At 72.2% G+C, this 113,890-nt stretch carries 102 protein-coding genes, 1 tRNA gene and 1 riboswitch (1 of these 104 only partly in view); of the genes, 47 read left to right on the top strand and 56 right to left on the bottom strand.

What is annotated here, in order from left to right:
* Positions 1-964, top strand: the 3' portion of a protein-coding gene (locus ABZ945_RS14030) for an LCP family protein (RefSeq protein ID WP_361268071.1). Its footprint begins 545 nt before the window's first position; 964 of the gene's 1,509 nt are visible here — the last part of the coding sequence; the start codon falls outside the window, past its left edge; the stop codon is at positions 962-964.
* A 96-nt stretch (positions 965-1,060) separates the two neighbouring features.
* Here the strand turns inward: ABZ945_RS14030 and ABZ945_RS14025 are convergent, their stop codons facing one another.
* Entirely contained in the window at positions 1,061-2,074 is a 1,014-nt protein-coding gene (locus tag ABZ945_RS14025) for a glycosyltransferase family 2 protein (protein ID WP_361268158.1), read from the bottom strand.
* 662 nt (positions 2,075-2,736) lie between these two features.
* On the opposite strand from ABZ945_RS14025, the gene ABZ945_RS14020 reads away from it, so the two are divergent.
* The gene (locus tag ABZ945_RS14020) at positions 2,737-4,047 is read left to right on the top strand and encodes an LCP family protein (RefSeq protein WP_361268068.1); all 1,311 of its coding nucleotides are present in this window, start codon (positions 2,737-2,739) and stop codon (positions 4,045-4,047) included.
* A gap of 187 nt (positions 4,048-4,234) precedes the next feature.
* On the opposite strand, the gene ABZ945_RS14015 is transcribed toward ABZ945_RS14020, so the two are convergent.
* Positions 4,235-4,801, bottom strand: coding sequence for an acyl-CoA thioesterase (locus ABZ945_RS14015; RefSeq protein WP_361268065.1), 567 nt, complete (start codon positions 4,799-4,801; stop codon positions 4,235-4,237).
* 205 nt (positions 4,802-5,006) lie between these two features.
* Between ABZ945_RS14015 and ABZ945_RS14010 the strand changes: the two genes are divergently transcribed.
* The 5 genes from ABZ945_RS14010 to ABZ945_RS13990 all read left to right on the top strand — a co-directional run bounded on the left by ABZ945_RS14010 (position 5,007) and on the right by ABZ945_RS13990 (position 9,107).
* The gene (locus ABZ945_RS14010) at positions 5,007-6,293 is read left to right on the top strand and encodes an LCP family protein (RefSeq protein ID WP_361268062.1); all 1,287 of its coding nucleotides are present in this window, start codon (positions 5,007-5,009) and stop codon (positions 6,291-6,293) included.
* Positions 6,294-6,398: 105 nt separating this feature from the next.
* Positions 6,399-7,436, top strand: a complete 1,038-nt coding sequence (locus tag ABZ945_RS14005; protein WP_361268059.1) for a saccharopine dehydrogenase — start codon at positions 6,399-6,401, stop codon at positions 7,434-7,436.
* Positions 7,437-7,573: 137 nt separating this feature from the next.
* Entirely contained in the window at positions 7,574-7,786 is a 213-nt protein-coding gene (locus ABZ945_RS14000; protein ID WP_361268056.1) for a hypothetical protein, read from the top strand.
* A 555-nt stretch (positions 7,787-8,341) separates the two neighbouring features.
* Entirely contained in the window at positions 8,342-8,701 is a 360-nt protein-coding gene (locus ABZ945_RS13995; protein WP_361268053.1) for a hypothetical protein, read from the top strand.
* Entirely contained in the window at positions 8,676-9,107 is a 432-nt protein-coding gene (locus ABZ945_RS13990; protein WP_361268050.1) for a hypothetical protein, read from the top strand. The genes ABZ945_RS13995 and ABZ945_RS13990 overlap by 26 nt, the downstream gene beginning before the upstream one ends.
* Positions 9,108-9,200: 93 nt before the next feature.
* On the opposite strand, the gene ABZ945_RS13985 is transcribed toward ABZ945_RS13990, so the two are convergent.
* The gene (locus ABZ945_RS13985) at positions 9,201-10,358 is read right to left on the bottom strand and encodes an acyl-CoA dehydrogenase (RefSeq protein WP_361268047.1); all 1,158 of its coding nucleotides are present in this window, start codon (positions 10,356-10,358) and stop codon (positions 9,201-9,203) included.
* A gap of 255 nt (positions 10,359-10,613) precedes the next feature.
* Between ABZ945_RS13985 and ABZ945_RS13980 the strand changes: the two genes are divergently transcribed.
* The 4 genes from ABZ945_RS13980 to ABZ945_RS13965 all read left to right on the top strand — a co-directional run bounded on the left by ABZ945_RS13980 (position 10,614) and on the right by ABZ945_RS13965 (position 13,668).
* Positions 10,614-11,957, top strand: a complete 1,344-nt coding sequence (locus ABZ945_RS13980; protein ID WP_361268044.1) for a UDP-glucose/GDP-mannose dehydrogenase family protein — start codon at positions 10,614-10,616, stop codon at positions 11,955-11,957.
* 146 nt (positions 11,958-12,103) lie between these two features.
* Positions 12,104-12,469, top strand: coding sequence for a VOC family protein (locus tag ABZ945_RS13975; RefSeq protein ID WP_248636576.1), 366 nt, complete (start codon positions 12,104-12,106; stop codon positions 12,467-12,469).
* A gap of 58 nt (positions 12,470-12,527) precedes the next feature.
* Positions 12,528-13,301 (top strand): IclR family transcriptional regulator, encoded by a 774-nt coding sequence (locus tag ABZ945_RS13970; protein WP_361268040.1) that lies wholly within the window; start codon positions 12,528-12,530, stop codon positions 13,299-13,301.
* Positions 13,302-13,338: 37 nt separating this feature from the next.
* Positions 13,339-13,668, top strand: a complete 330-nt coding sequence (locus ABZ945_RS13965) for a putative quinol monooxygenase (protein ID WP_361268037.1) — start codon at positions 13,339-13,341, stop codon at positions 13,666-13,668.
* A gap of 78 nt (positions 13,669-13,746) precedes the next feature.
* On the opposite strand, the gene ABZ945_RS13960 is transcribed toward ABZ945_RS13965, so the two are convergent.
* A complete protein-coding gene (locus ABZ945_RS13960; RefSeq protein WP_361268034.1) occupies positions 13,747-14,025 on the bottom strand; it encodes a hypothetical protein in 279 nt (92 codons plus the stop codon).
* A complete protein-coding gene (locus ABZ945_RS13955; protein ID WP_361268031.1) occupies positions 14,022-14,210 on the bottom strand; it encodes a hypothetical protein in 189 nt (62 codons plus the stop codon). The genes ABZ945_RS13960 and ABZ945_RS13955 overlap by 4 nt, the downstream gene beginning before the upstream one ends.
* A gap of 176 nt (positions 14,211-14,386) precedes the next feature.
* Here ABZ945_RS13955 and ABZ945_RS13950 point away from each other — a divergent pair, with 176 nt between their 5' ends.
* Positions 14,387-15,214 (top strand): helix-turn-helix transcriptional regulator, encoded by an 828-nt coding sequence (locus ABZ945_RS13950; protein WP_361268155.1) that lies wholly within the window; start codon positions 14,387-14,389, stop codon positions 15,212-15,214.
* Complete coding sequence (locus ABZ945_RS13945) at positions 15,211-15,414, top strand: DUF397 domain-containing protein (protein ID WP_361268028.1); 204 nt, start codon at positions 15,211-15,213, stop codon at positions 15,412-15,414. Before ABZ945_RS13950 ends, ABZ945_RS13945 begins: the two co-directional genes overlap by 4 nt.
* Before the next feature lie 68 nt (positions 15,415-15,482).
* Here ABZ945_RS13945 and ABZ945_RS13940 read toward each other — a convergent pair whose 3' ends face one another.
* Together ABZ945_RS13940 and ABZ945_RS13935 are read right to left on the bottom strand one after the other, a co-directional pair.
* On the bottom strand, positions 15,483-16,412 hold the full coding sequence (locus ABZ945_RS13940; protein WP_361268025.1) for an RNA polymerase sigma-70 factor: 930 nt from the start codon (positions 16,410-16,412) through the stop codon (positions 15,483-15,485).
* A gap of 30 nt (positions 16,413-16,442) precedes the next feature.
* Positions 16,443-16,919 carry a carboxymuconolactone decarboxylase family protein gene (locus ABZ945_RS13935; RefSeq protein WP_361268022.1) on the bottom strand — a complete coding sequence of 159 codons (477 nt, stop codon included), beginning with the start codon at positions 16,917-16,919 and terminating at the stop codon, positions 16,443-16,445.
* Between the two features lie 134 nt (positions 16,920-17,053).
* Here ABZ945_RS13935 and ABZ945_RS13930 point away from each other — a divergent pair, with 134 nt between their 5' ends.
* On the top strand, positions 17,054-17,686 hold the full coding sequence (locus ABZ945_RS13930; protein ID WP_361268019.1) for a class I SAM-dependent methyltransferase: 633 nt from the start codon (positions 17,054-17,056) through the stop codon (positions 17,684-17,686).
* 89 nt (positions 17,687-17,775) lie between these two features.
* Here ABZ945_RS13930 and ABZ945_RS13925 read toward each other — a convergent pair whose 3' ends face one another.
* On the bottom strand, positions 17,776-17,961 hold the full coding sequence (locus ABZ945_RS13925) for a hypothetical protein (RefSeq protein WP_361268016.1): 186 nt from the start codon (positions 17,959-17,961) through the stop codon (positions 17,776-17,778).
* A gap of 306 nt (positions 17,962-18,267) precedes the next feature.
* Here ABZ945_RS13925 and ABZ945_RS13920 point away from each other — a divergent pair, with 306 nt between their 5' ends.
* Together ABZ945_RS13920 and ABZ945_RS13915 are read left to right on the top strand one after the other, a co-directional pair.
* Complete coding sequence (locus tag ABZ945_RS13920) at positions 18,268-19,020, top strand: helix-turn-helix transcriptional regulator (RefSeq protein WP_361268013.1); 753 nt, start codon at positions 18,268-18,270, stop codon at positions 19,018-19,020.
* Positions 19,017-19,487, top strand: coding sequence for an NUDIX domain-containing protein (locus tag ABZ945_RS13915; RefSeq protein WP_361268010.1), 471 nt, complete (start codon positions 19,017-19,019; stop codon positions 19,485-19,487). The genes ABZ945_RS13920 and ABZ945_RS13915 overlap by 4 nt, the downstream gene beginning before the upstream one ends.
* A gap of 10 nt (positions 19,488-19,497) precedes the next feature.
* Here the strand turns inward: ABZ945_RS13915 and ABZ945_RS13910 are convergent, their stop codons facing one another.
* The gene (locus tag ABZ945_RS13910; RefSeq protein WP_361268007.1) at positions 19,498-20,454 is read right to left on the bottom strand and encodes a helix-turn-helix domain-containing protein; all 957 of its coding nucleotides are present in this window, start codon (positions 20,452-20,454) and stop codon (positions 19,498-19,500) included.
* Positions 20,455-20,536: 82 nt separating this feature from the next.
* On the opposite strand from ABZ945_RS13910, the gene ABZ945_RS13905 reads away from it, so the two are divergent.
* Complete coding sequence (locus ABZ945_RS13905; RefSeq protein ID WP_361268004.1) at positions 20,537-21,130, top strand: MBL fold metallo-hydrolase; 594 nt, start codon at positions 20,537-20,539, stop codon at positions 21,128-21,130.
* Positions 21,131-21,206: 76 nt separating this feature from the next.
* Here the strand turns inward: ABZ945_RS13905 and ABZ945_RS13900 are convergent, their stop codons facing one another.
* Together ABZ945_RS13900 and ABZ945_RS13895 are read right to left on the bottom strand one after the other, a co-directional pair.
* Positions 21,207-21,950, bottom strand: a complete 744-nt coding sequence (locus tag ABZ945_RS13900) for an alpha/beta hydrolase (RefSeq protein ID WP_361268002.1) — start codon at positions 21,948-21,950, stop codon at positions 21,207-21,209.
* Between the two features lie 143 nt (positions 21,951-22,093).
* On the bottom strand, positions 22,094-25,006 hold the full coding sequence (locus tag ABZ945_RS13895) for a helix-turn-helix domain-containing protein (RefSeq protein WP_361267999.1): 2,913 nt from the start codon (positions 25,004-25,006) through the stop codon (positions 22,094-22,096).
* 99 nt (positions 25,007-25,105) lie between these two features.
* Between ABZ945_RS13895 and ABZ945_RS13890 the strand changes: the two genes are divergently transcribed.
* From ABZ945_RS13890 to ABZ945_RS13870, 5 genes are all read left to right on the top strand, one after another.
* Positions 25,106-26,287 carry a helix-turn-helix domain-containing protein gene (locus tag ABZ945_RS13890; RefSeq protein WP_361267996.1) on the top strand — a complete coding sequence of 394 codons (1,182 nt, stop codon included), beginning with the start codon at positions 25,106-25,108 and terminating at the stop codon, positions 26,285-26,287.
* A gap of 643 nt (positions 26,288-26,930) precedes the next feature.
* Positions 26,931-28,556, top strand: a complete 1,626-nt coding sequence (locus ABZ945_RS13885) for an AbfB domain-containing protein (protein ID WP_361267994.1) — start codon at positions 26,931-26,933, stop codon at positions 28,554-28,556.
* Complete coding sequence (locus ABZ945_RS13880) at positions 28,553-29,665, top strand: hypothetical protein (protein WP_361267991.1); 1,113 nt, start codon at positions 28,553-28,555, stop codon at positions 29,663-29,665. Before ABZ945_RS13885 ends, ABZ945_RS13880 begins: the two co-directional genes overlap by 4 nt.
* Positions 29,666-29,796: 131 nt before the next feature.
* Entirely contained in the window at positions 29,797-33,882 is a 4,086-nt protein-coding gene (locus tag ABZ945_RS13875; protein ID WP_361267988.1) for a hypothetical protein, read from the top strand.
* Between the two features lie 14 nt (positions 33,883-33,896).
* The gene (locus ABZ945_RS13870) at positions 33,897-34,160 is read left to right on the top strand and encodes a hypothetical protein (RefSeq protein ID WP_361267986.1); all 264 of its coding nucleotides are present in this window, start codon (positions 33,897-33,899) and stop codon (positions 34,158-34,160) included.
* Between the two features lie 75 nt (positions 34,161-34,235).
* Here ABZ945_RS13870 and ABZ945_RS13865 read toward each other — a convergent pair whose 3' ends face one another.
* The 4 genes from ABZ945_RS13865 to ABZ945_RS13850 all read right to left on the bottom strand — a co-directional run bounded on the left by ABZ945_RS13865 (position 34,236) and on the right by ABZ945_RS13850 (position 38,420).
* Positions 34,236-35,291: a dipeptidase gene (locus ABZ945_RS13865; protein WP_361267984.1), complete on the bottom strand. Its 1,056-nt coding sequence runs from the start codon at positions 35,289-35,291 to the stop codon at positions 34,236-34,238.
* Between the two features lie 180 nt (positions 35,292-35,471).
* Positions 35,472-36,695 (bottom strand): dipeptidase, encoded by a 1,224-nt coding sequence (locus tag ABZ945_RS13860; protein WP_361268152.1) that lies wholly within the window; start codon positions 36,693-36,695, stop codon positions 35,472-35,474.
* Positions 36,696-36,700: 5 nt separating this feature from the next.
* A complete protein-coding gene (gene purE / locus ABZ945_RS13855; RefSeq protein ID WP_361268149.1) occupies positions 36,701-37,198 on the bottom strand; it encodes a 5-(carboxyamino)imidazole ribonucleotide mutase in 498 nt (165 codons plus the stop codon).
* A 19-nt stretch (positions 37,199-37,217) separates the two neighbouring features.
* Positions 37,218-38,420 carry a 5-(carboxyamino)imidazole ribonucleotide synthase gene (locus tag ABZ945_RS13850; RefSeq protein ID WP_361267981.1) on the bottom strand — a complete coding sequence of 401 codons (1,203 nt, stop codon included), beginning with the start codon at positions 38,418-38,420 and terminating at the stop codon, positions 37,218-37,220.
* Positions 38,421-38,609: 189 nt separating this feature from the next.
* On the opposite strand from ABZ945_RS13850, the gene ABZ945_RS13845 reads away from it, so the two are divergent.
* Entirely contained in the window at positions 38,610-39,185 is a 576-nt protein-coding gene (locus tag ABZ945_RS13845; protein WP_361267978.1) for a GtrA family protein, read from the top strand.
* 25 nt (positions 39,186-39,210) lie between these two features.
* Here the strand turns inward: ABZ945_RS13845 and ABZ945_RS13840 are convergent, their stop codons facing one another.
* The gene (locus ABZ945_RS13840; protein WP_361267975.1) at positions 39,211-40,509 is read right to left on the bottom strand and encodes an ATP-binding protein; all 1,299 of its coding nucleotides are present in this window, start codon (positions 40,507-40,509) and stop codon (positions 39,211-39,213) included.
* 42 nt (positions 40,510-40,551) lie between these two features.
* Entirely contained in the window at positions 40,552-41,229 is a 678-nt protein-coding gene (locus ABZ945_RS13835) for a response regulator transcription factor (RefSeq protein WP_361267972.1), read from the bottom strand.
* A 529-nt stretch (positions 41,230-41,758) separates the two neighbouring features.
* Here ABZ945_RS13835 and ABZ945_RS13830 point away from each other — a divergent pair.
* Positions 41,759-43,261, top strand: coding sequence for a peptide MFS transporter (locus tag ABZ945_RS13830; RefSeq protein WP_361267970.1), 1,503 nt, complete (start codon positions 41,759-41,761; stop codon positions 43,259-43,261).
* Between the two features lie 98 nt (positions 43,262-43,359).
* Here ABZ945_RS13830 and ABZ945_RS13825 read toward each other — a convergent pair whose 3' ends face one another.
* The 3 genes from ABZ945_RS13825 to ABZ945_RS13815 all read right to left on the bottom strand — a co-directional run bounded on the left by ABZ945_RS13825 (position 43,360) and on the right by ABZ945_RS13815 (position 45,413).
* Complete coding sequence (locus ABZ945_RS13825; protein ID WP_361267968.1) at positions 43,360-43,758, bottom strand: hypothetical protein; 399 nt, start codon at positions 43,756-43,758, stop codon at positions 43,360-43,362.
* A 559-nt stretch (positions 43,759-44,317) separates the two neighbouring features.
* Positions 44,318-44,872, bottom strand: a complete 555-nt coding sequence (locus ABZ945_RS13820) for an ATP-binding protein (RefSeq protein ID WP_361267966.1) — start codon at positions 44,870-44,872, stop codon at positions 44,318-44,320.
* Positions 44,873-45,044: 172 nt separating this feature from the next.
* A complete protein-coding gene (locus ABZ945_RS13815; RefSeq protein ID WP_248636555.1) occupies positions 45,045-45,413 on the bottom strand; it encodes an STAS domain-containing protein in 369 nt (122 codons plus the stop codon).
* A 229-nt stretch (positions 45,414-45,642) separates the two neighbouring features.
* Between ABZ945_RS13815 and ABZ945_RS13810 the strand changes: the two genes are divergently transcribed.
* Positions 45,643-46,584, top strand: coding sequence for an RNA polymerase sigma factor SigF (locus tag ABZ945_RS13810; protein ID WP_361267964.1), 942 nt, complete (start codon positions 45,643-45,645; stop codon positions 46,582-46,584).
* 100 nt (positions 46,585-46,684) lie between these two features.
* Here the strand turns inward: ABZ945_RS13810 and hutI are convergent, their stop codons facing one another.
* Genes hutI through hutU form a run of 4 tightly spaced genes read right to left on the bottom strand, consistent with a single transcriptional unit; the run spans position 46,685 to position 52,237 of the window.
* Positions 46,685-47,935: an imidazolonepropionase gene (gene hutI, locus ABZ945_RS13805; RefSeq protein WP_361267962.1), complete on the bottom strand. Its 1,251-nt coding sequence runs from the start codon at positions 47,933-47,935 to the stop codon at positions 46,685-46,687.
* 38 nt (positions 47,936-47,973) lie between these two features.
* A complete protein-coding gene (locus ABZ945_RS13800) occupies positions 47,974-49,311 on the bottom strand; it encodes a formimidoylglutamate deiminase (protein ID WP_361268148.1) in 1,338 nt (445 codons plus the stop codon).
* The gene (locus tag ABZ945_RS13795) at positions 49,302-50,552 is read right to left on the bottom strand and encodes an allantoate amidohydrolase (protein ID WP_361267960.1); all 1,251 of its coding nucleotides are present in this window, start codon (positions 50,550-50,552) and stop codon (positions 49,302-49,304) included. The genes ABZ945_RS13800 and ABZ945_RS13795 overlap by 10 nt, the downstream gene beginning before the upstream one ends.
* Positions 50,549-52,237: a urocanate hydratase gene (gene hutU / locus ABZ945_RS13790; protein ID WP_361267958.1), complete on the bottom strand. Its 1,689-nt coding sequence runs from the start codon at positions 52,235-52,237 to the stop codon at positions 50,549-50,551. The genes ABZ945_RS13795 and hutU overlap by 4 nt, the downstream gene beginning before the upstream one ends.
* Before the next feature lie 158 nt (positions 52,238-52,395).
* Here hutU and ABZ945_RS13785 point away from each other — a divergent pair, with 158 nt between their 5' ends.
* A complete protein-coding gene (locus ABZ945_RS13785) occupies positions 52,396-53,727 on the top strand; it encodes a diaminopimelate decarboxylase (RefSeq protein WP_361267956.1) in 1,332 nt (443 codons plus the stop codon).
* 108 nt (positions 53,728-53,835) lie between these two features.
* Here ABZ945_RS13785 and ABZ945_RS13780 read toward each other — a convergent pair whose 3' ends face one another.
* A complete protein-coding gene (locus tag ABZ945_RS13780; protein WP_361267954.1) occupies positions 53,836-54,003 on the bottom strand; it encodes a hypothetical protein in 168 nt (55 codons plus the stop codon).
* A 498-nt stretch (positions 54,004-54,501) separates the two neighbouring features.
* Between ABZ945_RS13780 and ABZ945_RS13775 the strand changes: the two genes are divergently transcribed.
* The 5 genes from ABZ945_RS13775 (at position 54,502) to ABZ945_RS13755 (ending at position 58,321) form a co-directional block, all read left to right on the top strand.
* Complete coding sequence (locus tag ABZ945_RS13775) at positions 54,502-55,878, top strand: APC family permease (RefSeq protein ID WP_361267952.1); 1,377 nt, start codon at positions 54,502-54,504, stop codon at positions 55,876-55,878.
* Between the two features lie 187 nt (positions 55,879-56,065).
* The gene (locus ABZ945_RS13770; protein ID WP_361267950.1) at positions 56,066-56,563 is read left to right on the top strand and encodes a hypothetical protein; all 498 of its coding nucleotides are present in this window, start codon (positions 56,066-56,068) and stop codon (positions 56,561-56,563) included.
* Positions 56,560-57,348, top strand: coding sequence for a transcriptional regulator (locus ABZ945_RS13765; protein WP_361267948.1), 789 nt, complete (start codon positions 56,560-56,562; stop codon positions 57,346-57,348). The genes ABZ945_RS13770 and ABZ945_RS13765 overlap by 4 nt, the downstream gene beginning before the upstream one ends.
* 67 nt (positions 57,349-57,415) lie before the next feature.
* Positions 57,416-57,940 (top strand): roadblock/LC7 domain-containing protein, encoded by a 525-nt coding sequence (locus tag ABZ945_RS13760; protein ID WP_361267946.1) that lies wholly within the window; start codon positions 57,416-57,418, stop codon positions 57,938-57,940.
* Between the two features lie 6 nt (positions 57,941-57,946).
* Positions 57,947-58,321, top strand: a complete 375-nt coding sequence (locus ABZ945_RS13755; protein WP_361267944.1) for a hypothetical protein — start codon at positions 57,947-57,949, stop codon at positions 58,319-58,321.
* 142 nt (positions 58,322-58,463) lie between these two features.
* Here the strand turns inward: ABZ945_RS13755 and ABZ945_RS13750 are convergent, their stop codons facing one another.
* Complete coding sequence (locus tag ABZ945_RS13750; RefSeq protein ID WP_361267942.1) at positions 58,464-59,039, bottom strand: hypothetical protein; 576 nt, start codon at positions 59,037-59,039, stop codon at positions 58,464-58,466.
* A gap of 103 nt (positions 59,040-59,142) precedes the next feature.
* Complete coding sequence (locus tag ABZ945_RS13745; protein ID WP_361267940.1) at positions 59,143-59,988, bottom strand: MurR/RpiR family transcriptional regulator; 846 nt, start codon at positions 59,986-59,988, stop codon at positions 59,143-59,145.
* A gap of 179 nt (positions 59,989-60,167) precedes the next feature.
* On the opposite strand from ABZ945_RS13745, the gene ABZ945_RS13740 reads away from it, so the two are divergent.
* Positions 60,168-60,596 (top strand): hypothetical protein, encoded by a 429-nt coding sequence (locus ABZ945_RS13740; RefSeq protein WP_361267938.1) that lies wholly within the window; start codon positions 60,168-60,170, stop codon positions 60,594-60,596.
* 387 nt (positions 60,597-60,983) lie between these two features.
* Here ABZ945_RS13740 and ABZ945_RS13735 read toward each other — a convergent pair whose 3' ends face one another.
* Positions 60,984-62,369 (bottom strand): cystathionine beta-synthase, encoded by a 1,386-nt coding sequence (locus ABZ945_RS13735; protein WP_361267936.1) that lies wholly within the window; start codon positions 62,367-62,369, stop codon positions 60,984-60,986.
* 105 nt (positions 62,370-62,474) lie between these two features.
* On the opposite strand from ABZ945_RS13735, the gene ABZ945_RS13730 reads away from it, so the two are divergent.
* From ABZ945_RS13730 to ABZ945_RS13720, 3 genes are all read left to right on the top strand, one after another.
* Entirely contained in the window at positions 62,475-63,521 is a 1,047-nt protein-coding gene (locus ABZ945_RS13730) for an SGNH/GDSL hydrolase family protein (RefSeq protein ID WP_361267934.1), read from the top strand.
* A 299-nt stretch (positions 63,522-63,820) separates the two neighbouring features.
* On the top strand, positions 63,821-65,041 hold the full coding sequence (locus ABZ945_RS13725) for an acetyl-CoA C-acetyltransferase (protein WP_361267932.1): 1,221 nt from the start codon (positions 63,821-63,823) through the stop codon (positions 65,039-65,041).
* Between the two features lie 366 nt (positions 65,042-65,407).
* Positions 65,408-66,307 carry a hypothetical protein gene (locus ABZ945_RS13720; RefSeq protein ID WP_361268146.1) on the top strand — a complete coding sequence of 300 codons (900 nt, stop codon included), beginning with the start codon at positions 65,408-65,410 and terminating at the stop codon, positions 66,305-66,307.
* 22 nt (positions 66,308-66,329) lie between these two features.
* Here the strand turns inward: ABZ945_RS13720 and ABZ945_RS13715 are convergent, their stop codons facing one another.
* The gene (locus ABZ945_RS13715; protein ID WP_361267930.1) at positions 66,330-66,662 is read right to left on the bottom strand and encodes a hypothetical protein; all 333 of its coding nucleotides are present in this window, start codon (positions 66,660-66,662) and stop codon (positions 66,330-66,332) included.
* Positions 66,663-66,761: 99 nt separating this feature from the next.
* Between ABZ945_RS13715 and ABZ945_RS13710 the strand changes: the two genes are divergently transcribed.
* Positions 66,762-66,992, top strand: coding sequence for a DUF4287 domain-containing protein (locus ABZ945_RS13710; RefSeq protein ID WP_361267928.1), 231 nt, complete (start codon positions 66,762-66,764; stop codon positions 66,990-66,992).
* 85 nt (positions 66,993-67,077) lie between these two features.
* Here the strand turns inward: ABZ945_RS13710 and ABZ945_RS13705 are convergent, their stop codons facing one another.
* Both ABZ945_RS13705 and ABZ945_RS13700 read right to left on the bottom strand, forming a co-directional pair.
* Positions 67,078-67,956 (bottom strand): Bax inhibitor-1/YccA family protein, encoded by an 879-nt coding sequence (locus ABZ945_RS13705; RefSeq protein ID WP_361267926.1) that lies wholly within the window; start codon positions 67,954-67,956, stop codon positions 67,078-67,080.
* A gap of 187 nt (positions 67,957-68,143) precedes the next feature.
* Positions 68,144-68,228: transfer RNA gene (locus ABZ945_RS13700), tRNA-Leu, on the bottom strand.
* Between the two features lie 537 nt (positions 68,229-68,765).
* Between ABZ945_RS13700 and ABZ945_RS13695 the strand changes: the two genes are divergently transcribed.
* Both ABZ945_RS13695 and ABZ945_RS13690 read left to right on the top strand, forming a co-directional pair.
* Entirely contained in the window at positions 68,766-69,536 is a 771-nt protein-coding gene (locus ABZ945_RS13695) for an ABC transporter ATP-binding protein (protein WP_361267924.1), read from the top strand.
* 97 nt (positions 69,537-69,633) lie between these two features.
* A complete protein-coding gene (locus ABZ945_RS13690) occupies positions 69,634-72,165 on the top strand; it encodes an FtsX-like permease family protein (RefSeq protein ID WP_361267922.1) in 2,532 nt (843 codons plus the stop codon).
* A gap of 71 nt (positions 72,166-72,236) precedes the next feature.
* On the opposite strand, the gene ABZ945_RS13685 is transcribed toward ABZ945_RS13690, so the two are convergent.
* The 14 genes from ABZ945_RS13685 to ABZ945_RS13620 form a co-directional block, all read right to left on the bottom strand.
* Positions 72,237-73,544 carry a cyclopropane-fatty-acyl-phospholipid synthase family protein gene (locus ABZ945_RS13685; RefSeq protein WP_361268143.1) on the bottom strand — a complete coding sequence of 436 codons (1,308 nt, stop codon included), beginning with the start codon at positions 73,542-73,544 and terminating at the stop codon, positions 72,237-72,239.
* Positions 73,545-73,808: 264 nt separating this feature from the next.
* Positions 73,809-75,194, bottom strand: a complete 1,386-nt coding sequence (locus tag ABZ945_RS13680) for an NAD(P)/FAD-dependent oxidoreductase (RefSeq protein WP_361267920.1) — start codon at positions 75,192-75,194, stop codon at positions 73,809-73,811.
* Between the two features lie 319 nt (positions 75,195-75,513).
* Positions 75,514-76,446, bottom strand: a complete 933-nt coding sequence (locus tag ABZ945_RS13675; RefSeq protein ID WP_361267918.1) for a Ppx/GppA phosphatase family protein — start codon at positions 76,444-76,446, stop codon at positions 75,514-75,516.
* Positions 76,443-76,982, bottom strand: a complete 540-nt coding sequence (locus ABZ945_RS13670) for a DUF501 domain-containing protein (RefSeq protein ID WP_361267916.1) — start codon at positions 76,980-76,982, stop codon at positions 76,443-76,445. Before ABZ945_RS13670 ends, ABZ945_RS13675 begins: the two co-directional genes overlap by 4 nt.
* 74 nt (positions 76,983-77,056) lie before the next feature.
* The gene (locus tag ABZ945_RS13665) at positions 77,057-77,539 is read right to left on the bottom strand and encodes a septum formation initiator family protein (protein ID WP_361267914.1); all 483 of its coding nucleotides are present in this window, start codon (positions 77,537-77,539) and stop codon (positions 77,057-77,059) included.
* A 163-nt stretch (positions 77,540-77,702) separates the two neighbouring features.
* On the bottom strand, positions 77,703-78,989 hold the full coding sequence (gene eno / locus ABZ945_RS13660) for a phosphopyruvate hydratase (protein WP_361267912.1): 1,287 nt from the start codon (positions 78,987-78,989) through the stop codon (positions 77,703-77,705).
* A 317-nt stretch (positions 78,990-79,306) separates the two neighbouring features.
* Complete coding sequence (locus ABZ945_RS13655; RefSeq protein ID WP_361267910.1) at positions 79,307-80,053, bottom strand: transglycosylase family protein; 747 nt, start codon at positions 80,051-80,053, stop codon at positions 79,307-79,309.
* A 3-nt stretch (positions 80,054-80,056) separates the two neighbouring features.
* Positions 80,057-80,246: riboswitch (cyclic di-AMP (ydaO/yuaA leader) on the bottom strand.
* Between the two features lie 319 nt (positions 80,247-80,565).
* Complete coding sequence (locus ABZ945_RS13650; protein WP_361267908.1) at positions 80,566-81,531, bottom strand: transglycosylase family protein; 966 nt, start codon at positions 81,529-81,531, stop codon at positions 80,566-80,568.
* A gap of 220 nt (positions 81,532-81,751) precedes the next feature.
* Positions 81,752-83,068: a cytochrome P450 gene (locus ABZ945_RS13645; protein WP_361267907.1), complete on the bottom strand. Its 1,317-nt coding sequence runs from the start codon at positions 83,066-83,068 to the stop codon at positions 81,752-81,754.
* A complete protein-coding gene (locus ABZ945_RS13640; RefSeq protein WP_361267906.1) occupies positions 83,065-84,144 on the bottom strand; it encodes a nucleoside triphosphate pyrophosphohydrolase in 1,080 nt (359 codons plus the stop codon). Before ABZ945_RS13640 ends, ABZ945_RS13645 begins: the two co-directional genes overlap by 4 nt.
* Positions 84,145-84,182: 38 nt before the next feature.
* Complete coding sequence (locus ABZ945_RS13635) at positions 84,183-84,833, bottom strand: SurA N-terminal domain-containing protein (protein WP_361267904.1); 651 nt, start codon at positions 84,831-84,833, stop codon at positions 84,183-84,185.
* Positions 84,834-85,146: 313 nt separating this feature from the next.
* Positions 85,147-86,694, bottom strand: coding sequence for a serine/threonine-protein kinase (locus ABZ945_RS13630; protein ID WP_361267902.1), 1,548 nt, complete (start codon positions 86,692-86,694; stop codon positions 85,147-85,149).
* Positions 86,691-87,374 (bottom strand): hypothetical protein, encoded by a 684-nt coding sequence (locus ABZ945_RS13625; RefSeq protein ID WP_361267900.1) that lies wholly within the window; start codon positions 87,372-87,374, stop codon positions 86,691-86,693. The genes ABZ945_RS13630 and ABZ945_RS13625 overlap by 4 nt, the downstream gene beginning before the upstream one ends.
* 161 nt (positions 87,375-87,535) lie before the next feature.
* Positions 87,536-89,596 (bottom strand): N-6 DNA methylase, encoded by a 2,061-nt coding sequence (locus tag ABZ945_RS13620; protein ID WP_361267898.1) that lies wholly within the window; start codon positions 89,594-89,596, stop codon positions 87,536-87,538.
* 266 nt (positions 89,597-89,862) lie between these two features.
* Between ABZ945_RS13620 and ABZ945_RS13615 the strand changes: the two genes are divergently transcribed.
* The gene (locus ABZ945_RS13615) at positions 89,863-90,744 is read left to right on the top strand and encodes a DUF4352 domain-containing protein (protein WP_361267896.1); all 882 of its coding nucleotides are present in this window, start codon (positions 89,863-89,865) and stop codon (positions 90,742-90,744) included.
* A 218-nt stretch (positions 90,745-90,962) separates the two neighbouring features.
* Entirely contained in the window at positions 90,963-91,865 is a 903-nt protein-coding gene (locus ABZ945_RS13610; protein WP_361267894.1) for a class I SAM-dependent methyltransferase, read from the top strand.
* Between the two features lie 83 nt (positions 91,866-91,948).
* Here ABZ945_RS13610 and ABZ945_RS13605 read toward each other — a convergent pair whose 3' ends face one another.
* A complete protein-coding gene (locus tag ABZ945_RS13605; RefSeq protein ID WP_361267892.1) occupies positions 91,949-92,155 on the bottom strand; it encodes a DUF397 domain-containing protein in 207 nt (68 codons plus the stop codon).
* Positions 92,152-93,015, bottom strand: a complete 864-nt coding sequence (locus ABZ945_RS13600) for a helix-turn-helix transcriptional regulator (protein ID WP_361267890.1) — start codon at positions 93,013-93,015, stop codon at positions 92,152-92,154. Before ABZ945_RS13600 ends, ABZ945_RS13605 begins: the two co-directional genes overlap by 4 nt.
* A gap of 147 nt (positions 93,016-93,162) precedes the next feature.
* On the opposite strand from ABZ945_RS13600, the gene ABZ945_RS13595 reads away from it, so the two are divergent.
* The 6 genes from ABZ945_RS13595 (at position 93,163) to ABZ945_RS13570 (ending at position 97,686) form a co-directional block, all read left to right on the top strand.
* Positions 93,163-93,603 carry an ATP-binding protein gene (locus ABZ945_RS13595; protein ID WP_361267888.1) on the top strand — a complete coding sequence of 147 codons (441 nt, stop codon included), beginning with the start codon at positions 93,163-93,165 and terminating at the stop codon, positions 93,601-93,603.
* A 306-nt stretch (positions 93,604-93,909) separates the two neighbouring features.
* Entirely contained in the window at positions 93,910-94,812 is a 903-nt protein-coding gene (locus ABZ945_RS13590; RefSeq protein ID WP_361267886.1) for a helix-turn-helix domain-containing protein, read from the top strand.
* Positions 94,813-94,861: 49 nt separating this feature from the next.
* Positions 94,862-95,785: a hypothetical protein gene (locus ABZ945_RS13585; RefSeq protein ID WP_361267885.1), complete on the top strand. Its 924-nt coding sequence runs from the start codon at positions 94,862-94,864 to the stop codon at positions 95,783-95,785.
* Positions 95,786-95,871: 86 nt separating this feature from the next.
* Entirely contained in the window at positions 95,872-96,138 is a 267-nt protein-coding gene (locus tag ABZ945_RS13580) for a hypothetical protein (RefSeq protein ID WP_361267883.1), read from the top strand.
* Entirely contained in the window at positions 96,135-97,061 is a 927-nt protein-coding gene (locus tag ABZ945_RS13575; protein WP_361267881.1) for an aminoglycoside phosphotransferase family protein, read from the top strand. The genes ABZ945_RS13580 and ABZ945_RS13575 overlap by 4 nt, the downstream gene beginning before the upstream one ends.
* 127 nt (positions 97,062-97,188) lie before the next feature.
* Positions 97,189-97,686 (top strand): cupin domain-containing protein, encoded by a 498-nt coding sequence (locus ABZ945_RS13570; protein ID WP_361267879.1) that lies wholly within the window; start codon positions 97,189-97,191, stop codon positions 97,684-97,686.
* Here the strand turns inward: ABZ945_RS13570 and ABZ945_RS13565 are convergent.
* Positions 97,676-98,434 carry a class I SAM-dependent methyltransferase gene (locus ABZ945_RS13565; protein WP_361267877.1) on the bottom strand — a complete coding sequence of 253 codons (759 nt, stop codon included), beginning with the start codon at positions 98,432-98,434 and terminating at the stop codon, positions 97,676-97,678. The two genes, ABZ945_RS13570 and ABZ945_RS13565, sit on opposite strands and share 11 nt — an antisense overlap.
* Before the next feature lie 180 nt (positions 98,435-98,614).
* Between ABZ945_RS13565 and ABZ945_RS13560 the strand changes: the two genes are divergently transcribed.
* Positions 98,615-99,328 (top strand): hypothetical protein, encoded by a 714-nt coding sequence (locus tag ABZ945_RS13560; RefSeq protein ID WP_361267875.1) that lies wholly within the window; start codon positions 98,615-98,617, stop codon positions 99,326-99,328.
* A gap of 131 nt (positions 99,329-99,459) precedes the next feature.
* On the opposite strand, the gene tuf is transcribed toward ABZ945_RS13560, so the two are convergent.
* The 8 genes from tuf to rplJ form a co-directional block, all read right to left on the bottom strand.
* Positions 99,460-100,653, bottom strand: coding sequence for an elongation factor Tu (gene tuf / locus ABZ945_RS13555; protein WP_248636137.1), 1,194 nt, complete (start codon positions 100,651-100,653; stop codon positions 99,460-99,462).
* 146 nt (positions 100,654-100,799) lie between these two features.
* Positions 100,800-102,926: an elongation factor G gene (fusA, locus tag ABZ945_RS13550; RefSeq protein WP_361267873.1), complete on the bottom strand. Its 2,127-nt coding sequence runs from the start codon at positions 102,924-102,926 to the stop codon at positions 100,800-100,802.
* A gap of 39 nt (positions 102,927-102,965) precedes the next feature.
* Positions 102,966-103,436, bottom strand: a complete 471-nt coding sequence (gene rpsG / locus ABZ945_RS13545) for a 30S ribosomal protein S7 (RefSeq protein WP_361267871.1) — start codon at positions 103,434-103,436, stop codon at positions 102,966-102,968.
* Positions 103,437-103,438: 2 nt separating this feature from the next.
* On the bottom strand, positions 103,439-103,810 hold the full coding sequence (gene rpsL, locus ABZ945_RS13540; RefSeq protein ID WP_003948652.1) for a 30S ribosomal protein S12: 372 nt from the start codon (positions 103,808-103,810) through the stop codon (positions 103,439-103,441).
* Positions 103,811-104,326: 516 nt separating this feature from the next.
* On the bottom strand, positions 104,327-108,226 hold the full coding sequence (locus tag ABZ945_RS13535; protein WP_361267869.1) for a DNA-directed RNA polymerase subunit beta': 3,900 nt from the start codon (positions 108,224-108,226) through the stop codon (positions 104,327-104,329).
* Positions 108,227-108,367: 141 nt separating this feature from the next.
* Positions 108,368-111,853 carry a DNA-directed RNA polymerase subunit beta gene (gene rpoB, locus ABZ945_RS13530; RefSeq protein ID WP_361267867.1) on the bottom strand — a complete coding sequence of 1,162 codons (3,486 nt, stop codon included), beginning with the start codon at positions 111,851-111,853 and terminating at the stop codon, positions 108,368-108,370.
* A gap of 563 nt (positions 111,854-112,416) precedes the next feature.
* Positions 112,417-112,800, bottom strand: coding sequence for a 50S ribosomal protein L7/L12 (rplL, locus tag ABZ945_RS13525; RefSeq protein WP_361267865.1), 384 nt, complete (start codon positions 112,798-112,800; stop codon positions 112,417-112,419).
* Between the two features lie 116 nt (positions 112,801-112,916).
* Positions 112,917-113,450, bottom strand: a complete 534-nt coding sequence (gene rplJ / locus ABZ945_RS13520) for a 50S ribosomal protein L10 (protein ID WP_105867021.1) — start codon at positions 113,448-113,450, stop codon at positions 112,917-112,919.
* Between the last annotated feature and the right edge of the window lie 440 nt (positions 113,451-113,890).

Genomic DNA, 113,890 nt, shown 5'->3' with positions numbered 1-113,890 from the left:
CCGGCCGACGGCGGCGGTCAGCGGCGGCTCCGGGCTGAAGCTCAAGAAGGGCACCACCGAGATCAAGGGCGAGCAGGCCCTCCAGTGGCTGCGCACCCGGCACGCGTTCTACAACGACCAGGGCCGTGCCAAGGCCCGGCATATGTACATCAGCGCGCTGATCCGCAAGCTCAAGGAGCAGAACGCGTTCACCGACACCGGCAGGATCATGGACCTGGCCGAGGAGGGCACCAAGGCGCTCCAGGTCTCCGACGAACTGGGCTCGGTGATGCGGCTGTTCGACCTCGCCATGGAGCTGCGGGACGTGCCGCTGGACCGGATCACCATGACGACGCTGCCGACGCAGGAGTACATCGGCAACCGCAACCACCTGGTGCCCGTCGACTCCGACGCGGAGAGGCTGTTCACCCTGCTTCGCGAGGACGTCGCCTTCGACTCCCACGGCGAGCCCAGTGACCGGGACAAGCGCGCGGAGGAGTCCGCGGACACCTCCGCGCCGAAGACCTCACCCCGTCCCGAGCCGACGCCGAGCGGACCGGCCGCGGCCGAGCCGGACACCATCGGGATCAGCGTGGTCAACGGCACCGGCGGGGAGAACGGGCAGCTGGTGAAGGGGCGGGCCGGCGCGGTCGCCGAGGCGCTGCGGGCCGAGGGGTTCACCGCCGCGACCGCCTCGGACCAGGTGGCCCCGAGCGAGAAGACCGCCCTGGTCTACCGGGCCGGCGGCGGGGCGGAGGAGCGGGCCGACGCCCTCTCCGTCGCCAAGGCGCTGGGGCTGCCGACCGGCGCGGTACGGGCCGGGGACGTACCGGTGCTGACCCTGACGGTGGGCGCCGACTGGACCGAGGGCTCGGCCTTCCCCAAGGCGGAGAAGCCCAAGGCGGGCGACCTGCCGAAGGACGCCGACGCCTTCAACGCCAAGGACAGCGGCTGTATGCCGGTCTACGAGCCGTACCGCTGGTAGACGACCGGTTTGACAAGGGGGAGGCGGGGCCGCACCGCTGGTAGCGCGCCGCCAAGGGGGCGGGAGGCGGCGGGGCGCGGTCTCCCCCTCGGCAGCTCAGACCGCCGTGCCCGCCCGGTCCGGGTCCGTGGTGTCCGTGGTGACGGCCGGGCGGCGGCTGGCGATGACCTTGCGGGCCAGCGCGCGGGGGCTGGTGAGGAAGCCGTAGCCCCAGGACATGTGCATGGTGGCCAGGGCCACCGGGATGCGCAGCCGGGCCTTGAGCGGCAGCCCCTTGCCGGCCGGCACCGAACCGGCGGTGATCGCCGCGAGGTAGCCGGCCGGGATGGCGAAGGCGTACGGGGTGAGGACCGCGCCCGCGACCAGGCCGGCCGCTATCGCGCAGACGGCCGTCGGCGGGGCGAGGTAGCGCAGGTTGATGGAGCCCGAGTGGTAGCGGGCGACGACATGGCGCCAGCGGCCGTAGTCCTTGTACTGCTTGGCCAGCGCCCGCACGCTGGGCCGCGGCCGGTACTGCACGCGCAGCTCGGGCGAGAACCAGATCAGCCCGCCGGCCTCGCGGATGCGGAAGTTCAGCTCCCAGTCCTGGGCGCGGATGAACTCCTCGTTGTAGCCGCCCTGGGTCTCCAGCGCCTCCCGGCGGAAGACGCCCAGGTAGACGGTCTCGGCCGGGCCCGCCTCGCCACCCGTGTGGAAGGCCGCGTTGCCGACGCCGATCTTCGAGGTCATCGCCGCGGCGACGGCGTCCTCCCAGGCGTTCTCCCCCTCGGCGTGCATGATGCCGCCGACGTTCTGCGCACCGGTCTCGGCGAGCAGCCGGACGGCGGTGGCGATGTAGTTCGGGGAGAGCATGCCGTGGCCGTCCACCCGCACCACGACGGGGTGGCGGGAGGCCTTGATCGCCGCGTTGAGGGCGGCGGGGGTGCGGCCGGTGGGGTTGGGCACGGTACGGACCCGGGGGTCCTCGCGTACCAGCTCGGCGGCGATCTCGTCGGTCCGGTCGGTGGACGGGCCGAGCGCGATCACCACCTCCATCTCACCCTCGTACTCCTGCTCCAGGATGTGGCGGACCGCACTGCGCAGGTGCCGCTCCTCGTTGAGCACCGGCATGATCACGGAGACCGGAGTCGCGGACGGGGCCGGGTTCGGGGCCGGGTTCGGAATCGGGGCCGGGTTCGGGGTCGGCACGGCCGTCGGCGTCGGTTCCGGCGTCGGGGGCATGGGGTTCCTTCGGAGGTACGGCGGTGGGGGCGGGGTCGCGCGGGGTACGGGGAGAGGCGGCCACGTTACCGCGAACGGGGGACACCCTTGCGCGCCGCCCGGGCTATGCGGCCCACCGCTGATCGTATGGGCCTACTGTTCCTGCCCGGTCCGCTCCCCGGACCACGGTCCGACGCGGAGGTGTCCCCCACGTGCCCACACCGCCCCGCCGACCCGCCCCGCCGAGGACCCCGGGACCGGGGCAGCCGAGACGGCCCGCAGCGCCGTCGGGCGAGGGGCGACAGGGGGCGGACGAGAGGCGGGAGAGGTCCGGCGGTGGGCGGCAGGCGCCGGGCAGGAGGCCGAAACCCGAACCGCGCACATCGCCGGCCCGTACACCGTCCCGGGCCCCCTCCCGTACCGCTGCCCCATCCCCTACCGCTGCCCCGTCCCGTACCGCTGCCGCCGCACGGGCCGCGCGGCCCCGGCGGCAGGGGCGGGGGCGGTGGGCGGCCCGGCTGGCGACGGCCGCGTCGGTGCTGGTACTGGCCGCGGGTGGGATCGGGCACGCGATGATCAGCAGCCTGGACACCGGGATCGGGCGCATCGACCCGTTCAAGGACATGAAGAACCGCCCGGAGGCCGGGCACGGCACCAACATCCTGCTGGTCGGCACCGACGGCCGGGACAGGATCACCCAGACCGAGAAGGTCCGCTACCGGTTGGGCGGGGCGCCCTGCCACTGCACCGACACGATCATGCTGGTGCATGTCTCGGCCGACCGGAAGCGGGCCAGCATGATCTCGCTGCCCCGGGACAGCTACGCCATGCTGCCCCCGCACACCGACACCACCACCGGCAAGCAGCACCAGGAGCACCCGGTGAAGCTGAACGCCGCGTACGCGGAGGGCGGGCCGGGGCTGACGGTGCGGACCGTGGAGAAGATGACCAAGGTGAAGATCGACCACTATCTGGAGGTCGACTTCACCAGCTTCATGCGGACCGTGGACGCGGTCGGCGGGGTGGAGATCTGCACCGCCAAGCCGATGAACGACACCCACACCGGGCTGCGGCTGCCCCCCGGCACCTACCGGCTGGACGGCGGCCAGGCCCTTCAGTACGTGCGCTCCCGCCATGTGGACGGCGCCTCCGACCTGGGCCGGATGCAGCGGCAGCAGAAGTTCGTGGCCGCGCTGATCGACCAGGCCACCGACAACGGGGTGCTGCTCAACCCGGTCCGCTTCCAGCAGGTCGCCACCGCCATGCTCAGCTCGGTGCGGGCCGACACCGGCTTCGGCAGCGAGGAGATGCTGACGCTGGCCAAGGCGATGAAGGGCTTCACCGCCGCGTCCTCGGAGTTCACCTCGGTGCCGGTGAGCAGCACCGGCTTCCCGGTGAAGGGGATCGGCTCGACGGTGAAGTGGGATCTGGCGAAGGCGGAGAAGCTGTTCGACGCGGTACGGGAGGACAAGCCGCTCGCCCCGCATCTGCCGCGCGTGGCTACGGTGCGCAGGAAGCTGGTGGAGGTGTCCCCGCAGCAGATCCGGGTGCAGGTCTACAACGGGACACCGCTCGGCGGGCTGGGCGCCAAGGTGGACACCGCGCTGAAGTCCACCGGCTTCCGCACCTCCGGCGCCCCCGGCAACTGGCCGCGCCGCGATCTGAACCGCACCGTCGTCTTCTTCGATCCGCGCTGGGACCGCTCGGCGCGCTCGCTGGCGACCGCGCTGCCCGGCTGCGAGCTGCGGCAGGCCCCCGGTCTCGGCGCCACCCTGAAGGTGGCGGCGGGCGCGAACTACGCGGGCGTGCTGCCGGTGCGGGCGGAGAACGCCTACCAGGGCGAGTCCGGTGTGGTCACCGGTGACCAGGTGGTCTGCTCCTAGCGCCGGGCGGGCGGGGATCTGCCCGGGGACCTTCAGGCGGTCTTCCAGGGCTGGTCCGGGGCTCTACCGGGAACGGTCGGTCCTCCCGGGCTCGTCCGGGGCTCTACCGAAAACCGCCTTCCCGAGCTCGTCGGGGGCCCTCTCCGGAGCTCTTCCGAGGCTCCTCTTCCGGGGCTCCTCCGGGAAGTCAGTCCCCGAAGCCCTCGGCCGCGCGCTTCTCGCGCAGCTCCTTGATGGCCCGGCGGCGGGCCAGCCGGTGGGTGCGGCGGATCTGCGCCTCCTGGTAGCGGCGCTTGTCCCGCTCGCTCTCCGGGGCGACCGGCGGTACGGGGCGCGGCTTGCCGTCCGCGTCGACGGCGGCGAACACCAGGTAGGCGCTGCCGACCTGGGTGGCGGGGGTGGACTCGTTCCACCGCTCGGCCATGACCCGGACGCCGACCTCCATGCTGGACCGGCCGGTCCAGTTGACCTGCGCCTTGACATGGACCAGGTCCCCGACCCGTACCGGCTCCAGGAAGACCATCTCGTCCATGGAGGCGGTGACGGCCGGCCCGCCGGAGTGGCGGCCCGCGACCGCGCCCGCGGCATCGTCCACCAGTTTCATGATCACGCCGCCGTGCACCGTGCCGAGGAGGTTGGTGTCGCTGCCGGTCATGATGTGGCTGAGGGTGGTGCGGGACGCCGAGGTGGGCTTGGGCTCCGGAGTGCCCGGCGCCTCCTGCGGTCTCGCCTCGGATATGGCCTGGTCTGTCATGCCCTCCACCTTAATCCGGGGCCGGGGCGTGCTCCTCGCCTGCTCGGGGCGGGTGTGGGCGGGCTCACGCGGACGGCCGGGAGGTGCCTCGCGCGGGCCGTGACCTGGAACGGCGGCCGGGGCATTGCATCAGCTTCGCTACAGGGCCGCCCCGAACTCCCACCCGCTCTGTCACCCGACCGGACGCGGCCTGCACACTATCCGCATGAATGACTGGCCAGAGGGACGAAACGACGACCGCAACGCGCGTTACGGCCGCGGCAGCGCCGACGCCCAGGCGGAGGGCGCCCGGGTGATGCGGCACGTGCAGCGGCCCGGCGTCCCTCCGCAGTCGCCGCCGCAGCCCGCCCCGGGTGGATACCAGGACATTCCGCGGCAGGGCCCGCCCTCCGGCTACGACAGCGGGTACAACACCGGCCAGGTCTACGGCAGCCCCGGCGGGCGCGGTCCCGGTGGGCGCGGCCCGGGCGGCCCCGGCCGCCCCGGCTCCCCCGGCAGACCCCCGGGCCAGGCTCCCGACTGGCGCAAGCGGCTGAGGGTCGGCGCCATCGTGCTGCTGGTCGCGGTGGTCGGCACCAGCGTCGGCACGTACTTCTGGGCGGACGGCAAGGTGCGCCGCGAGGTGGACCTCGGCAAGGTCATCGACCGCCCCTCCGAGGACGACTGCACCACGTATCTGATCGTCGGTTCGGACAGCCGCGAGGGCATGTCCGCCGAGGAGAAGAAGAAGCTCCACACCGGCTCCGCCGAGGGCAAGCGGACCGACTCGATGATGATCCTGGCCGCCTGCGGCGGCGGGAACACCATGGTCTCGCTGCCCCGCGACTCGGATGTGGAGATCCCCAAGTTCGTCGGCTCGGAGTCGGGCAAGACCTTCCCGGCGCAGGGGCGGCGGGTGAAGCTGAACGCCGCCTACGCGGAGGACGGCCCCGAGCTGCTGGTGCGCACCGTGGAGCACAACACGGGGCTGCGCATCGACCACTACGCGGAGATCGGCTTCGCCGGGTTCGCCAACATCGTGGACGCGCTCGGCGGCGTCGAGATGGACATCCCCAAGGCCTTCAAGGACGAGAAGTCCGGTGCCGACTTCCAGGCCGGCAAGCAGGAGCTCAACGGCGAGCAGGCGCTCGCCTTCGTCCGCACCCGGTACGCCTTCGCCGAGTCGGACCTCGCCCGCACCAAGAACCAGCAGAAGTTCCTCTCCGCGCTGGCGAGCCAGGCGGCCACCCCGGGCACGATCATCAACCCGTTCAAGCTGTACCCGACGATGGGCGCCGGCCTGGACACGCTGATCGTGGACAAGGACATGTCGCTGTTCGACCTGGCGGAGATGTTCTTCGCGATGAAGGGCATCACCGGCGGCGACGGCACCTCGATGAACATGCCGATCAGCGGCGCCCGGGGCGGGAACCTGGTCTGGAACCAGGAGAAGGTCAAGGAGCTGGTGAAGCAGATCCAGAACGACGAGAAGGTCACCGTCGGGGAGAAGTGAGGGCGGGGCCGCGGGCCCCGGGCGTCTCCAGGCCCCGGGCGTCTCCCATGGAGGGGTCCAGTCCGCTTTGACCGCCATCATCCGGTGGTGATACCTCCCCGGGGTATGACGGAAACAACGGTGGAGACCGGTGGAGCCACGGGCTCCCGGGTACTCGTGGTCGGCGGTCACGGCGCCGTGGGGAGCGCGGTGGTGGCGGCGCTCGACGGGTGGCTGCCGGGGCGGGTGCTGGCCGGTGGGCGGGGTCGGGGGGTACGGGTCGATGTGACCGACCCGGAGGCCTTCGGCCGGACCCTGGGCGAGCTGGGCGAGGGCCCGGCGCCGCTCGGCGCGGTGGTGATGTGCGTCGAGCCGCCGGACAGCGGTGCGGCCCGGGCGTGTCTGGAGCGGGGCGTCGGAGTCGTGGACGTGGGGGCCACCCCGGCCCTGCTCGACGGGGTGGCCGGGTTGGACGGGGTGGCGCGGCGGGCGGGCGCCACCGCCGTACTGAGCGTGGGTGTCGCCCCCGGGCTGACCAATCTGCTGGCCCGCCGCGCCCATGAGGCAGTGGGCGGGGCCGAGCGGATCGACCTCACCGTGCTGCTCGGCGCCGGTGAACGGCACGGGGCAGACGCGGTGCGGTGGACGGTCGAGGGGCTGGCCGAACCGGTGACGGCCGCGCCGGGGCGGTACGCGCTGCCGGGGTACGGGAGGCGGGCGGCGCACCCGTTCCCGTTCGCCGACCAGTACGTGCTGCGCCGCACCCTGGGCGTGCCGGAGGTGACCACCCGGCTGGCGCTGGACTCCCGGGCACTGACCGCGGCGCTGTTCACGCTGCGCCGCACCGGGGCGGCCCGGCCCCCGGCCGTACGGCGGCTGCTCACCGCGCTGTTCCGCCGGGTGCACACCGGCGGCGACGGCTTCGCGCTGCGGGCGGAGGCGGTACGGGGCGAGCAGCGGGTCGCGCTCGCGCTGGCCGGGCGGGTGCAGAGCCGGGTCACCGGACTGGTCGCCGCCCACGCCGCCCGCGCCCTGCTCGACGGCGCCCTGCCGTCCGGCGTCCACCATCTGGAGGGCCTTCCGGCGCTGGCCGACCTGCCGGAGCGGCTGGGGCTGACGGTGGTGCGGGAGGCGCGGGGACCGGAGGTGCGGGAGGTGCGCTGACCGTCCTCACGGCCGACGGCGGTCCGTCGGGGGCGGAACCGCGGCCGGGGCACGGCGAGTCCTGCCCGGTGAGCGATGTCCGCTTCCTCTGGGTCCTCTGGCCGCTTCCGGCCGGGGGAACGAGAAAGGACCACGACATGAACCGGAAGACACTCCTTCGGCCCGCCGCGGGTCTGCTGGCCGCATGCGGGCTCGCCGCCGCGCTCCTCGTCGGCTCCGCCGCCACCGCCCAGGCCGGCGAAGCCACTCCCCGGTGCCCCGGTGGCTGCGCCCAGACGGACCCCGCCGGGTTCCAGGTCTCCTCCGCACCGGTTACCGCGACCCCGGACGGCAACTGGGAGCCGCACTGACCGACCAGGTTGCGGGCGGATACGTCGAGCGCTCGGTGGCCGCCGCGCCGAGCAGGTCGACCAGGCCCGCGGTACGACCAGGTCGGCGCGGTGGTGGGCGAAGCCCCCTACGGCGCGGGCGAATCAGCCGGCCGCCAGGACGTGGCGGGCGGCCGTCCGGTCCACAGTGAGCGCCAGCAGGGCGAGCGCGGCGAGGCCCCGCGGCCCGGCCGTCTGGAGCGCGCACACGCGTGGCCGGCGGAACTCCCCTCGTAACGCGCCGAAGGCCAGGAAGCACAGGGGCGTGACAACGAGGAGCGCCGCGAGGAAGGACGGTGGTGGGGGCCCCGTCGAGAAAGGTGGCGGCCGCCACGGCGATGGCGACCCAGGTGGGCCGGCGGTGGCCGAGGAAGCGGAGAGCGGCGTGGAGCCGGGGCGGGGGCCGGCGGGGCGCGGGACGCTCTCCGCTCCCGTCCCGACGCGGGTCTCGGGACTGCCGGCGGCCATCGGTGTCCTCCGGCAGGGGCGGGATGGGTGGTACCCACTCTGCGGCCGGGGTGGCGCCGACCGCCCGCGATGGACGCGGGGATGTCCCGAACCTTGGGGTGGCGGCTCTTCCGGCAGAGGTCCCGGTATGGGGAAGCGGCATGTGGCGGTGGTGGGGTACGACTCGGCCGAGTTGCCGGACATCGCGTGTGTGACGGGCGGGACGGATACCGGCCGGGGGCGCCGTCTGGCCGGATCGTCTGCACGTACATCGTGCGGGAGGTTCCGGCCGGGTGGGTGGAGCAGTGCCCGGGCGGGCGGATCGTCACGCCGTGGGGGTCCAGCTTCCACAGCGGGCGTTCGCCGTGCTGGATGTGGTGGACGGCCGTGCGCGGGGCTGGTTCTCCGGTCGCCCGGCGTTTGTGTGGGACCGGGAGCGCGGGGTGGTGAGGGGCGGATCGCGGACCGTCGGCAGGGTGAGGAGGGGAGGAGGACGAAGGGGGCGACCGACGTTCCGCCGCAGCATGTCGTCCATGACGATCCCGCGTTCTTCGTCGGGCTCCGCCTCACCGACGTCTGGTACCGCTGGTGCGAGGCGGACGACGGGAGCGGCGAGGCCACCTTGTGGTTGACGGCGGATGACGGCGCCTCGGGGGCGACTGTGGAGTTCACGCCGGACGCCGAGCGGTACGGGGTCGAGCAGTACGGCCCGCGGGCGCTGTGGGACGAGGTGCGGGAGGCGTTCCTGCGGTGGTACGAGCTGAGGCGGCCCCCACGGTCGCGGTTCGGGTTGTCGGTGGAGGACGGGCGCCGGTGGGTGTGGCTGGATGAGCCCGGGCGTGTGGTGGGCGGGTAGCCGGGGCGGAAGCGGTCGTCCGCTGCCCTTCTTGACGTGAAAGCCCCGCCCCGGGGGTGATCCCGGGGCGGGGCTTCGTGGGCCGGGAGGGGGCTACGGCAGGTTGCGGGCCATGACGATGCGCTGGACCTGGTTGGTGCCCTCGTAGATCTGGGTGATCTTGGCGTCGCGCATCATGCGCTCGACCGGGTAGTCGCGGGTGTAGCCGTAGCCGCCGAGGAGCTGGACGGCGTCGGTGGTGACCTCCATGGCGACGTCGGAGGCGAAGCACTTGGCGGCGGCGCCCTGGAAGGTGAGGTCGGCATCGCCGCGCTCGGACTTGGCGGCGGCCGCGTAGGTGAGCTGGCGGGCGGCCTCGATCTTCATCGCCATGTCGGCCAGCATGAACTGGACGCCCTGGAAGTCGGCGATCGGCTTGCCGAACTGCTTGCGCTCCTGGACGTAGCCCTTGGCGTAGTCCAGGGCGCCCTGGGCGATGCCGAGGGCCTGGGCGGCGATGGTGATCCGGGTGTGGTCCAGGGTCTTCATCGCGGTGGCGAAGCCCGTACCCTCCGCGCCGATCATGCGGTCGGCCGGAATGCGGACGTTGTCGAGGTAGACCTCGCGGGTGGGCGAGCCCTTGATGCCGAGCTTCTTCTCCGGGGCGCCGAAGGAGACTCCGGCGTCGCCCTTCTCCACGACGAAGGCGGAGATGCCCTTGGAGCGCTTGGACGGGTCGGTGACGGCCATGACCGTGTAGAACTCGGAGACGCCCGCGTTGGTGATCCAGCGCTTCACGCCGTTGAGGACGTAGAAGTCGCCGTCGCGCACGGCCTTGGTCTTCATGCCGGCCGCGTCGGAGCCGGCGTCCGGCTCGGAGAGGCAGTACGAGAACATCGCGTTGCCCTTGGCGAGCGGGCCCAGGTACTTCTTCTTCAGCTCCTCGGAGCCGGAGAGGATCACCGGCAGCGAGCCCAGCTTGTTGACGGCCGGGATCAGGGAGGAGGAGGCGCAGGCGCGGGCCACCTCCTCGATGACGATCACGGTGGCGAGCGCGTCGGCGCCCGCACCGCCGTAGCTCTCCGGTACGTGCACGGCGTGCAGGTCGGAGGCGACGAGCGCGTCCAGCGCCTCCTGGGGGAAGCGGGCCTCCTCGTCGACCGCGGCGGCGAACGGCGTGATCTTGGCCTCGGCGAGCGCGCGGACGGTGTCCCGGAGCATGTCGTGCTCCTCGGACGGGCGGTACAGATCGAAGTCAGGCGTTCCCGCCACTGTGCACTCACTCCCCTTGTGCTGCGGATCAGCTGTGGTACTGCTGCGGGCTGCTGTCGCCGCCCTTGCTAACTACCGTTAAGTAACCTGAATTTTAGTGGCCGGGGTGGGATTCGGCATATGTGGGTCGCGCGTGAGCTTGATGACAGGGGAGCCGCACCCCCGGGTGACCGGACCGTGCCCCGCGGGCGGCGCGGTTATGCTCGGGCGCAGTCCCTCCTGTCCCCGTACGCGCACGTCGATGGAGCTCACCCCATGGCCCTCAAGATCACCGTGATCGGCACCGGATACCTCGGCGCCACCCATGCGGCGGCCATGGCGGAGCTGGGCTTCGAGGTGCTGGGCCTGGATGTCGTCCAGGAGAAGATCGACCTGCTCCAGGCCGGCAAGGTGCCGATGTACGAGCCGGGGCTGGAGGAGCTGCTGCGCCGCCATGTCGCCGGGATCGAGGGGTCGAGCGGGCGGCTGCGGTTCACCACCTCGTACGAGGAGGTGGCCGACTTCGGCGACGTCCACTTCGTCTGTGTGAACACTCCGCAGAAGCACGGCGAGTACGGCTGCGACATGAGCTACGTGGACGCCGCCTTCGGCTCGCTCGCCCCGCATCTGAAGCGGCCCGCGCTGGTCGTCGGCAAGTCGACCGTGCCGGTGGGCAGTGCGGAGCGGCTGGCCAAGCTGCTCGCCGATAACGCCCCGGTCGGCGCCGACGCCGAGCTGGCCTGGAACCCGGAGTTCCTGCGCGAGGGCTTCGCCGTCCAGGACACCCTGCGCCCGGACCGGATCGTGGTCGGCGTGGAGAGCGCCGCCGCCGAGAAGACGCTGCGCGAGGTGTACGCCACGCCGATGGCCGAGGGCTCCCCGTTCGTGGTGACGGACTTCCCCACCGCCGAGCTGGTGAAGACCTCCGCCAACTCCTTCCTGGCCACCAAGATCTCGTTCATCAACGCGATGGCGGAGGTGTGCGAGGCGGCCGGCGGGGACGTCGCCAAGCTGGCGGAGGCGATCGGCTACGACGACCGGATCGGCCCGAAGTTCCTGCGCGCCGGGATCGGCTTCGGCGGCGGCTGCCTGCCCAAGGACATCCGCGCCTTCATGGCGCGCGCCGGTGAGCTGGGCGCCGACCAGGCGCTCACCTTCCTCCGCGAGATCGACTCCATCAATATGCGCCGCCGCGGCCAGATGGTGGGGATGGCGAGGGAGGCGCTGGGCGACGGGACCTTCCTGGGCAAGCGGGTCGCGGTGCTCGGCGCCGCCTTCAAACCGGACTCCGACGACGTACGGGACTCCCCGGCGCTGAACGTCGCCGGGCAGATCCACCTCCAGGGCGGCCAGGTCACGGTCTACGACCCCAAGGGTATGGAGAACGCCCGCCGGCTGTTCCCGACGCTGGGCTACGCGGACTCCGCGCTGGAGGCGGTGCGGGGCGCCCATGTGGTGCTGCACCTGACCGAGTGGCGCGAGTTCCGCGAGCTGGACCCGGCGGAGCTGGGCGAGGCGGTCTCGGACCGGCTCATCCTGGACGGCCGCAACGCCCTGGACCCGCTCCCCTGGCGCGAGGCCGGCTGGACCTTCCGCGCGATGGGCCGCCCCCGGGCTTGAGCACCGCGGATGGCGGTGGGCGGTCGGCGGTGGTTTGATCATCGGCGGCGGCGGGCGGATGGCTGCGGTGGTTTGATCATCGGTGGCCGAGGCACCCGGCCCTCACGACATGACGAGGGTCCATGTCGCCACTTGAGGAGGGCCCGATGGGTTTCGCCACGCTCCAGCTGACCGCCTTTGACTGCCCCGAGCCGCGCCGGCTCGCCGAGTTCTACGCCGCGGTGCTCGGCGGCCGGATCGAGGGTGACGACGAGTGGGTGGACCTCCACCTCGACGGCGGGCAGCGGCTGTCCTTCCAGCTCGCCCCCGGTTTCACTCCCCCGGAGTGGCCGCGCGCGGACCGCAACTCCCAGCAGCTGCATCTCGATCTTGAGGTGGAGGACATGGACGCCGCGCACGCCAAGGTGCTGGAGCTGGGCGCGCGCGAGCTGGACGTGGACGACGGCAAGCACCCCGGCTTCCGGGCCTTCGCCGACCCGGCCGGGCATCCGTTCTGCCTGGTCACGGGGTGACGGCGGCGGCGCCCGGACGGCTCCCCGTAGGCTCGCGGGCATGGGCAGCATGGGCGGTGTGAGTACCGGGCCTCAGTCCGTCGATCGGGCGCTGGGGATACTCGACGTGGTGGCCGAGGCGGGTGGGCCGGTGGCGGCGAAGACACTGGCGCGGCGGCTCGGGTGCTCGCTGTCGACCGTGTACCACCTGCTGGGGCCCCTGGTCGAGCGCGGGCACCTGGTGCGCGCGGCGGGCGGCGGGTACGCGCCGGGGCCGCGGGTGGCGGCGCTGCACCGGGCGTTCCGGAGGCACATGGGGGTGGCGCCCGCGGTGGGCGAGGCCCTGGCGTGGCTGCGGCGTGAGAGCGGGGCGGAGGCGTATTTCACGGTGCTGCGGGACGGCCGGATCACCGTCGTCGACAGTACGGCCCCGGCCACCGGTACGGCACACCCCTTCGAGCCGGGCCCGGAGGTGCGGGCGCACGCCACCGCGCACGGCAAGGTGCTGCTGGCGCAACTGGGGAGCGGGGCGCGTCGACGGTATCTGACCGAGCACGGGATGGCGCGGTTCACCGACCGGACGATCACCGAGGCGGGCCGGTTCGAGAGCGAGCTGGCCGGGGTGCGGGGACGGGGGTTCGCGGAGTCGGTGGGCGAGGCTGACCCCGCCTACACCTGCCTGGCGGTGGTCGTGCCGGGGAGCGGTGAGGGCGCCGTACGCGCCCTGTCGGTGTCGTTGCCGACGGAGCGGTTCGCGGGTGCGCGGGGGAAGGCGAGGGCGGCCCTGGCGGATTGCGTACGCCTCTTCTCCGCACGCGCGTTTTCCGACGGTGCCGGAAACCCCGGCGGGTGAGCTGGACGGCGGGCCGGGGCCGGAGCACCGTGGAGGCATGATCTTCATCGTCGTCAGGTTCACCGTCCGTCCCGAGTACGCCGATCAGTGGCTCACGCTGGTGGACGACTTCACCCGTGCCACCCGCGCCGAGCCCGGGAACCTCTTCTTCGACTGGTCCCGGGACGTCGCGGACCCGCACCGCTTCGTGCTGCTGGAGGCGTTCGCGGACTCGGACGCGGGCGCCGCGCATGTGGGGTCCGCGCACTTCGCGGCCGGCCTTGAGGCGATGGCCGGCGCCATCGCGGCCACGCCCGAGATCATCAGCCAGGAGCTGCCGGGCCGCACCGGATGGGACGCCATGGCGGAGTTGACCCCCCGGGCCTGAGCCCCGGGCCCTCCGTCAGTCGACCCGACCGCCCGCGCCCCACCCCGGGGACGCGGGCGGTCGTGCGCTGTGCGGCCATCAGCCCTTCGCCGTCTCGCGGTCGTCCTCCGCCGCCGTCTCACCGTCGTCCTCCGCCGTCTCACCGTCGTCCTCCGCCGTCTCACGGTCGTCGTCCGGGCGGCCGTCGTGTACGGGGTGGCGGGTGATGTAGATCCGGCAGTCCACCGCCCGCGAGTAGTCGCCCCACCGCTCCGCCTGGGTGGCCTCCGCGCGCAGCTCCCGGCACCGGTCGCACCCCGCCTCCGCCGCTTCGGCGGCATCGCGCCGGTAGCGCTGCTCCGCGTCCTGTCCGCTCACAGCAGGGTCCCCCGGCTCCGTGCGTTTCGCCGCGCGGTCTCGGCGTGCAGCCGCTCCCCCGGGGTGGCCGGCCGGGTGTCGGTCGGCGCCACCGTCCAGCGCAGCCCGCCGGTGACGGGGCGCAGGAACCAGAGGCCGCACCAGACGCCCCGGAACTCCCCGATGCGGTCCAGCGTCACGTCCACCAACAGCGTTCCGGGCGCGGGAGTGGACGGCCACTGCCGCCCTCCCGCACAAACGTACCTATCGGGCACGGCAATTCCTCTCCGTGATGTTTCTGCTACTCACGGGATGGAGAGTGACCCACCGAATGAAGACGCTTCAACTTGTCAAAAAGGAAGGGAAAGTTGGTGACGCCCCCGTGAACCGCAAGCGCTTGGACCCGGCGAGCTCCCCGCAGGCGGCCTTCGGGGTGCGTTTGCGCAGCGCACGTGAGGAACACGGCTGGACACAGGAGGAGCTGGCGCAGCGCCTCGGGTACTCCAGCACCCATGTGTCGTCGGTGGAAACTGGTCGCAAACCTCCAACCTTGCGTTTCGCGAAAAGTTCAGACGTGGCCTTCGGAACCGGCGACATGTTCGAACGGCTGTACCGCAAGGTACGGAATTCCGGTCTGCTGGAAGGCTTTCCGCAGTTCGTGGAGCGCGAGGCGGAGGCGGTGGAGATCCGGCTGTACGAGGTCGGTGTCGTGCCGGGGTTGTTGCAGACGGAGGAGTACGCGACGGTGCTGGCAGAGAGTGTCGTCCGGCGCGGGGCGATCTCCGAGGAGCAGGCGGAGGAGCGCGTCACGCTGGTCGCGGAGCGGCAGGCCGCCCTCGTACGGACACCGTCCCCCTGGGTTTTCGCCGTGCTGGACGAAAGTTGCCTGCGCCTATCGGTAGGTGCGCCCGATGTCATGCGCGCCCAGTTGGACCGGCTGCTGGACTTCGCCGAGCTGCCGAACACCACCCTCCAGGTCGCCCCGTTCGCCATGGGCGAGCGCCGGACGATCCGACTGCCGCTCTACATCCTGACGCTGCCGGACCGCTCGCTGCTCTCCTACGCGGAGTCCGCCCAACAGGGCCATCTGGAGCGGGACAACGCATTCGTCGTGCCCCTGCTGACGGCATACCATCAGCTACAGGCTGACGCGCTCTCCCAGGCGGAATCCGTGGCCTTGATCAGCGAGTTGCGAAAGGGCATCCCGTGACGACCGAATCCCCCCGCTGGTACACCTCCTCGTACAGCGACAACGGTGGCGCTTGCGTCGAGGTCGCCACCAACCTCGTGCCCACGCGCGGCACCGTCCCCGTCCGGGACTCCAAGGTGCCGGGTGGGCCGGTGCTGGGCTTCCGTGCCGAGGCCTTCGCCGCGTTCGTGGGCGGGGTCAAGGCCGGGCGCCCGATCTGACGCGCCGCAGCCCGGTCCCGTACTCGCTGAGGAGGTACGGGGCCGGGCTGCCGTGCGTCGTACGGGGGTCAGCGGGAGCGGCGGCGGGCCTGCTGGATCTCCTGGTGGGCCGCCCAGGCGTCCGCCACCGGGCCGAGGTGGCCGAGCTTGTCCGGGTTGATCACCGAGCGGATGGCCTGCACCTGGCCGTCCAGCACGTCCAGGACCATGGTGCTGAACACCTTGCCGGTGCGATCGCGGAAGACGGCGCCCGGCTGGCCGTTGATCTCGCAGGGCTCGTACGCCATGTCGATCAGCGCCACGTTCTCGACGTAGGAGCCGAGCAGGCGGGCCACCTTGTCGGCGCCGACGATCGTCCGGGCCAGGGCGGGCGCCTTGCCGCCGCTGTCGCCGGTCATCTGGACGTCGGCGGCGAGCAGTCCGCGTAGGCCGTCGAGGTCGCCGTCCTTGAGGGCGTCGAAGAACCGGGTGGCCAGCTCGACCCGTTCCCGCCGGTCCGCCGCGAAGCGGGGCCGCCCCTCGCGCATGTGCCGCCGGGCCCGTACGAGTAGCTGGCGGCAGGCGGACTCGGTGCGCCCGGTCGCCTCGGCGATCTCCTCGTAGTCGAAGGCGAACACCTCCCGGAGGACGAACACCGCCCGTTCGAGGGGGCTGAGGCGTTCCAGCAGGAGCAGGGCGCCCATCGAGACCGAGTCGGCCAGTTCGGCGGCGCGGGCGGGGTCCTCGTACGGGTCGCTGAGCAGCGGTTCGGGGAACCAGGGGCCGACGTACTCCTCCCGGCGTACGCGAGCCGAGCGGAGTACGTCGATGGCGATCCTGGTGACGGTGGTGGAGAGGTACGCCTTGGTGGAGTCGGGCCGGGTGGTGGAGGCGGCGTAGCGGAGCCAGGTCTCCTGGACGGCGTCCTCGGCTTCGGCGACGCTGCCCAGGATCCGGTAGGCGATCGAGAACAGCAGCGGTCGCAGGCCCTCGAACTCCTCCGCCTTGTCGTCGGTCACGCCGGGTCCTTTCGTCAGTCCGCCAGTGGGCTAGTGGTTGAACTGGCCGGGCTGGTAGTCGCCGGCCGGGACGCGGGCGATGATGTTGAGGCGGTTCACCAGGCCCATGAAGGACACCAGCAGCGCCAGGGCGGTGAGTTGCTCGGTGTCGTAGTGCTGGGCGGCCCGCTCCCACACCTCGTCGCTGACGCCCTCGCCCGCGTCGGCGACCCTGGTTCCCTGCTCGGCGAGCTCCAGCGCGGCGCGCTCGGGCTCGGTGAAGACGGTGGCCTCCCGCCAGGCCGCGACCAGGTGCAGCCGTACCGGGGACTCCCCCGCCGCGGCGGCCTCCTTGGTGTGCATGTCGATGCAGACGGCGCAGCCGTTGATCTGGCTGACCCGCAGCGCCACCAGCTCCTGGGTGGAGGTCGGCAGCGCCGAGTCCTTGATGATCCTGCCGGAGGTCGCGATGTGCTTGAAGATCTTGCCGGCGGTCTCGCTGGAGAAGTAGTCGAGTCGCGCGTCCATGGGTCCGTCCTCCTGGGTGGTGTGCTGGGTGGGCTGTGCGGAGTGGCTACACCCATGGGACGAGACAGCGCGGACGGGTGTGACACGTCGCCGTGGGTAGGGCGTGCTCCCTTTTTCCCCGTAGCGTCCCTCCCGTGCTGAAGCATCAGGAGGAGACCAGAGCGGCCTACGACGGGGTCGTGGAGCTGTACGCGTCGATGTTCGCCGGGCGGCTGGAGGCGCAGCCGTTCGCGCGGGCGATGGTGGGCACCTTCGCCGAGCTGGTGCGGGGGACGGGGAATGCGCGGGTCGCCGATGTGGGGTGCGGGCCCGGGCATCTGACGGCGATGTTGAGTGAGTTGGGGGTGGAGGCCTTCGGGGTGGATCTGTCGCCGGGCATGGTCGCGCATGCCCGGCGGGCCCATCCGGCGCTGCGGTTCGGTGTGGCGCGGATGGAGGAACTTCCGGTCGGGGGCGGCGTGTTGGGAGGGGTGCTGGCCCACTATTCGATGATCCACACCCCGCCCGCGGAGCTGCCCGCGCTGCTCGCCGAGCAGGCGCGGGTGCTGGCGCCCGGGGGGCTGCTCCTGGTGTCGTTCTTCGGGACCGAGGGTCCGCCGGAGCCGGTCCGCTTCGACCACAAGGTGGCGCCCGCGTACAGCTGGCCGGTGGACCGGTTCGCCGAGTTGCTGGCCGGGGCGGGGTTGAGCGTCTTCGCACGGTTGGTCCATGACCCGGACTCGGAACGGGGCTTCCTGGACGCCCACTTGCTGGCTCGGCTGGGGTAGGGCGGCGCGCGCTGAGATCCCCGCGGGGCGACGGTGCCCCCCCGCAGGGACCTGCGCGGGCTACCGGCTCACTGGCCGCCGCCCCCGTCCTACGGGGCGGGCGCGGGGTCCCGGGGTGCCTCCGGGGGCATCGGGCCGCCGTCGTGCCTGCCGCCGTCCGCCATGGCGGCGGTCAGCGGGGTGCGGGCCCCGTCCCCGGGGTGCCGGAAGGGGATTCCGCGCCACCCCTCGGCGTCCGGCGCCCTCGTCTCGTACGAATCGAGCACCACGCTCATTCCACCAGCCTCCTCTTCGGTGAGGGGCCACACCGCCGCCGTGCATACGACGGTCGGCGGTGCGGCCTGCGATGCGCGGGGGACGGTCGGCGTCGCCCGCGTCGGTCACCCGCCCCGGCGCTCGACCTGTCCAGGGCTTCCGTCACCGGGGCGGGAGTTCGGGGCTCTGCCGGTCAGCCGGTAGCCCCAGTCGATGAGACTTCATCACTTTCCGAGACAGTGGAACCACTCAGTGTGGACAATCAGGGACGTCCCGGGGTGGACGGAACGTCCCTACCGGTGTTGCGGAAGCAGAGGGAGCGTGGCGTGCCGAACGAGAGGCTGCGGGCCGCCATGGCCGCACGTGGATGGACGCACGCCGGGTTGGCGGCGCGGGTGGATGTGGACCCCAAGTCGGTGGAGCGCTGGGTGAACCTGGGCCGCGTTCCGCGTCGCGGCACCGCCTTCCGGGTCGCGGAGGCCATAGGAGAGGACGTGTACGCGCTGTGGCCGGCGTTGCGGCAGGCTCGCGCGGCACGAGCCGTCAGCCCGGAGCTGGTGGGGCTCTTCGAGCAGCGGGCGGAGCTTCCGGTGTCGGTGTTCGCCGACCTCTTCACCCAGGCCGTCGAGCACATCGACGTGCTGGTCTACGCCGCCGTGTTCCTCCACGAGTCGTACCCCCGGCTCACCGAGGTGCTCCGCGAGCGAGCGGCGGAGGGTTGTTCGGTGCGGATTGCCGTCGGTGACGCCGACAGCCCCAATATCCGACAACGCGGAGAGGAGGAGCGCTTCGGGCATGGGATCGAAAGCCGCTGCCGGCTCGCGGTGGAGCACTACCGGCCGCTGCTCGGGGTGCCCGGCGTCGAGCTGCGCACCCATGGCACCACCCTGTACAACAGCCTCTACCGTGCCGACGACCAGCTGCTGGTCAACGCTCATGTGTGGGGGACGAACGCGTACCGGGCGCCGGTCTGGCATCTCAGGCGCTGTGACAAGGGCGGTCTGTTCGACACCTACGCGGAAAGCTTCGACGCGGTCTGGCGTACGGCGACCCCGATGGAAGGACACGCTGACCGGTGAACCGCACCGAGTTCTACGACGATCCGGACGCACCCGAGCCGAACAGCCTGGTGGTCGCCGCCTCGGCCGTCGTGACGGACGAGGCGGGGCGCGTCCTGCTCCAGCGGCGCAGGGACAACGAGCTGTGGGCGCTGCCCGGTGGGGGCATGGAGAGGGACGAGTCGCTGCCCGGAGCGGCCGTACGAGAGGTGCGGGAGGAGACCGGCTACGACGTGGAGATCACCGGGCTGGTCGGCATGTACACGGACCCCCGCCACATCATCGCGTACGGCGACGGGGAGGTGCGGCGGCAGTTCAACGTGTGCTTCACGGCACGTATCACCGGAGGGTCCCTGAAGGTGTCGGAGGAGTCGTCGGAGGTCCGGTTCGTCTCGCCGGAGGAGATCGAGGGGCTGCCGATGCACCACACCCAGCGGCTGCGGGTGCGGCACTTTCTGGAGGGGCGGTCCACTCCGTACCTGGGATGAGGAGGCGCTGTCACGGCGTGCTGGTGAAGGAGCGGCGGTAGGAGCGGGGTGGGATTCCTCGGCGGCGTACGAACTGTTCGCGCAGGACGGCCGCGCTGCCGTAGCCGACGCGGTGGGCGATCTCCTCGACCGGCAGGTCGGTGGTCTCCAGGAGCTCTTCGGCGCTGCTCAGGCGCAGGGTCCGCAGCCAGGCGTGCGGGGTGGTGCCGGTCGCGGCGGTGAAGCGGCGGGTGAAGGAACGCTTGCTCATCAGGGCGCGCCGGGCCAGTTCGGCGACGGGAAGCGGCTGGTGGAGGTTCTCGCGGGCCCATGCGAGCACGTCGGTGAGGCGTTCGTCGCGGCAGCTCTCGGGGACGGGGGCGGCCAGGTACTGGGCCTGCCCGCCGTCGCGGTGGGAGGGCAGCACCATGTCCCGGGCGACGCCGTTGGCCATCGCGGCTCCGTGCTCCCGTCTGAGCAGGTGCAGGCAGAGATCGAAGCCGGCGGCGGCTCCCGCGCCCGTGACGACACGGCCTTCGTCGATGTAGAGGGCGTCGGGTTCGACGGTGATACGGGGGTGGCGGTCGGCGAGCAGGTCGGCGAACCGCCAGTGGGTGGTGGCCCGCCGGCCGTCGAGCAGTCCGGCGGCGGCGAGCGCGAAGGTCCCGACGCAGTGGGCCGCGACCAGTGCGCCGCGCTCGTACGCGGTGGACAGGGCGTCGAGCACGGAGGGAGGGGGCGGTGTGCGGAAGTCGGCCCAGGGCAGGGCGATCACCAGGTCGGCGGAGGCGAGCCGGTCCAGGCCGTGGGTGACGGCGAGCGGCACGCCGAGGTCGGTGGGGACCGGGCCGGGCCGGTCGGTGCACAGGGCGAAGTCGAAGCCGGGCAGCGCCTCGCCGTGCGGGCCGAAGACCTCGGCGACGATGCCGACCGCGAGCATGCCGACAGCGGGTGGGACGTAGGCGGCGACGGTCGCGAAGGGAGGCATGGAGGGAGTGTGGCACTAATCCTGCGATAGGTGGCAGGTGTGCCACTCGTGAACGGCTCGGGAGATCACGAGTATTGAGGGCATGACAGACGCACCGCTCGGGCGCAGCGCCGAGTACACGATCCTGACCACCGGATACGTCGGTTCCACCGGCCCGGGAGTCGCCGCCACCGTCTCCTATGTCTTCGACGCCGGCCGGCATGTGATCTTCGATCCGGGCATGGTGGCGAGTGTGGACGACATCCTCGTCCCGCTGGAGAAGCTGGGGCTCGGCCCCGACGACATCACCGACGTGGTGCTCAGCCACCACCACCCGGACAACACCATGAACGTCGGCCTGTTCCGCCAGGCCCGGGTGCACGACCACAAGGTGGAGTACCTCGGCCACCAGTGGACGAACCGGGACGCGGAGGGGTACGAACTCACCCCGTCGCTGAGGCTGATCCGCACCCCGGGGCACAGCGCCGAGGACATCACGCTGCTGGCGGGCACGGAGTCGGGAGTCGTCGCCTTCGCCGGTGACCTGTGGTGGCACGCGGACGGCCCCGCGGACGACCCGGTGGCTCCCGACCGCGAGGTGCTGCGCGCCTCCCGGCTCCGGGTGCTGGCCGCCGCGGACCTGATCGTGCCCGGCCACGGCGGCCCGTTCAAGGGGGACGACTCCACCCCGCGGTGAGCGCGGGAGGGGGGCCTTGTGGCCTTGGGGCTCGGCCTCCGGCTGCCTACGGGGGTGGCAGCCGGGAGCCAGGGGCTCAGGCAGCGGTGGCGCGGACCGCCTGGAGGATCAGGGCGGCGACCTCCTTGGGGCGGGAGACGGCGACCGCGTGGGAGGCGCCCTCGGCCTCGACGACGGTGGCTCCGGCCCGCTTGGCGGCGAAGCGCTGGACCTCGGGGTTGATGGCCTGGTCCGCGGCGGCGACCAGGGCCCAGGAGGGCTTGGTCTTCCAGGCGGCGGCGGAAGCGGGCTCCTCGAAGGCGGCGGCGGCGAGGGGGCGCTGCGCCAGGGCGAGGATCTCCGTGGTCTCGGTGGGCACATCGGCGCCGAAGACGGTCGGGAAGGCGTCCGCGGCGAGGGTGACCTCCACGGCGGGCTCGGCACCGGGGACCGGGTAGGTCCACTGGCGGAGGTTGCTCACCAGGGACGTCGCCGGGAAGCCGCCCTGGAGTTCGCCGAGGCTCTCGCCCTCCTCCAGGACGTAGGCCGCGATGTAGACGAGGCCGGTGACGTTCTCCTGGGTGCCGGCCACGGTGATCAGCGCGCCGGCGTAGGAGTGGCCGACCAGGATGACGGGGCCGTCGATCTGGGCGGCGACGGAGGCGATGTACGCGGCGTCGGAGGCCAGACCGCGCAGCGGGTTGGGCGGGGCGATCACCGGGACGCCCTGGCCGCGCAGTTCGGCGATGACGCCGGACCAGCTCGTGGCGTCGGCGAAGGCCCCGTGGACGAGCACGACGGTGGGGGTGGAGGGGGAAGGGGAAGGGGAAGGGGCGGTCATGGAGGGCTCCTTGGGATCGGGGTGCGCGCCGGCACGGGGCCGGTGGGGTCTCACCGTAGGAGCGGTGGTGGAGGGGGAGTTGACGGTCGGCGCAGTGGTTGTGGCCTCGCCGCGCAGTGTCGGGCCGGCTCCGTCGGGGGCGCTCAGTCGGCGTCCAGGCGGTCGAGTCGTTCGCGGGCGTGGGCGAGGCGGGTGGGGTCGGCCTCGGGGCCGAGGGCGAGGCAGCGGGCGTACGCCTCCCGGGCCCCGTCGGGGCGGCCCGCGGAGAGCAGGATGTCCGCCAGCACCGTGATCTTCCGGCTGAGCATGGCCGTGTTGCCGCTGGCCAGGCAGACGTCGATGGAGCGGCGCAGGCAGCTGACGGCCTCGTCCCACTGGCCCAGGAGGCCGTGGCACTGCCCGATTCCTCCGAGCAGTTCGTGCCGGGCGAAGCCGGCGATATGGGCGGGCAGGTGGTCCTGGTGCTCGTCCAGGTAGGAGAGGGCGGCCTGGTATCCGGCAAGGGCCTCCGTGGTCCGCCCACTGCGGCGCAGGGCGTTGGCGCGGCCGTGGAGCGACTGGAGGGTGCCGTTGAGGTCGCCGGCGGCTTCGAAGAGGCGGGCCGACTGCTCGATGTGGTCCAGGGCGGCGGCGGCCCGGTCCAGCCGCCCGTAGGCCAGTGAGCGGTAGTGGTGCGCCCACGCCTGCTGGACCAGGTCGCCGGCGCGTACCGCGGCGTCCAGGGCCCGGGCGGCCAGGGCCAGGCCCTCCTCCGGCCGGCCCTCGCAGACGGTCACCGCCCAGGAGTGGTAATTGAGTTGGGTGGCCTCGGCGAGCGGGTCGCCCAGGGTCTCGGCGGACCGGGCGGCGGTACCGAAGACCTCGGGCCAGTGGCCCCAGAAGATCCAGTGGTCGGAGAACCAGTGCAGCGCCTCGGCCACTTCCACCACCCGGGCGTGGTCGCCGGCCACCGCGGCGGCGCGCAGGGCGGCCAGCCAGTTGGCGCTCTCGGCTTGCAGCCAGCGGCGGGCCTCGGCGGGGTCCGCCAGTACGGGATCGTTGTCGGGGTCGGGGTCGGGGTCCTGGTCGGGCTCGTACCAGCGGCCCGCCCGTACCGTGGTGTCCAGCAGCCAGGCGTACAGCGCCGCCCGGGCCGCCTCGGTGTCCTCCGGGCGGTCCTCGACGGAGAGGCGGGTGCGGGCGTACAGGCAGAGCAGGTCGTGCAGCCGGTAGCGCTCCCCGGACGCGCCCAGCAGCCCGGCCTCGACCAGCTCTTCGAGGGTGTCCTCGGCGTCGAACGGGTCCTGCCCGGTGAGCCGGGCCGCACCGGCCACCCCGGTGTCCTGGCCGGGGACCAGGGCCAGGCGGCGGAACATCAGCGCGGCGGCGGGGCCGAGATGGCGGTACGAGAGGTCGAAGGCGCTCGCCACGCTGACGTCCCCGGCGGCCAGTGCGTCCAGCCGCCGGTGCTCGACGGCCAGCCGCCCGGCCAGTCGGCGCACCGGCACATCGGCCCGGGTGGCCAGCCAGTTGCCCGCCACCCGCAGGGCCAGCGGCAGATGGCCGCAGTACCCGGCCACCGCCGCCAGCGCCTCGGGGTCGGCCGCCGCGCGCCCGGGGCCGGCCAGGTCGGCCAGGAACCGGATCGCCTCCGGTGGGCTGAGCGCGCCCAGCGGCAGCCGGTGGACGCTGTCCAGCCCGGTCAGCATGCGGCGGCTGGTGACCAGCACCATGGCCGGTCCGGACCCGGGCAGCAGCGGGCGGACCTGCGCCTCGTCGCGGGCGTTGTCCAGCACCAGCAGGCACCGGCGCTCGGCCAGCACCCGCCCGTACAGCTCCCGTAGGCCCTCCGGACCGGCGTCGAGCAGCTCGCGGTCGGCCACGCCGAGGGACTTGAGCACCCCGAGGAGCAGTTCGGTGGCGCCGGGCGGCTCCTCGTCCACACCGCGCAGGTCCACCACGAGCCGGCCGTCCGGGAAGAGGTCGCCGAGCCGGCGGGCGGCTTGCAGGGCGAGCGTGGTCTTGCCGGCGCCCGGCTGCCCGCTCACCGTCACCACCACCGGCTGCCGGGGGGCCTGGGACGGTGCCCCGGTGGGCACCGGGGGCCGGGGGGCCTGGGGCGGCATGGCCGTCACCGGCTGGCCGGGAGCCTCCGTCGTCGCGGCCACCGGCTGCCCGGGGGCCTGCGGCGTTTCGGTCGGCGCCGGCTGCCCGGAGGCCTGCGCCGCCATGGCCGTCACCGGCTGCCCGGGAGCCTCCGCCGTCGCGGCCACCGGCTGCCCGGGGGCCTGCGGCGTTTCGGTCGGCGCGGGCTGCCCGGAGGCCTGCGCCGCCGTGGCCGTCACCGGCTGCCCGGGAGCCTCCGTCGTCGCGGCCACCGGCTGCCCGGGAGCCTCCGCCGTCGCGGCCACCGGCTGCCCGGGGGCCTGCGGCGTTTCGGTCGGCGCCGGCTGCCCGGAGGCCTGCGCCGCCGTGGCCGTCACCGGCTGCCCGGGAGCCTCCGCCGTCGCGGTCGTCGGCTGCCCGGGAGCCTCCGCCGTCGCGGCCATGGGCTGCCCGGGTGCCTGCGGCGCCCCGGTCGGCGCCGGCTGCCCGGAGGCCTGTGCCGCCGTGGCCGTCACCGGCTGCCCGGGAGCCTTCGCCGTCCCGGTCGTCGGCACCGGCCCGCTGGTGGCCTCGCCTGACGTGGCCTGGGCGGCCAGCCGTTCCAGCAGGGCCAACTCCGCCTCGCGGCCGGTGAAGTCGTCCACGCCCCGGGGCAGGGGCAGGGAGCGGGCTCCGGTGGCGGGGGCCCCGGGGACGCGGGGCGGGCGGGCGGCGGCCTGTAGTCGGCGGTGCTCCTCCGGGGTCAGGCGCAGGGCTTCGGCGAGGGCGGTCACCGTGCGGCGCTGCGGGGTGGCCCGCCGCCCCCGCTCCAGGTCACCGATGCCCCGCGCGCTCAGCCCCGAGGCCTCGGCCAGGCCCTCCAGGGTCAGCGCTCTCGCCAGCCGCAGACTCCGCAGCAGCGCCCCGAACGCGGCCGTGTCCTCCCCCGCCGAACCCGTTCCCCCGGAGCCGCCCTGTCCCTGTTCCCGCACGATTTCCCGTACTTCTTCCTGTGCTTGTGCCTGTAGTCGTTCCTGGTGGGTCCCGGAGCCTATGTGGTCACATATCGCTCCGGAACGATCGGAGGAACAGTGTCCCCTGAGTCGCCTGATCCTGCTCCCGTCGGTCTCGTCGCCACCGCAGGTCTGGACACCGCGCCGCTTCCCGCATGCGGGGACCGGGCGGAGCTCTGGCACGAGGCGGTGTCCCGGGCGTTCGTCCCGCTCGATGTGCGGTTCCTGGAGGCGGCCCCATCTCCCGGGCGCATCGTCAGCCGGCAGCTCGGTCCCGTACAGGTGTCCCGGGTCGAGGCGGGGCCGCAGGCGGTCACCCGCAACCGGCGGCTCATCGCCCGGGGCGGCGACGACTTCCTCATCCTGAGCCTCCAGCAGCGGGGTGCGGCGCTCAAGGACCAGGACGGGCGGCAGTCGCGCATCGAGCCGGGGCAGTTGTCGCTCTCCGATCCGTCGCGGCCGTTCCGCAAGGAACTGCGGTGCGCCTTCCGGTTCCTCTCCTTCCAGTTCCCCCGGGCCGATCTACGGGTACGGGACGGCGACCTGCGGGCGGTGACCGCGACCGCGTTCGCCCGCACCGACGGCTGCCACCGGCTGGTGGCGTCCTATCTCTCCCGACTGGGGCGGACCGCCGCCGAGTTGGAGGGGCCGATGGGCCACCAGCTGGGCAGGACGGCACTGGACCTGCTGGCGATGCTGATCGACGAGCGGTGCGGGCGGTTCGCCCCGCAGGCGCCCGACCGGGCCGCGGCCCTGCTCGTCCGGGTGAAGGACCACATCGTCCGCCACCTCGGCGACCCCGGTCTGTCGCCGGCCACCATCGCCGCCGCGCACTTCATATCCGTTCGCTATCTGCATGTGCTGTTCCGCGCTGAGGAGTTGTCGGTGGGCCGGTGGATCCGCGCGGAGCGGCTCACGCGCTGCCGCCAGGACCTGCTGGAGCCCGCCGCCGCCCGGGACGGTGTGGCGGCGGTCGCCCGGCGCTGGGGCTTTGTGAGTCCGAGCCACTTCAGCCGGGCCTTCCGGGAGGAGTACGGGATGGCGCCGCGCGACTGGCAGAAGTGGGCGAGCGAGCGGAGACGGGCGGCTGGGGACGGAGGTCAGAAGACGTTGACGTCCACGACCCGCCAGGTGGTGCCGATCCGTCCCGCCCGGACCCAGGTGTATCCCTCGGGGCCGTCGATGTCGACGCGGACGGATTCCTCGATGCCGTCCCCCGGGTCGTCCCCGGTGTCGTCCTGGTCGCCGTCGATCCGGTAGGCGCCCGGATCGTTGACGCGGGCCGGCCGGCGGAAGGGGGTCAGCACGGTCCCGGCGATCACGCGGAGGGCCTGGCCAGTGATCATGGCGCACCCTGGCAAGGGGTCCGGAGGGTGAAGGGTCCGCCCGTCCCGGCTGCGCGCGCTCACCCATCGTTTTCGGACAAGAGTGGCCGAGATCATCTCACCGGAGATCACCGATCTTGATAGGGTCGTGGCGACTGCGTTGAATGACCATCTACGCGACATGGACGCGGGGCCAATGCGCCCTGCTGTCTGGACCGCCCTCCCCGGAGGGCGGGATTTCGGGGGGAATGAGTTGCGGAATTCATCGGGGAATCGTCCTCATACGACCAGGCTGCCGGAGGCCGCGCCCAGCGTGCCGTAAGCCCTGGTCAGGCACATCACAGCAGGATCACCTCGGGCCGTCGCGCACCAGCGTGACGTCGCCCTCGCACCCGTACGTCTGACGCTCGCCATGCCCGAGCGTCCGGCCGGGCTGCCCGGTTTCCGAAATGGCGCCAAGCCGTCACCCTGACCTGCCCGGTCTTTCGGCGTACCCGGCGGAGGGCTCCCTTTCCCATGCTCTGGTGCACCCCCTTTTGCGGAATACGAAGCGGAATACGAAGAGGAAAGAGACGCGCATGCGAAGAAGCGCTCCACACCAGGTCCGCGCCACCGTGCGGCGCGGTGCCGTGGCCACCACCGCCGTCGCCGCCGTCCTCGCGGTGAGCGGCCAGAGCACCGTGTCCGCCGCTCCGGTGCCGGCCGCGCCGGTGTCCGCAGGCCTGGCGGTCCGGGCGGCGGCGGACGCCGGCACCATCGGCACCGACGAGACCCAGCGGGTGAACGCGGCGGCGGTGGTGGGGCTGGACCCCACCGCGGACATACTGCTGCTGTCCGACAGCGACTTCATCCACGCGCTGTGGCGGAAGGCGAACGAGGCCGGGGAGCGGCTGGAGTCGGTGCGCACGGCGGCCGAGAAGGCCATGGCGAGCACCGTGGACGCGGACCATGTGGCGTTCATCGTCACCGGCATCCACGAGGCGCACCAGCAGGACAAGCAGCGTGAGCGGGACAAGGCCGAGGCCGAACGGGCGGCGCGGCTGGCACGGCAGCAGGCGCTGCTGGCCATCGGCATCCCGAGCACCCCCGAGCTGCTGGGGCTCAGCGACGACAACTTCATCCGGGCGATCCTGCGGCACGAGGCCTCCGGTCCGGAGGTGCGGGCCGCGGCCACCCGGGCGCTGCTCGCGGACGCGGCGGCCTGGCGGGAGTTCATCGTCAACGGCGCGCGCGAGGCCCACAAGAAGGACGTGGCCAAGGAGCTGGAGGAGCTGGAGGAGAAGAACCGCAAGGAGGCGGAGCTCCGCAGGAACCAGGCCGCGCGCAAGAACGTGGCCGCGCTGTTCCGTATCCCGATCTCGCAGAGCCTGCTCGACATGAGCGACGACAACTTCATCCGCGAGATGCTGCGCCTGGCGCCGGCGGACCTGAAGAACTCCGAGCTCTACCGGGCCGCCCAGAAGGCGGTGCTCAGCACCAAGGCCGCGGACTGGCTGGACTTCCTGTACACCGGCGCGGACGCGGCCTACAAGCGCGACGACGCGGCCCGGCGGGAGAAGCTGGCGGAGGCCAACCGGGTGCTGGCCCGGCAGATCCTGGACACCGCGAAGAAGAGCCCGTTCAACCCGTATCTGGTGTCGTCGGCGGAGAAGGCGCTGGCGGCCGGTGACGTACAGGTGGCGGAGTTCCTCTCGGAGGCCGGCCAGCGGCGGGCCCGGCGGCAGTCGCTGTCGCTGCGGGTGGAGAAGAGCCCCGCGGAGAAGTGGCTGCCGGTGTACCACTCGGGGGTCAACGGCGCGGCGGCCACCGTCGGTCCGGTGTCCCCGCAGAACGTCCCGCTGCGCGGGGCCGCCACCTGGCTGGTGCTGCCCGCCCTCTCGGGGAAGGCCGGCTGCTTCTCGTTCGAGGCCGCGAGCAAGTCCGGCCACTACCTCAAGGGCACCACGGACGAAGGCCTGGTCGTCCTGGGAGCGAACAACAACACCGCGGCGTTCAAGAACAGCGCCACCTGGTGCCCGGACCTCCAGGGCTGGGTGCCCGGCAAGACCTCGGCGGCCTGGTTCCTCTGGCAGGGCGCCAAGGAGCGCTACCAGGTGAAGGTGAACGCACGGAACGAGCTGTTCACCGCCGGCTGGTACGGCGAGTGGCGCGACCTGCTGACCGCCTACCCGGCCTGGGAGGTCACCCCTCCCCTGGCGCCGTGAGCACCCGGACGAGGTTGGCCGCCCGCGCAGTCCTCGCCGCGGTGGTGCTGCCGGTGGTGGCGGCCGGCCCGGCCCACGGCCAGGACCTTCCGCCTACGCCGGTGGCGGCGGTGGCGGTGGCGGTGGCGAGTGAGTCGGACGGCGCGCGGGCGGCGCTGGCCGCGGCGGCGGCCGGGGCGCGCGAACAGGTGCGGCGGATCGCCCTGTCGGGGCTGCCGGCCGAGCTGCGGACCTCGGCGTGGAACGCGCTGCGCAGCACCCGCGGGGACGCGGCGATCGCCGAGTGGCTGGCACCGGGCGGGGGTTACGACCTGGCCAAGCAGCGGCTGCGGGACTCCCGTACCCGCAACCGGCAGTTCTGCGAGCGCGTGGTGGCCACCCACCCGGCCGCCTTCGCCCCGGCCACCCGGGCGGGCGCGGAGAAGGCGCTGAAGGGTACGGACGCCGACCGGGCCGCCTTCGTGAAGAGCGGCTACGCCCAGGCGCAGGCCAAGGACCGGGGTGCCCGGGAGGCGGCGGCCACCGAGCAGCAGGCCGTACGGGCCAAGGACCGCGAGTTCGTCGCCGGGCTCGCCACGCACGACCCGGGCGAGCAGGTGCGGGTGGCGGCGCAGTGGGCGCTGCGGCCGGGCGCCGGGGACGAGGACGTCCGCGAGTTCTACGGGTTCGGCTGGGTGAGCGGTGGGGCGCTGGACCTGGAGGGGCACCGGCTGCGCACCGCGGAGTCCGAGGCCCTGCGCCACCGGACGCTGACGCTGCTGCTCAAGGCCGCGGTCGACGCCGAGGAGGCGCTGCGCGGCGCCTCGGACGCCGCCGCGGCCCGTGCGGAGGCCGAACGCGCCTGGCAGGCCGTGGCCGCGCACGCGCAGGGCGCCGAGACGGCGTGGCTGGCGGAGCAGGCGCAGGCCGGGCGGCAGGCGGAGGCCTGGCGGGGCGTGCAGGCCCTGGCGCGGGGCTCGGCGGACGAGTTGTGGAAGCGCATGGCGGACCCGGCGGGCGAGAACGAGCGGTCCTGGTCCCGGGAGCAGCAGGACGCCGTCGGCTCCGCCGCCTTCTGGCAGGACATCCTCCGCCAGGCCCGCGAGGGCGGGACCCGGGTGGCGGGCTGACCGCCGCCGCGCCGGGAGCGGCCGTTCCGCCGAGAGGGTCGGCGGGCCGCCGCGCACCGGGTGCTCCGGACCGTACACCGGGCCGGAGCACCCGTTCTTCGTCATCCATTCCGAAGGAAAGGGACGCTCCCATGAGGGGGATACTCCGGCCAGGTGCCGGAAGACGGACCGAGGCCGAAGGACGGGCCGGGGCCGGAAGGGGGATCGGCCGTCTGCGGGCAGCCGCCGCCAAGGCCGTCTCGGCGGCGGTGGCCGCGGCGGTGCTGGGCGGGTTGACCACCCCGGCCCAGGCCGCGGCGCCCGAGGCGCCGGTGGTCGCACCGTCGGCCGCCGTGCTGCTCGCGTCGGCGCTACGGGCGGAGGCGGACGCTCCGGCGCCCGGCGCGCCCATGACCTCACTGGCCCGGCTCAGCGCCGACGCCGACCGGCGACTGGTCGAGGACTACGCGGAGTTCGACGAGGAAGAGGAGGTACGCGAGGCCGCCAGGAAGGCGCTGGAGAGCACCGACCCCAACGCCATCCGCGACTTCCTGGAGCGCGGCGAGGCCGAGGCCCGCAAGCGGGCGCAGGACAAGCGGAACGCCGCCGACACCGAGAACCGCAAGCAGATCGAGGCCCTGCGCGGCACCGGCGGGCCGTACTTCAACGCCGAGGTCGAGCGGGTCCTCAAGGGCACCGCCCGGGACCGCGCGGACTTCCTCGCCTTCGGCGCGGAGATCGCCCGGCAGCGGGACAAGACCACCGAGGAGAACGAGCGCAAGCGGGCCGAGGAGCTCCGCAAGCGGGTCGAGATGCTGGCCGCCAGCGGCGGCCCCGAGGTGCAGCGGGCGGCCAGGATCGCCCTGGCCACCGGTGACGACAAGGCCATCGCGGAGTTCCTGGACAAGGGCTACCAGGTCGCGGCGCAGAAGGACGCCGACGAGCGGGCCGCCCGGGAGAAGGAGCAGAAGGAGGCGCTGGAGGCGGCGGAGCGGCTGCGCAAGCTGGCCGACGACACCGCCCGCGCCGCCCAGGCCCGTACCAAGCTCATCGCGGTGCACGGGGACGCCGTACGGGCGTTGAAGAACGCCTCCAACGCGATGAGCCTGGCGGCCGCCGCCTCCCGCGAGGCGGACCGGATGCTGTCCGCGGACAAGGCGGGCAAGCGGCTGTCGGACTACACCGAGGTGAAGAAGGACGCCGCCCGGCAGGTCGGCTTCGCCGACACCGCCGCCAAGCAGGCGCAGGTGGCCGCCGGGCAGGCCAAGGTGCAGGCCGACATCCTGGTGGAGACCGGACTGACCTACGGGGTCCAGTGGTCCCAGGTCGCCACCGGTATCGCCGCCGCGGCCGACGCCGCCCACCGCGCCGCCCAGACCGCCCGGCACGCCATCGACGCCACCGCCGCCGACGCGGCCGGGCTCAACGCCGCCAACAAGGCCGAGCTGCACGCCAAGCAGGCCGAGGCGTGGCGCGCCAACGCCCAGGAGCACGCCAAGGCCGCCGCCGCCATGGCCCGGCAGGCCGAGGCCCAGGCCAAGATCGCGGCCGACGCCGCCGCCAAGGGCCGCCAGGCCCGGATCGACGCGGAGCAGGCGGAGAAGGACGCCTGGGCGCATGCCCAGAAGACCCGCGACGCCCGGGTGGTGGCCCAGAACCAGGCGAAGATCGCCGCCGAGCAGCGGGGCATCGCCCAGCGCGAACGGGAGCTGGCCGCCGCGGCCCGCGTCCGGGCGGAGCAGCAGCAGGCCGCCGCGGCCGAGGCCCGTGCCCGCGCCGACGCCGAGGCCCGTACCGCCTCCGCCAAGCGGGCCGAGGCCCAGCAGGCCGCGACCAAGGCCTCCGAGGCCCGGGGCCGGGCCGCCGCGCAGGAGGGCATCGCCGCCACAGCCGACGAGAAGGCCCGGGGCGAGGAGACCAAGGCCCGCAAAGCCCGGGAAGCCGCCGCGGCCGCCGAGCGGGAGAACAACGCCCAGCAGGCCCGGCTGCGGGCCACCGAGGCGGTGGAGGCGGCCACCCGGGGCACCGAGGGCTCCGAGGCCGCCCGGGCCGCCGCGGACGCCGCGCGCGCCGACGCCGCGACCGCCAAGCAGGCGGCGGGCTCTGCCCGTTCGGCGGCGAACGCGGCCACCGACGCGGCCCTGCGCTCGCGCTCCGCGGCCATCGAGGCGGCGGGCGCCGCGGCCCGGGCCCGGGCCGCCGCCACCGAGGCGACCGCGCACGCCTCCCGCGCCAACGCCGCCGCCGGCAAGGCCGAAGCGGCCGCCTCCATGGCGAACGCCGCGGCGAACAAGGCCCGTTCGGAGGCCGCCGCCACCCACTCGGCCGCGCTGCGCGCCAACTCCAAGGCCGCCGAGGCCACCGCGCAGGAGGGCCGGGCCGGAATGGCCGCCCATGAGGCCGTGCGCCTCGCCGGGCTCGCCGCCATCCGCGCCAACCAGTCCCTCCAGGCGGCCCACCGCACCCGGGACGAGGCGGACGGCGCGACCCGTGAGGCCGCCATGGCCCAGCTCCAGGCCGCCGTCGCCGTCCAGGCGTCCGCGTCCGCCCGCTCCACCGCCGCCGGCATCGCCGACCCGGCCAACACCGCCATCGCGCTGACCGCCCCGTTCTCCGGCACCGACGTCGGCGCTGATCTGGCGGCCGAGGTGGCCAAGGCCGCGATCTCGACCGGCCAGGCGGAGGTGGCCAAGGCCGAGGCCCGGGCAGTGGAGGCGGTCAAGGCCGCCGACGCCGCCAAGGCCGCCGCCGACCGGGCCAACGCCCAGGTGGCACCCGCGTTCAAGGCCGCGGCGGACGCCGCCCGGTCCTCGGCGGACGCCGCACGTTCGTCGGCCGCCGCGCTGAAGTCCGCGGCCCAGGCCGCCGAGGAGGGCGCCAAGGCGCGGGCCGCCGCCGCCCGCGCCGACCAGGCCGACGCCCAGGCCAGGGCGGACGCCGCCCTCGCCCGGCAGGCCGCCGAGCAGGCCTTCGCCGACGCCACCGCGGCCCGTACCGCCGCCACCCAGGCAGAGGTCGAGGCGGAACGCGCCCGCGGTGCCGCCACCCGCGCGGAGAACGAGGCCGCCGCCGCGAGCAGCGCCGCCGCCCTGGCCGAGCGCGAGGCCGCCACGGCCCGGAGCGCGGCCACCCAGGCGGAGCAGGACGCCGCCGACGCCGGCAAACTCGCCGAGTCCGCCGAGGCGCACGCCAAGTCGGCCGAGGAGGCGGCCAAGAACGCCAACACCCACGCGGAGGAGGCGAAGAAGGCCGCCGAACGCGCCGAGGAGGCCGAGCGCGAGCGGCAGCGCAAGGAACTGGCCGAGGCCGCCAAGCCGAACGCCAAGTACACCGACCCGCAGCCCGGCGGCGGGGGCAGTGAGCCCGGCAGCGGCACCGAGGCTCTGGAAGCGCTGATCCTGCGGATGGCCACCGAGTACGCCCTGGAGCAGGCCGGGCTGAGCGAGGAGGAACTGGCGCTGGCCCGGGACCTCTCCGGCCAGGACCTCCTGGACTACCTGATGGACAACGGCGCCGAGATCCTGGTGGAGCTGTTCCTGGCGGACATCAAGGAGTGCATCGACGACCCGGACATCGGGATCTGCATCTGGGCCATCGTGCAGAACGCGGGCCCGGTCAAGCTGGTGAAGATCGGCAGCAAGCTGCCGAGGATCAGCAAGGCCGTCTGGGGCATCAAGGGGTTCCTGGAGAAGGTCAACAAGGCCCGCAAGAAGGTCGACGCCTTCACCGAGAAGCTGGAGGACGCCAAGGAGAAGCTGGACCGGCTCGGTGTCAGCTGCGACCGCGACTCCGGCGGCGGCAAGCCCGGCAAGCCGGGCAAGCAGTCGAAGGCGCCGGCCGGCCGGCTGTCCGCCGCGCCCTCCGACGACAAGCCGAAGCCCAAGCCGGACACCGACTGCACCTTCCCCATCTTCCGGACCCCGAAGACCGTGGACGTGGCCTATGAGAAGCTGCACGGCCCGAATCCGGTCCGGGGGGCGGAGGAGGGGAGCAACGGCCTGGTGTACTTCGGCGAGCAGAGCGTCGCCGCGGAGTACTGGGGGCGTGGCACCTACGCCTCCGGGATGTACCGGTACGACATGGATATGAAGTTCCTGGTGCAGTTCGCCAAGGCGGCCAAGCGCTATGACTGGAAGGGACCGAACGGAAGCCCCAGGATCGAGTGGGAGATCGAGTACAAGAGGCTGGACGAGTTCAACTCCCTGACCGTCGACCGCACCTGGATAAAGAAGCCGTGAGGAGGCTGAGAGACATGCCCTCGACACTCCACCAGGAGTACGACATCCGCGTCCTCGCCGTACGCCCCTGGGGGCTGGACGTGGTGCTCCCGAACGGCACCGCGGGTCTGATTGACAACGCCAAGGACCCCAACTGGCCGGACGGTGACCAGGAGGCGGCCGTGGGCACGGTGGTCCGCGCCGTCGTCCTGGACGACGAGCGCGACCCGGTCCGGATGAGCGCCCTGGACAGTGACCGGGCCATCGCCCGTGCGCTGAGGGAGGCCGCCGGCGGGTAGAGGACCCGGCAAGGTCCGAGGGCCGCACCTCCCGGAGGGATCCGGGGGGTGCGGCCCTCTGCGTACGCCGGTGGGTTACGGCGCCTTGGCCTCCCGTACCACCCTCGCCGCGTTCCCCCAGGTCAGTGCCGTGATATCGGCTTCCGACCAGTCGCGGTGCAGCAGCTCCGCGATGAGGTTGGGGTAGCAGGAGGCGTCCTCCAGGCCGATGGTGTGCGGGGCGTCGACGGCGGTGCCGTAGGAGCCGGCCAGGCCGACGGACTCGGGGCCGGCCAGCGCGCGGACGTGCTCGACATGGTCGGCGACGTCCCAGAGGGAGGCCGGCTGGTCGTCGTGGCACACCTGGTCGGGGGCGAAACTGACCATGCAGACGCCCCGGTTGGCGCGCAGCCGGCGCAGGATGTCGTCGGAGACGTTGGCGGGGTGGTCGGTGAGGATCCGCGCGGCGGAGCGGGAGAGGATCACCGGGGCGCTGGTGACGGCCAGGACGCGGTCCATGGTCTCCTCGGCGGCGCCGGAGAGGTCGACCAGCACGCCGAGGCGGTTCATCTCGCGGATGACGGACTCGCCGAACGGCGTCAGCCCGGTGGCCGTCCAGTGGGCCCCGGCCACGGTGGCACTGCGGACGCCGAGGGCGTGGTACGCGCGCAGGGTGCCCAGCGAGTCGGCGAGCGCGGCCCCGGCGACCGGGCCGAGGAGCGAGGCGATCCGGCCGCTGTCGCGGGCCTCGGCCATCTCGTCGGCGCCGGTGACCAGACGCAGCGCCTCCGGACAGGAGGCGATCAGGGTGGTGACGGCGTCGATCCGGTCCAGGGTGGCGCTGACCGCGCTGTCACCGGTGGCGTCCGGGCCGGTGTGCAGGGACCAGAACTGGGCGCCGACCCCGCCGGCCTGGATGCGCGGGATGTCGGTGTCCAGCAGGACGGACCCGTACATCAGGTCCTGCCAGTGGGTGTGGTCCAGCTGCTGGCCCAGGGTGTTGTGGCCGTCCACCACCAGCTGCGCGGCCAGCAGCACGCGGGCGCGCTCCAGGTCGAACGCGGCGGGGGTGGGTGCCTGGGCGGGAGGCGGGTCGTCGGGCTCTCCGAAGGCGGCGGAATCCGCGTACGGGAGGTGCTGAAGGTCTGCCATGGCTCCGCTCCGGGACACGAGACGGTGCGGGCGGGCCGTCCGGGCGAGCGGGGGGGCAGCGCGCTCCGGACGACACGCCCTGCCCACCACGGTGGCATGGAGCGGATGCGACGGCGCGGCGGTGTCCGCCGAATGGGGGACACCGCCGCGTACGGCCGGGGGCGGAGGGCCTGGGAGCGGTCAGCCGTCCAGGGCGGCGAGGGTGGCGGTGGACGGGGGGCGGGTCGCGGCGCGGGCGACGGACTCGGCGTCGCGGAGTACGCGGACCGCGTTCTGCCAGGTGAGCATGGCGATATCGGTATGCGACCAGCGGCGGTCGAGCAGTTCGGCGATGAGGTTCGGGTAGCCGGCCACATCCGCCAGGTCGGACGGGGTGAACGCGGTGCCGTCAAAGTCGCCGCCGATGCCGATATGCGCGATGCCGGCCGCCTCGCGCATATGGTCCAGATGGTCCGCGACGGTGGCCGCGGTGGCGGTGGGGCGGGGGTTGGCCGCCTCGAAGGCCGCGTGCACGGCCATCGCCCTGGCGCTGGTGTCCAGGTGGTGCAGACCGTGGGCGCGCATGTTCTCGTCGGCGCGCTGGGTCCACTCCACGGCCGCCGGGAGGACGAACTTGGGCACGAAGGTGGCCATGGCGACGCCGCCGTTGGAGGGCAGCCGCTCCAGCACGTCGTCGGGGATGTTGCGGGGGTGGTCGCAGACCGCCCGGGCCGAGGAGTGCGAGAAGATCACCGGCGCCTCGGAGGTGTCCAGGGCGTCCCGCATGGTGGTGGCCGCCACATGGGAGAGGTCCACCAGCATCCCGAGCCGGTTCATCTCCCGTACCACCTCGCGGCCGAAGGCGGAGAGCCCGCCCACGCCCGGCTCGTCGGTCGCCGAGTCGGCCCACGGGATGTTGTCGTTGTGGGTGAGCGTCATATAGCGGACGCCCAGGGTGTGCAGGGCGCGGAGGGTGGCGAGGGAGTTGTTGATGGAGTGGCCGCCCTCGGCCCCCTTGAGGGAGGCGATCCGCCCGGCCGCGCGGGCGGCCTCCATGTCGTCGGCGGTGAGCGCCGGGGCCAGCTCGGCCGGGTGGCGGGCCAGCAGCCGGTCCACGCAGTCGATCTGCTCCAGGGTGGCGCTGACCGCGTCGTCCCCGGCCATGTCGCTGCGGACGTAGACGGACCAGAACTGGGCGCCGACCCCACCGGAGCGCAGCCGCGGCAGATCGGTGTGCAGCCGGCCGGTCTGGTCGGCGGCCACGTCCAGCCGGTCGAGGTCGTAGCCGGCGTGCTCACGCAGCGCCCAGGGCAGGTCGTTGTGGCCGTCGACCACCGGGAAGTCGGCGAGGAGGGCACGGGCCTCGGCGAGTGATCCCCGCGCCTCGGCCGACGGCTCGGGCGAGGCGCCCGGCGACTCGGACACGGGGCTCACCGGGCGAAGCCGAACGACGTGGAGCCCTCGACCTTCGCCCGCAGCCGCTTGCCCTTCTCCGTGGCCTGCTCGTTCAGCTCGCGCTGGAAGTCCTCCATACGGGAGCGCAGCTCGGGGTCGGCGGTGGCGAGGATACGGGCGGCCAGCAGCCCCGCGTTGCGGGCGCCGCCGACCGAGACGGTGGCCACCGGCACCCCGGCCGGCATCTGCACGATGGAGAGCAGCGAGTCCATGCCGTCCAGGTACTTCAGCGGTACGGGGACGCCGATGACCGGGAGCGGGGTGACCGAGGCGAGCATCCCGGGCAGGTGCGCGGCCCCGCCGGCGCCCGCCACGATCGCCTTCAGCCCGCGACCGGCCGCCTGCTCCCCGTAGGAGACCATCTCGCGCGGCATCCGGTGCGCGGAGACCACGTCCACCTCGTACGGGACCTCGAACTCGTCCAGCGCCTGCGCGGCGGCCTCCATCACGGGCCAGTCGGAGTCCGAGCCCATCACGATGCCGACCAGTGGGTTACTCAACGATCGTTCCTCGCAGATAGCCGGCGGCATGGCGGGCGCGCTCCAGCACCTCGCCGAGATCGTCGCCGTAGGTGTTGACATGGCCCACCTTGCGGCCGGGCTTCACGTCCTTGCCGTACATGTGGATCGTCAGCCGGGGGTCGCGGGCCATGCAGTGCAGATAACCCTGGTACATGTCCGGGTAGTCGCCGCCGAGGACGTTGACCATGACCGTCCAGGGGGCGCGCGGGCGCGGGTCGCCGAGCGGCAGGTCCAGCACGGCCCGCACATGGTTGGCGAACTGCGAGGTGACCGCGCCGTCCTGGGTCCAGTGGCCCGAGTTGTGCGGGCGCATGGCCAGCTCGTTGACGAGGATCCGGCCGTCCCGGGTCTCGAACAGCTCGACCGCCAGGTGCCCGGTCACGCCCAGCTCGCGGGCGATCCGCAGGGCCAGCTCCTGGGCGGCGCCGGACAGCTCCTCGGAGAGCTCGGGGGCGGGCGCGATCACCGTGTCGCAGACGCCGTCCACCTGCCGGGACTCCACCACCGGGTACGCCACGGCCTGGCCGTGCGGGGAGCGGACGACGTTCGCCGCCAGCTCGCGGGTGAAGTCGACCATCTCCTCGGCGAGCACCGGGACGCCCGCCAGGAACGGGTCGCGGGCCTCCGCCTCGGAGCGGACGAACCACACGCCCTTGCCGTCGTACCCGCCGCGCACCGTCTTCAGGATGACCGGGAAGCCATCCCCCTCGCCGCCGCCCTCGGCCGCGAAGGCGGCCACATCGGCGGGGTCGGTCACGATGCGGTGGCGCGGGCAGGGCACGCCGATCTCGGTGAGCTTGGCCCGCATCACGCCCTTGTCCTGGGCGTGCACCAGGGCGTCGGGCCCCGGGCGGACGGGGATGCCGTCCGCTTCCAGGGCCCGCAGGTGCTCGGTGGGCACATGCTCGTGGTCGAAGGTGATCACATCGCAGCCGCGGGCGAACTCACGGAGCGTGTCCAGGTCGCGGTAGTCGCCGACGACGACATCGCCGACGACCTGGGCCGCGGAATCCTGCGGAGTGTCACTGAGGATCTTGAATCTGATGCCGAGGGGGATGCCCGCCTCGTGGGTCATACGGGCGAGCTGGCCGCCGCCGACCATGCCGACTACCGGGAACGTCACCCTTCCAGGGTATCCGGCCGCTCGGACAGGCCCCGGCCCGGCCGGGTCCACGGGCCGTTCCTGGGCCGGTCCCGCTCCCCCCGGGCGCCCCGTTCGGCCGATGGTTAGCATGGCCCGTGCGCAGTACGCGCGGCGCGTACGGGTGCGCGTGCGGGCCGGGGGGCCGCCCGACCGACCAGGTGGACCAGCTGGACCAGATGGACCACGGACCACACCGGACGACAGGACCGAGAGATCACCATGAGTGAACGGGGCGCCCTCCGGGTGCGGCTGGACCGGCTCGTCCGCGAGATCGCGAAGTTCGGTCTCGTCGGCGGGGTCGGGCTGCTGGTGAACATGGCGGTCTTCAACCTGGTCCGCCACACCACCGAGCTGCCGGTGGTCCGCGCCAGCATCCTCGCCACGGTCATCGCCATCGTCTGCAACTACGTGGGCTTCCGCTACTTCGCGTACCGGGACCGCGACAAGTCCGGCCGCACTCGAGAACTCACCCTCTTCCTTCTCTTCAGCCTGGCCGGGCTGGTGATCGAGAACGGGGTGCTGTACGCGGCGACGTACGGCTTCGGTTGGGACACCCCGCTGCAGTCCAACGTCTTCAAGTTCTCCGGCATCGCGGTGGCCACGCTCTTCCGCTTCTGGTCCTACCGGACCTGGGTCTTCCGCGCGCTGCCCCCGGACCCGGACGACGAGGCCGTGCAGACCGCGGAGGCGATCCTGGAGCGGGCCGAGGCCATGGAGAGCGAGCCGAGCCGGGAGCGGGACCGGGACCGGGACCGGGATCGGCAGGAGACGGCCGCCGCGCCCCGGCGCCGGTAGCCGTCCCGTTCTTCCGGGGTGGTGCTCAGCGGACCGTCGGCGGAGGCTCCTCGCGGGGCTCGGCCGGCGCCCGGTCCTGGCCGCCGACCTCGCGGCTGAGGAAGAGCGCGAACACCGCCGGCTTCGGCTGGAGCAGCTCCAGCCGCCCGCCGTCGGCCTCGGCGAGGTCCCGGGCGACGGCGAGCCCGATGCCGGTGGAGTTGCGGCCGCTGATCGCCCGCTCGAAGATCCGCGCGCCGAGGTCGGGCGGCACGCCCTGGCCCTCGTCGGCGACCTCCACCACCACCTGGTTGCCGGTGACCCGGGTGCGCAGGGCCACGGTGCCGCCGCCGTGCATCAGCGAGTTCTCGATCAGCGCGGCCAGCACCTGGGCGACCGCCCCGGGGGTGCCGACCGCCCGGATGCCGCTCTTGCCGGAGGAGACCACGGCCCGGCCGGCGCTGCGGTAGGCGGGCCGCCACTCCTCGGTCTGCTGCTTGACGACCTCGTCCAGGTCGAAGGCGACCGCCGAGCCGGTGCGGGGGTCGCGGGAGTTGGTCAGCAGCCGCTCCACCACGTCGGTCAGCCGCTCCACCTGGGTGAGCGCGGCGTGCGCCTCCTCCCGGACGGTGTCCAGGTCGCCGGTGTCGGAGATCTCCTCCAGCCGCATGGAGAGCGCGGTCAGCGGGGTGCGCAGCTGGTGGGAGGCGTCCGCGGCGAGCCGGCGCTCGGCGGTGAGCATCCGGGCGATCCGCTCGGCGGAGGCGTCCAGTACGTCCGCGACCCGGTCCAGCTCGGGCACCCCGTACCGCTTGTGGCGGGGGCGCGGGTCGCCGGAGCCGAGGCGTTCGGCGGTCTCGGCGAGGTCGGTGAGCGGGGAGCCGAGCCGGTTGGCCTGGCGTACCGCGAGCAGGATGGCCGCCACCACGGCGAGCAGCGCGACCGCGCCGATGATCAGCAGCGAGCGGCCCACCTCGCGGGTGATGGAGGAGCGGGACTCCTCGACGGTGACGGTGACCTGGCGGTCGCCGCGCCCGCCGTGCGCCTCGCCCCGGATGACGCTGCCGCCCGGGCGGGAGCCGATCTCGATGGAGGGGCGGCCGGTGATCTCGATCGAGGCGTACCGGCGGGCGCCGCTCTGCCGGGCGATGATGTCCGGATTGACCGGCTCGCCGCCGATCAGCCGGCTGTCCACGATGCTGACCAGCCGGACCGCCTCGGTGTCCACGCTCTCCTGGGCGCTGGCGCTGATGGTGCGGGTCTCCACGAGGACGAGGGAGAGGCCGAAGACCGCGATGACGACGAGGACGACGGCGAGGGTGGAGGTGATGAGTCGGCGGCGCACGGCCCCTGCCTTGCTTGTTGCTGATCCTTGGCCCGGGGAGGGTCAGTTCTTCTCGAAGCGGAAGCCGACGCCGCGCACGGTGGCGATGTAGCGGGGGTTGGCGGCGTCGTCGCCGAGCTTCTTGCGCAGCCAGGAGATGTGCATGTCCAGGGTCTTGGTGGAGGACCACCAGGTGGTGTCCCACACCTCGCGCATCAGCTGGTCGCGGGTGACGACCCGGCCGGCGTCCCGGACCAGGACCCGCAGCAGGTCGAACTCCTTGGCGGTGAGCTGGAGTTCCTCCTCGCCCATCCAGGCCCGGTGCGACTCCACGTCGATCCGCACCCCGTGCGGGGCGGGCGCGGGAGCCGGTTCGCCGGCGCCGCGCCGCAGCAAGGCCCGGACCCGGGCGAGCAGTTCGGCGAGGCGGAACGGCTTGGTGACGTAGTCGTCGGCGCCGGCGTCCAGCCCGACCACGGTGTCCACCTCGTCGGCGCGGGCGGTGAGCACCAGGATCGGCACGGTCAGCCCGTCGGAGCGGAGCCGGCGGGCGACCTCCAGGCCATCCATGCCGGGCAGCCCGAGGTCGAGCACGACCAGGTCCACACCGCCCTGGAGGCCGGTCTCCAGCGCGCTCGGCCCGCTCTCGCGCACCTCGACCTCGTATCCCTCCCGCCGCAGGGCGCGGGCCAGCGGTTCCGAGATGGATGCGTCGTCCTCGGCGAGCAGTACACGGGTCATGGGGTGATGGTAGTCGGCGCGGCGGGACGGCCGCCCCGGCATCGGCGCATGATCATCACGCCTCTTTCCCACTCCGTGAGCACCCTGTGAACATGGGCGGCCATTCTGCGTAACACCTTCGAATGATCGACTATGGTTCCCCTCAAACCTGTGATCCATCTCTCAAGTCCTTCCATATGGCGCACTGTCGTGTCGTATGGTGTCGAGACGATCGATGTACCACTCAGGGACCTTTGGCCGGATTGAGCCGCCAACGGCCCCTATCCACCCCGGGCGGGCCGTGCCAGCCTGTGGGTGAAACGACCTACCGGCCGGGCTCCGGGTGCGCGACAGCACCCGGGGTGTGGATCCCGGTGCGGCCGCGCTCCTCTCCCGCCTCCGCCTCCGCGCGGGGGCGCGCCCCTGCCCGGGTGGTCCCGGACGCGGGAGGTGTCGGGACGGGGCACGGCCGCTCCGGTGCCGGCCACCCCCCACCGGGCGCGCACCGGCTCACGAAGCGCGGACGCGTCCCGAGCGAACAAGGATCGACATGGCGTCCAGCCTGACGAAGGGCTCGGCCGGTACCGCCGGCGAGAAGACCTTCTTCGGCCACCCCCGGGGTATGGCCACGCTGTTCATGACGGAGATGTGGGAGCGCTTCTCCTGGTACGGGATGCGCGCCATCCTCACCCTCTACCTGACGGCGGCCGTGCTCGACGGTCCGCTGGAGGAGCGGGAGGCTCTGGCCGCCTCCATCTACGGCGTGTACAACGCGGTCGTCTACATGGCCGCGATGCCGGGCGGCTGGGTGGCCGACCGGCTGTGGGGCGCCCGCAAGTCGGTGCTCGTCGGCGGCATCGTGATCGCCCTGGGCCACTTCACACTGGCCCTGCCGAGCGATGCCACCTTCTTCGTGGGGCTGCTGCTGATCGCAGTCGGCACCGGTCTGCTCAAGCCCAACATCTCCGCCATGGTCGGCGGTCTGTACGAGGGCCAGCCCAGCGCCCGCCGAGACGCCGGCTTCACCCTCTTCTACATGGCCATCAACATCGGCGGCATGGTCGCCCCGCTGGTCGTGGGCTACCTGGGCGAGAGCGTCAACTGGCACCTCGGCTTCGGCGTCGCCGGTGTCGGCATGACCTTCGCCGTCATCCAGTACGTGCTCGGCGCACGCCACCTGGGCGATGTGGGCAAGGAGCCGGCCAAGCCGGCCTCGCCCGAGGAGAAGCGCTCGATGCTGCGCAAGGTGGCGCTCTGGACCGGGCTGGCGGTCGTCGCACTGCTGGCGGACGTCGTGCTCGGCACGTACCACATCGACCACATCGTGAACCTGCTCGCCGTGCTCGGCATCGTGGTGCCGATCCTCTACTTCGTGACGATGTTCCGGAGCCCGGAGCTGGCGAGCGAGGACCGGCCGAAGATCAAGGCTTTCGCGTGGTTCTTCTCCACCGCCGTGCTGTTCTGGCTGATCTACGACCAGTCCGGTTCGCTGCTGACGCTCTTCGCGGACCAGAAGACCGACCGGATGATCCTCGGCTGGGAGTTCCCGGCCTCCTGGTACCAGTCGGTGAACCCGGCCATGGTGATCGTCCTGGCGCCGATCTTCGCCGCACTCTGGGTCATGCTCGCCAAGCGCAATCGCGAGCCCAGCACTCCGATGAAGTTCGCTCTGGCGATGCTGCTGATCGGCGGCTCGTTCGCCCTCATGGGCCTGGCCGGCGCCGCGGCCGCCAACAGCTCGACCGGCAAGGTCACGGTCTTCTGGCTGCTCGGTGTCTACCTGGTGCAGACCATCGGTGAGATGTGCCTGTCCCCGGTGGGCCTGTCGGTCTCCACCAAGCTGGCACCGAAGCTGTTCGTCGGCCAGATCATGGGCCTGTGGTTCCTCGCCACCGCGACGGGCAACGCCCTCAACGGCTGGGTGACCAAGTTGAACGCCCCCCTGGGCGACGCCGTCTACTACACGATGCTGGCGATCATCGCCGCGGCGGCCGGAGTCGCCTTCATGGTGGCCGGCAAGAAGATCCGCGCCCTGATGGGTGACGTGAAGTAGCCGCCGCGCACACCGTCGGACGAACGAACGGGCCGGTACGAGGACTGCTCCTCGTACCGGCCCGTCCGCCGTACGCGGCCGTTCGGCTCGCGGCCGCGCTACTTCTTGGTCTGCTGCCAGTAGCCGGCCAGGCTGGACCGGATCGGGCACTTGATCTTGGACTTCTGCCCCGGCGTCTTCCACGGCCCGTTGAGGGTCACCGGGATGTCATGGGTGCTGGCGCCCGTACCGCGGATCATGGAGCACTTGATCACCGCCCGGTGCTTGCTGACCCGCTTGAGCTGCGGCATCGGCGGCCCGCCGACCGGCGCGCAGTTGGAGGTCGCCTCCGCCGTGCCGAGGCCGACGAGCTCGGCTGAGGCCCAGCAGGAGACCTGGTACGAGGAGGAGGAGGCGGACGCCGAGGCCGGCAGGGACACGGCGAGCCCGACTCCGAGGGCGGTGGCCGAGGCCACCAGGGACAGGCTCTTCTTTGTGCGCGTGGGCAGCATATGCATGCGGTGGTTCCTCCCGAGAGTACGGGGGACACGCACCGCATCGATCACCTTGGGCGCTCGTGCGGAGTGATGCGCGGCCCATGCCGCAGCGAGCCCCCGTAGACGTGCTGATGTGCTTTACCGCTGGTCAGGCGGTGTGCGGACAATCATAGACAGCGCGGTGCGCCCCGCTCACGCCCGGTTGGGCGGAACGTCGGTGGCCGGGGGTCCGAAGGGCTGCGGGCTCACGGAAAGCGGCGGGTCTCCCAGGACGCGCGGGCCACGCAGGAGCCACAGGCCTACCCGCGGGCGTACGGAATTGCTGCGGCGTACGGGGTCGGTGTGCCGTGCAGGAGGGGTGCCGTACGAGGCGGGGGCGCCGCACGACTGGCTGCGGCGTGCGGGAGCGGGCGCCGGGCGCCGAACGGCGGTGCGGCCGGCCGACCACGGGCGCGACCGGTCGGGGGCGCGCGCCGGAGGCGCCGGGGCGTACGAAGGGGGAGCGCCGCGGGTTACGCCGGGGCGCCCAAGGGGGAGCGGCGCGGGCTGCGCCGGGGCGCGCGAAGGGGTGTCGCGCGGGTTAGGCCGGGGCGGCGAGCTCGGCCCAGACGGTCTTGCCGGCGGCGCCGGGGTCGCGGGCGACGCCCCAGTCCAGGCAGAGCCGCTGGACGATGAACATGCCGTGTCCGCCGGGGCGGCCGGCGCGGTGCGGGGTGCGGGGCTCGGGCTGGCCGGAGCCGCGGTCCTCGACCTCCAGGCGGAGCACCTTGGCGTCCAGCGACACCCGCAGCTCCTCGGGGCCCTCGGCGTGCAGACACGCGTTGGTGACCAGCTCGGAGACGACCAGCAGCACGTCCTCGGCGGCGGCCCGGCGGTCGGCGCTCTCGGCGGGCAGCCAGCCCCAGTCGTAGAGCGCCTGACGGGTGAAGTCACGGGCCAGCGGCACGATGCCACTGGCACTGCCCAGGGAAAGCCGCCGGAGCCGCCGTTCTCCCGCCGGCGACCCGGCCTCCGCGGCGCCTGCCATCTCGGACGTCCCCTCCGGCGCCGTGGGAGCGGCGGAGGCAGCGGGAAGGGCGGAGCCCTCCGGCCCGGGGCCGATCCCGCTCGGCGGATGCTGCTGGGTGGTGCCCATCAGCGCTTCACCTCACCGATTCACCAAGTCGGGCCATTACTTCGTCTACATCGTGTACTTCGTCACAGACAGTACGGATCCTCCGCGTATCCTCCGCAGGGGTTCCCGTTGGGGTCTTCTGCCCGGACGCGTCCGGACGACACCCCTTTTCGACCGCGGCGGACCGCCAGGGTCAGCCGTCGAGCGCGGCGGCCAGCGAGTCGTGCACGGTGAAGACCGCGTCCGCTCCGGTGATCTCGAACACCCGGGCCACCACGGGCTGCATCCCCGCGAGGTGGACCCCGCCACCGGCCGCCTCGGCCTTCAGCCGGGCCGCGAGCAGCACGTTCAGCCCGGTGGAGTCGCAGAACGCCAGCTGCGAGCAGTCGATCACCAGGCGGGTGCGCCCCCGCTCCACGGCGGCGTCCAGAGGCTCACGCAGCAGTTCTGCGGTGTGGTGGTCGAGCTCACCCGCCGGGGTCACCACCTCGCTGCGGCCCTCCGTGCGGACCCCGACCTTGAGCCGGCCCTGATTTGCGCTGCCGACCGTCCCGCGGTCCATGCCCGTCCCTCTTCGCCGATGCCGATGGGTCGGTAGAACATTACGCCCTACCAACCCCCCGCCGGTAGTCAGGGGGTTAGCCACATAGCACGCATACTGGACATTTCACACTTGCGACGATCCACCCGGAACCGGTAGGGCTAGTAAGGACACAACCAACACGGCCGGCTTCGGAGGCGCCGCTCACCGCAGTACGTCTTTAGGCATCGGCGGCCTTATGCCGAGAACCATGGAGGAGACCATGTCACCCCGGCTCGACGAAACGCGTACCCCGAACGCGCCGTCGGCAACATCCCCCCACCATCCGATCGACTCCGACCCGGTCGTGCCCGAGCAGGCCGAGGCTTACGAGGACGGCGCGGACCACGCCTCGGATCTCCCCGAGATCCCGCCGTACGACCAGGTCGACCCCCTGGACGCGAGGGCGCTCTCCAAGACCCTCTTCGCGCGGCTGGACGCGCTGGAGGAGGGCACGTACGAGCACGCGTACGTACGCAACACCCTGGTCGAGCTGAACCTCGCGCTCGTCAAGTTCGCCGCCTCCCGCTTCCGCTCCCGCAGCGAGCCGATGGAGGACATCGTCCAGGTCGGCACCATCGGCCTCATCAAGGCCATCGACCGCTTCGAGCTGAGCCGGGGAGTCGAGTTCCCGACTTTCGCGATGCCGACCATCGTCGGGGAGATCAAGCGGTTCTTCCGTGACACCTCCTGGTCGGTGCGGGTGCCGCGGCGGCTCCAGGAGCTCCGGCTCGACCTGGCCAAGGCCGGGGACGAGCTGGCCCAGCAGCTGGACCGCTCGCCGACCGTGGCGGAGCTGGCCGAGCGGCTCGGGCTGACCCGGGACGAGGTCGTCGAGGGCATGGCCGCCAGCAACGCGTACACCGCGAGCTCGCTGGACGCGCAGCCCGACGAGGACGACTCCGAGGGCGCGCTGGCGGACCGCCTCGGCTACGAGGACCACGGTCTGGAGGGCATCGAGTACATCGAGTCCCTCAAGCCGCTGATCGCCGCGCTGCCGGCCCGGGACCGCATGATCCTCTCGCTGCGCTTCACCACCGGGCTGACCCAGTCCGAGATCGGCGAGGAGCTGAACATCTCCCAGATGCACGTCTCCCGGCTGCTCTCGCGCACCCTGGGCAAGCTCCGTAAGGGCCTGACCCTGGAGGAGTAGTCCTTCAGAGGTGTGACAGACGTCTCCGCCGATCGGCCCGCCCCCCGTGTACGTGTACGGGAGGCGGGCCGATCGGCGGTTGTGCGTACGCCCGGGAGGGCTAGCGCACCCGCTCGCCACGCTGCCAGACGGCGCTGACCAGGGGGACGCCGGGGCGGTAGGCCAGGTGGACGGGGGAGGGGGCGTCCAGCAGGGCGAGGTCGGCGCGGGCGCCGGGGGCGAGGTGGCCGACGTCGGTGCGGCGCAGCGCGCGGGCGCCGCCGGCGGTGGCGGACCAGAGGGCCTCGTCGGGGGTCATGCCCATGTCGCGCACGGCGAGCGCGACGCAGAAGGGCATGGCGGAGGTGAAGGAGGAGCCCGGGTTGCAGTCGGTGGACAGCGCGACGGTGACGCCGGCGTCCACCAGGCGGCGGGCGTCCGGCCACTCGGCGCGGGTGGAGAACTCGGCGCCGGGCAGCAGGGTGGCCACCGTCCGCGAGTGGGCGAGAGCGTCCACGTCGGCGTCGGTGAGATGGGTGCAGTGGTCGGCGGAGGCCGCGTCCAGTTCGACGGCGAGCTGCACCCCGGGCCCGTAGGAGAGCTGGTTGGCGTGCACCCGGGGGTGCAGGCCGCGGGCCCGGCCGGCGGTGAGGATGGCGCGGGCCTGGTCGCCGTCGAAGGCGCCCCGCTCGCAGAAGACGTCGATCCAGCGGGCGTACGGGGCGCAGGCGTCCAGCATCGGGCCGGTGACCAGCTCGACATAGCCGGCCGGGTCGTCGGCGTAGTCGGGCGAGACGACATGGGCGCCGAGGAAGGTGGTCTCGTCGGTATGGCGGGCGGCGATCCGCAGGGCGCGGGCCTCGTCCTCGACGGTCAGCCCGTAGCCGGACTTGGTCTCGAAGACGGTGGTGCCCTGGTGCAGGGCCTCGCGCAGATAGCGGACGACGTTGGCCTCCAGGGCCTCGTCGGTGGCGGCGCGGGTGGCGGCGACGGTGGTGCGGATGCCGCCTGCGGCGTAGGGCTGCCCGGACATCCGGGCGGAGAACTCCGCGGTGCGGTCCCCGGCGAAGACCAGATGCGAATGGGAGTCCACAAAGCCGGGGATGACGGCCCGTCCGGCGACGTCGACCCGGTTGTCAGTGGCGGGTGCTTTGCTTGATTCACCGACCCAGGCGATGCGGTCGCCGTCGATGACGACGGCCGCGTCCTGGATCAGGCCGAGGGGGGAGAAGTCACCCAGGGAGGGGTCGTTGGTGACCAGGTTGGCGATGTTGGTGATCACGGTGGCGCTGGCCGCGACGGCGCTGTTCGCCGTGGCGGGGGCGGAGGTCGCCGGGGCGCTGTTCGTGGTCTCGGGGCCGGTGCTGCTCATGGTGCGGAAGGTCTCCTCGGGCCTCGGTGCGGGGGGTGTCAGTGCAGGGCGGCGATGGCGTCCGACAGGGCCCGGGCCGCGTCCGGCACCTGCTGGTGCACCCCGTCCCGTACGACCTGGCGGCCGGCCACGACGGTATGGCGCACATCCGCCGCGGACCCGGCGAATACCGCCGTCTCCGCTGCCAGCCGCGGTGGCGGTCCCGCTGTCCTGACGGTGTCCAGGGCGATCACGGCGAAGTCCGCCAGCGCCCCGGGCTCCAGCCGGCCTGCCTCGGGCCAGCCGAGCGCGGCGTGGCCGTCGGTGGTGGCGGCGCGCAGCAGCGCGGCGGCGGTCCAGTGGCCGCGGGTGCGGGTGCGCAGCCGTTCGTCCAGCTCCATCGCCCGGGCCTCCTCCAGGATGTCAATCACGGCGTGGCTGTCGCTGCCCAGGGAGAGCGGGGAGCCCGCCCGCTGGAGGGCGGTGGCGGGGCCGATGCCGTCGGCGAGGTCGCGTTCGGTGGTGGGGCACATACAGGTGCCGGTGGACGAGGAGCCGATGAGCCGGATGTCCTCGTCGGTGAGGTGGGTGTTGTGGACGCCGGTGGTGCGCGGGCCGAGCACCCCGTGGTCGGCGAGCAGCCGGGTGGGGGTGCGGCCGTGGGCGGCCTGGCAGGCCTCGTTCTCGCCGGTCTGCTCGGAGAGGTGGACATGCAGCGGGGCCTGCCGCCGGGCGGCCCACTCGGCGACGGTGGCGAGCTGCTCGGCGGGCACGGCCCGCACCGAGTGGATCGCCGCGCCGATCCGGACGCCTTCACGGTCCTTCAGCCCCTCGGCGCGCTCGGCCCAGGCGTCGGCGGTGCCGTCGGAGAAGCGGAGCTGGTGGGTGGTGGGGCGTTCGCCGAAGCCGGCCGAGAGATAGGCGGTGTCGAGCAGGGTGATCCGGATCCCGGCCTCGCCGGCGGCGGCGATCAGTGCCTCGCCCATGGCGTTGGGGTCGGCGTAGGGGCGGCCGCCGGGCGCGTGGTGGAGATAGTGGAACTCCCCCACGCTCGTGATCCCCGCCAGCGCCATCTCGGTGTAGACGGCGCGGGCCAGGGTGAAGTAGGTGTCCGGGGTGAGCTGGGCGGCGACCTGGTACATCACCTCGCGCCAGGTCCAGAAGGTGCCGCTGCCGACCTGGACGGTGGAGCGCAGCGCCCGGTGGAAGGCGTGGCTGTGGGCGTTGGCCAGGCCCGGGATGGCCAGCCCGCGCAGCACCACGGCGCCGGGCGGCGGGGTGGGGGTGCCGGTGCGGACGGCGGTGATCCGCCCGCCGCTCACATCGAGGGCGACGCCCGGTTCGACCACGGGGTCGAGCCAGGCGTGCTCCGCCCAGTAGGTGGTGGTCACCGGCAGGCCAGTCCTTCCAGTACGTCGGCCAGCGCGCGCACCCCGGCCTGGCAGTCGTCCTCGCCGGCGTGCTCGGCCGGGGAGTGCGAGACCCCGGTGGGGTTGCGCACGAACAGCATGGCAGTGGGCACGGAGGCGGACAGGATGCCCGCGTCGTGTCCGGCGCCGGTGCCGAGGACGGGCAGCTCCCCGCCGAGGAGCTTCGCCAGCTCGTCGCGGAGCGCATGGCCGAACTCCACCACCGGGGTGAAGGACTCGCGGACCACGGTGAGGTCCACGCCCTGGCGGTCGGCGGCCTCCCGGGCGGCGGCCTCCACGGCGGCGACCACGGTGTCCAGAGCGGACTGGTCGGCGGCGCGGGAGTCCAGCCAGCCGCGCACCAGGGAGGGGATGGCGTTGACGCCGCCCGGTTCCACGGCGACCTTGCCGAAGGTGGCGACGGCACCGGCGAGTTCGGCCTCCCGCCGGGCGGCCAGCACGGTCTCGGCGTACGGCAGCATCGGGTCGCGCCGGTCGACCAGCCGGGTGGTGCCCGCGTGGTTGCCCTCACCGGCGAAGTCGTACCGCCAGCGGCCGTGCGGCCAGATGGCGGAGGCCAGGCCCACCGGGTGGCCGGTGAGGTCCAGGGCGCGCCCCTGCTCGACATGGAGCTCCACGAACGCGCCGATACGGGCGAGCCGTTCGGGGTCGGGGCCGATGGCGTCCGGGTCGTATCCGGCGTTCTCCATGGCCTGGGGCAGGCTCACCCCGTCGCCGTCGCGCAGCTTGTGCGCGGCCTCGCGGGTGAGCTGCCCGGCGGCCAGCCGGGAGCCGACGCAGGCCAGCCCGAAGCGGGCGCCCTCCTCGTCACCGAAGTTGGTGATGGCCAGCGGCCGGCTGAACCGCACCCCCCGGTGCCGGAGTTCGTCCAGCGCGGCGAAGGAGGACACCACACCCAGCGGACCGTCGAAGGCGCCGCCGTCCGGGACGGAATCCAGATGGGAGCCGGTGACCACGGCGTCCGAACCGAGGGGGTCGCCGAGCCAGGCCCACTGGTTGCCGTTGCGGTCGGTCTCGTAGGTCAGCCCGCGCGCCTCGGCCTGCTCCTGGAACCAGGTCCGGCAGTCGGCGTCGGCCCCGGTCCAGGCGTAGCGGCGGTAGCCGCCGGTGCCCGGGTGGCGGCCGATGGGGGCCAGCTCGGCCCACATCCGGGAGAAGCTGTCGGCGCCGCTCACCCGCGGGCGCCCACCGTCCGGTCCGCCGCTCATGAGGCCGCGCCCTGCTGCCCGGCTTCGGCGTCGCTCTCCCGCATCGGGACGCGGACGCCGCGCTCGGCGGCCACGTCCTCGGCGATGTCGTATCCGGCGTCCACGTGCCGGATGACGCCCATCCCGGGGTCGTTGGTGAGCACCCGGCGGATCTTCTCCCCGGCCAGCGGGGTGCCGTCGGCGACGGTGACCTGACCGGCGTGGATGGAGCGGCCCATGCCGACGCCGCCGCCGTGGTGCAGGGAGACCCAGGAGGCACCGGAGGCGACGTTGACCATGGCGTTGAGCAGCGGCCAGTCGGCGATGGCGTCGGAGCCGTCGAGCATGGCCTCGGTCTCCCGGTACGGGGAGGCGACGGAGCCGCAGTCGAGGTGGTCCCGGCCGATGGCCAGCGGGGCCTGGAGCTCACCGGAGGCGACCATGTCGTTGAACCGCTCACCGGCCCGGTCGCGCTCGCCGTAACCGAGCCAGCAGATCCGGGCGGGCAGGCCCTGGAAGTGGACCCGCTCACCGGCCAGGGTGATCCAGCGGCGCAGCGACTCGTTCTCCGGGAAGAGGTCGAGCATCGCCTTGTCGGTGGCGGCGATGTCCTTGGGGTCGCCGGAGAGCGCGGCCCAGCGGAAGGGGCCCTTGCCCTCGCAGAACAGCGGCCGGATGTAGGCGGGGACGAAGCCGGGGAAGTCGAAGGCCCGCTCGTACCCGGCGAGCTTGGCCTCGCCCCGGATGGAGTTGCCGTAGTCGAAGACCTCGGCCCCGGCGTCCTGGAAGCCGACCATGGCCTCCACATGGCGGGCCATCGACTCCCGGGCCCGCTGGGTGAAGTCGGCCGGCTTGTCGGCGGCGTAGGAGGCCATGTCGTCGAAGTCGACGCCGAGCGGGAGGTAGGCGAGCGGGTCGTGGGCGGAGGTCTGGTCGGTGACGATGTCGATGGGCGCGCCCATGGCGAGCAGCTGCGGAACCAGCTCGGCGGCGTTGCCGAGGACGCCGATGGAGAGCGGGCGGCGGGCGTCGCGGGCCTCGGTGGCCAGGGTGAGGGCGTGCTCCAGCGAGTCGGCCTTCACATCGAGGTAGCGGTGCTGGATCCGGCGCTCGATGGCGCGCGGGTCGCAGTCGATACAGAGGGCGACGCCGTCGTTCATGGTGACGGCCAGCGGCTGGGCGCCGCCCATGCCGCCGAGCCCGGCGGTCAGCGTGATGGTCCCGGCGAGCGTTCCCCCGAACTTCTTCGCGGCCACGGCGGCGAAGGTCTCATAGGTGCCCTGGAGGATGCCCTGGGTGCCGATGTAGATCCAGGACCCGGCGGTCATCTGCCCGTACATGGTCAGACCGAGCTGCTCCAGGCGGCGGAACTCCTCCCAGTTCGCCCAGTCGCCGACCAGGTTGGAGTTGGCGATCAGCACCCGCGGCGCCCACTCATGGGTCTGCATCACGCCGACCGGGCGGCCGGACTGGACCAGCATGGTCTCGTCCTGCTTGAGGGTGCGCAGGGTGCGGACCATGGCGTCGAAGGAGCGCCAGTCCCGGGCCGCCTTGCCGGTGCCGCCGTAGACCACCAGCTTGTCGGGGTGCTCGGCGACCTCCGGGTCCAGGTTGTTCTGGAGCATCCGCAGCGCGGCCTCCTGCTGCCAGCCGAGGGTGGTCAGTTCCGTACCGCGCGGGGCCCGGACGGGGCGGGGTCCTGACATGGGATGCCTCCTCGGCGACAGACGCTATGCAGAGCTGGTTATTCACATACTGACCCGATGAATACTTCCAGTCAACGGGGCGGTGCCGCTCGGCAGCCCAGGGCCGTTGGCCGTTCGCCCGTTCGCCTCTTCGCCCGTTCGAATGATTGGCTGGGGCCATGGCTTCCGACCGCCGCGACCGAGCCGTACGAGCCGCCGTCGACCACCAGCTGCTGTCCCAGGACCATCCCGTCGCCGCCCTTCTCGACACCGAGGGCGTCCGCGCCTCCGCCGCCGAGCTGCGCGCCGCCTTCGCCGCCGTCACCGACGCCCCGGTGCTGCACGCCTTCGCCGTCAAGGCCGGGCCGCTGGTGCCGGTACTGCGGCTGCTCTCCCAGGAGGGGCTGGGCGCGGAGGTGGCCAGCCCCGGGGAGCTGGCCCTGGCCCGCGCCGCCGGGGTGCCGCCCGAGCGGATCGTGCTGGACTCCCCCGCCAAGACCCCCGCCGAGCTGACCGAGGCGCTGGCCCTCGGGGTCGCCGTCAACGCCGACAACCCGCAGGAGCTCTCCCGCCTCGACACCCTGCTTCACCGGACGCGGACCACCTCCCCCCTCGGCCTCCGCGTCAACCCGCAGATCGGCGGCGGCACCATCGACGCGCTGTCCACCGCAACCCCCACCTCCAAGTTCGGCATCGCGCTGCGCGACCGGGGCGCCCGCGACGAGGTCGTCCGCGCCTTCCTGGAGCGCCCCTGGCTGACCCGGCTGCACACCCACACCGGCTCCCAGGGCATCCCGCTCTCCCTGCTCGCCACCGGGATCCGGGAGGCGTACGAGCTGGCCGAGGAGATCAACGAGGCCACCCTCCGCGCACACGGGCGCCGCCAGGTGGACACCCTCGACATCGGCGGCGGGCTGCCGGTGAACTTCGCCTCCGACGAGCACACCCCCACCTTCGCCGAGTACGCCCGGCTGCTGGCCGCCGAGGTGCCCGGGCTGTTCGACGGGCGGTACGGGCTGGTCACCGAGTTCGGGCGGTCGCTGCTGGCCAAGCACGGCACCCTGCTCGCGCGCGTCGAGTACACCAAGACCTCCGGCGCGCGTCCCATCGCGGTCACCCACGCCGGCGTCCAGGTCGCCACCCGTACCGTCTACGACCCGGACTCCTGGCCGCTGCGGATCGCCGCGTACGACGCCAAGGGCCGCCCCAAGGACGGCCCCCTCACCGACCAGGACGTGGCCGGTCCCGCCTGCTTCGCCGGCGACCTGCTCGCCGTCGAACGCCCCCTCCCCCTGCTCGAACCCGGTGATGTGATCGCCGCCCTGGACACCGGCGCGTACTACTTCACCGCCCACTACGCCTACAACTCACTCCCCCGCCCCGGCGTCTACGGCCACACCGAGTCCCCCGACGGCACCGTCCACTTCACCACCGCCCGCCCACCCCAACAGCTCCCCGACCTCGTCACCGAGGCGGGGGGCAACCACCGGGACGCCTTGCTGGGGCCGTGACGGGGGCCCGCCGGGGCCAGGGCGGGGGCACCTCCTCGGGAGCCGAGCGGCCGGGCGTACGCAGGGCCGGGCCCCTGATGTACGGGGGGCAGGCCGCCGCCCCGTACGTCAGGCGCCGTCGCCGAACACCCGGCGGTAGGCCTCCTCCTGCGGCACACCCGCGTCCTCGCCCCGGGCCTGGCGGGCCCGGTACGCGGCCAGCGCCCGCGCCTCCTGAAGGTCGAGCTCGTCGAGCCGGTCGCGGGCCTCGGTGATCGAGTGGGTTTCCTCCGTCATGCGCGTGAGTGTAGGGAGCGCCGCACCCACCGGAGCCCGGGCGGCCGAGCCCGCCGGGCCGCCGCCCCGCAACGCCGGGCGCGCCGCCGCGCAGGCTGTCCCCGTATGGGCGCACCACCACCTGCCGGTCGAGCCTCGTGCGGGCGCACCGCGGCGCCGCCTTCTGCCGCACCGCCGCCCCGTCGGCCGAGCCCCGCCCGAGGGCACCCACCAGGCGGGCGTACCGCCGTACCCGGCCCCGCCCGGCCCACACGGGGCCGCCCAGCGGTCGCCGCCGGGCGGCCCCAGACGACCCGCCCTTTGCACGGGGCACCCACCGGGGCAGCACTACCCGCCGTAGCCGCCGGGGCCCCGCCCCGCCACCCGGGGCGAACCCCCACCGCCCCCGGGCCCCGCCCGGCCCACCCACGGTTCCCCCGGGCCCCCGTTCGCCGCACCCCCGGCGGTAATCGCCGGCCCCGGGGGAATCAGCCGCACCCCGCCGGGCAGTAAGCATCCATGTCCACTACCGCAGAGCCCGTCGACGGCGGCGAGCCGGCCCTCAAGAGAGCCATCGGGCCGAAGCTGCTGATCCTCTTCGTCATCGGTGACATCCTCGGCACCGGCATCTACGCCACCACCGGAAGCGTCGCGGGCAAGGTCGGCGGCGCCCTCTGGCTGCCGTTCGCGATCGGCTTCGCGGTCGCGCTGCTGACGGCGGCCTCGTATGTCGAGCTGGTCGGCAAGTACCCGAAGGCCGCCGGGGCCGCCCTGTACACCCAGAAGGCGTTCAAGGTCCCCTTCCTGACCTTCATCATCGCGTTCATGGTGATGTGCTCCGGGCTGTCCTCGGCGAGCGCCGCCGCCCGCGCGTTCAGCGGGGACTACCTGGGCGAGTTCACCGACGCGGTGCCGCCGACGCTGATCGCGATCCTCTTCATCCTGGCGCTCGCCGCACTGAACCTGCGCGGCGTCTCGGAGTCGGTGAAGACCAATGTGGTGCTCACCCTGGTCGAGCTGACCGGACTGACGATCATCCTGGTCATCGGCGCCTACGCGGTGTTCTCCGGCGAGGGCGAGCCCTCCCGGCTCGGCGAGTTCCACGCCACCGGCACCGGATACGCCCTGCTCACCAGCGTGCTGGGCGCCACCGCGCTCGGCTTCTTCGCCTTCGTCGGCTTCGAGGACTCGGTCAACATGGCCGAGGAGACTCAGGACCCGGCCCGTACCTTCCCCCGCGCCATCTTCATCGGCGTCGGCGTCACCGGCACCATCTACGTCCTGGTGGCCCTGATCTCCTCCCTCCTGGTGGACTACCGCGTCCTGGAGGGCTCCAGCGGGCCGCTGCTGGAAGTGGTGAAGGCCGGCGGGCTGGACTTCCCGCCCAAACTCTTCGCGCTGATCGCCCTGTTCGCCGTCACCAACTCCGCGCTGATCAACATCATGATGGCCTCCCGGCTCTGCTACGGCATGGCCAACGAGCGGATCCTGCCGCGCGCCATGGGCAAGGTGCTCCCCCGCCGCCGCACCCCCGTCGTCGGCATCGTCTTCGTCTCGCTGCTGGCGATCGGACTGGTGTCCACCGGGGAGATCGAAGGCCTCGGCGACACCACCTCGTTCCTGCTGCTCTGCGTCTTCGCGGTGGTCAACGTCGCCGTGCTGGTGCTGCGGAAGGACCGGGTGGACCACCACCACTTCCGTACGCCCACGATCCTGCCGGTGCTCGGCGCCATCAGCGCGCTGGTGCTGGCCAGCCCGCTGGCCGACCGCTCCTCCGACGTCTACATCCGCGCCGCCGTGCTGGTGGCGCTCGGCGTGGTGCTCTGGGCGGTGAACAAGCTGGTGCTCCGGGTACGGGGCGAGGACACGCCCACCTCGCCCGAGCCGCGCCAGTAGCGACCCGCACAGCCGGGCCTCGGGTGGCGCGAAAGCGCCGCTCGATGTCTGGCAACCGTCGACCGTACATCGGTCCGGGCACGTTCCCGTGGAATTTGCCAGAACTCCCTTCCCGCGAGCGGGACTTTGCGTAACCTCCTCGTCACTGCTGCTTCTTGCGTCACGGGGATCTGGGAGGGGAACCGGCGTGCCCGGAATCGACGAGTGCCTGCGCGAAGCGATGAGCCTGCCGGGTGCCCGCGGTGCCGCGCTCGTCGACTGGACCAGCGGGCTGGCGCTCGGCACGGCCGGCGAGTCCCCGGTGGGCGACCATGAGACGACCGCCGCCGAGACCGCCGAACTGGCCCGCGCGGCCGCCGAGTACGAGTCCTTCGCCCCGGGGGCGAACGGCCCGCCCGCGCTGCCGCCGGGCCCCTCGGCCGCCGCCCCGGCGCCCGTACCCCGCCCGGCCGCCCCCTTACCCGTACCCGTCCCCGCCCCCGCAGGGTCGGCCGACGGCCTGCGGGAGCCGCCCGTCGAGGACGTCATCGTCACCACCCGGACCGGCTACCACGTACTGCGGTTCGTCGGCACGACGTTCGACAGCAGCGTCTTCCTCCACCTCTGGCTGGACCGCCGCACCGGCAACCTGGCCCTCGCCCGGCTGCGGCTGCGCGAACTCGCCGAACGGCTGGTACTGATATGAGCGCGCACGCCGCAGCCCCCGTGGTCTCCCCCCTGCTGCTGCGGCTCGCCGAGGACCGCGCCACCGGCGCCCTGATCCGCGACCACGGCACCCTCTATCTGGTGGACGGGCGGGTGGTGCACGCCGAGAGCCCCGCGGCACCCGGTGTGGACGTGCTGCTCACCGCCGGGGGCCGACTGCCCCGGGCCGGTTGGCAGGAGGCCGTCGACCGGGCCGGCGCCCGCCGCGAGGTGGGCCGCTTCCTGGTCGACAGCGGGCGAATATCCGGCGGTGAGCTGGAGATATGCCATCTGGCCGCCCTCTTCGACGCGGCCTACTTCGTCCTCACCCCCGGCGGCGGCCCGACCCGTTTCCGCGGTGGCGTCGGGCACTGGATGGGCCAGGTGCGCCCGGTCCCCGCCGCCGACGTCCAGCGCGAGACCCTGCGCCGCCGCGAACTGCTGGAAGCCGTCTGGCCCTACCCGGCCGTCGACTCCGCGCCCGTCGTGCCGCGCACCCCCTCCCCCGGCCAGACGGTCACCCCCCGCCAGCGCGCCCTGCTCGCCCGCGCCGACGGCCGGCGCAGCCCCGTACAGCTCGCCCGTGAGCTCGGCCGCCCCGCCTTCCACACCCTGCTGGACATCCGCCGGCTGGCCGCGGCCGGGCTGGTCGCCACCCCGTACGAGCCGGCCGCGGCGCCTCCACAAGTCCCGCCCACCGTCCCGGCGTGGGTCGCCGACATCGCCGCCGACCCGGACACCGCCCTGCTCCGCCGGCTCCGCGACGCACTGGAGGCACACCTGTGACGACCCGTACGCGCCCCACGCGCTCATGAGGCGCGCCCTGCGACAACGCGCCGAGAGGAGACTGCTGATGACGGCCGAAGCCGAGGTGCTCGGCGAACTCAGAAGGCTGCGGGCCAGAGTCCCGCAGCTCACCGGGGCGCTCGCGGCCAGCGCCGACGGGCTGGTCCTGGCAAGGGACGCGGCCGACGCCGAGGGTGCCGAGCACGTCGCCGCGCTCACCGCGACGGCGCTCGGCGTCGCCCAGCGGCTCACCGACGCCACCGGACAGGGCGGCTTCCGGGAACTGCTGGTCCAGGGCGAGCACGGGTATGTCGCCACCTACGCGGCGGGCGGCTCGGCCGTCCTCACCCTGCTCGCCGAGCCCCGGATCAACGTGGGCCGCCTCCATCTGGAGGCCCGGCGCTCAAGTGCCCGGATCGGCGCCCTGGTCGACGAGGCCCTGGAACGCCGCCCCGAACCCCGGCCGCAGCGCCGCCCCGAACCGCGGACCCCCGCGCCCACCCCGGCCAAGTCCGGCTCTCTGCCCGTACGACCGCCCGCGGCGGCGCCCGCCGTACCGCCCCTCCCGACCCATCACCCGAAGGAAGCGTGAGACGCCATGGCCAACACCGAGACCGCCCTCAAGGAAGCCACCACCATCATCGACGGCGCCATCGGCGCGGCCCTCGTCGACTACACCAGCGGCATGGCGCTGGGCACCGTCGGCGGTGGCAAGGAGCTGGACCTCAACGTGGCCGCCGCGGGCAACACCGACGTGGTCCGCGCCAAGGTGCGCACCATGGAGATGCTCGGCCTGAACGAGGAGATCGAGGACATCCTGATCACCCTGGGCAGCCAGTACCACCTGATCCGCCTGCTCAGGAGCCGCGGCTCGAACGGGCTGTTCCTCTATCTGGCCCTGGACAAGGACCGCGCCAACCTGGCGATGGCCCGCCACCAGCTCCGCAAGATCGAGGCCACGCTGGAGATCTGACGGCCCGCCGGGATGCGGAGGCGGCGGTACGGGGCCGAGCCCGGCAGACGCACGCTGTACGGGGCCGAGCCTCACCGGCGTACGCGGCACAGTGGCGTGGCCCCGGCGGCTCGGCCGCAACGGCATCCGCGCCCGGACGTGCTCAGCGGCGGCGGGATCCGCCCGGAGCGGCGTCTCCGGCGGCGATCCCGGTGCAGCGGTAGCCGCCCACCGCACGCCCGGCCGGGCCGCCGCCGGTCACCGCTCGGCCGACCGAACCGGCCGGAAGCCACAGCAGCCGGTCGGCGGCCCGTTCCCGTCCGCCGAGCCAGGCGGCCTTCAGCCACAGCCCGGCCCCGGCGCCTGCGAGCCACAGTCCTCCGGCGCCGGGCAGCGCGAACGACGAGCCCACCGCCGCCAGGAACCCGGCGAGCAGCCACCAGCGCAGGGCCCGCCGCCGGTCCCGTACCGTACGGGCCCGGTCCTGGAGCGCATCGCCGCGCCCCGCCCGGACCGCCGCCCCGGCCCACCGCACATACGCACCGCGCCGGGCGAGGGCGACGGCCGCCGCGGTGACCAGGAAGAGGGCCGCCCCGGCGAGCAGCCCGATCCGCCGCCCGGTCAGCCCCGGGACCAGCGCGCCCACGGCGGCCGCGGCCACCCCCGTCCACCACAGCGGCGCCGCCCCGGCCCGCACCACCACGGCCACCCGCACCAGGGTCTGCCCCGTCCGCGCCATGCACGCCTCCCTTGATCCACCTCGGCTCGCCGGGCGGCAGGCTAACGCCCGCTTCTGAAGGTCTCCTGAGAGGCTGGGCCCCCGGCCCCCGGCCCCCTCTCCGCTACTCGGCGAAGAGCCCGCGGGAGGCCGCCGCCGCGTCGAACTCCTCCAGCCGCGCCTGCGCGTCCGGCAGCCCGTCGCACATGGCCTCCAGCAGCACCCGCCCCAGCAGCATCGGCGCGCAGGCGGTGTCGAAGGCGAGCCCGGTGCCGACGGCCGCCGGGATCAGCAGATCGCTGTGGCGGGCGACCGGGGCGAACGCGGAGTCGGCCACCGTGACCACGGTCAGCCCGGCCTCCCTGGCGTACGCCAGGGCGTCCACCACCTCGCGCGGATGGCGGGGCAGCGCGAAGCAGAGCAGCACCCCGGCCCCGGCCCGTACCGCCGCGTCGATCCGGTCGGTGAGCATGGTGCCGCCCTCGTCCAGCAGCCGGACGTCCGGGTGCACCTTGGCGGCGAAGTAGGCGAAGCCGCGGGCCTGCGAGGAGGCGGCCCGCAGCCCCAGCACGGGCAGCGGCCGGGAGGAGGCCAGCAGCCGCCCGGCCCGCTCGACCGGGGCCGGGTCGGCCAGCAGGGTGCTGAGGTGGCGCAGGTTCTCGATCTCCGCCTGCACGGCCTGCTGGTACTCGTTGAGCCCCTGCTCCCCGTCCCCGGCGGCGGGCTGCTCCCCCGGGGCGACCTCGCGCAGATGGCGGCGGAGCGCGGGGTAGCCGTCGAAGCCGAGCGCCACCGCGAACCGGGTGACGGACGGCTGGCTGACCCCGGCCAGTTCGGCCATCTCCACGCTGGAGAGGTACGGCACCTCGGCGGCGCGGCGCACCATCCAGTGCGCGATCCGGCGCTGCGTGGGCGTCAGCCGGTGGCCCTCGAAGAGCGCCTGGAGCCGCGCGGCCGGGCTGTCGCTCATGACCGTCCCCCTCGTTCTATTCACGCACCCATAACCCTGCATGACATTATGCAGAACGGGGGCCCGGAGGCCATCGGGGCCCAGAGGCCATCCGGTCGCCGCCCCGGGGGCCATCCGGGGAGCAAAGAGGGGGGTTAGCCCCAATGACCCGGCCCCGCGCACTCCGTACCGTAGCGAGCATGAAAGCCCACGATCACGAGCTCGCCAAGGAGCTCGACGCCACCCTGAGCGCCCGCCGCGATCTCGGCGCGGAGTATGAACCGGCGCTGATCGAGTCGTTCCTGGAGAAGCTCGACCAGCGGATGGAGGCCACGGTGGACCGTCGGGTCCGCCGCGAGGTGGCCGAGCAGCGGATAGGCGCGGTCCGCGGCAGCCGCTCCGGCGGCTCCGCCGAGGCCTCGCTCTCCGGCTTCGGCGAGCGCTTCGGCTTCGCCGTGGTCTCGCTGGTGCTGGCCGTCCCGCTCTCCGGGATCGGTGCCGGTGCGGCCGGTCTGGGCGGGCTGATGACCGTCTGGGCCGGGATCGTCGGCGTCAACGTCGCGCAGACACTGCGCGACGGGCCGATACGTCGGCGCCGGGAGGCGCGCGAGCGCCCCTTGGACGTCTGAGCCGACCCGCCTCACCGCCCTCCGGGCATGGGTCGGGGCCGCCCGCGCGGTGGCGGGCGGCCCCGGACGTATGGCGAGGACCGCCGCACCCCCGTGACCGGGGGGCGGGACGACGGCGGTCCCCGCGGGGGACACGGGCCCGGGTCAGGGCCGGTCTCCGCGTCCGCGGCGCGCTGGGTGGTCCGGGAGCCGCTCCGGAGGCCCTGGCGCCGACACATCCAACGATGACGCCCACGTGTTAAGGCGGTGCTGCCGCCATATGACGGGTGCGTACCGTTTCGGCGACATGCCCGCACCGCGGTTCTGACGCCGGGTCAAGGGCGCCTTGCCGGGCCGCCCCCGACGCGTGACAGGGCCGGCGGCTACTTCGCCGTGCGGGCCCGGCGGCTACTTCGCCGTGCGGGCCAGGAAGGCCAGCAGGTCCTGGCGGCTGACGACGCCGGTGGGCTTGCCCTCGACCAGGACGATGGCGGCGTCGGCGGTGCCGAGGACGGCCATCAGGTCGCTGACCGGCTCGCCCGAGCCGACCTGGGGCAGCGGCTTGCTCATGTGCTTCTCCAGCGGGTCGTCCAGCGAGGCGCGCTGGGTGAACAGCGCGTCCAGCAGCTCGCGCTCGACCACCGAGCCGACGACCTCGGCGGCCATCACGTCCGGGTGGCCCGCGCCCGGCTTGACGATGGGCATCTGGGAGACGCCGTACTCGCGCAGCACGTCGATGGCCTGGCCGACCGTCTCGTCCGGGTGCATATGGACCAGGGTGGGGATGGCCCCCTCCTTGTCGCGGAGCACATCGCCGACGGCGGCGGAGGTACCGGCCTCCTCCAGGAAGCCGTAGTCCGCCATCCACTCGTCGTTGAAAATTTTCGAAAGGTAGCCCTTGCCGCTGTCCGGCAGCAGCACCACGACCACGTCGTCCTCGCCGAGGCCCTCGGCGACCTTCAGCGCGCCGACGACCGCCATCCCGCAGGAGCCGCCGACCAGCAGGCCCTCCTCCTTGGCGAGGCGGCGGGTCATCTGGAAGGAGTCCTTGTCGGAGACGGCGACGATCTCGTCCGTCACCTCGGCGTCGTAGGCGGAGGGCCAGAAGTCCTCGCCGACGCCCTCGACCAGATAGGGGCGGCCGGAGCCGCCGGAGTAGACCGAGCCCTCCGGGTCGGCGCCGACCACGCGCACCTTGCCGCCGCTGATCTCCTTCAGATAGCGGCCGGTGCCGCTGATGGTGCCGCCGGTGCCGACGCCCGCCACGAAGTGGGTGATCTTCCCGTCGGTCTGCTCCCACAGCTCGGGGCCGGTGGTCTCGTAGTGCGAACGGGGGTTGTTCGGGTTGGAGTACTGGTCCGGCTTCCACGCGCCGGGGATCTCACGGACCAGCCGGTCGGAGACGTTGTAGTACGAGTCCGGGTGCTCCGGGTCGACCGCGGTCGGGCAGACCACGACCTCGGCGCCGTACGCCCGCAGCACGTTGATCTTGTCGGTGGACACCTTGTCCGGGCAGACGAAGACGCACTTGTAGCCCTTCTGCTGGGCCACGATGGCGAGACCGACACCGGTGTTGCCGGAGGTGGGCTCGACGATGGTGCCGCCGGGCTGGAGCGCGCCGCTCTGCTCGGCCGCCTCGATCATGCGCACGGCGATGCGGTCCTTCACCGAACCGCCCGGGTTGAAGTACTCCACCTTGGCCAGGACGGTGGCCTTGAGGCCCTTGGTCACGCTGTTGAGCCGCACCAGCGGGGTGTTGCCGACGAGGCTGATCATCGAATCGTGGAATCGCACCGTAAGTCTCCGGGATCTCCGTAATGGTCAGTCCAGCGTATGCGTAGTCGGACACGGTTACGGGGCAGTTACCTGGTGTACGCACACGAGGAGGTGGCTGCGCCTATGTCGAGGGCGAGGGTGGCACGGCGGATCGCGGCGGGCGCGGCCTACGGGGGCGGGAGCATCGGACTGCTGGGCGCCGCCGCGATCGGCGTGCTGGTGGCCGAGATGCAGCTGGCGAAACGCTCGGTGGGCGGTGGCACGGCCCCGATCCCGCCGCGCGGGGACGGGCTGTACGGGGCGGGGTACGGCTCGCCGACCTTCCCGGTGGCACCGGTACGGCTCGCCCTCCTGGGTGATTCCACCGCCGCGGGACAGGGGGTGCGCCGGGCGGGCCAGACGCCCGGTTCGCTGCTGGCCTCGGGGCTGGCGGCGGTCGGGGAACGCCCGGTGGAGATGCGCAATCTGGCCCTGCCGGGGGCCCGCTCGGACGATCTGGACCGCCAGGTGACGCTGGCGCTGGCCGATCCGGGGCGGCTGCCGGACGTGTGCGTGATCATGATCGGCGCCAATGACGTGACCCATCGGATGCCGCCGACCGAGTCGGTGCGCCATCTGGCGGCGGCGGTGCGGCGGCTCCGTACGGCGGGCGCGGAGGTGGTGGTGGGCACGTGCCCGGATCTCGGCACCATCGAGCCGGTGTACCAGCCGCTGCGCTGGCTGGCCCGGCGGGTGTCCCGGCAGCTGGCGGCGGCGCAGACCATCGTGGTGGTGGAGCAGGGCGGGCGGACGGTGTCGCTGGGCGACCTGCTGGGCCCGGAGTTCGCGGCCAACCCGCGGGAGATGTTCGGGGCGGACAACTACCACCCCTCAGCCGAGGGGTACGCGACCGCGGCGATGGCGGTGCTGCCGACGGTGTGCGCCTCGCTGGGGGTGTGGCCGGAGGCCGAGCGGCTGGACGCGGACCGGCGCGAGGGCATGCTGCCGGTCGCCCAGGCCGCGGCGGAGGCGGCCGACGAGGCGGGCACCGAGGTCACCGGCGCCCGGGCCCCCTGGGCCCTGCTCAAGCACCGCCGCCGGCGTCGGCTCCCCGCCCCGCCCGCGCCGGAGCCGGGGCCCTCGGCGTCGTCCGCACCTGCGCCGCTGCGGGGCGACGCCCGACGGCGGTGACGGGGGGCGGCACCGGGCCGCCGGACTGGCGGGGGCGGAGGCCTGGACCCCGGGGATCGCCCCGGCGTCCGCCCCAGGAGCCCGGACCCAGGCCCGGCCGCCCAGGACCCCGGGGACCGCCCCGGCGGCCGCCCCGGGTGTCCCCGCCCCCCGCGGCGGGTATCGGTCCTCCAGTCCCACCGAACTGAGCGGGCGCTTAGAAATGCGGCCCGCATCACACACCCGCCCGGATGACCCCGAGTGATACGTGCGGGTAACTTCCCTCTCAGTCCTGCCCTCCTCGCCCTCATGGAGCCGTGATGCCCGAAGCCGTGATCGTCTCAGCCGCCCGTTCCCCGATCGGCCGGGCCTTCAAGGGCTCCCTGAAGGACGTGCGGCCGGACGACCTGACCGCCACGATCATCCAGGCCGCGCTGGCCAAGGTGCCCGAGCTCGACCCGCGCGGGATCGACGACCTGATGCTCGGCTGCGGTCTGCCCGGCGGCGAGCAGGGCAACAACCTGGGCCGGATCATCGCCGTGCAGATGGGCATGGACCACCTGCCGGGCTGTACGGTCACCCGCTACTGCTCCTCCTCGCTGCAGACCTCCCGGATGGCGCTGCACGCCATCAAGGCGGGCGAGGGCGATGTCTTCATCTCAGCCGGCGTGGAGACGGTGTCCCGGTTCGCCAAGGGCAACTCCGACAGCCTGCCGGACACCCACAACCCGGTGTTCGCCGAGGCCGAGGCCCGCACCGCGGCCCGCGCCGAGCAGGAGGGCACCGACTGGCACGACCCGCGCGAGGACGGGCTGCTGCCCGACGCGTACATCGCGATGGGCCAGACCGCGGAGAACCTGGCCCGGCTCAAGGGGATCACCCGCCAGGACATGGACGAGTTCGGCGTACGGTCCCAGAACCTCGCCGAGGAGGCCATCAAGAACGGCTTCTGGGAGCGCGAGATCACCCCGGTCACCACCCCGGACGGCACCGTGGTGGCCAAGGACGACGGCCCCCGGGCGGGCGTCACCCTGGAGGGCGTCTCGGGCCTCAAGCCGGTCTTCCGCCCCGACGGCCTGGTCACCGCGGGCAACTGCTGCCCGCTCAACGACGGCGCCGCCGCGCTGGTGATCATGTCCGACACCAAGGCGCGCGAGCTGGGCCTGACCCCGCTGGCCCGGATCGTCTCCACCGGCGTCTCCGGCCTCTCCCCCGAGATCATGGGCTACGGCCCGGTCGAGGCCAGCAAGCAGGCGCTGTCCCGCGCCGGGCTGACCGTCGGCGACATCGACCTGGTCGAGATCAACGAGGCCTTCGCCGCCCAGGTCATCCCGTCCTACCGGGACCTGGACATCCCGCTGGAGAAGGTGAACGTCAACGGCGGCGCCATCGCCGTCGGACACCCCTTCGGCATGACCGGCGCCCGGATCACCACCACCCTGATCAACAGCCTGCAGTTCCATGACAAGCAGTTCGGCCTGGAGACCATGTGCGTGGGCGGCGGCCAGGGCATGGCGATGGTGATCGAGCGCCTGAGCTGATACCCGAAGGCATACGGAATGGGGGCTCGGTTTCGGCCGGGTCCCCGTTTCCGTTCCGGGGGGCCTTTCCGATACGGTCACCGCCCCGCCGCGGGGTCCTTCGTCACCGCCCGGTACACGGTGAATACCGTTGCGTCACGGCGCAAACATCCGCGCCCGAGCCGTGACCGAATCTCCCCCAGGATGTGACCTGCCTCTCCGGGTGGGCACGTTCCCGCAGGTCACCGCCGGATCGAGGGTGGGACACCAGGCGAAAGACCTGTCCATTTCGTGACGTAATGCACTGACAGGGGGCGCGCGCACCCGACAAGCTGATGTAGGAAGTGCGGGGGATCGATTGAAGTCGGGAGTAAGTCAGTGAGCGCCATGTCTCTCGCCCTGCTGCTGACCACGGCCGCCGCCACGGTCGTGGGCGCCGCCGCCCTGCACGCCGCCCACGGGCTGCGCAAGCAGGTCGCCGCGCTGCGCACGGAGCTCGCCCACGCGACCCCCACCGCCCCGGCGGCCCCCGCCCCCACCGTCCCGCACGCCCGCGCCGCCGAGGACATACGGGCCGCGGTCGCCGAGGCGCTGGCCGAGGAGCGGGAGCGGGAGCTGGCGGAGGCCCGGGCGTTCTGGGCGGCCCAGGAGGCGCGGGACGCGGCCGACTCGCTCGGCCCGCTGCCCGGCGGGTCGGTCGGTCTGCCCGACGACGGCGCCCCCTTCTTCGTACCGCGCCAGGCGGATTTCGTCGGACTGGACGGGATCGGGCTGGAGCTGGGCGCGGAGTACGGCGAGTACGCGGCGTACGCGGACGGGCTGGACGACCCGGTGAGCCTGGAGGACGTGGACGCCCTCGCCGCCGAGCTGCCCGAGCTGCCGGGCGTCGCGGACCACCCGGAGGACTCCCCCGAGCTGGCCGCCGCCCGCCGCCGGCACCCCTCGCACCCGGACTTCGTACCGGTGCAGACCCCGGTGGTCACCGACCACGAGCGCACCGTGGCGCGTCTGGAGGAGCTGGCCGCGACGGCCACGGCGCTCACCGACGTACGCCCGGGTCCGCTCGGCACCCTGGACGTGTACGTCTTCGCGGACGGGACGACCCTCTGTATGACCCCCGGGCACCGGGAGACCGCCGAACGCCTCGCGGACGCGCTGCGGGCCGGCCGGGAGCCGGTGCTGCTGGGCGGGTCCGGGGTCTCCGGCGCGTACGCCCTGACCTTCTCCTGCGGCAGCGGCGCCGACAACGTCTACATCCTGGCCGACCGCGTCATCGCGTCCCTGTAGGACCGGTAGGACCTGGGGCTTCTCAGAGCCCGGAGGCGGCGGCCGCGCGCTGGACGGCCGCCAGGGCCTCGTCCCGCTCGCGGGTGAGCGGGGAGTCGGCGGGGGCCGTCCGCAGAACCTCCGCGAGATCGTTGCAGGCGACCACCAGCTGGTCCGCGACGGCGAACATCCCGGCGTCCGGCATGGTCAGCGGCGGCGCGCCGGGGGCCTCGATCCGCTGGGCGCGCAGTGACAAGTCCCTGGCCAGAGCCAGTGCGCCGGCCGCCGCGCCCTGCTGGAGGCGGCTCTGCGGCGCCGCCCGCAGCCGGTCGGCGAAGCGCTCCACCGCGCCGGTCAGTCCACTCGTATCAAGCACTCCGCGACCCTACGCGCCCCCGCCGGACTGTTGCCAACGGGCGAACGCTCAGGCACGGTGACGTGAAGGAGCACACGCTCGACGCGTCCGGAGGCGCCGATGTCCCACGTCTTCTCCGAAGAGACCCACCGCAACCTGATCTCCCGCATCCCCGACATCACGGGGCGCCAGTTGTCCGAATGGCTTCGCACCGTCGAGGAAGGCCCCTCCCTCGTCCGCTTCGAGGAGAAGGTGAGCTGGCTCCGGGGCGCGCACGACCTCTCGTACGGGCACGCCAAGGCGATCATCCACGAGTACGACCTGCGCCGGGCCGCGCGCAAACTGCTCTGACCCCGTCCGGAGCGACGGACGGAACGGCGGAGGGGCCCGCCCGGCTGCTGCCGGACGGGCCCCTCGCTGCTGGGAGCGGGACGGGTCAGTCGTCGCCCTGCAGGATCGAGATGAGCCGCAGGAACTCCAGGTAGATCCAGACCAGGGTCATGGTCAGACCGAAGGCCGCCAGCCACGCCTCCTGGCGCGGGGCGCCGTAGGTGAGACCGTCCTCGACCTGCTTGAAGTCCAGGGCGAGGAAGCAGGCACCCAGGATGATGCCGATGACACCGAACAGGATGCCCAGGCCACCGCTGCGGAAGCCGAGGCCGTCACCGCCGCCGATCAGGGCGAACAGCAGGTTCACCACCATCAGCAGCATGAAGCCCATGGCCGCGGCCATCACGAAGCCGACGAACCGGCGGTTCACCCGGATCCAGCGCATCTTGTAGGCGATCAGCACACCGGCGAACACCGCCATGGTGCCGAGCACCGCCTGCGGCACCGCGCCGGGCGTGACATAGGTCGAGACCGCGCTGGAGATGACGCCCAGGAAGACGCCCTCGAACGCCGCGTACAGCAGGATCAGCGCGGGCGAGGCCTTGCTCTTGAAGGCCTGGATCATCGCGAAGACGAAGGCCACCAGGGCGGCGCCGACGCCGATGCCGTACGAGGTGTTGATGTTGGCCGGGTCGACCGGCAGCAGGAACCAGGAGAGCGCGGCGGTGACGAAGACCGTGCCGAGCGTGATGGCCGTGCGGCTCACCACGTCGTCGATGGTCATCGCGCCCGAGCGTGCCGGGGCCTGCGTGGGGTCACCGAGCTGGGTGTCCTGCGCGTACGGGTTGGTCGCGTACGGGTTCGTCGCGTAGGGGCCTGCTCCGGCGGCGGGGCTCCCGGCCTGCGGCTGCTGCGCGTTGAAGCCCGCGTAGCCGGTGTCGCGGCTGAACCCCCGTCGCGAGAAGACCGGGTTGCTGCTCCTCATCTCACTCCTCCATGGCCGCCGTGCGCGGCCTTGGGACAAGAGTAATGGGGACGCAAAAGAAACACCCTAGTGCTCGGGGAGGATCTTTCCCTCTCCGAGCACGTGACCGGCGGCCGGGGCAGCGGTCCGCCCGGGTGTCCCACCAGGCCAGAAGGGAACGTACGTTCGAACGGTAGTGCATCGACAGTGCCCGGAGCCGGACTCGAACCGGCACGGCCCGAAGAGGGCCAGCGAGGTTTAAGCTCGCCGTGTCTACGTTCCACCATCCGGGCATCACACGCGCACGCGCATACGCCCATCCGCGCGGGTCACGCTGGCACATGAGCCTATCCGGGGCGCGTCCCCCGATCAGCGGAGCCGTGGCCCGATATTGTCTTATTCTATTGGGGCCTGAGGGAGCGTCAGCCAAGGCGGGCAAGGTCGCCTGGGCCCCCTTCGGGGCTCGCTGCCGCAAAGCGTGCGCAAAGGAATGACGGAAAGTCGTCGCCCGGTGTGACCTTGTCATGACAATGCGCCGCGCCCCGTCCCGGGAACGCGCCGAACTCCCTACCGGGGACGTGCCGCACCCCGCCCTGGGAACGCCCCGGGGACGCCCCGGGAACATGCCCCCCACCACCAGGTCGCCTCAGGGGTGCCGTCATACCTCAGGAGGAGCGGACGGGGCCGCGGTCCGACTCCAGGCTGTCCCGGGAACGGGCACGCGGAGGGACGTTTCGGGGGTGGGCCGGGGGCCACGATGGACAGGTCCTCGACAAGCGCGCCCGACCAGCGGTCGCGCCGCCGCCGCGCAACCCGAACGGGAGTCCCTCGTGACCACCACCTCCACCGCCTACCGCGCCACCGCGGTGGCCGCCCGTGCCACGGAGCTGTCCAAGGTCTACGGACAGGGCGAGACCCAGGTGGTCGCACTGGACCGGGTCACCGTGGACTTCCGGCAGGGCGAGTTCACCGCGATCATGGGCCCCTCCGGCTCCGGCAAGTCCACCCTGATGCACTGCGTGGCCGGTCTGGACACCTTCTCCGGCGGCTCGGTGCGGATCGGTGACACCGAGCTGGGCTCGCTGAAGGACAAGCAGCTCACCCAGCTGCGCCGGGACAAGATCGGCTTCATCTTCCAGGCCTTCAACCTGCTGCCCACCCTGACCGCGCAGGAGAACATCACCCTCCCGATGGACATCGCGGGCCGCAAGCCCGACCAGGAGTGGGTGCGCAAGGTCATCGACATGATCGGGCTGTCCGGGCGACTCGGGCACCGGCCCGCGCAGCTCTCCGGCGGCCAGCAGCAGCGTGTCGCGGTGGCCCGCGCGCTGGCCTCCCAGCCCGAGATCATCTTCGGCGACGAGCCGACCGGAAACCTGGACTCGCGCTCCGGCGCCGAGGTGCTGGGCTTCCTGCGCAACTCGGTGCGCGAGCTGGGGCAGACCGTGGTGATGGTGACCCACGACCCGGTGGCCGCCTCCTACGCGGACCGGGTGATCTTCCTCGCCGACGGCCGGATCGTGGACGAGATGCTGCACCCCACGGCAGACGGCGTGCTGGACCGCATGAAGGAGTTCGACGCCAAGGGCCGTACGAGCTGAGCCCCGGCCCGGGGGCGCCACCCGGCCCCCACCGGCCGCGCCCCGGCCGCACCTGCTGACCTCCTGAGACAAACCCAACCCACCGGGACCCCACCTCATGCTCCGTACCGCCCTGCGCAACGTGCTCGCGCACAAGGCCAGGCTGCTGATGACCGTGCTCGCCGTGATGCTCGGCGTCGCGTTCGTCTCCGGCACCCTGGTCTTCACCGACACGCTCTCCCAGGCCTTCCGCAACCAGTCCGCCAAGAACTACGACGACGTGGCCGTGGCGGTCACCTCCTACGCCGACGGCTCGGACCCCGAGTCCGGCTACGGCGTCCCCCAGAAGACCGTCGACAAGATCGGCGCGCTGGACGGGGTCACCGGCGTGAGCGCCCGGGTGAACGGCTTCGCCGGGGTCGCCGACCCGGACGGCAAGCTGATCGGCGTCGGCTGGTCCAACAAGGGCGCCAACTTCGCCCCCGGCAAGGACGGCAAGGACCCGGCGTACGCCTTCGGGCAGGGCTCCGGCCCCACCGCCGCCGACCAGGTCGCCCTGGACCAGGACACCGCCGCCAAGGGCAGGTACAAGGTCGGCGACCGGGTGCGGGTGGCGACCAACGGGCCGGTGAAGGAGTACACCCTCAGCGGGATCTTCACCACCGACGACGGCGCGGTCAGCGCGGGCGGCAGCCTGGTGCTGTTCCAGACCCCGGTGGCGCAGAAGCTCTACCTGGCCCCCGGCCACTTCCAGGACGTCAACGTCAACGCCGCGCCCGGCACCGACGACGAGAAGCTGCTCGACCAGGTCGTACCGCTGCTCCCCAAGGAGGCGGTGGCCCGCACCGGCGCCACCCTCGCCGACGAGCAGGCCAAGGACATCGAGGCCGGGATGAGCGGCCTCAACCAGGTGCTGCTGGCCTTCGCCGGGATCGCGCTCTTCGTCGGCGTGTTCCTGATCGCCAACACCTTCACCATGCTGGTCGCCCAGCGCACCAAGGAGATCGCGCTGATGCGGGCGGTCGGCGCCTCGCGTCGCCAGGTCACCCGCTCGGTGCTGGCCGAGGCCGGTCTGGTCGGCCTGGTCGCGGCGGCGGTCGGGCTCGGGCTCGGCGTGCTGCTCGCCATGGGGCTGCGCTCGGGGATGTCCAGCTTCGGGATGAAGGTGCCCGGCGGGCCGCTGGTCGTCACCGCGACCCCGATCGTCTCCGCGCTCGCCGTCGGTGTGCTGATCACCATGCTGGCCGCCTGGCTGCCGGGCCGCCGGGCCGCGAAGATCCCGCCGGTGGCGGCGATGAACAGCGTCCACGCGGCGCCCTCCGCCAAGTCCCTGCTGGTGCGGAACATCATCGGCTCGGTGATCACCGCGCTGGGCGCCACCGCGATCGCCGGCGGCGCCGCGATGGCCGACGAGACCGGCCGCTATCTGATCGCGCTGGGCGCCTTCTTCGCCCTGATCGGCGTGATCGTGCTGATCCCGCAACTGTCCCGGCCCATCGTGGCCCTGGCCCGGCCGCTGCTGGTCTCGGTCTTCGGCGTGGCCGGCAAGCTGGCCAGCCAGAACGCGGTCCGCAACCCGCGCCGCACCGGCGCCACCGCCTCCGCCCTGGCCATCGGGCTCACCCTGGTCACCGGTCTGTCGGTGGTCGGTGTGACCGTCGGCCAGTCGGTGGACAAGATGACCACCGACAACATCCGCGCCGACTACATGGTGGCGATGGCGAGCGGCGGCCCGCTGGACGGCTCCGCGCTGGCCGCCGTGGAGAAGGCCCCGGGCGTCAGCGCCGTCTCCCCGCAGACCAGCACCTACCTCAAGCTGGACGGCGAGTTCGCCTCGGCCTCCGCGGTCACTCCGGACGACGTGGCGAAGGTGCTCACCGTCAAGACGGTCTCCGGTGACCTCGGCTCGCTGGCCGGCGGTCAGGTCGCGGTCGACGAGGACTCCGCCAAGAAGCACGGCTGGAAGGTCGGCGACACCCTGCCGACCGTGTTCGGCGACGAGAAGAAGGGCTCGCTGAAGGTCGGCGCGGTCTTCCAGGGCAGCGAGTTCCTCTCCCCGGTGCTGGTCAGCAGCGAGCTGGCCGCGCAGCACGAGAAGAAGCCGAACATCCAGCAGATCTTCGTCAAGATGGACGGCGGCCAGTCCGCCGCCGGTGAGAAGGCCCTGGTCAGCGCCCTGGGCGAGAACCCGGCGATCAGCGTGATGGACCGCCAGGACATCCGCGACCAGTTCGGCGGCATGATCAACATGATCCTGAACATCGTCTACGCGCTGCTGGCGATGGCACTGCTGATCGCCGTCCTGGGTGTGGTCAACACCCTGGCCATGTCGGTCTTCGAACGGCAGCAGGAGATCGGCATGCTGCGGGCCATCGGCCTGGACCGGCGCCGGGTGAAGCGGATGGTCCGGCTGGAGGCCGTGGTGATCTCGCTCTTCGGCGCGCTGGTCGGCATCGTGCTGGGCGTCTTCCTCGGCTGGGCGATCGGCCAGTCCCTCAAGGACGACCTGCCGGGCTACGCGCTGGTCCTGCCCTGGGGCCGGATCGGGATCTTCCTGCTCCTGGCCGGACTGGTCGGTGTGCTGGCCTCGCTCTGGCCGGCCCGCAGCGCGGCGCGGCTGAACATGCTGAACGCCATCAAGGCGGAGTAGGGCAAGGAGAGGGAAGAAGAGAGGGCCGGGCCCCCTGAACGCGGGGGCCCGGCCCTCGGGCGTACGGTGCCTCAACTGCCGTCGGCTGGCGTCTCGTTCCAGACGCGGGGGCGCAGGGGCAGGCCCGAGTGGCCGTCGGGACCGGTGCGGACGGCCAGGATCTGGTTGACGCCGATCTGGTGGCGCTCGAAGGCGAGGGCGGCGGCGGCCATGTAGAGCCGCCAGACGCGAGCCCGGCCCGGGGAGGTCAGGCGGACCGCCTCGGGCCAGTGGGCCTCCAGACGGGCGACCCAGTGGCGGAGCGTCAGCGCGTAGTGCTCGCGCAGCGCCTCGGTGTCGCGGACCTCGAAACCGGCCCGCTCCAGAGCGGAGGTGGTGCGGCCCAGCGGGGCGAGTTCGCCGTCGGGGAAGACGTACGCGTCGATGAACGGGTCCAGCCGGTACGCGGACTCGTCCCGTTCCGGGCGGCGGGCGATCTGGTGGTTGAGCAGCCGCCCGCCGGGGCGCAGCAGGGCGTACAGGTCGTCGGCGTACTCCTGGTAGCGCTCGGTGCCGACGTGCTCGGCCATGCCGATGGAGGAGATCGCGTCGTACGGGCCGTCCCGGACGTCCCGGTAGTCCTGGACGCGGATCTCGATCCGGTCGGCCAGCCCCTCCTCGGCGATCCGCTTGCGGGCGTACGCGGCCTGCTCGGTGGAGAGGGTGACGCCGACGACGGTGGCGCCGTACTCGCGGGCGGCGTGCAGGGCCATCGAGCCCCAGCCGCAGCCGACGTCCAGCAGCCGGTCCCCCTCCTTCAGGGCCAGCTTGCGGCAGACCAGGTCGAGTTTGGCGCGCTGGGCCTGCTCCAGGGTGGCGCCCTCGGTGAAGCAGGCGCAGGAGTAGACCATCGACGGGCCGAGGACCAGGGCGTAGAAGTCGTTGCCGACGTCGTAGTGGTGGCTGACGGCCTGCCGGTCGCGGCGTCTGGTGTGGGTGCGGCCGGTGCGGCCGCGGATCTCCTCGGTGGGCGGCGGGGGCGGCGGCCAGGGCCCGCCGAGCCGGACCAGCTCACGGGCGGCGGCGCGCAGCCGGGGGTCGCGTACGGGACGCACCGGCCGCTGGTCGCCGCCGCGCTCCCACAGCAGTGCGGCGATCCGGGCAAGGAGGGCGTACAGATCGCCGTCGGCGTCGAGTTCACCGGCCACCCAGGCCCGGGCGAGGCCGAGCTCGCCGGGCTTCCAGAGCAGCCGGCGCAGCGCCCTGCGGTGCCGGACGACCAGGACCGGTGCGCCGGGCGGTCCGGCCTCGCTGCCGTCCCAGGCCCGGATGCGGACGGGCAGGGGTACGCCCAGGAGGTCCTGGGCGAGAGCGGTCAGCCGCGACGCGGCGTCGGCCATGGTGCACACCTCCGTGACGGTTCGGCGGAGTTCGCTGTGCTCGAAGCTCTGTGCTTGAAGCTCTGTGCTCGACTCCACGAGAACACCGGAGGTGCGGGCGCGCAGTCCCGAAACGAGGCAATGCGCGGGCAAAAAGGCCGGGGGTAAGGCCGGGGGTACGGGGGCGGTGCGCGGGCAAAGGGGCCGGGGGTACGGCGAAGGGGCCGCCCGCACCACGGATGGCGGGCGGCCCCTTCGACGAGGAGCGGTTTGGCTACCGGACGGTCAGGAGGCCTTGGCCTTCTGCGGGGCCGGCTCGGTGGCCGGCGCGGCCGGGGCGGGCTTGGCGGCCTCGTAGAACTCCTCGCGCGGCGTCTCCATGGCGCCGAGCGAGACGACCTCGCGCTTGAGGAACATGCCCAGCGTCCAGTCGGCGAAGACCCGGATCTTGCGGTTCCAGGTCGGCATGGCCATGCCGTGGTAGCCGCGGTGCATGTACCAGGCGAGGCGGCCCTTGAGCTTGATCTTCATCTTGCCCATGACGATCATGGCGACGCCCTTGTGGACGCCCAGACCGGCCACCGCGCCCTTGTTGGCGTGGCTGTACTCCTTCTGCGGGAAGCCCCGCATACCGGAGATGACGTTGTCGCCGAGGACCCGGGCCTGGCGCAGCGCGTGCTGGGCGTTCGGCGGGCACCAGGCGTTGGGGTTGCCGGCTTTGCGGCCGACCAGGTCGGGGACCTGGGCGTTGTCGCCGGCGGCCCAGATGTAGTCGGTGCCCTGCACCTGGAGGGTGGGGGCGCAGTCCACGTGGCCGCGGGGGCCGAGCGGCAGGCCGTAGCGGGCCAGCGCCGGGTTGGGCTTGACGCCGGCGGTCCACACGATGGTGTTGGAATCGACCTCAAGGCCGTTCTTCAGCACCACGTGGCCGTCGACGCAGGAGTCCATGGAGGTGTTGAGGTAGACCTCGACCCCGCGGCCCTCCAGGTGCTCCTTGCCGTACTGGCCGAGCTTGGGGCCGACCTCGGGGAGGATCTTGTCGGCGGCGTCGACGAGGACGAACCGCATGTCCTCGCGCTTGACGTTCTTGTAGTACTTGGCCGCGTCGCGGGCCAGGTCCTCGACCTCGCCGATGGTCTCCGCGCCGGCGAAGCCGCCGCCCACGAAGACGAAGGTCAGCGCCTTGCGGCGGACCTCCTCGTCGGTGGTGGAGTCGGCCTTGTCCAGCTGCTCCAGCACGTGGTTGCGCAGGCCGATGGCCTCCTCGATGCCCTTCATGCCGATGCCCTGCTCGGCGAGGCCGGGGATCGGGAAGGTCCGGGAGACCGCGCCGAGCGCGACCACCAGGTAGTCGAAGGGCAGCTCGTACGCCTCGCCGACCAGCGGCGCGACGGTGGCGACCTTGCGGTCCTGGTCGATGGTGGTGACGCGGCCGGTGAGGACTTCGGCCTTCGGCAGGACGCGTCGCAGCGGGACGACGACGTGCCGGGGCGAGATGCTGCCGGCGGCGGCTTCGGGGAGGAAGGGCTGGTACGTCATGTACGAGCGGGGGTCGACGACCGTGACGGTCGCCTCGCCGTAGCGCATCTTCTTCAGAATGCGGCGAGCTGCGTACAGGCCTACGTACCCTCCGCCTACTACGAGGATCCTGGGACGCTCCGTGGTGCTCATGCCATCGAGTATCCACCCGCCCCACACCCCCTGCTCGTGCGCCCCTTCACAAGGATGGGAAGCACCTCTGCTACACTGCGCCGCCCACGTGACCCAGGTCATGCCGGCGAGGGGGAACCGGAAGGGGTTCCGGGACGTTGCTCACCCCCCGTGAACTGCGCAGAGAGCGTTCCGTAACGCCCATGCGGCACCCCGGTTCACGCCTGGGAAACAGAGCCGTAGCCGCCCTGTGAACCTGCGAAAGGGCCCTGAGCGGCGGCCCGGTGACCACGAACGGCCCCCCGGACCCCCGTCAGGGCCCTTTTCCTTGTGAAGAACTTCACGAACCTTTTCCGGGGGCCACCAGCGAGTGGGCGATCCCGTCCAGGATGTCGTGCTCCGAGACCACCACCTCGGCCGCTCCGGTGCGCTCCATGACGGCCTGGAGGACCAGCGCACCGGCGGTGATGACGTCCACCCGGCCCGGGTGCATCACCGGGATCGCGGCCCGCTCGTCATGGCTCGCGGACAGCAGCCGGGCGGTGACCGCGTCCACCCGCTCGCGGCTGATCCGCGAGCGGTGGATGGCCGCCGAGTCGTACGCGTCCAGCTCCAGCGCGATGCCCGCGACCGTGGTCACCGACCCGGCCAGCCCGACCAGCACCCGCGCCTCCCGGATCGGCACCGTCCGCTCCGCCAGGTCCAGCGCGGCGGCGATGTCGGCCCGGATGGCGGCGGTCTCCGCCTCGGTGGGCGTGGAGCCGCTGACGTGCCGCTCGGTCAGCCGTACGCAGCCGATGTCCACCGAGCGGGCGGCCCGCACCGCGTCCCGGCCGACCACGAACTCGGTCGAGCCGCCGCCGATGTCCACCACCAGGTACTCCTCGGAGCCGGGCAGCTCCCTGGTCGCGCCGGTGAAGGAGAACTCCGCCTCCTGGTCGCCGCTGATCACCTCGGGCTCCACGCCCAGGATCTCCCGCACCCCGGCGGTGAACTCGTCGCGGTTCTCGGCGTCCCGGGAGGCGGAGGTGGCGGCGAACCGCACCTTCTGCACCCCGTGCTCCGCTATCACCGCCGCGTACTCCCGGCAGGCGGCGAAGGTGCGCTCCAGCGCCTCCGGGGCGAGCCGGCCGGTGCGGTCCACGCCCTGGCCGAGCCGGACGATGGTCATCCGCCGGTCCAGGTCGACCGCCTTCCCGGTCTCCGGGTCGATGTCGGCGACCAGCAGCCGGATGGAGTTGGTGCCGCAGTCCACGGCGGCGACCCGGGTCATCCGGCACCCCCCTGGCAGCCCTCGCCGGGCGCCACGCAGGGGCCCTTGGCCCACCACTCGGGCAGCATCGCGAGGGCCTCGTCGCCCAGCGGGTTGACCCCCGGGCCGGCCGCCAGCGAGTGGCCCACCAGGACGTGCAGGCACTTGACCCGGTCCGGCATCCCGCCGGCGCTGGGGAAGCCCTCCAGCACCTCGATGGCGTCCCGGCGGGCGAGGTAGTCCTCGTGCGCGGCCCGGTAGGCGGCGGCCAGCTCGGGGTCGGCGGCCAGCCGCTCGGTCATCTCCTTCATCACCCCGTTCGCCTCCAGGGTGCCGATGGCGGAGGCGGCGCGCGGGCAGGTCAGGTAGTACGTGGTGGGGAACGGCGTGCCGTCGGGCAGCCGGGGCGCGGTCTCCACCACGTCCGGGTTGCCGCAGGGGCAGCGGTGCGCGATGGCCCGCAGGCCGCGCGGGGGGCGTCCGAGCTGGGCCTGGAAGGCGGCGATGTCCGCCTCGGTGGGCTCGGTGCGTTCGGTGGGCGGAGGGGGCGTTTCCATGCCTGCCTTGGTTCTCTTGTCTCTCTGTGTCCCGCGGGACCGCCGGGTGCCGGTCCTTCGGGGCTGCTACGGGTCTACGGGTCCCGGGGGTCCGGGGAGGAGCGGTCGGCGCTGTCCACGCCGTCCCAGAGGTTGGAGTACCACGGGCGGTCGGCCGCGCCCGGGTCGCCGGTGCGCTCGGCGGCCGCGTCGGGGTCGATCACCGTGTAGCCGGTCTCCCCCGGCAGCACGTAGTGCAGGTGCTCGCGGGCCAGCCGGCGGACATAGGCGTCGTCCTGGAGCCGGGCCTTCTCGTCCCGCAGCCGCTCGACCCGCTCGGCCGCCTCGGCCGCGTTCCGCTTCTGCTCGGCGATCTCGCCGCGCTGGGAGACGTACTGCCGCATCGGGTAGGCCAGCGCCACCACCAGCGAGCAGACCACCAGCGCCAGGAAGGCGGCCCGGCCGGTGAGGCGGGAGCGGCGGTCCTGGCGGCGGGTCTGCGAGCGGTAGACGCGGGCGGCGGTCTCCCGGCCGAGCAGCCGCAGCCTGGTCGCGGTCGAGAACCGGTCCCGGGCCATCTCGCGCCTCCCCTCGCCCCGCCGGGCGGCTTCCCGCCCGGCACTTCCGGCAACGTACGTACGTCCCCGGACACGGTACGGGACCGCGGCCGGGGACGTACGGAAGGAGGCGGCGTGCGCCGTGCTGAGCGGGCGTCAGCCCTAACTCTCAGCCTCGGAGCTCTCAGCCCTCGAAGCGGAAGCGGGGGAAGGCGGAGCGGCCGGCGTAGACCGCGGCGTCGTCCAGCATCTCCTCGATGCGCAGCAGCTGGTTGTACTTGGCGACGCGCTCGGAGCGGGCCGGGGCGCCGGTCTTGATCTGGCCGCAGTTGGTGGCGACGGCGAGGTCGGCGATGGTGACGTCCTCGGTCTCGCCGGAGCGGTGCGACATCATGCACTTGAAGCCGTTGCGCTGGGCCATCTCGACGGCGTCCAGGGTCTCGGTCAGCGAGCCGATCTGGTTGACCTTGACCAGCAGGGCGTTGGCGATGCCCTCCTCGATGCCGCGGCCCAGACGCTCGGGGTTGGTGACGAACAGGTCGTCGCCGACCAGCTGCACCTTGGTGCCGAGCTTCTCGGTGATGGTCTTCCAGCCGGCCCAGTCGTCCTCGAACAGCGGGTCCTCGATGGAGACCAGCGGGTAGGCCTCGACCAGCTCCGCGTAGTAGTCGGTCATCTCGGCGGCCGAGCGGGACTTGCCCTCGAACGCGTAGGAGCCGTCCTTGTAGAACTCGGAGGCGGCGACGTCCAGGGCGAGCGCGATGTCCTTGCCGGGCTCGTAGCCGGCCTTCTTCACGGCCTCCAGGATGAGGTCCAGGGCCTCCCGGTTGGAGCCGAGGTCCGGCGCGAAGCCGCCCTCGTCGCCCAGGCCGGTGGCCAGGCCCTTCTCCTTCAGCACCTTCTTCAGGGTGTGGTAGACCTCGGCGCCCCAGCGCAGGGCCTCGGAGAAGGACTCCGCGCCGATCGGGGCGATCATGAACTCCTGGATGTCCACGTTGGAGTCCGCGTGCGAGCCGCCGTTGAGGATGTTCATCATCGGCACCGGCAGCAGGTGCGCGTTGGGGCCGCCCAGGTAGCGGAAGAGCGGGAGGTCGGCGGCCTCGGAGGCGGCGTGCGCCACGGCGAGGGAGACGCCGAGGATGGCGTTGGCGCCGAGCGAGGACTTGTCCGGGGTGGCGTCCAGGTCGAACATCGCCTGGTCGATCAGCCGCTGCTCGGTGGCGTCGTAGCCGACGAGCTCCGGGCCGATCTGCTCGATGACGGCGAGGACGGCCTTCTCGACACCCTTGCCGAGGTAGCGGTTGGTGTCCCCGTCGCGGAGCTCAAGGGCCTCGAACGCGCCGGTGGAGGCACCGGACGGGACGGCGGCACGGCCGGTGCTGCCGTTGTCGAGGCCGACCTCGACCTCGACCGTGGGGTTGCCTCGCGAGTCGAGGATTTCCCGGGCTACGACGACGTCGATGGACGGCACGAGCATCTCCTTCTGGGATGTGACGCAAGGGGTGACGCGTGGAGTGCAGGGCCGGTAGGGCCTTGCGGCAAGAGCCTAACCGCCCGGGGGTCCGCCGCCCGCCGACGCCCGCCCGCTGGGACGAAAAAGGGGTCATCCGATGGGATCACCGGGCAAACGGCCGCAGACCTACCAGCCGGTAGCCGTGTCCGGCCCCCCGGGGCCGGATATGGCGGACCCCGGCCCGGACGGATCCGGGCCGGGGTCGCCGTACGCCGCCGGTGTCCGCGAAAAGCACCGGCGGCGCGCCAGTGGCGGCCCCGAGGGGGCCGCGGGGCTCAGCTCAGGTGGAGCTGCTGGCCCGGGTAGATCAGGTCGGCGTCGTCGACGATGTCCTTGTTGAGGTCGAACAGCTTGCTCCAGCCGCCCTGGACCTTCTTCGCACCGGCGATGGTGGAGAGGGTGTCGCCCGTCTTCACCTTGTACTCGCCGTCGCCCTTCTCGACCTTCTTGCCGGTCGGGGTGGTGACCTTCTCGCCGGAGCCCGAGGCGGAGCCCGAGCCGGTGTCGGCCTTCGGGGCGGCCTGCGGCGCGGTGCGCTGCTGGCTGCGGGTGGTGGGCTGCTCGGCCTTGCGCTCCTGCTGCTGCGGCTGGGCCTGGGGCTGGGCCTGCTGCTGCGGGGCGGACTCCTCGCCGCCGCCGCTCTGCGCGGACGCGCCGGACAGGTCCACGCCGCAGCTCGGCCAGGCACCCTTGCCCTGGCTGGCGAGCACCTTCTCGGCGACCGCGATCTGCTGGGACTTCGAGGCCTGGTCGGCGGTGGGGGCGTAGCTGGTGCCGCCGTACGCGGCCCAGGTGGACGCCGAGAACTGCACACCGCCGTAGTAGCCGTTGCCGGTGTTGATGGACCAGTCGCCGCCGGACTCGCACTGGGCGACCTTGTCCCACTCGGCGGTGGTGGCGGCGGAGGCGGAGGTGGCGCCCAGCAGCGGGGCGGCCACGGCGGCACCGGTGATACCGGCGAACGCGGCGAAACGGACGGCCTTGGACGGGCGACGGTGCTTGGCCTTGCCGGAAAACAGCATGGGTCATCTCCTCACCGACGCCTGCGAGGTGAGCTGTCGGGTTCGGGCGAGTGAGTTGGCCCGGTCGCGCGGTGGCGACTTCACCCCAAGCCGGTCCGGTCGGTCGTACGGGACTCCTGACGAGTCCTCGCACGGCGGCCGTCCGCGGCACTTACCTTGGGTCCCCCGCTCCTGCCTTCGGCGCGTGAAGCGACGACTGTGCCCGACGGCCGGCGGCAGGATTCGGCGTTCCGGTCGGCGGGGCCCGCGGTGAGCGAGCGGTGACGACCGTAGACACAGACCTCGCCCGAGATCAAAAACGGACATCAAGGTCAATGCGCCCGTATCGCGGCGCCTGTGACGGGCGTTTGCGCTGGTAGCGGGCACAGTGGGCGTACCGGACGCACGAGGGGCGCCAGTTGGGCCAAAGAGACTCATGTCTCACTCGCGCCCCACCCGCCCAGAAATGGACAAACGGCCACGTAATCCCCTTGGGATCACCTGGCCGCAGGCCCGTTTCCGCCGCTGTCTGACTACTTCTGATCGTCCGTCAGCTGGAGGTCCTGACCGGGGAGGATGAGGTCGGGGTCGGTGCCGACGGTGTCCTTGTTGGCCTCGTAGAGGGCGGTCCAGCCGCCGTCCAGCTCCCGCTCCTGGGCGATGGCGGTGAGGTTGTCGCCGGGCTGGACGGTGTACGCGCCGGGGTCGGTGCCCACCGAGCCGCGCTCGGTCCCCTCGCCGCGCGAGGTGCGGGTCTCGCCCTCCCGCTCGCCCTCGGTGCCGTCGGCGGCGGTCTCCTCGTCGCCGGGCAGCCCCGGGCCGGTGGCGGCCGGCTGCTGGTCGCGTCCGGCCTCGTCGGCCGGGTCGGCGTCGGTGCTCGCGGACGGGTCGGCGGAGGGCTCGGTGGCCGGCTCCTCCTCGGGCGCGGGCTTGCCGCGGTGCTTCCCGGTGCCGGAGGCGGGCGCCTCGGTGTCCGCGGTGGTGGAGGCGGAGGCCCGGGCGTCGGCGGCGTCGGTCTTCTCCGGCGCCTCCGGCTCGATCTCGGGCCGGTCGGCGTCACGGGAGGCGGTGCCGGTGGTGGGCGGGGCGGCGTCCCGGTCGCCGTGCGGGGTCTCGGCGGACTTCGCCGGCTTGCCGTCCGGGTCACCGGCGGACGGGGACGGGGAAGGGGCCGGGTTCCGGGAGGCGTCGTCCTCGCCGAGCCCGGCGATGGGCGCGCAGGTCTGCCAGGCCGCCGCGCCACCGGCCGCGTACACCTTCTCGGCCACCGCGATCTGCTGGGAGCGGCTGGCCAGATCCGGCCGGGCGGCGTGGGTGAGACCGCCGTGGGACTCCCAGGTCTCCTGGGACATCTGGAGCCCGCCGTAGAAGCCGTTGCCGAGGTCGGCGCTCCACATGCCGCCGGACTCGCACTCGGCGACCCGGTCCCAGGTGGCGGCGTCGGCCGCGGTGGCGGTGCCCGCGCCCAGCAGCGGAAGGGCGATGGCCGATCCGGTCACCCCTGCCGCGACGACGATGGCGGGGGCTTGACGGGGTCGTCGGTGCCGGCCGTTCCCGGAGCGCATGCGGTGAGCCTTTCGCGTGACAGCTGAGGTGTCCGAGAAAGTAGCGGCATTCGAACGTCAGTCACAAGTCGATGCAGCGGAGATCACGCCAAGATCACAATTTTGACGCGGTGTCAGCTTGCGTCATGTCGGATATGACCGGACGAGCGGGGACCTACCGACTCCCCGGGCCCGCCGACGCGGGCGTGAAGGCGACCGGGAGTTGTCTCAGCCCCCGCATGATCAGGCCGCCGCGCCAGCGGAGTTCGGCCGGGTCGGCGTCGAGGCGGAGGTCGGGGAGGCGGGTGAGCAGGGTGGCCAGCGCGGTCTGGCCCTCCAGCCGGGCGAGCGGGGCGCCCAGGCAGTAGTGGATGCCATGGCCGTAGCCGAGGTGCTGGTTGTCCCGGCGGGCCAGGTCCAGGGTGTCCGGCTCGGCGAACCGCTCCGGGTCCCGGTCGGCGGCGGCGAGGACGACCAGCACCGGGTCCCCGGTGGCGATCCGCTGCCCGCCCAGGGTGAGCGGCTCGGTGGCGAACCGCCAGGTGGCCAGCTCCACCGGGCCGTCATAGCGCAGCAGTTCCTCCACCCCGGTCTCCAGCAGCCCCCGCTCCCCCGCGGCCAGCGACTCCTGCAACCGGGCCCGCTGGCCCGGGTTGCGCAGCAGCGCGTACACCCCGTTGCCGATCAGATTGACGGTGGTCTCGAACCCGGCGAAGAGCAGGATGAAGGCCATGGCGGCGGCCTCGTTCTCGGTCAGATGCTCACCATGGTCCGAGGCCCGAATCAGCCCCGAGATCAGATCCGTCGGCTCCTGACCCGGCTCGGCGCGCTTGCGATGGATCAGCTCGGCCAGATAGCCGCGCATCTTCTTCACCGATCGGGCGACGCCGCCGCGCGGCCCGCCCCCGTGGCGGATCATCATCCCCGCCCAGTCGCGGAAGTCGTCCTGGTCCTCGCGCGGGACGCCGAGCAGGTCGCAGATGGCGTAGATGGGCAGCGGGAAGGCGAACTCATGGATCAGGTCGGCGCTGCCGCGCGCCGCGAAGCCGTCGATGAGCCGATCGGTCAACTCCTGCACCCGGGGCGCGAACTCGGCCACCCGGCGCGGGGTGAACGCCTTGGAGACCAGCCGCCGCAACCGGGTGTGGTCCGGCGGGTCGATATTGAGCAGATGGGTCATCAGCTCGGCCTTGCGCTCGCCCGGAATGCCGGTCTTGCCCTTGGCGTGCGCCGGCTCGTCATGGTGCGCCGGGTTCTTGCTCAGCCGCTGGTCCGCCAACGCCTGCCGGGCGTCCCCGTACCGGGTGACCAACCAGGCCTCCACCCCGCTGGGCAGCCGCGTCCGGTGCACCGGCTCATGCTCCCGCAGCCAGGCGTACGCCGGATACGGATCGGTGGCGAACTCCCAGGTGAACAGCTCCGGCGCGGGGGCCCCGGAGACGGGGCAGTCGGCGGGGGTGTGTCCGGGGGCGGAACCGGGGGCGGTGCTCATCGGTCGCCGTCCTCCTGGTGCGTGGCGGCCTCGGCGTCCGAGCCGGGGGCCCGGGGGGCGGATGTCCCGGGGCCGGAAGGATCACCGTCCTCGTGGTCCTGACCCCTGCCCGCGGGCAGCCCCTCGGCAGCGCGGATGGCGTCGCGGTAGGCGCGGCCGGCGGCGCGGAGGGCGGCTTCGGGGTCGATGCCCTGGGCGTCGGCGCGGACGGCGAGGGCGAGCAGGTCGTAGCCGAGGCCGGGGCCCGTCGGGAGCGGGACGTCCAGACCGGCGGTACGGACCCGGCTCGCGAGCTTGGCGGCGAGGGCGAGGCCGGGCTGCCCGACCGGGACCCCGTCGGTGACCGAGGCGCGCTGCTTCTCGGCGGCCTTGGTGCGCAGCCAGTGCTCCTTGACCTCCTCCGGGGTCTCGGCGCGGGCGTCGCCGAAGACATGGGGGTGGCGGTGGATCAGCTTCTCCACGATGGTGCCGGCCACCTCGTCCACCGAGAACGGCTCCTCGGGGTCCTCCTCGGCGATCCGGGCGTGGAAGACCACCTGGAGCAGTACGTCCCCCAGCTCCTCCCGCAACTCGTCCCGGTCGCCGTCCTCGATGGCCTCGACCAGCTCGTACGCCTCCTCCACGGCGTACTTGGCGAGGCCTTCGTGGGTCTGGCGGGAGGACCAGGGGCAGGCGCGGCGGATCCGGTCCATCACCTCGACCAGGTCGAGCAGCCGGGCGCCGGGCAGGTCGTAGGAGCCGGGCAGCAGCTCCAGCTCCGGCATGGCGGTACGGCCGGAGCCGGCCAGCCGGGCCAGCCCGTCGGTCAGCGCCCGATCGCCCTCCCCGGTGGCCAGCACGACCACCACCGCCCCGCCCGCACACGCCCCGACCAGCTCCTCGGCGGAGGGGGCGGCGGACTCCACGGTGACGCCCGCCTCGGCCAGATACGGCAGTTGGGGGTGGTCCGGGTCGGCGCACAGCACCCGGTCCGCCGTGCGCAGCGCCTGCCAGGCGGGCCAGGACAGCAGTCCCGGCGCCACCCGGTGGCTGGCGGTGAGCAGGACGATACGACCGGAGGGGGAGATCTCGTTCACCCCTGAAACGTACCGCCGGTGGAACGTACCGCCGGAGGTCAGGCCTGCTCGGGCTGGGCGGGCTGCCGGGCGGTGACCTGCCGGAGCCAGGGCGCCCGGTACTCGCCGAGCTGGATCTTGGCGTCGTCCCAGGTCCCGTAGCGCGGGTTCACGTCGATGCCCATGTCCTTGGACGCGGCGGTGAACAGCCCGGTCAGCTTCTGCTGGCCGGCCGGGTCGTTGCCGGCGCCCGCCTTCTCGGCGATCTTGCCCATCAGGACGTTCCGCCGGACCACGGTGTCGATCTCCTCGGGCGCCACCCCCTGCTGCTCGAGCAGCATCGCGGCCAGCTGCTCCTCGCCGCCGCTCTGCGCGGCGGCGGACTTCCGGGTGTCCTGGATCTCCTTGCGGCTGGCGGTCACGCCCTGCCCGGCGGCGACCCGGTCCACCACCCGGTCGAAGATCATCCCGTTCAGCTTCTCCCGGCTGAGGTCGCCGGTGGCCCGGATGAGCTGCGCCGACTCGGGCGAGGACTGCTGGGCGTCGCGCACCTGGCGGACCTGCGCCTGGAGCGCGGAGACCTCGATACGGTCGCCGCCGACGACGGCCGCCGCGCCGGGACGGGCCTCGCTCCCGCAGGCGGTCAGCAACGGGGCGGCGGCCAGGGCTGCGGCGGTGGCGGCGAGAGCGGTGCGACGGCGGCGGTGCAAAGGAGCCTCCCGGCGTGGGTCGTGCGGCGGTGGACAACGACCTTGCGGTGATCGATGGTATGCAGCGGATGTGGCGCGTACCACCGTTTCGACACCACCGGTATCGGTGGCACCACGCCTACCGCTGCCCCGTGCAACGAGCGACCGGCACCCTTGGGTGCTGCCGCCCGCCGCACCGGGGCCCGGGCTCCGGTGCACCAGGAGGAGCCGGTCAGCGACAGCCGGCTGACAGATACGGCCCCGGAGTCCAGAGGGGTCGATCAAGGTACCGGGTCGACCGTCACCGGCTGATCTCGAACACCCTGCCCGGGGCTCAGAAGCCGCGCATCTGGCGTTGGCGGTCCAGGGCGCGGCGGAGCTCGGTGGCGAGGGGGTGGTACGGGCCGTAGGCGCGCTCGGTGTCGTAGAGGAGGTTCTGCAACTGCTGGTGGGCGGCGCTGTGGTCGCCCATGGCGAGCAGCAGGTTGCCGATGCGGTGGCGGATGTCGAAGGCCCGGGAGAGGTCGGCGCCCGGCGCCAGGGTGGTGCTCTCGTGGTACGGCAGCAGGGCCCGGTACTCGGTGAGCGCGGCGGCGGTCTCGCCGAGCTGCTCCAGGCAGAAGGCCGCGTCGTAGCGGAATTGGAGGGTGGCCGGGTCGCCCGGGCCGGCCTGGTGGGCGCGATCGTCGGCGAGCCGGCGCAGCTCGGGCAGGGCGCGGCGGTACTGGCCGTCGTCCATCAGCGTGGAGGCGTACTGCTTGCGCAGGATGCTGACCACCGGGGAGTGCTCGCCGTGCTCGGCGGCGGCCGCCGGGAGGATGGAGCCGAGCAGGTCCACGGCCCGGGCGATGCTGCCTTCGGCGAGCAGCCGCTTGACCTCCTCCACCGCGCCGGCCACGTCCAGGCGCGCGGTGGGCGGGGCGGTGGGGGGCGCGATCGGCGGGGGCGGCGGGATGACCGCGGCGGTGGCCGAGGCCCGGTCGGGCCAGGGCGCGTAGGGGCGGGCGAAGGGCCGGGTGGGGTCCATCGGCCCGGCCGTCCCGCCGCGCGGGGGCAGCAGCGGGGCGAGCGCCTCGTACACCGCCTGGGCGCCGTCGGGCCGGTCCTGCGGGTCCTTGGCGAGCAGCCGGAGCACCAGCGCTTCGAGGGGTTCGGGGACCTCGGGGCGGAGCTGGCGCAGCGGCAGCGGCGGCTCGTAGAGGTGGCGGTGGAGCACCCCGAGCGCGGTGGAGCCGGTGAAGGGGACGTTCCCACTGAGGAGTTCGTGGAGCAGCGCGCCGAGCGCGTACAGGTCGGTGTACGGGCCGACCGCGCCGCCCATGGCCTGCTCGGGCGCCATATAGGCGGGGCTGCCGATGGGCGAGCCGGTGTGGGTGAGGCGGGTGGTGTCGGTGTCGATCGCGGAGGCGATGCCGAGGTCGAGCACGGTGACCGTGCCGTCCGGCTTGACCATGACGTTCCGCGGCTTGAGGTCGCGGTGGACGATCGGCACGGCGTGTACGGCGGCGAGCACCGCGCAGAGCTGGGCGGCGACCCCCACGGCCCAGCGCCAGGGGTAGGGGTCGTGCTCGGAGAGGTGGTCGGCCAGGTCGGCACCCTCCACGTACTGCATGACCAGGTAGAGGTCGCTGTCCTCGCTGCCGGCGTCGTGCACGGTGACCAGGCCGGGGTGGCTGACCTGGGCGGTGACCCGGCACTCGCGGACGAAGCGGCGGCGCATCTCGTCGGCGGCGGTGGCCGGGGCCATGGCGTCGGGGCGCAGCAGCTTGACGGCCACCCGGCGGTCCAGCCGGCTGTCGTAGGCGGTCCACACCTGGCCCATGCCGCCCTGGCCTATCAGGGTGGACAGTTCGTAGCGCCCGGCGATGAGGCGTCCGTTCACTTCTCCTCTTCCCGGCGGCTGTCGCGGCCGTCCTGCCGGTCCTGCCGCAGGAGGTCGCTGAGCTCGTCGAGTTCGGCGCGGACCTGGTGGATGCGGTGCGAGGGCGGCTGGGGGGCCGCGGGGTGCTGCCGGGGCTCCGGCGGCGGGGTGGCGGCCGGTATCTGCTGGTGTGTGGGGGGCTGGTGCGCGGGGGGCTGGTGCGCGGGGGGCTGGTGGACAGGAGCCTGGTGCGGCGGCGGGGTGTGGTGGGGGGCGGGGGTGGTAGCGGGCGCCGGGCCCGGGTAGCCGTAGCCGCCGCCGGTGCCGGCGGAGCCGTAGGGGGCGGTGCCCAGCCGGTTGAAGTGCTGGACCTCCAGGCTCAGATAGATGCCGAGTACCCCGGCGATCAGCAGGATCAGCCATACCAGGATCACCACCGCCGCCCCGTCGGTGATCTCGTTCTTCACGTTCGTCGGGGCCGTCCCGGCGTAGATGAACAGCCCGACGGTGAGCAGCAGCGTCAGCCCGAACAGGAACCAGTCCCGGGGGCGCCGGGTGACGAGGGCGAGCCGCAGCATGGCGGCCCAGCCGAGCAGTCCGCAGCTGAGGAACGTCAGTACCGAGAACAGCACGCGCAGGCCGACGAGCGCGCCGTCGGAGGGACGCCGGGGCGGTGGCGGTGCGTTGCCGGGGCCGTACATTGCTGCTCCTGGGCGGACGAGGTGCGGGCGCGGATGCGATCCGGATGTGGTTGCTCTGCGGAGGTGAGCGTATACATCGACACCGACAGGGCGGCCGGGGTTGCACCGAACCGTTGCCGAACCGATCACGATCGCGCCTCGGTGGCCCCCCGTGGGAGGCCTCAGGCCTCGATGGCGCCGTCCGTGAGCCCGTCGTACATGCCCCGCACCAGCCGTTCGCCGAGCCGCCCGGCCAGCCGCAGCGCGGCCTCGAACTCGGCCAGCGCCCGGAACCGCTCGCCGAGCCGCCGCTGTTCGGCGAGCGGCAGCCGCGGCAGCTGCAACCGGCGTACGTCGAGCCGGGTGGAGGTGGTGGTGTAGCTGCTGGCCTGCCGCTGGTTGGCGGTGCCGCGCAGGAAGCCGGCCAGGAACCAGGGGTCCAGGGCGGCCGGATCGGGGCGCAGCAGTTGCAGGTTGCGGCCGAGCGCGGCGCCCGCGGTGGCCTCGTCCACCACCCGGGCCGCCCGGCCGGCGCCGAGGACGGGGACGACGACATCCCCGGCCCGGAGCAGCACGGGCTCGTCGCCGGGTCCGGCGGGCAGGCTCCCGGAGGGCGGCTCCCCGGAGAACACATCGTGCTCGGTGAGGACCGGCGCCGACCCGGCCCCGGTGCCGCCGGAGTGCAGCTCCAGCGCCCCGGTACGGGCGAGTTCGCCGACGGTGACCCCCGGCGGACGGCCGCCCGCACCCGCCCGGTCGGTCTCCGTGGGGACCGGTGGGGGCGGGGTGAGCTCGCCGGTACGGCGCAGCACCGTGGTCAACCGGTCGCGCACACCTGTCAGTTCGGCGGCGCCACCCGCGGCGGCCGGCGGCGGCAGATGCCGGGCCGGGGCCAGGTCCACATCGTCGTCGAGGAGTTCGATGACGGGTACCGAGCGGCTGGTGCCGGGCACCGCGGGGGCGGTGCCGTGCTTGTCGAAGGGCAGCCAGGCGTCCAGCACCGCGGCCCGCACCGCCGCCCAGTCGAGCCGGTCCCGCCCGGTGCCGCCCGCCGCCTGCTGGGTGTCGGATGCGGCGTCCACGACGAGGAGTTCGGGGGTGGGCGAGGCGGTCGGCGCGGGCTTGCGCAGCACCCAGAGGTGGAGCGGTACGCCGTAGGGGGGCGCGGCCCCGGCGGGCAGCGCGATCACCGCGCGCAGCGCCCCGCGGCGCAGCAGGTCGGCGCGGACCCGGCGGCCGGAGCGGCGGGAGGCGGCGGCGGGCGGCATCAGCAGTACGGCGGTGCCACCCGGCCGCAGCCGGGCCAAGGCGTGCTGCACCCAGGCCAGCTCCGACTCGTTACGGGCCGGAAAGCCGTACTCCCAGCGCGGGTCATAGGCCAGCTCGTCATGTCCCCAGTTGCGTTCGTTGAACGGCGGGTGGCAGAGGACGGCGTCGGCGGCGAGCCCCGGGTGGGCGTCGGCCCGCAGCGCGTCCCCGCTCTGGGCGCGGACGTCGGCCCCGGAGTTCAGGGCGAGCCGCAGCGCGGTGAGCGCGGCCAGATCGCGGTCGGCGTCCTGGGCGTGCAGGGCGCGGGCGCGATCGGCGGCCCGCAGCAGGGCGCCGGTGCCGCAGGCCGGATCGAGCACCGTCTCGGCGGGGCCCGCGAGTTCCGCCATCAGGGCGGCGGTGCCGGGCGGGGTGAGCGTGTACTGCCGCGGGTTGGCGTACAGATGGCGGCCGAGCAGGAACTCGTACGCCTGGCGGGCGCTGCCCTGCGCGGCCAGCTCGGCGGCGCCCCGCAGCAGGGGGACGGACGCCCGCAGCGCGGCGGCGGACGGGGTGCCCACCGCCCTCGGCTCACCGAACCGCGCGTCCAGTACACCGTCCAGCAGTTCGGGCAGCAGGGCGGCCACCCGCTCGTCGGAGACCGCGGCCACCGCCAGCCACTCGGCGGGGCGCTCCCGGACCAGCAGCAGCCCGCACCCGGTGTGCACCAGGGCGGTGACGGCCCCGGCGGGGTGCCCGGCGACCTGCTGCCAGACCCGCTCCCGTAGCGGCACCTCGGCCAGCTTGCCCTGGGCGCGGAGCCAGCGTTCGACGTCGGCGAGGGCGAAGGAGGGGCTGGCCTCGGTGCCGCCCACCGGCGCCGGGAAGTCGGCATGGCGGCGGCGCCAGTTGCTGACCGCGGCCCTGCCCACCCCGGCCAGCCGGGCGATCCCGGCCGCGGTCACCTCGGCCGCGCTCTCCGGATTGTCCGGCATGTGATGCCTCCCCTCATCGCCCCCGCTGGCTGTGGCCGCGATCCTACCGCCGCGCACAAGACCTACTCCTTCACAGCGTGAGTAGGCACCCCATAAGGAATGAGTGTTGACTCGGTTCACAGGCTCTGCTGTAGTTGACCCGTCGCCAGCGAGGGGTGCTGTGAACAGCAAGGCGACGCTCATTCCACTGTTCACAGCTCTGTGCACGGCCTTGTTCACCTTTCTCTGCACAGGTTCTGTCCGTAGGTTCTGGGAGGGGCTCAGCCATGTCCGACTCGACGTACCAGCCGCAGCACAACGCACCGCAGCAGCCCGGGGGTTACCAGGGCGGCCCGCCGCCGCAGTACGACGGCGGGCAGCCCGGCGGCCACGGCGGCCATGGCGGTCGTGGCCGATCGGCCCGCAACGGGCTCGGCACCGCGGCGCTGGTGCTCGGCATCATCGGCGCCCTCTCCGGCCTGCTGCCGATCCTGTTCTGGCTCGCCGGGCTGCTGGGCCTGCTGGCCCTGGTCTTCGGACTGGTGGGACGCGGCCGGGCCAAGCGCGGCGAGGCCACCAACAAGGGCGTCACCACGACGGGCGCGGTCCTCGGCCTGCTCTCCCTGGGCCTCTCCATCTGGGGCGCGGTCACCGTGTTCAACGCCGTGGACGACGCGGTGAACGAGATCAACAAGGAGCTGGGCGGCAGCACCGCCACCAAGGTCCCCGGCGGCGATGACGCCAAGGACGGCGAAAGCGGAAAGGCCAAGGCCCAGACCCTGACCGGCGGAGACAGCGCCGCCTACCAGAAGGACGGAATCAAGATCACCGTCTCCAAGCCCACCCCGGCCGAGCTGAACGAGTTCGCCAGCGGCCACACCGAGGGCAACAAGGCCTACGAGGTCACGGTCGTGATCGAGAACACCGGCCAGAAGAAGTACGACAGCAACCTCGTCCTGGTCGACGCCCGGGCCGGCGCCGACGGGGTGGCCGCGGAGCAGATCTACGACGACGGCACCTACGGCACCGGCTTCACCAGCGACATCCTGCCGGGCAAGAAGGCCACCGCGAAGTACGCCTTCGACGCCCCCGCCGCCGCCAAGACCCTCCAGGTCGAGGTCAACCCGGGCTTCCTGGCCGACGCCTCGCAGTGGGAGCTGAAGCTCTGATCCCGGTGCGGCACCGCACAGACGGCGCCGCACCACCCCGGACCCGAGCCGGACGGACCGCTACGGGGGGCGGCCCGTCCGGCTTCGGCACACCCGGACACCCGGCGGCGGTTCAGCCGCCGGACACCCACTGTTCCTCCGCCGAGCACGGCCCCGTGGTGGGCAATCGAGCCCGCCCGCCCATAGGTTTCCGAGGCATGGCCCCAGACACCCCACGGTTGGCGAAGCGGCTCCTGCGACCGGCCTACCGGCTCGCCGAACCCCATCTGCGCAAGACCGCGGAACGCGCGACCCGTCCGCTGCGGACCGAGCTGGCGGCGCTGGCGAAGGAGGTCGCGGAGCTCCGGGAGCGGCAGTACGCACTCGGCCTGCTGGTCGACGGCACCGGCCGCGGCGCCCACCGGATGCCCACCCCGCAGGTGATCGACACCCTGGTCCGCCAGGTCGGCACGGTCAGCGGCAGCCCCGAGCACGCCCGCCGCGCGGTGGTCACCGCGTTCCGCACCCTGGTCGCCCAGGAGGCCCTGGGCATCGGCCGACTGGCCGGGTCCACCTCCAACATCTGCGGCAAGCTGGCCACCGTCCCGCTGCTCACCCCGCCCAACGGCAGCATCCTGGAAATCGGCACCCTCTACGGCCAGTTCGCCTCCGCGCTGCTCCGCATGATGCACCGCGCGGGCATCGAGCCCGAGCTGACCATCGTGGACCCGCTGGCCGGCTCCCAGCTCCAGCCCGGCACCGCGGGCAAGGCCGACCCGACCGGCACCCCGGTCCGCGAGGACGTGGTGCGCGCCAACCTGGCACTGGGCGGCAGCCCCGGCGCGTACACCTCCCGCATCCAGCGCGGCTTCTCCTCCGACCCCGAGGTCCGCAAGGCCGTCTCCGACCGCGCCTACGGCGTGATCATCGTGGACGGTGACCACTCGGCGGACGGCGTGGCCGCGGACCTGGAATGGGTCGAGGAGATCGCCGCCCCGGGCGCCGTGGTCGTCCTCGACGACTACGGCGACAACAAGTGGCCCGGCGTCCAGCAGGCCGCCGACGCCCATCTGGCCCGCGGCGGCTCCCGCTTCACCCTGCTGGGCCGGGTCTCCACCTCGGCGTTCCTCCGGGCGGACTGAGACCCGGGCCTTCCGGACGGCGAACAACAGCGCGCCCCGGCCCCGGCGATGACCGGGGGCGGGGCGCGCGTTGCGTGCTGGGATCAGCTCCCGGACGCGTACGCGACGAAGTCCGCCCAGGCGGTGGAAGTGAACCCGAGCTGCGGTCCCGGCACGTTCTTGGAGTCCCGGACGTGGATGGCATCAACATCCGTGGCGACCTCGACGCAATCGGGCCCGTCAGACGTGCTGTAACTGCTCTTGACCCACGTCAGCCCGGAGCGATCTCCGGCCGAGGGCTTGGCACTCATGTCTCTCCCAACAGTTTTTCGATGAAGGCCCGTGACAGCCGAGGCGTCAGCGCCTGTGCCCTGATCAGTCCGTAGCGCATCTCAAGGACCTGGACCTCCTTGGGCTCGGTGATCAACCGACTGGTGAGCTGGACTTCAACGTGCCCGACAGTCTTGCCATCGTTCAGCTTAAGCACCCGGTGCGAGCCACCTAGACCCGCGTGCTCCTCGGTCTCCGTCGGCATCACCTGGATCTCGACATGCCGCAACGCGCTCAGCTCCAGCAGGTGTTCCAGCTGCCGGCGCAGAACCGTTCTGCCTCCGGTCGGCCGCCTCAGCGTGGCCTCCTCTTGGACGAAGGTCAACAGAGGTGCGGGTTTCCGCTCGAACACCGACTGCCGCCCCAGCCGACCGGCGACCACCCGCTCCACCTGGTCCGGTGAGAGCGCCGGACGGTGCTCCGCGCACAGCGCCCGGGCGTACTCCTCGGTCTGCAGCAGTCCCTGCACGATGCCGCTCGCGTACGCGCCCATCTCCACCGCGTTGCGCTCCAGCTTCGCCAGGTCCCGGACCTTCTTCGGGTACCTGGCCTCCGCCACGTCCTGCTTCATCGCGGCGATCTTGCCGCCTGCCTTCAGTGCCGCGTCCGCCCTGTCCAAGAACTCCGGCTTGGGGATGCGCTTGCCCCCCTCGACCTTGTAGACCAGGTTGTCGCCGTACTCCAGCAACTTGGCGAACTCGATCACCTTCAGCCCGGCCCCCTCACGCCACAGCTTGATCTGGCGCCCTACCGCCACCATGACCGCGGTCGACTCGTCGTCCTCCAAGTCGATCTCCGCGTCCGGGTCGTCCGCCCCTGCCGTACCGCTCTCGTCCGTCATACGACCCCTGCCTTCACCCGTCGTCCCCAACTGCTCCTTGGATGCGCCGGTGTACACGGTGGACTGGCCTGTACAACGCCTTGACAGTAACTGTCCGTACACGCGCCGCTCTTCTCAGCGTACGCACATCGGGCCACGCTGAGTGATGTGCATCACGAAATCACTCACCCTGAATCCGTGTCCGCAGGTTGGCAGTTCACCGTCCTGCTCTCCCCGACTCCCCGAGGCGCGCGGCTCGCGCGCCTGCTGACGGTCGCCCAACTCGCCTACCAGGGGCTGCCCTCGGAGACGGCCGCGCAGGTCGTCGCCGAGTTGGCGTCCAACGCCATGGTCCACGGCCGGGTGCCCGGACGGGACTTCCGGCTGGAGCTCGCCGTCGATGACGGCGGGAAGCGGCTGCGCGTCGCCGTCAGCGACACCCGGAACGACCGCCTCCCGCCCGACCCGGGAACGCCGGTCGTGCCGCCCGAGGACTCCGAGTCGGGGCGCGGGCTACTGATCGTCGAGGCGCTCGCCGACCGCTGGGGTGTGACGGTCGGGCCGGTGCCCCGGAAGACCGTCTGGGCGGAACTGGATCTCGTACCCTGACCGGCCGCCTGACCGGCTCCGAGGCCGACGGGACCGGGTCGCGGTATTCCACGACCCGGTGGTCCACGACGCGGCGCGGCCCGACGTGAGAAAACCAAGGGAAGAAGGAAAGGACCGGGAAACCACCCACCCCACCTGCCCTCCGGTACCCGTCACCCTCCCGGGTGACTTTGTCCAATCGGGCTGGCATTCGGGTGGGTTGGCAGGCATATGCTCGCGGCGATCACCCAGACATACGTCGGCCCCCGACCGGAACTCTCACCTTCCGACCGAGGGCCTGACCACCAAGGAAGCAGAACCTTCCCCATGGCTGTCCAGCACCCTAGCGCGCCCTCGCGCGCCCCGTTCCACCATCCCCGCCGCGTCACTCCTTCCGGCGTGATTCATGTCAAAACCCGGCACACGACCCGCTTCACGGTCGTCGGCAACCACCTCGCCCAGCATCACCAGTTGTCGCTGGTCGCGATCGGGCTCGCCGTCCACATCCAGTCCCTGCCCGACGGGGCGAAGGTCGGCATCAAGGTCCTCGCCGACCGCTTCCCCGAGAGCGAGCACCGGATCGCTGCCGCCCTGCGGGAGTTGGAAGAGCACCGCTACCTCTCGCGCACCCGGGAGCGGCTGCCCAACGGCAAGGTCGTCACCCGGACCGTCTCGTACAACCACCCGGACGCGGCGGAGCCGGAGCCCGATCCCGTACCGCCCGGCGACTCGTCCCCGACACCGGCCCCCGCCCCCGTACCGCCACCATCACCGGCGGAACCAGCACCCCCGGCGGCGGAACCGGCGCCCTCCCCGCCACCACCACCGCTTCCCACCCCCCAGAGCCTCGACCCGGAGCGCCACCGTCTGGCCGCCGACCTGCTGGCCGGGCTGCGCCGCGACGATCCCCGGCTGGTCCTCGGCGAACGGGAGGTCCGGCGGCTCACCCCCGCGGTGGCGGCCTGGCTGGAGCGCGAGGTGGCCCCCGAGGCCGTACGCCTCGCCCTCACCACCGGCCTGCCACCGCTACTGACCCGGCCCGCCGGCTTCCTGGCTCACCGGCTCACCGCCCATCTCCCGCCACCGCTGCCCGCGCTGCCGCCGGGCCCGAAGGCCCCCGACCCACTGATCAACTGCACCGGCTGCGACCGGTCCTTCCGCTCCCCCGACCCGACCGCCCGCTGCCGCGACTGCCGAGAAGCGGCCACGGCCGCCCCCGAGGCGGCCTGAGCAAGCGGGCCCGGGGGTCTCACCCCGTCCGACAACCAGAAGGAGTCCGATGGTCAGCTCGCCCCATGAGGCGATGCACCGGATCTTCGAGGAGTATCCGGCGCTGTTCGCCAGCGTGGCCGAGGTACTGGGCGTGCCCTTCGGCACCCTCGTCTCGGTGACCGCCTTACCGACCGACCTCACCGAGACCCGCCCCCTGGAACGGCGACTCGACACCCTCCTGCGCTTCGAAACCGAAGAGGAAGGCGAATTCCTCCTCGCCGTCGAAGCCCAGGGCAAACGCGACCCCGCCAAGCCCGCCAGCTGGGCTTACTACCTCAGCTACCTGTTCAACAAGTACGGCCAGCACCCCGTCCTGCTCGTCGTCTGCCAGGACCGGGCAACCGCCGAATGGGCCTCACAACCGGTCCACTTCGGACCACCCCAGTGGGCCTCACTGATCCTGCGTCCCCTGGTCGCCGGCCCCCACAACATGCCGGTCATCACCCAGGAGACCGAGGCCCGCAAGGACCCCGTCCTCGCCACCCTCGCCGCGATCACCCACGCCGACAATCCGGACGTCGGTGCCATACTGAAAGCCGTCTCCAGCGCCCTGGGGACACTCCCGGAAAAGCTCTCCATCCCTCTGAGTGAACTCGTCACCCAAGGCCTGGGCAAGCGCCCCGTCCGCGAACAGTGGAGGAACCTGATGGTCGTCGACACCTCCTTCTACAAGTCCTGGATCGTGGAGGAAATCCGCGACGAAAGCCGGGAAGAAGGCCGGGAGCAGGACCGCGCGAGCAGCATCCTGGAGCTGTTGCAGGCCCGCGGCATCGAGGTGCCCAAGGAGGCTCGCGAGCGGATCACCACCTGCCACGACCTCGACGTCCTCAAGACATGGTTCCAGCGGGCCATCACCGCCGAGTCCACCGCCGAAGTCCTTGGCCAGGACGCACCCGACGAAGAGCCCTCCTCCGAGGAAGACCGGCACTGACCGCATCCCGCCCAGGCCCTGGCGTCGTCGCACGCCAGGGCCCGGGCGTGCGCCCGGTCTCCGAACACGGGAGGAACCTGATGGCTATGGACAAGTCCTTCTACACGTCATGGATCGTGGAGGAAATCCGCGAAGAGGGCCGCCAGCAGGGCTGCCAGAAGGGCCTGCTCCTCGTCCTCGAAGGACGCGGCATCGACATCCCGGAAGAGGTTCGCGAGCGAATCACCACCTGCCGCGACTTCGACCTCCTCAAGACATGGACCCAGCGAGCGGGCACCGCAGCCTCCACCGCCGACATCTTCACCGAGGAAGCAACCGACAGAGAGCCCTCCGCCGGGGAGGACCAGCTTTGACACTGATCGGGATCCCCGAGGCCCTGGCGTCGTCGTACGCCAGGGCCTTCGGCGAGCCCGGGCGGGCCTGGCTCGCCGGGGTGCCCGCGCTGGCCGGGGAGCTGCTGGAGCGCTGGGGGCTGGAGCGGGACGGGGAGCCGATGGCCGGGGAGGCCGCGCTCGTTCTGCCGGTGCTGCGGCGCGGGGACGGCGACGCGCGTGCGGTGCTCAGGTTGCAGCTGCCCAGGGAGGAGACCACGGCCGCGGTCGTCGGGCTTCGGGCGTGGGGCGGTCGGGGGGCCGTACGGCTGCTGGACCACGACCCGGAGAGCAGCGCCATGCTCCTGGAGCGGCTGGAGGGCGGCCGGACACTGGCCTCGGTGGCGGACGACGACCTCGCGATGGGAACCCTCGCCGAGCTGCTGGCGCGGCTGGTCGCGGCTCCGGCGCCCCCGGGACTGAGGCGGCTGGACGAGATCGCGTCGGAGATGGTGGAGCAGGCTCCGGCAGCCATGACCGGCCTGGCCGATCCCGAGCATCGGCAGCGGTTGCGGGGCTGGGCGGCGGCGGTGGCCGAACTGGTCGGCGAAGCGGGCGGGGGTGGGCGGTTGCTGCACTGGGACCTGCACTACGGCAACGTCCTCGCCGCGGAGCGTGAACCGTGGCTCGCCATCGACCCCGAGCCGCTCGCCGGGGACCCCGGGTTCGACCTGTGGCCCGCGCTGGACAGCCGTTGGGACGAGGTCGTGGTGACGGGCGGCGCCGCGCGGGTGGTGCGGCGCCGGTTCGACCTGCTCACGGAGGTGCTCGGCCTGGACCGGGCGCGGGCGGCCGGCTGGACCCGGGGGCGGCTGCTGCAGAACGCGTTGTGGGACATCGAGGACGGGCGGACCGCGCTCGACCCGGCCGCCGTCGCCCTGGACGGGGCACTACCGGCTGGGTGAGCTGTGGGACGGCGGGGCGGCGGAGACGGGCGCAGACTGGGGGTGCGGGGGCGGGGCCAGCCGTCTCCGCACCCCGGGTTACCCGCCCCGTATCCGTATCCGGTCGCCTCCCGGCTCGGAGGTCGTCATGAGCTATCCGATCGTCGTCACGGCCGACGGCGGCACGCATATCCAGGGTCCGACCGGGATGCCGATGACCGTGAAGCTCGGCGGGGCGCAGACCGCCGGGGCGTACTCGCTGATCGAGTACACCCATGCGCCGGGGACCGCCGGGCCGCCTCCGCATGTGCACCATCACCATGAGGAGGCGTTCCATGTGGTGAGCGGTGAGCTGAGCCTGGAGGTGGACGGGCGGACGGTGGTGCTGGGGCCGGGGGACTACGCGCTGGTGCCGCGCGGGGCGGTGCACCGGCCGTACAACGCCGGTGCGGTGCCGGTGGACTTCTTCTTCCTGACCTCCCCGGCCATGGACGGGTTCTTCGCGGAGATGGCCGATCTCAACGCGGCCACCGGTGGGGCTCCGCCGCAGGAGCTGTTGGTGGAGCTGGGCGCGCGGTGGGACGCGGAGTTCACGGACTTCGGGACGGGCCGGGGGGATGGGGCGGTGCGGATGGTCAACGAGTAGGGGTGGACGGGAGCGTTGGGGGCGTTGGGCGTAGGACCAGGCAGATGAAGCCGAAGGAGTCTCGGTAGACGCGCCACTCGTCGAGGTGGGTGGCGGCGGCGGTGAGGGCGTCGGCGCTGTCGGGGTCGTCGGGATGGTCCAGGGCCCAGGTGGAGAGGGTGCCGGTCCAGTTCCACTCGTAGTCGTCCAGCTCGTGGCGGGTGCTGAGGTGGCCGTAGAGGGGGGTCCAGCCGTCGGCGGCGACCCGGTCGACGGTGGTGTGCAGGTCGGCGTAGTCGCCGAGCATCTCGACGGCCGCGGGGGTGGGTTCGGTCTGCCAGTAGGCGTCGCCGACCAGGACGCGGCCGCCGGGGGCCAGGTGCTGGCGGGCGGTGGCGAGGGTGGGGAGCAGGCCGCCGAAGGCGTGGGTGGCGCCGACGCTGAGGACCAGGTCGAAGCCGTACGGGGCGGTGAAGGCGGCGGCGTCCTGGCGGTGCAGGGTCAGCCGGTCTCCGACTCCGGCGGCGTCGGCGGCGCGGCGGGCGGCGGCGAGGGCGGGCTCGGAGAGGTCGACGCCCTCGGCGCGTACGTCCGGGTGCGCGGCGAGGGTGCGCAGCAGCCACTCCCCTCCCCCGCAGCCGAGGTCCAGGACGCGGGCGTCGGCGCGCGGGACGGCGCGGTGCAGGAGGCGTGCCACGGAGTCGTCGCCGAGCGGGGCGGCGATCGGGTGGTCGGCGTGGGCGCGGTGGGATATCAGGTCGCGGTTCATCGGAGGGGAGCATGGCAGTCGGCGGGGCGCGCCGCACCGGGATTTCCGGGGCCGGAGGGGCATGAGCCTCCCGTTCGGGACCTCACCGGCGGTGGCACACCTGCGCGTATATACACCCCATCGGGTGGCGCATGCCCGTATGGCATATGCCAGACCGAGCCCGCCCCTACCGTCCCGGGCATGGAAGCCCTGCACCGCGACGACCCGACCGGTCCGCTCCCCTCCCCCACCCACTCCCCGCAGCACTCCGCCCGGCCGTTGTGCTCCGACGACCCGGCCCTGCTCGTGCGGACCTTTCGCACACTCGGGGTGCAGCTTCCCGTGCCGGCGGGCGTGCGGCTGCTGCGGCGGGGTGGCGGGTTCGACCTGCTGCTGCGGATGGAGCGGCCCGGCGGGGAAGGGGGCTACTTGCTCGCCCTGGACACGACCGGAGGCAACGGGCCCGACCGGCAGGGAAGTTGGGGGCACCAGCTGACCCGGCTGTACGCGGTCCACCGGCTGCCGCCGGTACTGGTGGCGCTCTGCCGGGACACCGCCACCGCGCGCCGGGCCGCCGGGCCGCTGCGGATCGGGACGCCCGAGTGGGCGGCGCTGACCGTCCGCCGCCTGGCCCTCGGGCCGCACAACGTCCCCCTCGTCCTGGACCCGGTCGCCGCCGGGCGCGATCTGCCGCTGGCGGCGTTCGCCGCGATCACCCACAGCCGGCAACCGCACGGCGGCGCGGTGCTGAGCGCGCTGGCCGCCGCGCTGAAGACCGCGGCGGACGGCCGGTACGCGGACCTGGTCCCCGTACTCACCGAGCTGGTCGCCACCGGGGTGGCCGAGGAACCGAGGGCCGCCCGCATCTGGCACGGCCTGGCCCCGAGGCCGCGCCGGCGGCCGCGAACCACCTAACCCGCCCGCCCCCCGGGCATGGCGAAGGGCCCCGTACCTCGCGGTACGGGGCCCTCCACGCAGCTCGCAGGAGCTACCAGGTCCGGTCGGGCCTTCCGCGGCCGAAGCCGCAGCGGGTCAGACCGCCGGGATCACTTGGTGATCTTGGTGACCTGGCCGGCGCCGACGGTCCGGCCACCCTCACGGATGGCGAACTTCAGGCCCTCCTCCATGGCGATCGGCTGGATCAGCTGAACCGACATGGTGGTGTTGTCGCCCGGCATGACCATCTCGGTGCCCTCGGGGAGGGTCACCACGCCGGTCACGTCCGTGGTACGGAAGTAGAACTGCGGGCGGTAGTTGTTGAAGAACGGCGTGTGGCGGCCACCCTCGTCCTTGGACAGGATGTAGGCCTGCGCCTCGAACTCGGTGTGCGGGGTGACCGAGCCCGGCTTGATGATGACCTGGCCGCGCTCGACGTCCTCGCGCTTGATGCCGCGGAGCAGCAGACCGACGTTCTCACCGGCCTGGCCCTCGTCGAGCAGCTTGCGGAACATCTCGATGCCGGTGACCGTGGTGGTGGTCTTCTCGGTCTTGATGCCGATGATGTCGACGGTCTCGTTGACCTTGAGGACACCACGCTCGATACGACCGGTGACGACGGTGCCACGACCGGTGATCGTGAAGACGTCCTCGATCGGCATCAGGAACGGCTTGTCGACGTCACGCTCGGGCTGCGGGATGGACTCGTCCACGGCCTTCATGAGGCCGAGGAGCTTCTCGCCCCACTCCTTGTCGCCCTCAAGCGCCTTGAGCGCCGAGACCTGGACGACCGGAACGTCGTCGCCCGGGAACTCGTACTCGGTGAGGAGCTCACGGACCTCAAGCTCGACGAGCTCCAGGATCTCCTCGTCGTCCACCATGTCGGCCTTGTTCAGCGCGACGACGATGTACGGGACGCCGACCTGGCGGGCCAGGAGCACGTGCTCCTTGGTCTGCGGCATCGGGCCGTCGGTGGCGGCGACCACCAGGATGGCGCCGTCCATCTGCGCCGCACCGGTGATCATGTTCTTGATGTAGTCCGCGTGACCCGGGCAGTCGACGTGGGCGTAGTGACGCGCCTCGGTCTGGTACTCGACGTGCGCGATGGAGATGGTGATACCGCGCTGGCGCTCCTCGGGAGCCTTGTCGATCTGGTCGAAGGCCGAGGCCTCGTTCAGGTCCGGGTACGCGTCGTGCAGCACCTTGGTAATGGCGGCCGTGAGGGTCGTCTTACCGTGGTCGATGTGACCGATGGTGCCGATGTTGACGTGCGGCTTAGTCCGCTCGAACTTCGCCTTCGCCACTGGGGTCCTCCTGTGGAGTGGTTCTGTACGCCTTACTCATCGGCGCCAGGTGATCTTTGCTGGGGTGCCATCCGCCGGGGCCGGCCTCGGGTTCGGGACCGGGCCCCCGGCGCATGGTGTCAAGCCTAAAGCGTGTACCTGGGTGGTTACTCGCCCTTGGCCTTCGCGATGATCTCCTCGGCGACGTTCCGGGGAACCTCGGCGTAGGAGTCGAACTGCATCGAGTAGCTTGCGCGACCCGAGGTCTTGCTGCGGAGGTCGCCGACGTAGCCGAACATCTCCGAGAGCGGCACCAGGCCCTTGACGACCCGGGCGCCGGCCCGCTCCTCCATGGCCTGGATCTGGCCACGGCGGGAGTTGATGTCGCCGATGACGTCGCCCATGTAGTCCTCGGGCGTGGTGACCTCGACGGCCATCATCGGCTCAAGGAGCACGGGGGACGCCTTGCGCGCGGCCTCCTTGAAGGCCTGCGAACCGGCGATCTTGAAGGCGAGCTCCGAGGAGTCGACCTCGTGGTAGCCACCGTCGAGAAGCGTGACGCGGACGCCCGTCATCTCGTAGCCGGCCAGGATGCCGAACTGCATGGCCTCCTGCGCGCCCGCGTCCACCGAGGGGATGTACTCCTTGGGGATGCGGCCACCGGTGACCTTGTTGACGAACTCGTACGAGGCGTCGCCGCCCTCGATCGGCTCGATCGCGATCTGCACCTTGGCGAACTGACCGGTACCACCGGTCTGCTTCTTGTGGGTGTAGTCCACGCGCTCGACGGCCTTGCGGATCGTCTCGCGGTACGCGACCTGAGGCTTGCCGACGTTGGCCTCGACCTTGAACTCGCGCTTCATCCGGTCGACCAGCACCTCAAGGTGAAGCTCGCCCATACCGCCGATGACGGTCTGGCCGGTCTCCTCGTTGGTGTGCACCTGGAAGGAGGGGTCCTCCTCCGCGAGACGCTGGATGGCGACACCCAGCTTCTCCTGGTCACCCTTGGACTTGGGCTCGATCGCGACCTCGATGACCGGCGCCGGGAAGTCCATGGACTCCAGGATCACCGGCTGCTTGTCGTCGCACAGCGTCTCACCGGTGGTGGTCTGCTTCAGGCCCATCACGGCGACGATGTCGCCGGCGCCCACCGCCTCGATCTCCTCACGCTTGTTGGCGTGCATACGGTAGATCTTGCCGATGCGCTCCTTCTTGCCCTTGACGGAGTTCAGCACCGAGGTGCCGGACTCCAGGCGACCGGAGTAGATCCGGACGAAGGTGAGCTTGCCGAGGTGCGGGTCGCTCATGATCTTGAACGCCAGCGCCGACAGCGGCTCCTGGTCGGACGGCTTGCGCTTGACGACCGTCTCCGCGTCCTTCACGTCGTGGCCCTCGATGGCCTCGACGTCGAGCGGGGAGGGGAGGAAGCGCACGACCGCGTCGAGCAGGGGCTGGACGCCCTTGTTCTTGAACGCGGTGCCGCAGAACACCGGGGTGACCGTGGTGTCGTTGGACTTGCCGGAGGCGATGGTGATGCGGCGGATCGCGGTGTACAGCTGCTCCACGGTGGGCTCCTGGCCCTCCAGGTACAGCTCCATGATCTCTTCGTCGTTCTCGGCCACGGCCTCAATCAGCAGGCCGCGGTACTCCTCGGCCGCCTCGGTGTGGGTGTCCGGGATGTCGACGGTGTCGTACATCTCGCCCTTGGCGGCCTCGGCCGACCAGACCAGGGCCTTCATCGTCACGAGGTCGATGACGCCCTTGAAGTCGGCCTCGGCACCGATCGGCAGCTGCATGACCAGCGGCTGGGCACCCAGCCGGTCCTTGATCATGTCGACACAGCGGTGGAACTCGGCGCCGGTGCGGTCGAGCTTGTTGACGAAGCAGATACGCGGAACGCCGTAGCGGTCCGCCTGACGCCAGACGGTCTCGGACTGCGGCTCGACACCGGCGACGCCGTCGAACACCGTCACGGCACCGTCGAGCACGCGGAGCGAACGCTCCACCTCTACGGTGAAGTCGACGTGGCCCGGGGTGTCGATGATGTTGATGGTGTGGTCAACGTCTTCCAGCGGCCAGTGGCAGGTCGTCGCGGCGGACGTGATGGTGATGCCGCGCTCCTGCTCCTGCTCCATCCAGTCCATCGTGGCAGCGCCGTCGTGGACTTCACCGATCTTGTAGGAGACACCGGTGTAGAACAGGATCCGCTCGGTGGTGGTCGTCTTGCCCGCGTCGATGTGGGCCATGATCCCGATGTTGCGGACCTTGGCCAGGTCAAGCGAAGTGGTAGCCATAAGGCTTCAGTCTTCTCTCGGTCTCGATGTGGGGTGCGACTACCAGCGGTAGTGCGCGAAGGCCTTGTTGGACTCGGCCATCTTGTGCGTGTCCTCACGCTTCTTGACCGAGGCGCCGAGGCCGTTCGAGGCGTCCAGCAGCTCGTTCATGAGGCGCTCGGTCATGGTCTTCTCGCGACGGGCGCGGGAGTAGCCGACGAGCCAGCGCAGCGCGAGCGTGGAGGCGCGACCGGGCTTGACCTCGATCGGCACCTGGTACGTGGCGCCACCGACACGGCGGGACTTGACCTCGAGCGACGGCTTGACGTTCTCCAGCGCGCGCTTCAGCGTGATGACCGGGTCGCCGCCGGTCTTCTCGCGGAGGCCTTCCATGGCGCCGTAGACGATGCGCTCGGCGGTGGAGCGCTTGCCGTTCAGGAGGAGCTTGTTGATGAGCGAGGTCACCAGAGGAGAGCCGTAGACCGGGTCGATGATGACCGGGCGCTTCGGGGCGGGGCCCTTACGAGGCATTCTTACTTCTCCTTCTTGGCGCCGTAGCGGCTGCGGGCCTGCTTGCGGTTCTTGACACCCTGGGTGTCCAGCGAACCGCGGATGATCTTGTAGCGAACACCCGGCAGGTCCTTCACACGGCCACCACGCACGAGCACGATGGAGTGCTCCTGCAGGTTGTGTCCCTCACCCGGGATGTAGGCCGTGACCTCGATGCCGCTGGTCAGACGCACACGCGCGACCTTACGCAGGGCCGAGTTCGGCTTCTTCGGGGTGGTCGTGAACACACGCGTGCAGACGCCGCGGCGCTGGGGCGAACCCTCCAGTGCGGGCGTCTTGTTCTTCTCGACCTTGTCCTGCCGGCCCTTCCGGACCAGCTGCTGGATCGTAGGCACTACTTCTCCGGTTTCTGTGTGCCGTGTAGTAAAGCTAACCTGGAACATCGCCGACCCACGCGGTCGGGTGTGTCGGATACCGCGGACTTCCACGGTGAAGCGGAAGAGGCGCGGATCGCGGTGGCCGTGACCGGCTCGCCGTGCGGCTGAGGACACGCACACGAGCCCAGGCACACCCCAGGCACAAGGTCTGAGCGTACCTACCGTATGGACCTGGGTCAAAACAAATGACCATGCCCACCCAGTGGACGGTTCGTTCGCCCGGGGCCTCGCGCCCCTGGACGCCTCCTTCGCCCCGGGCCTCGCGCCCCTGGACGCCTCCTTCGCCCCGGGCCTCGCGCCCCCGGAAGCCTCCGGCCGGGGCCTGTACGGCGGGCGGCCCGCGGGTCCCCCGGCAGGGGCGTCCCACGGCCACCAGGGCCCGTGGAAGGCCCTGCGGCGGCCGCTGAGGCCCCGGGGTACGCCGAAGGGCGGCCACCCCCCGACCGCGGGGGTGGCCGCCCTTCGTATCGCTACTTACTGGTTGTACGGACCGTAGTCGTAGTCCTCCAGCGGAACGGCCTGGCCGGAGCCGGTGCCGAACGGCGAGTAGTCGATGTCGTCGTAGCCGACGGCCGAGTACATCGCGGCCTTGGCCTCCTCGGTCGGCTCGACCCGGATGTTGCGGTAGCGGGACAGGCCCGTACCGGCCGGGATGAGCTTACCGATGATCACGTTCTCCTTCAGGCCGATCAGGGAGTCGGACTTGGCGTTGATCGCCGCGTCCGTCAGGACCCTGGTCGTCTCCTGGAAGGAGGCCGCCGACAGCCACGACTCGGTGGCCAGCGACGCCTTGGTGATACCCATCAGCTGCGGACGGCCGGAGGCGGGGTGACCGCCCTCGGTGACCACACGGCGGTTCTCCGACTCGAACTTCGACCGCTCGACCAGCTCGCCCGGCAGCAGCTCCGCGTCGCCGGACTCGATGATCGTCACCCGGCGCAGCATCTGCCGGATGATGATCTCGATGTGCTTGTCGTGGATCGACACGCCCTGCGAGTTGTAGACCTTCTGGACCTCGCCGACCAGGTGGACCTGGACGGCCCGCTGGCCGAGGATGCGCAGCACGTCGTGCGGGTTGGTGGCACCCGCGGTGAGCTTCTGGCCCACCTGGACGTGCTCGCCCTCGGAGACCTCGACCCGGGCACGCTTCGAGATCGGGAAGGCCGTCTCGTCGCTGCCGTCGTCGGGGGTGACGACGATCTTCTTGGTCTTCTCGGTCTCCTCGATCCGGACGCGGCCGGCCGCCTCCGAGATCGGGGCGACACCCTTGGGCGTACGGGCCTCGAAGAGCTCGACCACACGCGGCAGACCCTGGGTGATGTCGTCACCGGCCACACCACCGGTGTGGAAGGTACGCATCGTCAGCTGGGTGCCGGGCTCACCGATGGACTGGGCGGCGATGATGCCGACCGCCTCGCCGATGTCCACCAGCTTGCCGGTCGCGAGCGAACGGCCGTAGCAGAAGGCACAGGTGCCCACCGCGGACTCGCAGGTCAGGACCGAGCGGGTCTTGACCTCCTCGACGCCGGCCGCGACCAGCTGGTCGATGAGCACATCGCCCAGGTCGACGTTGGCGGGCGCGATGACCCGGCCGTCGACCACGACGTCCTCGGCGAGCATCCGCGCGTACACGGACGTCTCGACGTCGTCCGCCTTGCGGAGCACACCGGCCTCGTCCCGGCCCGCGATCTTCAGCTTCAGACCGCGCTCGGTGCCGCAGTCCTCCTCGCGGATGATCACGTCCTGCGAGACGTCCACCAGACGACGGGTCAGGTAACCCGAGTCGGCGGTACGCAGGGCGGTGTCGGCCAGACCCTTACGGGCACCGTGGGTGGAGATGAAGTACTCCAGCACGGACAGGCCCTCGCGGAAGGACGCCTTGATGGGACGGGGGATCGTCTCGTTCTTGGCGTTCGACACCAGACCACGCATACCGGCGATCTGACGCATCTGCATCATGTTTCCGCGCGCGCCCGAGTCGACCATCATGAAGATCGGGTTGGTCTTCGGGAAGTTCGCGTTCATCGCCTCGGCGACCTCGTTGGTCGCCTTGGTCCAGATCTTGATGAGCTCCTGAGTGCGCTCTTCCTTGGTGATCAGACCGCGCTCGTACTGCTTCTGGACCCGCTCGTCCTGCGCCTCGTAGGAGCGGACGATCTCCTTCTTCGCCTCCGGGACGACGACGTCCGAGATGGCGACGGTGACACCGGAGCGGGTGGCCCAGTAGAAGCCGGAGGACTTCAGGTTGTCGAGCGTGGCGGCCACGATGACCTTGGGGTAGCGCTCGGCGAGGTCGTTGACGATCTCGGAGAGCTGCTTCTTGCCCACCGAGTAGTCGACGAACGGGTAGTCCTCGGGCAGCAGCTCGTTGAAGAGCGCGCGGCCCAGCGTGGTGCGCAGCCGGAAGCTGTCACCCTGCTGCCACTCGGGCTCCCCCTCCTCGGCGACCGGCGGAGTCCAGCCGCGGGGCGGGACGGTGCCGATCGGGAAGCGGATGTCGATCTTCGCCTGGAGCGAGAGCTCCCGGGCGTCGAACGCCATGATCGCCTCGGCGGTCGAGTTGAACGCCCGGCCCTCGCCCTTGACCTCGCGCTCCTCCTCGTCGGTGGTGAGGAAGAACAGGCCCAGCACCATGTCCTGGGTCGGCATGGTGACCGGACGGCCGTCGGCCGGCTTGAGGATGTTGTTCGAGGACAGCATCAGGATGCGGGCCTCGGCCTGCGCCTCCGCGGACAGCGGCAGGTGCACGGCCATCTGGTCGCCGTCGAAGTCCGCGTTGAACGCGGTGCAGACGAGCGGGTGGATCTGGATGGCCTTGCCCTCGACCAGCTGCGGCTCGAAGGCCTGGATGCCGAGGCGGTGCAGGGTGGGCGCACGGTTCAGCAGCACCGGGTGCTCGGCGATGACCTCTTCGAGGACGTCGTACACCACGGTGCGGCCGCGCTCGACCATGCGCTTGGCCGACTTGATGTTCTGCGCGTGGTTCAGGTCCACCAGGCGCTTCATCACGAACGGCTTGAAGAGCTCCAGCGCCATCGCCTTGGGCAGACCGCACTGGTGCAGCTTGAGCTGCGGGCCGACGACGATGACGGAACGGGCGGAGTAGTCGACGCGCTTGCCGAGCAGGTTCTGACGGAAGCGGCCCTGCTTGCCCTTGAGCATGTCGGACAGCGACTTCAGCGGGCGGTTGCCCGGACCGGTGACCGGGCGGCCGCGGCGGCCGTTGTCGAACAGGGCGTCGACGGCCTCCTGGAGCATGCGCTTCTCGTTGTTCACGATGATCTCGGGCGCACCGAGGTCGAGAAGCCGCTTCAGGCGGTTGTTGCGGTTGATGACGCGGCGGTACAGGTCGTTGAGGTCGGAGGTCGCGAAGCGGCCACCGTCCAGCTGCACCATCGGACGCAGGTCCGGCGGGATCACCGGGACGCAGTCCAGCACCATGCCCTTGGGGCTGTTGCTGGTCTGCAGGAAGGCGGAGACGACCTTGAGGCGCTTGAGCGCACGGGTCTTCTTCTGGCCCTTGCCGGTGCGGATGATCTCGCGGAGGCGCTCGGCCTCCTCGTCCAGGTCGAAGGACTCCAGCCGCTTCTGCAGCGCGGCGGCGCCCATCGAGCCGTCGAAGTAGGTGCCGAAGCGGTCGCGCAGCTCGCGGTAGAGCAGCTCGTCGCCCTCCAGGTCCTGGACCTTGAGGTTCTTGAAGCGGCTCCACACCTCGTCCAGGCGGTCGATCTCGCGCTGGGCGCGGTCGCGCAGCTGCTTCATCTCGCGCTCGGCGCCCTCGCGCACCTTGCGGCGCACATCGGCCTTGGCGCCCTCGGCCTCCAGCTCGGCCAGGTCGGTCTCAAGCTTCTTGGCGCGGGCTTCGAGGTCGGCGTCGCGGCGGTTCTCGATCTGCTGGCGCTCGACGGAGACATGGGCCTCCAGCGAGGGCAGGTCGCGGGTGCGGCGCTCCTCGTCCACGAACGTGATCATGTACGCGGCGAAGTAGATGACCTTCTCAAGGTCCTTCGGCGCGAGGTCCAGCAGGTAGCCCAGCCGGGACGGGACGCCCTTGAAGTACCAGATGTGGGTGACGGGGGCGGCCAGCTCGATGTGGCCCATCCGCTCACGGCGCACCTTGGCGCGGGTCACCTCGACGCCGCAGCGCTCACAGATGATGCCCTTGAAGCGGACGCGCTTGTACTTGCCGCAGTAGCACTCCCAGTCCCGGGTCGGACCGAAGATCTTCTCGCAGAAGAGCCCGTCCTTTTCCGGCTTGAGGGTGCGGTAGTTGATGGTCTCCGGCTTCTTGACCTCGCCGTGGGACCACTGACGGATGTCGTCAGCGGTGGCGAGGCCGATACGCAGCTCGTCGAAGAAGTTGACGTCGAGCACTATGCGTCAATCCCTCTCAGGGTCGTGCCCCTCGTGATCAGCGAGTGAAGATCAGCGAACGTAATGGGGCGCTCAATCATGGTCTGTACGGTCCCGGGGACGGCCGGGGCTCCTGGCTTGCGGGAGCCCCGGCCGGGCCCGTCAGACCTCTTCGACGCTGCTCGGCTCGCGCCGCGACAGGTCGATGCCGAGCTCCTCCGCCGCGCGGAAGACGTCCTCGTCGGTGTCGCGCATCTCGATGGACATGCCGTCCGAGGACAGCACCTCCACGTTGAGGCACAGGGACTGCATCTCCTTGATGAGCACCTTGAAGGACTCGGGGATGCCGGGCTCAGGGATGTTCTCGCCCTTGACGATGGCCTCGTAGACCTTCACCCGGCCGGTGACGTCGTCGGACTTGATGGTCAGCAGCTCCTGGAGGGCGTACGCGGCGCCGTAAGCCTCCAGCGCCCACACCTCCATCTCACCGAACCGCTGGCCACCGAACTGGGCCTTACCACCCAGCGGCTGCTGGGTGATCATCGAGTACGGGCCGGTCGACCGGGCGTGCAGCTTGTCGTCGACCAGGTGGTGCAGCTTGAGGATGTACATGTACCCGACCGAGATCGGGTCCGGGAACGGCTCGCCGGAGCGGCCGTCGAACATCCGGGCCTTGCCGGTGGGCTCCACCATCCGCTCACCGTCCCGGTTGGGGATGGTGTGCTGGAGCAGGCCGGCCAGCTCGTCCTCGCGGGCGCCGTCGAACACCGGGGTGGCGACGTTGGTGCCCGGGGCGACCGAGTCGGCGCCGATGGCCTGGAGGCGCTGCGCCCAGTCGTCGGCGAGGCCGGAGACGTCCCAGCCGCGGCTGGCGAGCCAGCCGAGGTGGATCTCCAGGACCTGTCCCGGGTTCATCCGGGACGGGACGCCGAGCGGGTTGAGGATGATGTCGACCGGAGTGCCGTCTTCCAGGAACGGCATGTCCTCGATCGGCAGGATCTTGGAGATGACGCCCTTGTTGCCGTGGCGGCCGGCGAGCTTGTCACCATCGGTGATCTTGCGCTTCTGGGCCACGTAGACGCGGACGAGCTGGTTGACGCCCGGGGGCAGCTCGTCGCCCTCCTCGCGGTCGAAGACGCGCACGCCGATGACCTTGCCGGTCTCGCCGTGCGGCACCTTCAGCGAGGTGTCGCGGACCTCCCGCGCCTTCTCACCGAAGATCGCGCGGAGCAGGCGCTCCTCCGGGGTCAGCTCGGTCTCGCCCTTCGGGGTGACCTTGCCGACCAGGATGTCGCCGGCGACGACCTCGGCACCGATGCGGATGATGCCGCGCTCGTCGAGGTCGGCGAGGACCTCCTCGGAGACGTTCGGGATGTCCCGGGTGATCTCCTCGGGGCCCAGCTTGGTGTCACGGGCGTCGACCTCGTGCTCCTCGATGTGGATCGAGGAGAGGACGTCGTCCTGCACGAGGCGCTGCGACAGGATGATCGCGTCCTCGTAGTTGTGGCCCTCCCACGGCATGAAGGCGACCAGCAGGTTCTTGCCGAGCGCCATCTCGCCGTTCTCGGTGGCGGGGCCGTCGGCCACCACCTGGCCCTCGATGACCCGGTCGCCCTCGGAGACGACGACCTTCTGGTTGACCGAGGTGCCCTGGTTGGAGCGGGAGAACTTAGCGATGCGGTACGTGGTGTACGTGCCGTCGTCGTTGGCGACGGTGACGTAGTCGGCCGAGACCTCCTGGATGACACCGTCCTTCTCCGCCTTGATGACGTCACCGGCGTCGGTGGCGCAGCGGTACTCCATGCCGGTGCCGACCAGCGGGGCCTCCGCCTTGATCAGCGGAACGGCCTGGCGCATCATGTTCGCGCCCATCAGGGCGCGGTTGGCGTCGTCGTGCTCCAGGAACGGGATCATGGCGGTCGCGACCGACACCATCTGGCGCGGCGAGACGTCCATGTAGTCCACGTCGTCGGGCGCGACGTAGTCGACCTCGCCGCCACGGCGGCGGACCAGGACGCGGGCCTCCTCGAAGCGGAGGTCGTCATTGAGCGGCGCGTTGGCCTGCGCGATGACGAAGCGGTCCTCCTCGTCGGCGGTCAGGTAGTCCACCTCGTCGGTGACCTGGCCGTCGGTGACCTTGCGGTACGGGGTCTCCACGAAGCCGAAGGCGTTGACCCGGCCGTAGGAGGCGAGCGAACCGATCAGACCGATGTTCGGGCCTTCGGGGGTCTCGATCGGGCACATGCGTCCGTAGTGGGACGGGTGCACGTCACGGACCTCGAAGCCGGCCCGCTCACGGGACAGACCGCCGGGGCCCAGCGCCGAGAGGCGGCGCTTGTGGGTCAGACCCGAGAGCGGGTTGTTCTGGTCCATGAACTGCGACAGCTGGCTGGTGCCGAAGAACTCCTTGATGGAGGCGACGACCGGCCGGATGTTGATCAGGGTCTGCGGCGTGATCGCCTCGACGTCCTGGGTGGTCATGCGCTCGCGCACGACCCGCTCCATACGGGCGAGACCCGTACGGACCTGGTTCTGGATCAGCTCGCCGACGTTGCGCAGGCGGCGGTTGCCGAAGTGGTCGATGTCGTCGGTCTCGACGACGATCTCGCTGCCGTTCTCACCGGTCGTCTCGGTCTCGCCGGCGTGCAGCTTGACCAGGTACTTGATGGTGGCGATGACGTCGTCGGTGGTGAGCACGCCGGCGTTCAGCGGCTCGTCCGCGCCGAGCTTCTTGTTGACCTTGTAGCGGCCGACCTTCGCCAGGTCGTAGCGCTTGGGGTTGAAGTAGAGGTTCTCCAGCAGCGTCTGCGCGGCCTCACGGGTCGGCGGCTCGCCCGGGCGCAGCTTGCGGTAGATGTCGAGCAGCGCGTCGTCCTGGCCCTGGGTGTGGTCCTTCTCCAGGGTGGCGCGCATGGACTCGTACTCGCCGAACTCCTGGAGGATCTGCTCGGTGGTCCAGCCGAGCGCCTTGAGGAGGACGGTGACGGACTGCTTGCGCTTGCGGTCGATGCGCACACCGACCATGTCGCGCTTGTCGATCTCCATCTCCAGCCAGGCACCCCGGGACGGGATGATCTTGGCGGAGAAGATGTCCTTGTCGGACGTCTTGTCGATGGAGGAGTCGAAGTAGACACCGGGCGAGCGGACCAGCTGGGACACCACGACACGCTCGGTGCCGTTGATGACGAAGGTGCCCTTGTTGGTCATGAGCGGGAAGTCGCCCATGAAGACCGTCTGGGACTTGATCTCGCCGGTCTCGTTGTTGGTGAACTCGGCCGTGACGAAGAGCGGCGCGGCGAACGTGAAGTCGCGCTCCTTGCACTCGTCGATGGAGTTCTTCGGGGGCTCGAAGCGGTGGTCGCGGAAGGTCAGCGACATCGAGCCGGAGAAGTCCTCGATCGGGGAGATCTCCTCGAAGATCTCCTCCAGACCGGACTTGGTGGGAACGTCCTGTCCGGACTCCAGAGCGGCCTCGACACGAGCCTTCCACGCCGCGTTGCCGAGCAGCCAGTCAAAGCTCTCGGTCTGCAGAGCGAGCAGGTTCGGAACCTCGAGGGGCTCCTTGATCTTTGCAAAGGAGATGCGCAGCGGGGCGGTGCTGGCGCCGTTGTTCGTATTCGCGGTCGAGGCGTTGCGCGAGGCGGCCAAGAGGGGGTCCTTCCGAGGGCTCGGACTCACTACGCGCGTACCGGCCCCTCGGCGGACATATCGGCCGACACTCCACGACCCTGGGAAAAGCCCAGGTCAGGAAGGTGAGCCAATGATGGTCTTACGAGGGTATGCCCCTGGTGACGGGCAGGGAGCAGCTAACAGGCAGCGCAAAGGGACAGTGTAGCCACATGGCTCACTGATGTCCAGGGCGAGTAAATCGCATCCCTCGTTGTTCTCAACTCCACGGCCCTCGCGCCGTCGGCGCACATCGATACTGCCCGCTGCGCCGTCGATCCATGCCTCGGATGCGGATCGTTGTGACGGCGCGTCCTGAGAATTGCGCGCCGCGTGCGGTTCGTCAAGGCCCTCGGCCCCGCGCGGCGCACGGCGAAGATCACCATACCCCTCGTGCGGCACGGTGCAAGGCAGCCGCCCCACCCGTCCCGGGCACGCCGAAGGGCGACCACCCGGATGGGTGATCGCCCTTGGGGACGCCCGCTGACGGGCGCCGTACGGAGCGCTCAGGCCCCGCTCATCGAGTCATCGGACCCGAAGGAGAGTCACTTGACCTCGACGCCCGCGCCAGCGGCCTTGAGGGACTCGGCAGCCTTCTCGGCGGCCTCCTTGGTGACCTTCTCCAGGACCGGCTTCGGGGTGCCGTCCACGAGGTCCTTGGCCTCCTTCAGACCCAGCGAGGTCAGCTCGCGCACGACCTTGATGACCTGGATCTTCTTGTCGCCGGCGCCGGTGAGGATGACGTCGAACTCGTCCTGCTCCTCGGCGGCCTCGGCGGCCGGGGCACCGGGGACACCGGCGGCGACCGCGACCGGGGCGGCGGCGGTGACGTCGAACTTCTCCTCGAAGGCCTTCACGAACTCGGAGAGCTCGATGAGGGTCATCTCCTCGAACTGAGCGAGCAGGTCGTCCTGAGAGAGCTTCGCCATGATGGCGGTCCTTCCACTAATTCGGCAGGTGCCGGATGTACTGGGTGAGGCGGGCGTACGTCGGCCCGCTGCGACCCCTGCCGCCTCAGGCGGCGGGGATCAGAAAGCGAGCCGAGTTACTCGGCACCGCCCTGCTCGTCCTGCTTGGCACGAAGCGCTTCCACGGTGCGGACGAGCTTCGAGGGGAGCGCCTGGAAGAGCGCGGCAGTCTGGGACTGCTTGCCCTTCATGGCACCCGCCAGCTTGGAGAGCAGAACCTCGCGGGACTCAAGGTCCGCGAGCTTCTTGATCTCATCGGCGGACAGCGCCTTACCGTCAAGGACACCGCCCTTGATGATCAGGTTGGGGTTGTCCTTGGCGAAGTCACGGAGACCCTTCGCCGACTCCACCGGGTCACCGGTGACGAAGGCGACCGCCGTCGGGCCAGCGAAGAGCTGGTCGTCGAGCGAGTCGATCCCGGCCTCACGGGCCGCAATCTTGGTCAGCGTGTTCTTCACCACGGCGTACTGGGCGTTCTCACCGAGCGAACGGCGCAGCGTCTTGAGCTGCGCCACGGTGAGACCGCGGTACTCGGTCAGCACGGCGGCGTTCGAGCTGCGGAACTTGTCCGTCAGCTCGGCAACCGCGTCAGCCTTGTCGGGCCTCGCCATGAGCCTCGGCCTCCTTCCGGGTGATTCAGGACCGCGCTCGCTGAAAGGGAAGGAGACTTGCGCAAAACGAAACGCCCCGGCGCAGGCGCACGGGGCGTGACTCGACCAGAACGGAAATCCTGGGAGTTCATCCACGGTCACCTGCGCAGGCCGTCCGCGATCAGCGGAATCCTTCGGCTGTCGCGGCTACGGGAGCGCACGTCAGCGACCAGCGGTCTTTGGCTTCCGGGGAAGCGTACGGGAGCGGTACGCCGCCATGCAAATCGGGCCATCCGGGTGAGCCGCCGGCGGCGCGGGGCCGGCGCGGGGCCGGCAGTGCGGGGCCGAGGCGAGGGCCGGCGGTGCGGGCCCGTACGGGACGGGGCGCCCGCACGGGCCCGTGAAGGGCTACGGGAGGCTCGTACGGCCCTGGTGACGCCCGCGGGCCGCCCCAGCCCCGT

Source organism: Streptomyces sp. NPDC046887 (genome assembly GCF_040644755.1).
Lineage (GTDB): Bacteria > Actinomycetota > Actinomycetes > Streptomycetales > Streptomycetaceae > Streptomyces > Streptomyces lichenis.
Note: the sequence above shows the minus strand (reverse complement) of the source record. Positions and strands in the feature narration are given on the sequence as shown.

Bases quoted from the DNA above. Each gene is read 5' to 3' on its own strand.
- ABZ945_RS13765 (WP_361267948.1), top strand. From the start codon at position 56,560: ATGAGCGCGCACGCCGCAGCCCCCGTGGTCTCCCCCCTGCTGCTGCGG.
- ABZ945_RS13645 (WP_361267907.1), bottom strand. From the start codon at position 83,068: ATGAGCACCGCCCCCGGTTCCGCCCCCGGACACACCCCCGCCGACTGC.
- ABZ945_RS13875 (WP_361267988.1), top strand. From the start codon at position 29,797: ATGAGGGGGATACTCCGGCCAGGTGCCGGAAGACGGACCGAGGCCGAA.
- ABZ945_RS13655 (WP_361267910.1), bottom strand. From the start codon at position 80,053: ATGCTGTTTTCCGGCAAGGCCAAGCACCGTCGCCCGTCCAAGGCCGTC.
- ABZ945_RS13835 (WP_361267972.1), bottom strand. From the start codon at position 41,229: ATGACCCGTGTACTGCTCGCCGAGGACGACGCATCCATCTCGGAACCG.
- ABZ945_RS13665 (WP_361267914.1), bottom strand. From the start codon at position 77,539: ATGGCCCGGGACCGGTTCTCGACCGCGACCAGGCTGCGGCTGCTCGGC.
- ABZ945_RS13755 (WP_361267944.1), top strand. From the start codon at position 57,947: ATGGCCAACACCGAGACCGCCCTCAAGGAAGCCACCACCATCATCGAC.
- ABZ945_RS13830 (WP_361267970.1), top strand. From the start codon at position 41,759: ATGGCGTCCAGCCTGACGAAGGGCTCGGCCGGTACCGCCGGCGAGAAG.
- ABZ945_RS13870 (WP_361267986.1), top strand. From the start codon at position 33,897: ATGCCCTCGACACTCCACCAGGAGTACGACATCCGCGTCCTCGCCGTA.
- ABZ945_RS13965 (WP_361268037.1), top strand. From the start codon at position 13,339: ATGATCTTCATCGTCGTCAGGTTCACCGTCCGTCCCGAGTACGCCGAT.
- ABZ945_RS13980 (WP_361268044.1), top strand. From the start codon at position 10,614: ATGGCCCTCAAGATCACCGTGATCGGCACCGGATACCTCGGCGCCACC.
- ABZ945_RS13745 (WP_361267940.1), bottom strand. From the start codon at position 59,988: ATGAGCGACAGCCCGGCCGCGCGGCTCCAGGCGCTCTTCGAGGGCCAC.
- ABZ945_RS13720 (WP_361268146.1), top strand. From the start codon at position 65,408: ATGTCTCTCGCCCTGCTGCTGACCACGGCCGCCGCCACGGTCGTGGGC.
- ABZ945_RS13740 (WP_361267938.1), top strand. From the start codon at position 60,168: ATGAAAGCCCACGATCACGAGCTCGCCAAGGAGCTCGACGCCACCCTG.
- ABZ945_RS13925 (WP_361268016.1), bottom strand. From the start codon at position 17,961: ATGAGCGTGGTGCTCGATTCGTACGAGACGAGGGCGCCGGACGCCGAG.
- ABZ945_RS13900 (WP_361268002.1), bottom strand. From the start codon at position 21,950: ATGACCGCCCCTTCCCCTTCCCCTTCCCCCTCCACCCCCACCGTCGTG.
- ABZ945_RS13615 (WP_361267896.1), top strand. From the start codon at position 89,863: ATGTCCGACTCGACGTACCAGCCGCAGCACAACGCACCGCAGCAGCCC.
- ABZ945_RS13975 (WP_248636576.1), top strand. From the start codon at position 12,104: ATGGGTTTCGCCACGCTCCAGCTGACCGCCTTTGACTGCCCCGAGCCG.
- ABZ945_RS13820 (WP_361267966.1), bottom strand. From the start codon at position 44,872: ATGGGCACCACCCAGCAGCATCCGCCGAGCGGGATCGGCCCCGGGCCG.
- ABZ945_RS14015 (WP_361268065.1), bottom strand. From the start codon at position 4,801: ATGACAGACCAGGCCATATCCGAGGCGAGACCGCAGGAGGCGCCGGGC.
- ABZ945_RS13815 (WP_248636555.1), bottom strand. From the start codon at position 45,413: ATGGACCGCGGGACGGTCGGCAGCGCAAATCAGGGCCGGCTCAAGGTC.
- ABZ945_RS13825 (WP_361267968.1), bottom strand. From the start codon at position 43,758: ATGCATATGCTGCCCACGCGCACAAAGAAGAGCCTGTCCCTGGTGGCC.
- ABZ945_RS13560 (WP_361267875.1), top strand. From the start codon at position 98,615: ATGGAAGCCCTGCACCGCGACGACCCGACCGGTCCGCTCCCCTCCCCC.
- ABZ945_RS13600 (WP_361267890.1), bottom strand. From the start codon at position 93,015: ATGACGGACGAGAGCGGTACGGCAGGGGCGGACGACCCGGACGCGGAG.
- ABZ945_RS14005 (WP_361268059.1), top strand. From the start codon at position 6,399: ATGACGGAAACAACGGTGGAGACCGGTGGAGCCACGGGCTCCCGGGTA.
- ABZ945_RS13710 (WP_361267928.1), top strand. From the start codon at position 66,762: ATGTCCCACGTCTTCTCCGAAGAGACCCACCGCAACCTGATCTCCCGC.
- ABZ945_RS13690 (WP_361267922.1), top strand. From the start codon at position 69,634: ATGCTCCGTACCGCCCTGCGCAACGTGCTCGCGCACAAGGCCAGGCTG.
- ABZ945_RS13910 (WP_361268007.1), bottom strand. From the start codon at position 20,454: ATGCCTCCCTTCGCGACCGTCGCCGCCTACGTCCCACCCGCTGTCGGC.
- rplJ (WP_105867021.1), bottom strand. From the start codon at position 113,450: ATGGCGAGGCCCGACAAGGCTGACGCGGTTGCCGAGCTGACGGACAAG.
- ABZ945_RS13625 (WP_361267900.1), bottom strand. From the start codon at position 87,374: ATGTACGGCCCCGGCAACGCACCGCCACCGCCCCGGCGTCCCTCCGAC.
- rpsG (WP_361267871.1), bottom strand. From the start codon at position 103,436: ATGCCTCGTAAGGGCCCCGCCCCGAAGCGCCCGGTCATCATCGACCCG.
- ABZ945_RS14000 (WP_361268056.1), top strand. From the start codon at position 7,574: ATGAACCGGAAGACACTCCTTCGGCCCGCCGCGGGTCTGCTGGCCGCA.
- ABZ945_RS13570 (WP_361267879.1), top strand. From the start codon at position 97,189: ATGAGCTATCCGATCGTCGTCACGGCCGACGGCGGCACGCATATCCAG.
- ABZ945_RS13685 (WP_361268143.1), bottom strand. From the start codon at position 73,544: ATGGCCGACGCCGCGTCGCGGCTGACCGCTCTCGCCCAGGACCTCCTG.
- ABZ945_RS13785 (WP_361267956.1), top strand. From the start codon at position 52,396: ATGGCTTCCGACCGCCGCGACCGAGCCGTACGAGCCGCCGTCGACCAC.
- ABZ945_RS13865 (WP_361267984.1), bottom strand. From the start codon at position 35,291: ATGGCAGACCTTCAGCACCTCCCGTACGCGGATTCCGCCGCCTTCGGA.
- ABZ945_RS14020 (WP_361268068.1), top strand. From the start codon at position 2,737: ATGATCAGCAGCCTGGACACCGGGATCGGGCGCATCGACCCGTTCAAG.
- ABZ945_RS13565 (WP_361267877.1), bottom strand. From the start codon at position 98,434: ATGAACCGCGACCTGATATCCCACCGCGCCCACGCCGACCACCCGATC.
- ABZ945_RS13845 (WP_361267978.1), top strand. From the start codon at position 38,610: ATGAGTGAACGGGGCGCCCTCCGGGTGCGGCTGGACCGGCTCGTCCGC.
- ABZ945_RS13705 (WP_361267926.1), bottom strand. From the start codon at position 67,956: ATGAGGAGCAGCAACCCGGTCTTCTCGCGACGGGGGTTCAGCCGCGAC.
- ABZ945_RS13675 (WP_361267918.1), bottom strand. From the start codon at position 76,446: ATGACCCGGGTCGCCGCCGTGGACTGCGGCACCAACTCCATCCGGCTG.
- ABZ945_RS13935 (WP_361268022.1), bottom strand. From the start codon at position 16,919: ATGGACGCGCGACTCGACTACTTCTCCAGCGAGACCGCCGGCAAGATC.
- purE (WP_361268149.1), bottom strand. From the start codon at position 37,198: ATGGGCTCGGACTCCGACTGGCCCGTGATGGAGGCCGCCGCGCAGGCG.
- ABZ945_RS13885 (WP_361267994.1), top strand. From the start codon at position 26,931: ATGCGAAGAAGCGCTCCACACCAGGTCCGCGCCACCGTGCGGCGCGGT.
- ABZ945_RS13620 (WP_361267898.1), bottom strand. From the start codon at position 89,596: ATGCCGGACAATCCGGAGAGCGCGGCCGAGGTGACCGCGGCCGGGATC.
- ABZ945_RS13905 (WP_361268004.1), top strand. From the start codon at position 20,537: ATGACAGACGCACCGCTCGGGCGCAGCGCCGAGTACACGATCCTGACC.
- ABZ945_RS13995 (WP_361268053.1), top strand. From the start codon at position 8,342: ATGGACGCGGGGATGTCCCGAACCTTGGGGTGGCGGCTCTTCCGGCAG.
- ABZ945_RS13605 (WP_361267892.1), bottom strand. From the start codon at position 92,155: ATGAGTGCCAAGCCCTCGGCCGGAGATCGCTCCGGGCTGACGTGGGTC.
- ABZ945_RS13750 (WP_361267942.1), bottom strand. From the start codon at position 59,039: ATGGCGCGGACGGGGCAGACCCTGGTGCGGGTGGCCGTGGTGGTGCGG.
- fusA (WP_361267873.1), bottom strand. From the start codon at position 102,926: ATGGCTACCACTTCGCTTGACCTGGCCAAGGTCCGCAACATCGGGATC.
- rplL (WP_361267865.1), bottom strand. From the start codon at position 112,800: ATGGCGAAGCTCTCTCAGGACGACCTGCTCGCTCAGTTCGAGGAGATG.
- ABZ945_RS13670 (WP_361267916.1), bottom strand. From the start codon at position 76,982: ATGGAAACGCCCCCTCCGCCCACCGAACGCACCGAGCCCACCGAGGCG.
- hutU (WP_361267958.1), bottom strand. From the start codon at position 52,237: ATGTCAGGACCCCGCCCCGTCCGGGCCCCGCGCGGTACGGAACTGACC.
- ABZ945_RS14025 (WP_361268158.1), bottom strand. From the start codon at position 2,074: ATGCCGGTGCTCAACGAGGAGCGGCACCTGCGCAGTGCGGTCCGCCAC.
- ABZ945_RS13795 (WP_361267960.1), bottom strand. From the start codon at position 50,552: ATGAGCGGCGGACCGGACGGTGGGCGCCCGCGGGTGAGCGGCGCCGAC.
- ABZ945_RS13580 (WP_361267883.1), top strand. From the start codon at position 95,872: ATGGACAAGTCCTTCTACACGTCATGGATCGTGGAGGAAATCCGCGAA.
- ABZ945_RS13585 (WP_361267885.1), top strand. From the start codon at position 94,862: ATGGTCAGCTCGCCCCATGAGGCGATGCACCGGATCTTCGAGGAGTAT.
- ABZ945_RS13780 (WP_361267954.1), bottom strand. From the start codon at position 54,003: ATGACGGAGGAAACCCACTCGATCACCGAGGCCCGCGACCGGCTCGAC.
- ABZ945_RS13775 (WP_361267952.1), top strand. From the start codon at position 54,502: ATGTCCACTACCGCAGAGCCCGTCGACGGCGGCGAGCCGGCCCTCAAG.
- ABZ945_RS13680 (WP_361267920.1), bottom strand. From the start codon at position 75,194: ATGAGCACCACGGAGCGTCCCAGGATCCTCGTAGTAGGCGGAGGGTAC.
- ABZ945_RS13590 (WP_361267886.1), top strand. From the start codon at position 93,910: ATGGCTGTCCAGCACCCTAGCGCGCCCTCGCGCGCCCCGTTCCACCAT.
- hutI (WP_361267962.1), bottom strand. From the start codon at position 47,935: ATGAGCAGCACCGGCCCCGAGACCACGAACAGCGCCCCGGCGACCTCC.
- ABZ945_RS13725 (WP_361267932.1), top strand. From the start codon at position 63,821: ATGCCCGAAGCCGTGATCGTCTCAGCCGCCCGTTCCCCGATCGGCCGG.
- ABZ945_RS13810 (WP_361267964.1), top strand. From the start codon at position 45,643: ATGGAGGAGACCATGTCACCCCGGCTCGACGAAACGCGTACCCCGAAC.
- ABZ945_RS13730 (WP_361267934.1), top strand. From the start codon at position 62,475: ATGTCGAGGGCGAGGGTGGCACGGCGGATCGCGGCGGGCGCGGCCTAC.
- ABZ945_RS13760 (WP_361267946.1), top strand. From the start codon at position 57,416: ATGACGGCCGAAGCCGAGGTGCTCGGCGAACTCAGAAGGCTGCGGGCC.
- ABZ945_RS14010 (WP_361268062.1), top strand. From the start codon at position 5,007: ATGAATGACTGGCCAGAGGGACGAAACGACGACCGCAACGCGCGTTAC.